Consider the following 113,544-nt stretch of genomic DNA (forward strand, 5'->3'; position numbering starts at 1 on the left):
CCCGGCACGCGCCGCAGGTCACAGTGGGTCAAGCCCTCCGTACGGCATGTTCCGTCGGCACATGCGTACGACGCCGAGGGCGGCCCGGGCTGCGGCGCGCTGCCGGAGGGGGGCGGCGCGCCGACAGACCGTCAGGCATGGAACGCGCGGCGGGGGTACCCGGCCATCGACCCGAAGGAACCGCGAGGTTCAGGGAGTTGACGAGTCGATGCCGGGCTTCGGACAAGGGACGCGCGGGTACCCCCGCTCACGTGGCCGGACGTGGTCACGGACCGGGCCGGATCGCGCGCGACCCGGCATCATCGGCACCATCTGTGCGATCGCCCGATTCCTCGCACCGGGCATCGTCCTCGGCCCGGTCGCCATGGCATGCGGCTGGCTCGCCATGGGCCGGTCCCGGGCCGGCTCCCGCTCCGTACCGGCCCCGGCAGCCCTGGTCCTGGGCGCGGCAGACACTCTGCCGGCCCCCGTCCGTCCGGCCGGAGCGGCATCGCCGGGCCACGGGTCGCTCTGAGCCGGGGGGAGTGGCAGTGGGCCTCCGGCGCGATGCCGGAGGCCCACTCACGTGGGTGACCTCACCGCGGCCGCTCCTCGGCCGGCGCCGGTACGGCGGCGGCCCCCGACAACGCGGCGACCTGCGCCCGCAGCGCGCGCACCTCCTCCGCCAGCGCGGTGATGGCCTCCGTCTGCCGCCGCTCCTCCGCGTCGTCCCTCTCGAACCGGGATATGAACCACGCGGCGATGTTCGCGGTCACCACTCCCAGCAGCGCGATCCCCGAGAGCATCAGCCCCACCGCCAGCAACCGCCCCACCCCGGTCGTCGGCGCGTGGTCGCCGTACCCCACGGTCGTCATCGTCGTGAACGACCACCACACCGCGTCACCCAGCGTCCGGATGTTTCCGCCGGGCGCGTCCCGCTCCACCGACAGCACGGCCAGCGACCCGAACATCAGCAGCCCCACCACCGTGCCGGCCACGTACGTCGTCAGCTGTATCTGCGAGGCCATCCGGGCCCGCCGTCCCACCAGCAGCAGGGTCGACACCAGTCGCAGCAGCCGCAACGGCTGGAGCAGCGGCAGCACCACCGCGCACAGGTCCAGCCAGTTCCGCCGCACGAAGTGCCGCCGGTCCGGCGTCAGCCACAGCCGCACCAGATAGTCGGTGGCGAACGCCCCCCACACCACCCATTCCACGACCAGACAGGCCCTCGTCAGAGTCCGCCCCGCCGAACCGTCCACTATCGGCACCGCGTAGGCGGCGGCGAACATGACGGCCAGTACCAGCAGCGGCCGTTGCGTACGCCGCTCCCACCGCACCTGCGCCGATTGCTCCTTCATGCCCGCATCGTAAGGAACGCGCGAGGGCGGTGAGGCCCGGGCCTCACCGCCCTCGGGGCCGGCCGCAGCGACCGGCGCGGGCCGGCGCCTACGCGTCGCCTCCAGCGGCTCCGGGATCGGCCGCCGTGACATCGAGGAGCTGGTACCGGTCGATCGCCTGCTTCAGCACCGACCGGTCCACCTTCCCCTCCTTCGCCAGTTCGGCCAGCACCGCCACCACGATCGACTGCGCGTCGATGTGGAAGAAGCGCCGGGCCGCCCCACGGGTGTCCGCGAAGCCGAACCCGTCGGCGCCCAGCGACTGGTATGTCCCCGGCACCCACCGGGCGATCTGGTCCGGAACCGACCGCATCCAGTCGGAAACCGCCACGAAGGGTCCCTCCGCGTCGCCCAGCTTTCGCGTGACGTACGGCACCCGCTGCTCCTCCTCCGGATGCAGCAGGTTGTGCTCCTCGCAGGCCACGGCCTCCCGCCGCAGCTCGTTCCAGGAGGTCGCCGACCACACGTCGGCGCGCACGTCCCACTCCTCGGCGAGCAGCCGCTGCGCCTCCACCGCCCACGGCACCGCCACACCCGACGCCATGATCTGCGCAGGGATCGATCCCGCAGTGCCCCTGCTGAAGCGGTGGACGCCCTTGAGGATGCCCTCGACGTCCACGTCGTCCGGCTCGGCCGGGTGCTGGATCGGCTCGTTGTAGACGGTGAGGTAGTAGAAGACGTCCTCGCCGTGCGGGTGCTCCTGCGATCCGCCGTACATCCGGCGCAGACCGTCCTGCACGATGTGCGCGATCTCGAAGCCGAACGCCGGGTCGTACGCCACACAGCCCGGGTTCGTCGAGGCGAGCAACTGCGAGTGCCCGTCCGCGTGCTGCAGACCCTCACCGGTCAGCGTCGTACGCCCCGCGGTGGCGCCCAGGACGAAACCGCGGGCCAGCTGGTCGGCCATCTGCCAGAACTGGTCGCCGGTGCGCTGGAAGCCGAACATCGAGTAGAAGACGTACACCGGGATCAGCGGCTCGCCATGCGTGGCGTACGCCGAGCCCGCCGCGATGAGCGACGCCGTGCAGCCGGCCTCGGAGATGCCGTCGTGCAGCATCTGCCCGGTCGGCGACTCCTTGTAGGCGAGCAGCAGCTCCCGGTCGACTGCCTCGTACTGCTGGCCGAGCGGGTTGTAGATCTTCGCGCTCGGGAAGAAGGAGTCCATGCCGAACGTGCGGTACTCGTCCGGTGCGATCAGCACGAACCGCTTGCCGATCTCCTTGTCCCGCATGAGGTCCTTGAGCAGCCGGACAAAGGCCATGGTCGTCGCGATGGACTGCTGGCCCGTCCCCTTCTTCACGGTCGCGTACGCCTTGTCGTCCGGCAGTGCGAGCGGTTCGGAGCGGACGACGCGGGTGGGCACGTAACCGCCGAGCGACTTGCGGCGGTCGTGCATGTACTGGATCTCCTCCGAGTCCCGGCCCGGGTGGTAGTACGGCGGCGGGCCGGACTCCAGGTCGCGGTCGGAGATCGGCAGGTGCAGGCGGTCCCGGAAGCGCTTGAGGTCGTCGACCGTCAGCTTCTTCATCTGGTGCGTGGCGTTGCGGCCCTCGAAGTTCGGGCCGAGCGTCCAGCCCTTGATCGTCTTGGCCAGGATCACCGTCGGCTGGCCCGTGTGCTCCACGGCCGCCTTGTACGCCGCGAAGATCTTCCGGTGGTCGTGACCGCCGCGGCCCAGCATCAGGATCTGGTGGTCGGTCATGTTCTCGACCATCGCGCGCAACCGGTGGTCGTCGCCGAAGAAGCGGTCGCGGATGTAGGCGCCGGTCTCGGTCGCGTACGTCTGGAACTGGCCGTCCGGCGTGGTGTTCATCTTGTTGACCAGCACGCCGTCCCGGTCCTGCGCGAGCAGCGGGTCCCAGGTGCGGTCCCAGATGAGCTTGATCACGTTCCAGCCGGCGCCCCGGAAGACCGACTCCAGCTCCTGGATCACCTTGCCGTTGCCGCGCACCGGGCCGTCGAGCCGCTGGAGGTTGCAGTTGACCACGAAGGTCAGGTTGTCCAGGCCCTCGCGGGCGGCGATGGTCAGCTGGCCGAGCGACTCCGGCTCGTCCATCTCGCCGTCCCCGAGAAACGCCCACACGTGCGACTTCGAGGTGTCGGCGATCCCGCGCGCGTGCATGTAGCGGTTCATCCGCGCCTGGTAGATCGCGCCGATCGGGCCGAGGCCCATCGAGACGGTCGGGAACTCCCAGAAGCCCGGCATCAGCCGCGGGTGCGGATAGCTGGACAGGCCGTGGGGCGCCTTCGACTTCTCCTGCCGGAAGCCGTCGAGGTGCTGCTCGGAGAGGCGGTCGAGCAGGAACGCGCGGGCGTAGATGCCCGGCGAGGCGTGCCCCTGGAAGAAGACCTGGTCGCCTCCGTCGCCCTCGTCCTTGCCGCGGAAGAAGTGGTTGAAGCCGACGTCGTAGAGGGAGGCCGAGGAGGCGAACGTGGCGATGTGACCACCGACGCCGATGCCGGGGCGCTGGGCCCGCGAGACCATCACGGCCGCGTTCCAGCGGGTGGCGTTGAGGATCTTGCGCTCGATCTCCTCGTTGCCCGGGAAGAACGGCTCGCTCTTGGTGGGGATGGTGTTGACGTAGTCCGTGCTGCGCATCTCGGGCACGGCCACGCGCTTCTCGCGGGCCCGCTCGATCAGGCGCAGCATCAGGTAGCGGGCCCGCTCACGGCCGCGCTCGTCGATGGCGGCGTCGAGGGAGTCGAGCCACTCCTGGGTCTCTTCGGGATCGAAGTCAGGAACCTGACTCGGAAGGCCGCCAATGATGATCGGATTGCGATCGGATCCGGAAGCCACGCTGTTCCTTACCTGTCGGAGGGCCGATTATCGAGGGTTTTCGGTATGCCTGCACCGTTCCCCATCGTGTACCTCGGGGCCGCAAACGTCACCTCTACCGTGAGGTAACGAAGCTCCCCGGCCGGCTCATGACGCAGGGCCGTGCGAATCTCGTACCCAGGGATGATTCCCAAACGTACATACGGGGCAGATAGGTGTGGTGTACGTCACGATCGGGCTTGGTCGCCTGCCTGAAGTTGCGGCGACACGGCCGGGATCGTCACCGTTTCGGCGGTCTGAACCGCCGGGTACTTGCGCGATCCGTCCCGCCCGTGTGGACTACGGCCAATGCTTCGCGCACGCGCGTGGCTGAGACTCCCCCAGGCTCTTGACGGGCAGGGGGCACCCCCCAATCCAAAACATGATCAGGAGGCAACCCGTGAGCGCGACCGCGGACCACGCGGAGGAGCGGACGAACCCTGCCGCCAGGCTGGGGTTCCAGCCCGGGCAGGTGGTCCAGGAGATCGGCTACGACGACGACGTCGACCAGGAGCTCCGCGAGGCCATCGAGGAAGCCGTCGAGGGCGACCTGATGGACGAGGACTTTGACGACGTGGCCGACGCCGTTGTGCTGTGGTTCCGTGACGACGACGGCGACCTTACGGATGCGCTGGTGGATGCCACCACGTACATCGAGGAAGGCGGCGCGATCCTGCTCCTCACGCCGAAGACCGGCCGGTCCGGATACGTGGAGCCGAGCGACATCTCGGAAGCCGCGACCACGGCCGGGCTGACCGCGTCCAAGAGCGTCAGCGTCGGCAAGGACTGGAGCGGCAGCCGTCTGGCGACGCCGAAGGCCGCGAAGTCCAAGCGGTGACCGTTCGTTGAACGTGGGACGGGCTGACGGACGTCAGCCCGTCCGACGGCCGTCCGTGATCGCTGCGTAGGGTGGTGGCCACCCGAACAGCCCCATCGAAGGGACGACGATGGCCATCCAGGTCGGCGACAAGGCCCCCGACTTCGAGCTGAAGGACAACCACGGGCGGGCCGTGAAGCTCTCGGACTTCCGTGGCGAGCGGAACGTCGTGCTGATCTTCTTCCCGTTCGCCTTCACCGGCGTGTGCACCGGCGAGCTGTGCGAGGTGCGGGACAACCTGCCGCGGTTCTCCGACCGCGACACCCAGGTGCTCGCCGTCTCCAACGACTCCATCCCCACCCTGCGCGTCTTCGCTGAGCAGGAAGGCCTGGAGTACCCGCTGCTCAGCGACTTCTGGCCGCACGGCGAGGTCTCACGGGCGTACGGGGTCCTCGACGAGGCCAAGGGCTGCGCGGTGCGCGGCACCTTCGTCGTCGACAAGGACGGCGTGGTCCGCTGGAGCGTCGTCAACGGCCTTCCGGACGCCCGGGACCTCGACGCGTACATCGAGGCTCTCGACACCCTGTGATTCTTCGGTTCCGGGGCCTGCGGCGGCCGGGAACCCGTCACTAGGATCGACTCGTTTGATCCGATACCAACGCACGACGGGGCACCCGCCCCTGGACACCAATGGAGGACTCGTGGGAGTCAGCCTCAGCAAGGGCGGCAACGTTTCGCTGACCAAGGAGGCCCCGGGCCTGACCGCGGTCATCGTCGGTCTGGGGTGGGACGTGCGCACCACTACCGGCACGGACTTCGACCTCGACGCGAGCGCGCTGCTGCTGAACAACTCCGGCAAGGTCAGCAGTGACCAGCAGTTCATCTTCTTCAACAACCTCAAGAGCCCGGACGGCTCGGTCGAGCACACCGGTGACAACCTCACCGGTGAGGGTGAGGGCGACGACGAGCAGATCAAGGTCAACCTGGCCGGCGTCCCCGCCGACATCGAGAAGATCGTCTTCCCGGTGTCCATCTACGACGCCGAGAACCGCCAGCAGTCCTTCGGCCAGGTCCGCAACGCGTTCATCCGCGTCGTCAACCAGGCCGGCGGCGCCGAGATCGCGCGCTACGACCTGTCCGAGGACGCCTCGACCGAGACCGCGATGGTCTTCGGCGAGCTGTACCGGCACGGTGCGGAGTGGAAGTTCCGCGCCATCGGCCAGGGGTACGCCTCGGGGCTGCGCGGCATCGCGCAGGACTTCGGCGTCAACGTCTGAGCCACGTCCCTTTCGCTCCGCCCGTCCGGCGCCGCACGTTTGCGTGCGGCGCCGGACGCGCAGGACAACCACATCAGGCAGCACCCAGGGGAGGACAAGCATCATGGGCGTCACGCTCGCCAAGGGGGGCAACGTCTCCCTGTCCAAGGCCGCGCCGGACCTCACTCAGGTGATGGTCGGGCTCGGCTGGGACGCGCGTTCCACCACCGGAGCCCCGTTCGACCTCGATGCCAGCGCCCTGGTGTGCAGCAGCGGACGGGTGATGGGCGACGAGTGGTTCATCTTCTACAACCAGCTCAAGAGCCCGGACGGCTCGGTGGAGCACACCGGCGACAACCTCACCGGCGAGGGCGACGGCGACGACGAGTCGATCCTGATCGACCTCTCCAAGGTGCCCGCCCGGTGCGACAAGATCGTCTTCCCGGTCTCGATCCACATGGCCGACGAGCGCGGCCAGACCTTCGGCCAGGTCAGCAACGCCTTCATCCGGGTGGTCAACCAGGCCGACGGCCAGGAACTCGCCCGCTACGACCTCAGTGAGGACGCCTCCACGGAGACCGCCATGATCTTCGGCGAGGTGTACCGCTACCAGCAGGAATGGAAGTTCCGGGCCGTAGGCCAGGGGTACGCGTCGGGGCTGAGGGGCATCGCTCTAGACTTTGGAGTCAACGTTTCGTAAAGCCGGGTTACGGCGCGGGGGAGACCCGTACACCCCGTACACAAGGGATTGGGTAGCCAGTGGTTCTGAAAACCTTCGGCTGGTCGTTCGCGGTCACCGCGCTCGGCCTCGTCGCGGCGGTCTTCTACGGGGGGTGGACCGCCTTCGGCATCGTGGCGATCCTCTGTGTCCTGGAGATCTCGCTGTCCTTCGACAACGCGGTGGTCAACGCCGGAATCCTGAAGAAGATGAACGCCTTCTGGCAGCGCATCTTCCTCACCATCGGCATTCTGATCGCCGTCTTCGGCATGCGGCTGGTCTTCCCCGTCGTCATCGTCGCCGTCAGCGCGCAGCTCGGTCCGATCGAGGCCGTCGACCTCGCCCTGACCGACAAGGAGCGCTACCAGGCGCTGGTCACCGACGCCCACCCGGCGATCGCGGCGTTCGGTGGCATGTTCCTGCTGATGATCTTCCTGGACTTCATCTTCGAGGACCGGGAGATCAAGTGGCTGGGCTGGCTGGAGCGCCCGCTGGCCAAGCTCGGCAAGGTCGACATGCTCTCGGTCTGCATCGCCCTGATCATCCTGCTGATCACGTCGATGACCTTCGCGACCCACGCCCACCTGCACGCCGGGCCCGCGAACAAGGCGGAGACCGTTCTGCTCTCCGGTGTCGCCGGCCTCGTCACGTACATGATCGTCGGCGGCCTCTCCGGCTTCTTCGAGGACAAGCTCGAGGAAGAGGAGGAGCGCGAGCACCAGCAGGAGGAAGAGGCGAAGCGTACCGGCAAGCCCGTCATGCTGCTGGCCGGCAAGGCCGCGTTCTTCATGTTCCTCTACCTGGAGGTCCTGGACGCGTCCTTCTCCTTCGACGGCGTGATCGGTGCCTTCGCCATCACCAACGACATCGTGCTGATGGCCCTCGGTCTCGGCGTCGGCGCCATGTACGTCCGGTCCCTGACCGTGTACCTGGTCCGTCAGGGCACGCTGGACGACTACGTCTACCTGGAGCACGGCGCGCACTACGCCATCGGCGCGCTCGCCGTGATCCTGCTGATCACCATCCAGTACGAGATCTCCGAGATCATCACCGGCCTGATCGGTGTCGTTCTCATCGCCTGGTCCTTCTGGTCCTCCGTCCGCCGCAATCGTGCGCTGGCGGCGGCCGAGAAGAACGCGGGCGCGGACAGGACTGAGGTCTCGTCCGGGGTGTGACACCCGTTCGGGTGAGGAACGCTTTTGTGCGGGGCGGCCGTCGAGGACGACATGATGTCCTCGACGGCCGCCCCGTCGGTCTTGTTCGGCACGGTACGGCACGGTGTGTGGGGAGTATGGGGGGCGTAATGGGGTTGTTTGACGGGCTCTGGCGGGGGCGCACGGCCGAGTTCGACTCGGGCAGCGCGGCCAGCAACGCGATCGAGCTGACCAAGCGGCACAGCCAGGTGTCACTCACCAAACAGGGGGCGGCGACCGGGCATCTGCGCATCAATCTGACCTGGCGGATGCGCAGCTCCGACATCGGCGGGCCCCAGCGGGAAAGCCTGCTGCGGCACCCCTTCAAGGCGCTCAAGCCGCCGGAGGTCATGGGTCACAGCCAGAGCATGGTCAACGTCGACCTCGACCTGGGCTGCCTCTACGAGCTGCAGGACGGCACCAAGGGCGTCGTACAGCCGCTCGGCGGCTACCTCGGCGACGTCAACGCACCGCCGTACGTCAAACTCAGCGGCGACGACCGGTTCGGCTCGGCGTCCGGCGAGACGATCTACGTCAATCTCGACCACCGTGAGGCGATCAAGCGCCTACTGGTGTTCGTCTACATCTACGACCAGACCCCGGCCTTCGACCGCACCCACGCCATCGTCACCCTCTACCCCAGCAACGGCCCCCGCATCGAGATCGGCCTCGACGAACGGCACCCCCAGGCCCGCTCCTGCGCCGTGGTGATGATCGAGAACGTGAAGAACGAGATGTGGGTGCGGCGCGAGGTCAAGTTCGTCTACGGCTTCCAGGCGGAACTCGACCGGCTCTACGGCTGGGGGCTGCAGTGGGGGAGGGGACACAAGGCGAAGTCGCAGCGGTGACCGCTAGCGGCCGATGAACTGGGGACCCTGCGGCGGCAGCCGGAAGTCGGGGTCCGGGGCCGCGGGCACCGGGACCGGCGGCGGGTAGCCGTACCCGGACTGTGCGGTGGGCGGTGCCGCCTGCGGATAGCCGTAGGAGGGCTGGCCGGCCGGGTGCGGGTAGCCGTACGCGGGCTCCGTCGCGGCGGGCTGCTGCTGCGGATAGCCGTACCCGGGCTGCGTGACCGGCTGGGGCACCACGGCCGTCGGCTGCTCCGGCGGGAGCGGCCGCGAGGCCTCGGGCCCCGCCTGGGTGGCGGCGGACCTGCCCTCGGCGTCGGCCGCCGTCCCTTCAGCGGCCGCCTCGGACTCGTCCACCGAGATGCCGAAGTCCGTCGCGAGCCCCTTCAGCCCGTTCGAATAGCCCTCCCCGAGCGCCCGGAACTTCCACCCGTCCCCGCGCCGGTACAGCTCCCCGCAGATCAGTGCGGTCTCCTCGCCGGTCTCCGGCTTGACGTCGAAGTAGGCCAGCGGCTCACCCTCGGGCGCCGCCGCGTCGTACAGCAGGATGCGCAGTGACCGTACGCGGTCGAACGTCACGCCATCCGCCGACGCGACCAGCAGAATCTGGCTGACGTCCGGCTCGACACCCGTCAGCTCTGTCTGGATCGTGTCGGTCAGGCCCTCGGCGACACGCTTCTTGCCGAGCCGCCACACCTTCCCGGAGGGGTGCCGGGGCTGGTTGTAGAAGACGAAGTCCTCGTCGGAGCGCACACGGCCGTCGGGGCCGAGGAGCAGCGCAGAGGCATCGACATCGGGGACCCCCTGTCCGGGCGTCCAGCGCAGGACGGCGCGTACCGTCGTGGCTTCGAGCGGGACGTTGGACCCCTTCAACATCGCGTGACTCATGCGGTCATCCTGCCCTCTCGGTCCTGCTCACGACAATGCGGGGTAGGGCAGGCGCCCAGCCGCCCGCCGGCGCGGGCCAGAGACGTTGCCCGCCCCTGCGTTACTTGAAATTCATGCCCTGCGGGAACCCATGACATGGACTCCTACGTACTATTACCGGCCACCTTCAGCCGGTACCCAGGCCAATCAAGCACCACAGGGAAGCCATATGCGTCATTTCGGGCACATTGCCCCTGAGGTGCGGCAGCGCCTCTTCCACCGGCAGCCGTGCGAATTCACCGCCGGCTCCCCGGCCCGGCTGCTCGCCGCGGCCCTGGGTGCCACCCTGTACAGCCCGGCCACCAGGCCGCGGCTCGCCGAGGACATCGCCAAGCAGACCGGCCGCGGTGTGGTCTCGATGGTGCTGTGCCTGGAGGACTCGATCGGCGACGCGGACGTCCTGGCCGGCGAGGAGAACCTCGTGCGCCAGTTCGCCGAACTCGCCGCGTTCGACGAGCGCGCGCCCGGGGCCGACCTCCCGCTGCTGTTCATCCGCGTCCGCGCGCCGGAGCAGATCCCGGACCTGGTCCGCCGCCTCGGCGCCACCGTCCGGCTGCTGTCCGGATTCGTGCTGCCGAAGTTCACCGAGGAACGCGGCATGCCCTTCCTGGAGGCCCTGACGATCGCCGAGGCCGCCGCCGGACAGCGGCTTTTCGCCATGCCGGTCCTGGAGTCACCCGAGCTGCTCTACCGCGAGTCCCGCGTGGAGACCCTGGAGGGCATCTTCCGGGCCGTCGACAAGTACCGCGAGCGCGTCCTCGCGCTGCGCCTCGGCGTGACCGACTTCTGCTCCTCCTACGGCCTGCGCAGAGCCCCCGACATGACCGCGTACGACGTCCAGGTCGTCGCCTCCGTCATCGCCGACGTGGTGAACATGCTGGGGCGGGCCGACGGCACCGGGTTCACCGTGACCGGGCCGGTGTGGGAGTACTTCCGGGTGCAGGAACGTATGTTCAAGCCCCAGCTGCGGCGCAGCCCCTTCCTGGAGGGCCAGGCCGAGGAGCTCCGCGAGGCCCTGATCGAGCACTCCATGGACGGGCTGCTGCGGGAGATTACGCTGGACCAGGCCAACGGTCTGCTCGGCAAGACCTGTATCCACCCCTCGCACGTGCTGCCGGTGCACGCGCTGTCCGTCGTCAGTCACGAGGAGTTCAGCGACGCCCAGGACATCCTGCGGCCGGAACTGCTCGGCGGCGGCGTGCTGAGGTCGGCGTACACGAACAAGATGAACGAGGTGAAGCCACATCGCGCCTGGGCCGAGCGGACCCTGCTGCGCGCCGAGGTCTTCGGCGTCGCCAACGAGGACGTCGGCTTCGTGGAACTGCTCGCCGCGGGGATCCCCGGGTGAGGGCGGGCGCCGGGCGCCATCGGGCGCGTGAGAAGACCTCCGAAGGTCTCAGAAGACCTCCGAAGATCTCCGAAGATCTCAGAAGACCTCCGAAGATCTCACAAGACCTTTGACACGGCTGAGCAACTGACACCGCTGAGCAACGGCTGAACACAAGGAACGCATGGACAAGGCAGTGAACGACGCGGCCGCGGGCCGGGACGACGGGTTCGGCAACGCCGGCGGATCCGGCAGAACCGACGCGTTCGACGGGGCCGGCGCGCTGAACCGGGCCGGCCAGGACGACGGCGTGTGGTCCGGGAGCTGGGTCGCCGAGCGGCTCGGGGTCCGGCTCGAGGGCGACGACACCCTCACCGGCATGCTCGGGCTCGCCCTGCGGCGCAACCCCAAGCGGGCCCACCTCCTCGTGTCGAACGTCCTCGGCAAGCACGTACCGCAGTCCCCGTCCGTCGTGTACGGCTCCGGCTTCACCCTCGGGCGCAGGGTGCACGCGCTGCTCGGCCCCGCCGGGGCGCACCGCGCGGTCGTCGTCGGCTACGCCGAGACGGCCACCGGCCTCGGTCACGCCGTCGCCGACGGTCTCGGCCACGCCCCCTACCTGCACTCCACCCGCCGCCCCGTACCCGGCGTCGCCCGTGCCGGCGGCTTCGAGGAGTCCCACTCGCACGCCACGTCCCACCTCCTGCTGCCCGAGGACCCGCACCTCCTCGCCGGGGACGGCCCGCTGGTCCTGGTCGACGACGAGTTCTCCACCGGCAACACCGTCCTCAACACCGTCCGCGCCCTCCACGAGCGCTACCCCCGCGACCGGTACGTCGTCGTCGCCCTCGTCGACATGCGCTCCAGCACCGACCAGGACCGCCTGACGGACTTCGCCACCGAGATCGGTGCCCGCATCGACCTGGTCACGGCGGCGCGCGGGACGGTGCGGCTCCCGGACGGGGTGCTGGAGAAGGGCCAGGCTCTGGTCGCCGAGCACGAGCCGGCAGCGGCCGTGCTCGCGGCTGCCGGTGCCGCCGGGCACGGACGGATCGGACGGGTCGATCTGCGCTGGCCCACCGACCTGCCCGACGGCGGCCGGCACGGCTTCACCGCCGCCCACCGCACACGTCTGGAGAACGCCCTGCCCGCCATGGGCGCCCGCCTCGCCGGGGCACTGCCCTCCGGCGCCCGTCGCGTCCTGGTCCTCGGCTTCGAGGAACTGATGTACGCCCCCCTGCGCCTCGCGGGCGAGCTGGAGCAACTGGTCCCCGCCGCGCAGATCCGCTTCTCCACGACCACCCGTTCTCCCGTACTCGCGGTCGACGACCCCGGCTACGCCATCCGCACCCGCCTCGTCTTCCCGGCGCACGACAACCCCGCCGACGGCCCCGGCGAGCGCTACGCCTACAACGTCGCCGGCGGCGCCTTCGACGCCGTGGTCGCGGTGGTCGACTCCACCGCCGACACCCCAGCCCTGCACGCCCCCGACGGTCTCCTCGCCCAGCTCGCGCAGCACACCCCGCACGTCCTGCTCGCCGTCGTGCCGTCGTACGTCCCCGTGGCCCCGCCCGCCCCCGAAAGGCCCGCCATGCTGCCCGAGCCCCTTCGCGGCCCCGCCTTCTCCAGCTACGCGCCCGAAGACGTCGGCTGGCTGCTCCAGGACCTGTCGGACGTCACCCTGGAGGCGCCGACCGAGGAGCGCGAGGAGGCCATCCAGAGCGGCGGCGCGCACTACGCCGAGTCACTACCGGTCGAGTACCAGCCCAGCGAGCAGTACCAGGCCCTCTTCCACTCGGCCCTCAAGACATCCGCGACCCGCATCGCCCACGCCGTCGGCGTCGTGACCGAAACCGTTCTCGCCGAACGCTCCCCGCGCCCCGTCCTCGTCTCCCTCGCCCGCGCCGGCACCCCCGTCGGTGTCCTGATGCGACGCTGGGCCCGGCACCGGCACGGCCTCGACGTCGCGCACTACGCCGTGTCGATCGTCCGTGGCCGCGGTATCGACGCCAACGCCCTGCGCTGGCTGGCCGACCGGCACGACCCCCGCGACGTCGTCTTCGTCGACGGCTGGACCGGCAAGGGCGCCATCACCCGCGAACTGGCCGCCGCGCTCAGCGAGTTCGAGGAGGCGGAAGGCGTCACCGGCTTCGACCCCGAGATCGCCGTACTCGCCGACCCCGGCTCCTGCGTCCGCACCTACGGCACCCGCGAGGACTTCCTCATCCCGTCCGCCTGCCTCAACTCCACGGTCTCCGGGCTGATATCCCGCACCGTCCTGCGCGCCGACCTCGTCGGCCCGCACGACTACCACGGCGCGAAGTTCTACCGCGAACTCGCCGGCGCCGACGTCTCCACCCTCTTCCTCGACGCCATCTCCGCCCGCTTCGACGAGGTCACGGACGCGGTCGACGCCGCCGCCAAGGAACTGCTGTCCGCCGACCGCACCCCGACCTGGGAGGGCTGGGCGGCCGTCGAGCGCATCAGCGAGGAGTACGGGATCCACGACGTGAACCTCGTCAAGCCCGGCGTCGGCGAGACGACCCGCGTGCTGCTGCGCCGCGTCCCCTGGAAGATCCTGGCCCGTGCCGGTGCGGGCCCCGACCTCGACCACGTCCGCCTGCTGGCCGAGCAGCGAGGCGTGCCGGTCGAGGAGATCCCCGAACTCCCCTACACCTGCGTGGGGTTGATCCATCCCAAGTACACACGAGGCGCGACGGGCGCCGACGGAAGGGCGGTGGCTGTCTGATGCCGGTGCTGGTGGCGAGCGACCTCGACCGTACGCTCATCTACTCCTCCGCCGCGTTGGCGCTGACCATGCCGGACGCGCGGGCGCCCCGGCTGCTGTGCGTCGAGGTGCACGAGAGCAAGCCGCTGTCCTACATGACCGAGACGGCGGCCGGGCTCCTCACCGACCTCGCCGACGCCGCGGTCTTCGTGCCGGCCACGACCCGCACCCGCAAGCAGTACCTGCGCATCAACCTCCCCGGCCCCACGCCGAAGTACGCGATCTGCGCCAACGGCGGGCACCTGCTGGTCGACGGCGTGTCCGATCCCGTCTGGCACGCGAGCGTCCAGTCGCGGCTCGCCGACGAGTGCGCGTCGCTCGCCGAGGTGCAGGAACACCTGCTGACCGCCGCCGACCCGGTCTGGGTGCGCAAGCACCGCGTCGCCGACGACCTCTTCGCCTACCTCGTCGTCGAGCGTGAGCTGCTGCCCGAGGACTGGGTGAAGGAGCTCGCGGTGTGGGCGGAGAACCGGGGCTGGACGGTCTCCCTCCAGGGCCGCAAGATCTACGCCGTGCCGAAGCCGCTCACCAAGAGCGCCGCCGTGCGTGAGGTCGCCCGCCGCACCGGCGCGAACCTCGTCCTCGCCGCGGGCGACTCCCTCCTCGACGCGGATCTCCTGCTCGCCGCGGACAAGGGCTGGCGCCCCCACCACGGTGAACTGGCAGACAGCGGCTGGACCGCCCCCGGCATCACCTCTCTGCCCGAGCGCGGGGTACTGGCCGGCGAACGCATCCTGCGAGAGTTCCTGCGCGCGGCGGAGGAGCGGGTGTAGGGGAGCGGTCACAGGGGAGCGGCCACAGGGGAGCGGCGTGCCGAGGGTGGTGAGGCTGCTGCCGGCTGTGCGGGTGGCACCGGCCGGGCTGCTGCCACCGGCCGTGCGGCCGCCTTCCGCGGCAGGCGCTATCGACTCGATCGCACCCGCGACCGGGACGCCGGCGTCCGTCGCGCCTGTCCCTCGCCCATGCCCGCACCTGCTGTGCCGCGGGAACCCTGGTCGTCGTGCCGTCCCCGCCTCCTCGCGCCGCCACCGGGACGCAGCAGCCGCACGCCGATGAAGGCCACGACCGCCACCGCGGCCACGACGAGGACGACCTTCGAGTAGCTGGAGACCACGGCGGTCACCTCGGTCCACTTCTCGCCCAGCGCGTAGCCGGCGAGGACGAACACGGTGTTCCAGATCGCGCTGCCCAGCGCGGTGAGGCCGAGGAACAGCGGCATGCGCATGCGCTCGACCCCCGCCGGGACGGAGCTCAGGCTGCGGAAGACGGGGATCATCCGTCCGGAGGAAGCAGACCGGGCAGCCCCGGCGGTCACGGCAGCCGGCGGGGAATACCGGGCGGCCACGTGCACCCGGGACGGCGACCTCGGTGGCCGTCGCGGTCGCGCGCCGCTCGGGCGTCAGCCGCAGCAACCTCCGCCGCAGCACCCGCCGCCACCGCCCCCGCCCCCGCTCGCCCGCGGAGCGGGCGCGGACGCCGAGCCGCCCACCGCGACGGTCGACAGGAGCTTCACCGTGTCGTCGTGGCCCGTGGGGCAGGTGGCCGGGGCGGAGGACTCGGCCATGGGGCGGCTCAGTTCGAAGGTGTCGCCGCAGGTCCGGCAGCGGTACTCGTAGCGAGGCATGCCCTCAGGTTAACGGGCGTCCTTTGGTGGAGGCAGGGAACGGTCGCGCGCCGCGGGGTCACCACGCCCCTGCTCCCCGGGCTCCGGCCCGACCATGTCGGGATGGCGGGCCCGCCAGTACGGATTGTCGCGCGGCAGAGCCGAGCCGACCCTCCCGTACATCCCGAAGAACATCAAAAGCACGCCGACGACGAAGCTGAACAGCACGTTCTGGATCCGGAAGGCCAGGAAGTTGTACTCCGTGTCCAGAAGCCCCAGATTCAGGAAGCCGCTGAGGATGAAGGCGATGCCGACCACCATGTTGAGCGTGGAGGCGAAGTTGCCGCCGATCACCATGCCCACGAAGAGCAGGATGCCCACGCAGATCGACAGGACGCTCAGTGTGCCGTTGGTGTTGAGGCCCGCCACCTGGTCACCGCGGGTGTCGAAGAAGCCGACCTTGTCGATCAGACCGAGGATGCCGAAGGCGACCAGCACCAGACCCATGAGTCCGGCACCGAAGCGGTAGACCTGGTTCAGCCGGTGGTCGACGGGGAGGTGCTTGTCGAACCGGATCCGCTGCCGTGCTTCTCCGTGCGATGCGTGTGTGGCCATGTCGCCTCCCAGAGGGCGATAGCGGAGGCCCTGCGTCCCTTTCCCTTCAATATCTGCCCGCCCTGCCCGGGTGGGCAACACATGGAGGTCAGATCCCGGCGTCGTCCCGGTTGAGCGCCCATGGGGCAGACGGTCACCGGAGCGGGACCGGTCAGTGGGCCGGGCCCCCGCGATCCTCGCGGATCTGCCCGACGACACCGGCCACCGTCCGCCGGACCGCTTCCGTCTCGGTCAGGAAGTGCCAGTAGTCCGGGTGTCGGCCCTCCAGGGTGGCGACCGCGCGCTCCAGCCGCCCGACGGCTTCGTCCAGGGGACGGGCGTGCCGGGGATCAGGGGTGTTGCGGCCGGCCATGGCGAGCCGCTGGGCGTCCCGGATGGCGAAGCGGGTCCGGTCGATCTCCTGCCGGGGATCCTTCTGGACGGCGTTCAGCCGCTTCAGGCGGTCGCCTGCGGCCGAGACGGCGTCGTCGGTGGAGTTCAGCAGGGCCCGGGCCGTGGCCAGCAGAGCGGTCGCGTCGGGCCAGCGCTGGGCCTGGCGTGCCGTCCGGGCCTCGGTGAGCTTCTGCTCGGCCTGGCGGACGTTCTGCGCGGCCTGGGCGGGCACGGGCTGCAGGTCCTGCCAGCAGGCGGCGGTGAACCGGCGCCGCAGCTCGCTGAGCACCGGCTCGACCTGTCCGGCGCGGGTGGTCAGGGCCTCGGCGCGGGTGCGCAGGGAGACCAGGCGGCGGTCGATCTCGGCGGCGCGTTCGGGCAGCCGTTCGGCCTCCGTGCGGATGGCCTCCGCCTCCCGGGCGAGCCGCTCGGCCCGTTCCAGTGTCTGGGGGACGCCGTGCCGGCCCGCGCCCTGGTTCAGCTTGGTCAGCTCCGGGGCGAGGGCGGCGAGACGGGCGGCGAGGTCGTCCGCCTTGAGCCCCGATCCTCGTACGGTGTCGAGGGCGTTCGAGGCGGCGAGCAGGGACTGGCGGGCGCGTTCGACGGCGGGGGCCAGGCGGGCGAGCTGGGTCTCGGCCTTGCCGAGCAGGGGTCCGAGGCCGTCGGAGAAGCGGTCCAGGTCCTGCTTGACCCGGCCGAGCTCGTCCTTGGCCCCGGTGAGCTCGGTGCGGGCGCGGGCGGCGGCCGAGGCCTCCAGATCGTCGCGGTCGAGGTCGTGGGCGTCGACGGCGTTGATGTAGCGGTGGCTGGCCTCGTCGATGCGGCGGCCGAGCGCCTCGAAGTCGGCGGCCGCGCGGCGGGCGGCGGGGGAGTCGTCGACGGCCGCGATCGTCTCGATGGAGATGCGCAGATCGCGCTGGGCGGTGTCGAGTTCGTAGAAAGCGGCCGCGGCGGCGTCCTTCGCGGCCTGTGCCTGCGCGCGCTGGCTCTCGGCCCGCCCGCCGAACCAGCGCCGGGTGCCGCCGCCGGCGAACGCGGCGGGCAGGACGAGGGCGGCGGCCAGCGGCAGGCTCATCAGGGTGAGGACGTCACGGACGCCCGCTGGGGCACGGCGGCGCCCATGCGCTCTCGACGGCGAGTCCGGCTGAGGTGGTGTCGCCGTCACATCCCTCTCCCGTGCTGTCATCCGCCCTGCCCGGTGGTGTCATTCTCCCACTCGTTGAGGACGAACACACGGGGCGGTCAGTTCGCAGTCCGTACTGTGACTTTGCAGTCGCCGGTACGGGCGGACACGAGGTGGCGGCCGGCGTCGTCGCGGGGCACGGACACCTCGATGCGGTGCTTGGCGGCGCAGTCGGCGACGAAGCCGGAGCACCTGACCCGCAGGACCAGCCGGTCACCGTCCATGGCCCAGGTCACCTCGGGATCCCTGCCCATGACGACCGAGCCCTCGAACCAGCGGGTGACCTGGACACGGCCTTCTGGGGCCGCGTCCGAGGCGACGAGTTCCAGGGCCGAGTCGTCGGAGTCCACGGTGAGCGTGGAACCCGGCAACGGGAAGGACCGCCGCTCGGGTTCCTGGTCGTCCCCGGCGGCCGCGCAGCCGGTGACACCCGCCACGACGACCGCGACGGCACCGGCCAGGGCTGCGGTGCGGGCGGACACGGAAACGGTACGGGCCATGAGATCTCCCCCTGCGACGGTCTGCGGAACGCCTCCCGGCCGGGCCGCGGCAGCGGCAGGAAAGGCGACCACCCGACCGTACTGACCCGCCCGTCACCGGGGGATCCGGCCCGCTCCCGAATCCGGGGTGGGGATATCCCCCGGCCCGTCAGGCCCTCCAACGCCGCGGCAGTACGGGATTGCAGGGCACTCCCTCCGGCAAGGTAGGCTGTCGACTCGTCCTGGGCGCGTAGCTCAGCGGTAGAGCGCCGCCCTTACAAGGCGGATGTCGGCGGTTCGAAACCGTCCGCGCCCACCAGGGTTACCAGGGAAATCGCCCCGGCCGATCATCGGCCGGGGCGCGCTTCTTTGATCGTCCAGGAGATGCTCGGGAGATCGGAACGGTGGAAGGTCGATCTGCCGCCTCGACTCCGCCGTCGTGAGCGCGTCCAGGACGTCACCATGAGGGAGCGCCAGCCGGGCGGTGCCCAGTAAGAGGTGAATTGATCATTATGTTCTGTATCTTGCGTTTCTGAGCCCTCCGGGGGCGACTGCTCGATGACCAGGGCCACGGCCAACGCCGGTCGCGTCGCACTCGGCAGGCAGATGCTCGCGTCCGACGTCTCCGACACGGCCGTTCGCGCTCCTTGACGAGGACGGGACGGTGGTCGGGTGGACGCAGGCCGCCGAGCACCTCGTCGGATACTCCGCCCGGGAGGTGGTCGCCGGTCCGCCGTACCCCTCCTGCCCTGCTTCGGGGCGGTGTGCACGATGTCGGCGTACGTCGAGCAGTGCCGCGCCTGGAACGGCTGGTCGGGCGCCTCGGCGGTGCGCCACCGGGGCAGGCTCTCCGGCGACTTCACCTTCACGCTCAAGCGCTGAACCCTGCCCTGGTCGCCGGGCAACTTCGAGGAGTGGGCGGTGCTGCGGCCGTCCTGGTTCATGCAGAACTTCACCGGCCACCACCCGCACGCCCGGACGATCCGCGAGGAGGGCGTGATCAGGACCGCGGCGGGCGACGGGCGGGTCGCCTTCGTGGACGCCGACGACATCGCGGCCGTCGCCGCGCACGCGCTGACCGATGCCGAGGCACCCGGCACCGACCTCGTCCTCACCGGCCCGCGGGCGCTGAGCCACGACGACGTCGCCGCGGTCCTCACCGGGGTCACCGGGCGCCGGGTCACCCACCAGCGGCTGACGTACGTGGAGATGCGCGAACGCCTGGCGGCCGGCATGCCCCAGGAGTTCGCCGCCATGCTCGCCGGGATGGATCGCGCGATCGCCGCGGGCGCGGAGGACCGGACCACCGGTACCGTCCTGCGCCTCACCGGCCGGCCGGCGCGTGACTTCCGGACCCATGTGGAGCGGGCCGTCCGTCGGTAGGCTCGGGGCCATGGTGCAGAGCAAGGCCGAAGACGTCGACGCGTATCTCGCCGAGGTGCCGCAGGAGCGCCGGGAGGTGCTGAGCCGGCTGCGGGCGCTGTGCGTCGGGGAGTTGGCGGGGTTCCGTGAGGTGATGGCGTACGGGATGCCCGCCTATGAGCGGGACGGCGCCGCCGAGATCGCCTTCGCCAGTCAGAAGCAGTACATCTCCTTCTATCTGATGCGCGGCGACGTCCGCGAGGCCTTCGAGGAGCGGCTCGCCGCGCAGGACATGGGCAAGGCGTGCCTGCGCTTCCGTAAGCCCGAGCTGATCGACTTCGAGCTGGTGCGCGATCTGCTGAAGGCGACGGCCGCCGGGCCCGGGCAGGTCCGCTGAGCGCTGCGCCGGGCCCCGGGGGGCGTGGGCGGGGTGTCAGTGGCCCGCTGCCCGCAGCTCCCGTACCAGCTTCGCCGCCACGGGGGTGGCTACGCCCTGCTGCTCGCCCGCGCGCAGCAGCGCGCCGCCGATCGCGTCCAGCTCCAGGGGCCGTCCTGCCTCGGCGTCGCGCTGCATGGAGGACTTGGTGCCCGGCGGGAAGGCGTCGAAGCGGGCGAGTGCCTCGGCCGGGTCGGCGGGGCCGCCGCAGGCGCGGCTGACGGCGGCCGTTTCGGCGACCAGGGCGGTGAGTTCGTCGCGGTGGTGGACCCGGACGTCGCCGAGGGGGCGGGCGTAGCGGGTGGTGAGCAGGGCGAAGGGGGCGAGGAACGACATCTTCGCCCACAGGGCGGCCGCCTCGTCGCCCAGGACGCGGGTGGTGAGGCCGGCGCCGGCGAAGGCGGCGGCCAGTGTGTCGAGGCGGGGGCGGGGGACGGGGTCGCCGGTGAGGTCGATCTCGGCGAAGGGGCTGGTGTGCTCGATCTCGCCGGGGGCCACGCGGGTCGACTCGACGCGGATGACGGCCGGGGCGACCTGGCCGGGGCGGTAGCGGGAGCGGAGGCGGGCGGGGTGCTCGACGCCGTTGAGGAAGGGGACGAGCAGGGCGTCGCCGAGGGCGGGGGCGGGGACGCGGGGCAGCGCGGCGTCGAGGGTGGTGGCCTTGACGGTGATCAGGCAGGCGTCGACCGGTTCACGCAGTTCGGTGCCGGCTTCCACGGGGACGGTGAACTCGCCGTGACGGGAGCTGCGGACGTGGATGCCGGTGGTGCGCAGGGCGTGGGCCGTGGTGTCGCCGGCCAGGCAGATCACCCGATGGCCCGCGCGGGCGAGCAGGCCGGCCAGCAGGCCGCCCACGCCGCCGGGGCCCACTACCGCGACGGTGAGCCTGCGCGGTGTGGTGGGAGTGGTGTCCTTGTCGTACGCCATGTCTCGCTCCTTCTGCCGGTCGGCCCCGTTCGGTGGCCGCCTGGGAGGCGATCATGACAGGCGGGGCGGGCCCGCCGGTAGGGCCGCTCCGGACCGGGACGTACGGGCCGCGAGACGTGCGGACTGCGAGACGTACGGGGGCGGACGGGGTGAGACTGGAGCCATGTGCCGCAGTATCAAGACGCTACGTCCGCCCGTGCTGCCCGAGGAGGCGACCGAGGAGGACATCCGGGCCGCCGCGTTGCAGTACGTGAGGAAGGTGTCCGGTTTCCGGGCGCCCGCCGCCCACAACCGCGAGGTCTTCGAGCGGGCTGTCGACGCGATCACCGAGGCCACGGCCGAACTTCTGTCCGGCCTGGAGATCCGAGGCCAGACCGCCCGCCGGGCGGGTTAGCGGTCCGGGGGCGCGGGGCGGGTGCTGGGCCGGGGTCGGCCGCCGGTCGTGGTCGGGCTCGGTCAGCCGCCGTCCGTCGGGCGTGGGCTCGGGCCGTCCGCCGGCCGAGGGATCGGCACGGCCGTCAGGCGCACCGGCGGCCTTCGCCCCCGCCGGGGGACGGGCCGGCGACGTAGCCCCATGAGGTCCCTTCCCTGGTGGGGGCGGGTGGACGTGCGCGTGACACGGCCCGCCGCTGGGTGCCCGCTTTCGGCCTGACGGTGGCCATGCGTGCCTGTATGTGCCCCATCGTGCACGCACCGTAGCGGCTTGGCCCTTCCAGGGCTCCGGTTCGCCGGCCCGGCCGCGGACGAGCGCCCGGCGGACTCAGGCCCGTCCCATCAGATGCGTGGCCGCCGCTCCCGCCGCGAACAGCGCGAGCAGTGAGACGCCCGTCGCCAGCCATGTCGCGCCCAGCCAGTGGGCGCCGAAGTAGCCGAGGGCGACGCTGTACGTGGCCCAGGTGAGGCCTGCCAGGGCCGACCAGGGGACGAAGTCGCGGGGGCGGCGGTGGGCGGCGCCGGCGGTGAGGGAGACGACGGAGCGTCCTGCGGGGGCGAAGCGGGCGAGGACGACCAGGGCGCCGCCGCCTCGGGCCAGGGCCGTGCCGAGACTTTCCTGCGCGGTGCTGAGGCGGGGCAGGCGGGCCAGCGCGCGGTCCAGGCGGGCGCCTCCGCTCCAGGCGAGGCGGTACGCCACCAGGTCACCCAGTACGGACGCGGTGGTGGCGCAGAGAGTGAGGAGCAGGATGTCGGGGACGTCGGCCGGGACGTGTCCGGTGGCCGCGCCTGAGCCGGCGGCCGCGGCCGTCGCCGCCATGATGACCAGCACCCCGCTCGGCAGTACCGGAACGAACACGTCGAGCAGGACCGACGCGGCCACCATGGCGTAGATCCATGGACTGCCCGTCAGTGACCCCACACTCTCCAGCACCGCGACTCCCCGTCATCCCCCGTGAGCATCACAGAGTACGCCGGGGGTGTGACAAGAGATTCACGGGGGGCTCGTGTGTTCGGTGCCGGACGTTCACGTACAAACCGAAGAACTGCGCCCGGCCAGGTCGGCCGCGCTCACCCCGCTGCCCGGTTCCGCGCCCGCCGCCGCCCCCGGCTCCGCCGCCACCCGCAGCACCGCACGGGCCACCGCGTCCGCGTCCGACAGCGTCACCGAGTCCACGCCGGGCCGCGCGCCCGCCGCCGTCACCCAGTGCACGCCCTCCGTGGGCACCCCGATCGCGAACCGCCGCTCGTGCGGCACTCCTTGACGGTCCATCAGGCGGTACGGCCGCCGGGTCACGTCCAGCCCGCCGGTCTCGTACCCGTCGACCGTGTGCGGCCGGCACTGCCCGGAGCCGAGGAGCCGGGTGAGCAACTCGTCGGCGGTGCGGCGCAGATCGGGTTCCGGGAGCCGTGCCTCCACCAGGGTCGTCACGCGTACCGCCGACCCCGGCACCTCGGGCGAGTGCGCCACCCACGCGCCGTCCGCGCACCGCACCTCCAGCCGCGGGCCCAGTACCTCCACCACGCCGGACGCCGTCAGCGCCGCCAGTTCCTCGATGCGGCGCCGGGGCGGGCCGATGGAGAGGAAGGCGTTGAGCGGCGTGTACCAGCGGTCCAGGTGGTCCCGGCGGGAGGCGCCCGGCAGCCCGGCGTGGTCGACGATCAGCCGGATCTCGTTGCGCAGGTCGCGCAGCACGTCGAGGGCCGCCTTCAGCGGGCCGCGCACATTGCCCAGGGCGGCCTGTGCGGCGTCCTCGCGCAAGTAGGTGAGGAGCCAGTCACGCCAGGCGCCGGGTCCGTCGAACGTCCGGTCCGCGTGCGGCCGGGAGATCCGCCGCCACGACCAGCGTTCGGCTGCCGGGATCCCGAACTCGTCCAGCAGACGGGCCTCCTGGGGATCGCCGTGCGCAACGGCGAGATACCGCTCGGTGAACGCGCGTGACCCGTCCAGCAGCGTGGCGTAGTGGACCGTCTCGACCTCCTTGGCCACCAGCGGCCATATCTCCGTCAGGAAGTCGGGCGCGTCCCCCGAGTCCGCGCGCTTGCGGAAGCCCGCGATCACCTCCGGCGTGAGCACGAGGGGCTCGTGGCGGCCGTACGGGCCCTTGGCGTTGTCGCCGCGCGCCTGGTACGGGACCCCGCGCCGGGAGCCCGCGTACAGGCGGGGCTCGCGGCCGGAGGGGAGGTAGCGCAGGCCGTGCTCGGCACGGACGAAACGGCCGCCCCGTCCGGTGGTCAGCAGCGCCATGTGGTCGAAGAAGTTCAGGCCCAGGCCGCGCAGCAGCACCGGTTCGCCGGGGGAGAGCGGGTCCAGGTCGACGTCCGCCGGATTGGCGGGCGGGACGTACCGCAGGCCGTGGCGGTCGGCGTACGACGTCTGCTGCCGCTGTTCCTCGTCCGGTGCCGTCGGCAGATGGCCCTGCGCGAGGACGACCGCCGCGAGTCCGGTCAGCAGCCGGCCGTCGTCGAGGGCGAGGACCTGATGGCCGTCGGGGCCGTCGTCGAGCCGGACCGCGCGGGCCGTGTGGACCTCGACGCGCACCCCGGGCGGCGCCTGACGCACCGTCCGTGCGAACACCCATTCCAGATAGCGGCCGTACTGCGCCCGGGTCGGGTAGTCGTCCGGCCCGAGTTCGCCGCGCGCCCACTCGAACAGGCTCGGGCCCGGCCGGATCGGCCCCGAGCAGTCCACGCTCTCGTCCGTGAACAGGGTCACCTGCGAGGCGACGGTGTTCATCAGCAGCTCGGCGGACTGGGTGGTGCGCCAGACCCGTCCGGGCCCGGGTGCCGCCGGGTCGATCACGTGCACCGTCAGCGGCGCACCGGGCGGCAGGAGTTCGGTGGCGGAGGCGCACAGGCGCTCCAGCACGCTGGTGCCGCGCGGCCCGGCGCCGACGAGGGCGACGGAGACCGGGGCGGGGGCGGACCTGGTCCCGGGTGGCAGCGACCCTTCCAGAGAAGTCCCGCGTGGAGCCTCCGCCAGGGAGGCCTCCGGTATGGATTCCGCGGTCGGTGCAGACAAAGGGGTGACTCCCGGGCGTGTGGGGCACAGTGCGGCGGACCGTCCCAGTGGAAGCGGACGGTCCGCCTCATCATGCCGTCGCGGACATCAGAAGCCAACGCGGGTCCCACAGGTCCCGGATGTACCTCATGAGGTGGTGAGAACCGACTCCTCCACGGTCATGAGCCGCGCGCCGCCCCGCCCGTCCAGTGCGGTGTGCTCCAGCAGCAGCCGCGCCGAACGCCCGCTCATCGTCAGGGTCATCAACTGGTTGCCGAACCAGGGCCCGCTCGTGCAGCGCCAGTCGATCGGCGGCTGCGGCACCTTGCCGTGGCCCGCGATCCGGCGGCCCAGGAACCGCGCGAAGCGGCTCCAGCCGAACCGGAAGCCCAGCTGTATCACCGGCGGGACGGAGTTGTGCACGGGCGAGCAGGTGAGCTGGAGCACGCGCGCGTCCGGCCCGCCGGCGGGCCACGCCGGCTCCGCCACGTACGCGTGATGCACATCCCCCGACAGCACGCACACGGTCGCCGGTGCCGCGTCTCCCGAGCCCACCTCGGCGATCAGCGCCGCCAGCGCGTCGAAGGACTCCGGGAAGGCCGACCAGTGCTCCAGGTCCGCCGCCCGCCGCATCTTCTCGCCCCACCGCGCCCAGCGCTCGCCCTTCTCGCCCCTGCACAGCGCCGCGTTCCAGCCCTCGGCGTCGTGCACCAGGTGCGGCAACAGCCAGGGCAGGGAGGTGCCGATCAGGAGGTGGTCGAACGATCCCGGCTCGTTCAGCGCCTCGGTGCGCAGCCACTCCTGCTCGCCGGCGTCGAGCATCGAACGGCTGCCCTCCGCCAGGACGCGGGCGGCGCGGCTGTCCACCATCAGCAGCCGGACCCGCCCGAAGTCCCGCCGGTAGCTCCACCGCACGGTGGTCGGGTCCGCGTCGGCCTCGGTGGCGAAGGCGCGCAGCAGGCCGGTGGCGTCGGGGGTGTCCCGCACGGCCGCGTACAGGGGGTCGGCGGCCAGTTCGGCCGGTGTGAGGTTGCCCAGGTGCTGGTGGACCCAGTACGACATCAGGCCGCTGACCACCCGCTCCTGCCACCAGTCGGTGGTGCGCATGTCGGCGAGCCAGGCGGCGGAGGTGTTCCAGTCGTCGATGACGTCGTGGTCGTCGAAGATCATGCAGGTGGGCACGGTGGACAGCAGCCAGCGCACCTCGGAGTCGAGCCAGGACTCGTAGTACAGCTCGGTGTACTCCTCGTAGTCCGCCACCCCGCTGCCCGGCGGCAAGCTCAGGTCGCGGCGGGCGGCCAGCCGGCGCCGGGTCGCCCCGGAGGTCTCGTCGGCGTAGATCTGGTCGCCCAGGAGCAGCAGGACGTCCGGCCGTTCGGCCGTGGGGTCGGCCGCGATACGGGCGGCCAGGGTGTCCAGGGCGTCGGGGCCGACCGGGTCCTTGCCGTCGGCCGGGGGCGCGGCCCAGCGGCAGGAGCCGAAGGCGACCCGGACGGTGCCGTCGGCCCAGCCGGCGCGGATCACCGAGGGCGGGTACGGCGAGTCGGGCAGCGGCCACACGGGCGTGCCGTCGAGCAGCACCTCGTACTCCGTGGTCGTCCCGGCCGTCAGGCCCGTCACCGGCACCAGGGCGTAGTGGTGGCCCGCGACCTGGAAGGTGCGGGCCGCGCCGTGGGCGCCGTCGGCGCAGCGCACCTCGGCGGTGCAGGGGCGGCTCGCCTCGACCCAGACGGTCGCCGTCGAGCCGTCGACGTACCTCAGCAGTGGTCCCAGGCGCAGTGCCGCCACGTGATCTTCCGCCTTCTCTCTGGTCGGCCCGTCCCGAGGGCGCTCCGCGCCCTCTTCACCGGCCTCCTCCGTCGCCCCGTACGGTACGGAACGACGGAGGCCGGCGGGGAGGTTCCGCGCCGGAAAGGTGGCGCGTCGGAGTCAGCCGGAGGCCGGGTGGGTCAGCAGGAGGCCAGGTGGTTGGTGAGCGCGCTCTTCTCGGTGGAGTCGACCGAGAGACCGTAGTAGTACTTCACCTGGACCCAGGCGCGCACGTAGGTGCAGCGGTAGGCGGTGCGGGACGGCATCCAGGTGGCCGGGTCCTGGTCCCCCTTGGCCTGGTTGACGTTGTCGGTGACCGCTATGAGCTGCGGGCGGGTCAGGTCGTTGGCGAAGGACTGGCGCTTGGAGGTGGTCCAGCTGCCTGCGCCGGAGTCCCAGGCCTCGGCGAGCGGGACGAGGTGGTCGATGTCGACGTCGGAGGCGGCGTACCAGGTGGCGCCGTCGTACGGGGAGTACCAGCTGCCGCTGGTGGCGGCGCAGGAGGAGTCGGTGACGACGCCCGAGCCGTCGCGCTTGAGGACGGTCTCACGGGTGTTGCAGGAGCCGGACTGCGTGATCCAGTGCGGGAAGAGGTCACGGTCGTAGCCGGTGCGGTCCTCGGCCCGCACGGTGAGCTGGGCGAGGTAGGAGCGGGCGGTGGCGCCGCTGACCGGGGTGGGGAGGGCGGCGGAGGCGGTGGGGGCGCTGAACAGTGCGACGGAGGCGGCGAAGGCGCTGATCGCCGCGACTGCGCTGAGCCGTCGACGCGCGTAGAACCTGGGCATGCGAACTCCCTTGGAGTGTGGGGGTCTTGGCGTGCGGGCGAGGGAATGCTGTCGATGCCGTATTGCGAACGGGTGTGCGTTCGGTGAGAAGCTAGTGACACGTGCATGACACGACAAGATTCAGGGCGGAACTTTTCCGCTCAAGGGGCGGTGGGGCCGTCGCGTAGCATGGGGGGCGCAGAAGGGGAGTAGCTCTTCGCCGGTCCGTCGACATACTGCTCAGCCCGCGAGGGATCCGAGCCGGCGCCCGGAGGCGGGTCTCGATGACGAGGCCGGCCAGCGAGACCTTCGGCATGCAGGACACGCCCGTGCCCACGGCACGGGTCCACGTGTGCTGCCGTGCCGAGGTCCGATGTGCGCCACGACTCTCGGCCGGTGGCCCCGACCGATTGAGGAACCTTGATCAGCCTGACCGTCACGGCGCTCGTCTTCGGCGTCGTCTTCCTCGCCGAACTTCCCGACAAGACCGCGCTCGCCGGGCTCGTCCTCGGCACCCGCTACCGCGCCTCGTACGTCTTCGCCGGTGTCGCCGCCGCCTTCGCGCTGCACGTCGCCCTCGCCGTCGCGGCGGGCAGCGTGCTGACGCTGCTGCCGCAGCAGTTGGTGCACGCGCTCACCGGTGTGCTCTTCCTGGGGGGCGCGGCGGTGCTGCTGTTCAGGAAGGGCGACGGGGAGGAGGAGATCCGCAGGCCGGAGGACCAGTCCTTCTGGAAGGTCTCCGGTGCGGGCTTCATGCTCATCCTGGTCGCCGAGTTCGGTGACCTGACGCAGATCATGACCGCGAACCTCGCCGCCCGGTACGACGACCCGCTGTCCGTCGGTCTCGGTGCGGTGCTGGCGCTGTGGGCGGTGGCCGGACTCGGCATCGTCGGTGGCAGGGCGCTGATGAGGCGGGTGCCGCTGGGGCTGATCACCAAGGTCGCGGCGCTGCTGATGCTCGGTCTCGGGGTGTGGAGCCTCTGGGAGGCCGTCACCGGCTGAGCTGAACGGCAGGTGAAGGCTTGGCTACGGCGCTGGCGGTTGCGCGACTTGTTTTGTACCGTAGAGAAACAAAGTGGCTCCCGCCCGTTTTCCCTGACCGGCGGGCGGGGCCGCCTTGTTTCCCCGGGCCCGACCTGTTCCCGGGCCGGCGCTTGCCCGCCGCCCCCACCCGCGTACTGGAGCTGCCGATGACGGCCACCACCGTGCTCACCGCCCGCGCCCTCCTGCTCGACATGGACGGCACCCTCGTCAACTCCGACGCCGTCGTGGAGCGCATCTGGCGACGGTGGGCCGAGCGGCACGGCCTGGACGGGGACGAGGTCATGAAGGTCGTCCACGGGCGGCAGGGGTACGCGTCCATGGCCGTGCTGCTGCCGGACCGGCCGATGGAGCAGAACCTGGCGGACAACGCGCGGATGCTCGCGGAGGAGACCGCCGACATGGACGGCGTCGTCGCGATTCCCGGCGCGGCGCAGCTCCTGGCATCCCTGCGCGGGCTGCCGCACGCCCTGGTGACCTCGGCGGACGTGCCGCTGTCCACGGCGCGGATGGCCGCGGCCGGGCTGGCGCTGCCGGACGTGCGGGTGACCGCGGAGTCCGTCGGCGCCAGCAAGCCCGACCCCGAGGGGTTCCTGAAGGGCGCAGCCGAGCTCGGCGCGGCCCCCGCCGACTGCCTGGTCTTCGAGGACTCCGGCGCGGGGATCGCGGCGGGGCGCGCCGCGGGGATGCGGGTGGTCGGCGTCGGACCGCGGGCCTCGGCGCATCGGCCGGACGTGCTGGTGGACGACCTGAGCGGGGTGCGGGTGGAGGGTGTTGCGGGTGGGGGGATCAGGGTTCTGTTCGGGTGAGGGGCGCCGGCCGCGGGGGGCAAGGCGCTGGGGCGCCGGCGTGCTGCTGCGCTGGGGTACCGACCCGCAGCGCCGACCGCGTGGCGAGGGTGCTGGGTCCTGGGCGGGGCCTGGGTTTCGTGTGGCCGAGGGAGGCCGAGGGTGGCCGAGGGTGGCCGAGGGAGATGGGAGCTGCCCGCTGGGCGCGGTGAGTGGGGTGCGTCGCGGGTTCGGACGGTGGGGCGCGTTGTGGATCGCGGCGGTCAGTCGCGTTGGGCTTCGCGGTGGTGGGGCGCGTCGCGGTGGTGTGGGCTGCGGCAGGTTCTGGGTGGCGGGGCGGGGCGGGGCGCCTGGGCGTTTGCGGGCGTGTCAGGGTTCTGACGTCTCCGACTCCAGCTTCTGGCGGGTCTCCTCGCCGTAGACACCCAGCTCGTCGGTCCGTACACCGCGGGCCCACTGGTAGTTGCGCACGGCGTACTCGACCTCGCGCGTGTAGTGGCCGTGCGGGTCGTCGTTGTACAGGTCCAGCTGGCGCAGGCGGAGCTGGAGCTCCGTGACCTCGGGGCCGGAGTCGCCCCGGCGGAGCGTCGGGGGCGGCTCGTCGCTGTCCGCGGGGGCCTGGGAGTTCGTGGCGGGGGCGGTGGGTGCGGACGAACGGGTCGCCGTCGGCGACGGGGGCGGGGCCGATGGTGACGTGCTGAGCGTGGGCGACGGGGTGGGCGTTGCCGACGGTGTGGGGGACGGGGACCGCGGGGTGGGGGCGGCCGACGTGGCCGCGGTCGAGGGCGCCGGGACCGGCGCGCTCGTGCGGGCCTGCGGGACCGCCTCCCGTACCGGCTCCGGAGCCGCGCTGTCCCGCGCCGGGGGGTCGTAGGAGAACAGGCCGCCGGCGAAGCCCGCCGTGGCGGCCACCGTGAGTATCGCGGCGGCCGCGAGGAGCGTCGTGCGGCGACGACCGGGGCGGGGGTGGGAGTCCGGTTCCGCGGTGGCTTCGGGCGTCGGGGGTTCGCCGGGTGCGTGGAGGCCGCCGGGCGCCTCGGGGCCGCCGGGCGGTTCGTGGGGGTCGCCGGGCTCGGGAAGCTCAGCGAACTCGGCGGACTCGGCGGATGCCGGCGGCGGCTCGACCGGCGCGCTCAGGGACACGTAGGGGCGTATGCGCAGGGGATCGAAGTCCTCCGCCGCCGCCTGTTCCGCCGTGCGCGCGTCGCGCAGGGCCTCGGCGGCCCGCTCGCCGCAGGCGCAGGACGGGGTGTTGTCCGCCGCTCTGGGCGTCCCGCACTCCGGGCACCGGTGCTCGTTCGGATTCGCCACGCTCGCGTCCCTCCCCTCGCGGCCTCGTGGTCCCAGAGATTATGCAGATTCCGTGTACGTCCCGAAGGCGGCGCCCCCGTAATCGCTGGGGAACGAGCGCTTTTCCGCGGGCTCGAGAGGCCATAACCGGGCACACCGCCCACGATGGAGGAGGTAATGCAGGCCGGGCGAGGCAGCCGCGGGAGGTGTGCATGGCCGGGGAGACGCACAGCGGCAGGGCCGCTCAGATACCGGGCGCCGTGGACCGCGAGCAAGTGCCGGGGAACGTACTCGTGTCGATCGGCGCGCTGCTGCTCGGCATGCTGCTCGCCTCGCTGGACCAGACGATCGTGGCGACCGCTCTGCCGACGATCGTCAGCGAACTGGGCGGCCTGCAGCATCTGTCCTGGGTGGTCACCGCCTATCTGCTGGCGTCGACCGCCGCGACCCCGCTGTGGGGCAAGCTCGGCGACCAGTACGGGCGCAAACGGCTGTTCCAGATCGCCGTCGTGATCTTTCTCGTCGGCTCCGCGCTGTGCGGCATCGCGCAGAACATGCCGCAGCTGATCGCCTACCGGGGGGTCCAGGGGCTGGGGGGCGGCGGGCTGATCGTGCTGTCGATGGCGATCGTCGGCGATCTGGTCCCGCCGCGCGACCGCGGACGCTACCAGGGGCTGTTCGGCGCGGTGTTCGGGGCGTCGAGCGTGCTCGGGCCGTTGCTGGGCGGGGTGTTCACCGAGCATCTGAGCTGGCGATGGGTCTTCTACGTCAACCTGCCCGTCGGGGTCGTCGCGCTGATCGTGATCGCCACCGTGCTGCATCTGCCGCGCACCGTCACCCGGCACGTCATCGACTACCTCGGCACCTTCCTCATCGCCGCCGTGGCCACCTGCCTGGTCCTGGTGGCCTCCCTCGGGGGCACCACCTGGGGCTGGGGCTCCGCGCAGATCGCCGGGCTGCTCGCGCTGGCGGCCGTGCTCGCCGTGGGGCTCGTCGCGGTGGAACGGCGGGCGGCGGAACCGGTGCTGCCACTGAGGCTGTTCCGCGTCCGAACCTTCACCCTCGCCGCCGCGATCAGCCTGATCATCGGTTTCGCGATGTTCGGCGCGATGACGTATCTGCCGACGTTCCTCCAGGTCGTGCACGGTGTGTCGCCGACCTGGTCGGGTGTGCACCTGCTGCCGATGGTGCTGGGGCTGCTGCTCGCCTCGACCGGTTCCGGGCAGATCGTCAGCCGCACCGGCCGCTGGAAGGTCTTCCCCGTCGCGGGGACCTTTGTGACCACGCTCGGGCTGCTGCTGCTCCACCACCTCGACGAGCACAGCACCGACGCCGTGATCAGCGCGACCTTCTTCGTCTTCGGCTTCGGGCTCGGGCTGGTCATGCAGGTGCTGGTGCTCATCGTGCAGAACGCCGTCCCGTACGAGGATCTGGGCGTCGCCACGTCCGGTGCGACCTTCTTCCGGTCGATCGGGGCCGCGTTCGGGGTCGCCGTCTTCGGATCCCTCTTCGCCGGGCGTCTCGGCGAGCAACTGGCGTCCGCCTTCCGCGGTGTGCCGCTGCCACCCGGTGTGTCCGTGGAGAGTCTGGCGGCCGACGCGCGGGGGATCGCCGCCCTGCCGGGCGAGTTGCGTGCGCGGGCGCTGGGCGCGTACTCGTCCGCCATCACGGATGTGTTCCTGTACGCCGCGCCTGTCGCCTTCGTCGCGTTCGTGCTGGCGTGGTTCCTGAAGGAGGACCGGCTGCGGGTGTCCGTCACCGCGCCCGACGTCTCCGAGACGCTGGCCAGCAATCCGGTCGAGCGGTCGTCGTACGACGAGGTGTGCCGGGCGTTGTCGCTGCTCGGTACGCGGGAGGGGCGGCACGAGGTGTACCGGAAGATCTCCGCGCGTGCGGGGTACGACCTCGTGCCGGCGGCGAGTTGGCTGTTGCTGCGGATCAAGAGGTACGGGCGGGTGGAGCCGGGCGTGCTCGCCGAGCGAAGCTCGGTGCCGCTGGGGGTGATCCTCGAGGGTGCCCGTCAGGTCGAGGAACGGCGGCTCGCCGTGCGCGAGGGACTCGACCTGGTGCTGACCGGACAGGGGCGGGTGGTCGCGGAGCGGCTGGCGTCGGCCCGTGAGGAGTCGCTGGCGGAACTGCTCGGTGACTGGTGGGGGCCGGAGCGGCCCACGGATCTGGTGCAGTTGGTGCGGGAGCTGAACGAGCAACTGTGCGGGTCGGATCGGGAGGAGCCGCACGAGGTGCGGCCGGTGGCTCGGTTCCGGTGAGGTCCGGGGGTGGTTCGGGGATGCCTGCGGCGGCCTGTGTGCGTTGGGTGGGGGTTGCCGTAGCGCCGAGGGGTGGCTGGTGGGTCGGGGCCGCGCCGGGGTGTCCGTCCTCGGAACGGCGCGGAATCGGTCACTTACCGACTCGCCGGTGTTGACGCGCCGACCGCCGCGGGCGGTCACCCCCCGGCACGGCCCCTTCCCGCCGTACGCGGGTGCGGCTTCGCGGCTCAGGCGAGTGGCTTCGTGAACCAGTGGTCGGCGTACGGGGCCGTGTTGTGTGGTGAGGTCTCCTCGTAGCCGAGGCGGGCGTACAGGGCCCGGGCCTCGGTGAGGTCGCTCCTGGTGTCGAGGATCATCCGGGTGGCGCCGACGTCGCGGGCGGCCTGCTCGGCGGCGGTGACCAGGCGTGCCGCTCCACCGCTGCCGCGCAGTCGGGGCAGGAGGAAGACCCGGGTCAGTTCGGCGGTGGCCGGGTCGGTCAGGCGGATGCCCGCCATGCCGGCCGGGGTGCCCTCGTGGCGTGCGAGGAGAAGCAGGGTGAGGTCCGTGCCCGGGCCGGCGGCGATCTCCCGTTCCAGTTCGGCCGGCTCGGTCGTGCGACCGTGGTGCAGCAGGTACCAGCGGTCGCTGACCTCCGTGTAGTACGCCCGCCAGAGCGCGCAGGCGGTCGGGGAGCCGGTGGGTTCAGCGTTGATCGTCCAGGTCATGCCCAGCATCCTCGTGGGTTGCGACGAGCGTGCCGCTCACCGGGCTGCCCCAAGCTGACAGCCCAGTTGACGGCCGGCAAGGAGACAGACGCATGGCGGGCGCACGCGAACTGCCGCCGGACGAGGTCCTGGTCCAGCGGCTGCGTGACCGTGACGAGGAGACGTTCGCCCTCGTGCTGGACACCGGCCGCCGGGACGAGGGCGACGGTCGCGGCGATCACCGTGGCGGCCGCGATCCGGGCGGACCACCTCTTCCTGAGCGCGCTGTTCTGCATGCGTTTTCCTTTGTCCTGATCAGTGCGGGATCGATGCCGGCGCAGGGGGCGGCATCGCGGGTTCGTGCCGACGGCCGTTCAGCACCCCGGGCCGGCGGGGCGCGGCCGGTCGTGTCCGGTGGCGCGCGCGGCCTTCTCCCGGCGCAGCTCGTCGGCCTCGTCACGGACGGCGTCGAGGCGGGCCTCGAGCATGCCGACCCGCTCGCGGTAGCGCTCCAGCTCGGCCCGGACGAACGCGGGATCCGAAGTCTTCGGGGCGGGCTCGTCCGGGTGGGGGTTCTCGTTTGGGTGGGGCTTTGCGGGCAACCCGGTCAGCGGACCGGCCCGGTGAGGGGTCGGTCGGGTCGAGAACCCGGAAGGCATTCATGTCCACTGGCTGGATCATTGCTCTGATCGTGATTGTGGTGGCGGTCGCCCTCGTCGTGGCCGCCCTGACCTTGCGCGGCCGTGGCGCGGGCGGCGGACGGGACCTGAGGCGGCGCTTCGGACCGGAGTACGACCGGGCGGTGGCCCGGCACGACGGGGATGCCAACGCCGCCGAACGTGAGCTCGCCGAGCGCGTGGAGCGGCACGGCGAGCTGCGTGAGCGGCCGCTCGAACCGGCGGAGCGCGAGCGGTTCGAGGCCCGCTGGACGGCGGCCCAGGAGCGCTTCGTCGACTCGCCGCAGGACGCCGTGACCGAGGCGGACCGGCTGCTCGCCGAGCTCGCCGGGGTCCGGGGCTTCCCGGACGGCGGGCAGTACGAGGAGCAGCTCGCCGCCCTCTCCGTGCACCACGCGCACCACGTGCACGGCTACCGGCGCGTCCACCGCATCGCCGGCACGCCCGCGAGCGGCGCGCAGGACGGCCGTACCGGCGCCGTGCAGGACGGGGGCGCCGCCACCGAGGAGATGCGCGAGGCCATGGTCGAGGCCCGCGCCCTGTTCGACGACCTGCTGCGTCCGGCGCGTGACGACCGCCACGGGCGTCCGCCCGCCGAACGGACCAGGACGACGGCCCGCGCAGGCTCCGGACGACTGCATCTGCCGGCGGCCTTCGGGCGCCACGCGAAGGGGAGTTGAGACACATGACCGACGTGACACGGCCCATGGGCGGCGGCGAGCCGCCGGAGCCGGACCGCACCGCGCGGCGCGACGACCTCGTAGGGCGTGACACGGCGCCGGGGACGGGGCGGGAGGTTCCCGCCGGGTCCGGGGCTTCGCTTCGTGCGGGTTCTGTGGCGCCCGGTGGTTCCGGGAACGGTCGGGCAGAAGAGACTGTCGGCGCTCAGGAGTCTCAGGAGGCTCGTGGGCCCGCCCCCACCGCCGGCGGCTCCGCCCCGGTGCCCCCGGGTTCCGCCAGGCCCCCGGCCGACCCCTCCGCGCCCACCTCCCGCATGTCCCCGCTGCTGTCGGGCGAGGAGACCGGCAAGCTGGAGCTGCGCATGCAGCAGGCGGTGTCCTCGTTCGTGGACGGCCCCCGGGCCGCCATCGAGGAGGCGGACCATGTGCTGGAGGAGATCGCGGCCCGGTTCACGGAGGCCGTGACCCAGCGGCGCCGTACCCTGCGCAGGTCCTGGGAGTCGACCGACGAGGCCACCCCGGCGACCTCCGACACCGAACAGCTCCGCCTCGCCCTGCGGGACTACCGCGAACTCGCGGAGCGGCTCCTGCGTCACTGAGCGCAGGCTGCCGAGAACAGAGCTATCCGGCCGCTGCCCGGCCCTCCCGCCAGCGCCGTACGACCTCGTCGACGTCGTACGGCTTCAGACCCAGCGGGGGGCCGGGCGGCGGCTTGAACATGACGTCGCGGATCTTGACGTTGACGTCCTCGACGATCTTCCGCACGAGCCGCTCCGAGGGCGCCCGCATGGCGGCGAGCAGCGCGTCCTCCGCCTCCTTGCGCAGGGCGAGGGTGGGCGGCAGCACCGAGATGCCCTCCCGCGCCAACTTCCGCTTGATCCACCACTGTTCGTCGTAGGTTCCCTCGACGTCCTTCGGCAGGGGCTTGCCCGCGCCAGGCAGGTGGGCGAAGTCGCCGCGCGCCTCGGCGTCCCGGATCTGCTTATGGATCCAGACTGACTGACAAAAATCCGCTACCATGGAGACAGAGGGAGCGGCAGGGGGCCGAACCCCTGGGGGAGAGGTCAGCCGGTGCGACGGGTCCTGTTCGTAGAACGCATCTCAGCAGATCGGGGAGAGCGCTCTGAGTCCATCGAGAGTCAGCACGACAAGTTGAGCCGACGTGCTGAGTCAGAGGGTGTCACTGTCGTTGGTACCTCGGTAGACCTGTCTGTGTCAGGCGGTGTTGACCCGTTTACCCGAAAGAGCCTCGGCCCATGGCTGACAGAAGAGAATCTGTCCAAGTGGGATGAGCTCTGGGTATCAACGGCTGACCGACTGTCCCGAGATCAGCGACACTTCCTCTCGTTTGTCATGTGGGCTCAGGACCACAACAAGCGCATCCTTGTCATGGATGACCCTGAGTTCAACAAGCAAATGCTTGACGAGGATGGACTTGGTCTGTTCATCCTCCACACCAAAGCACTTGGGCCGGCCGCGGAGCTGAAGCGCATCAAGGCTCGTACGAGGGACAGCCACGAACGGCGCAGGTTCACCGCTCGATGGACAGGGGGGATCCCTCCGTTCGGCTACGTCCCTGTCAAGAGGTTCGTTGACGGGAAGACTGCCACGTACCTTGAGCAAGACCCTGACATGGTCAGGCTGTTGCACTACATGCGAGAGCAGATCCTTGCTGGACAGAGTTTTTTCGCCGTGGCCAAAGCCCTGAACGAGAAGGGTGAGCACACGGCACGGGACAGGGCCCGTATCCGACGAGGCAAGCCAGTTCACCGCCGTGGCGCAGCGGAGGGCGTGCCTGAGCTGTGGAGTGAGACAACAATCAAGTCTCTGCTCAGGGACCCTGCCCTACTCGGACACAAGAAGCACAGGGGGGAAGTTCTCTACGATAGCCAGGGGAAGCCAGTTCAGTTGGCAGAGCCTGTCTTCTCTGAAGACGAGTGGAAGTCACTTCAGGCCGCGGTGGAGGCACGGACCAAGACAACGGTTCGGCGAGTTAACGGCACTTCACCTCTGTATGGCGTGGTCTGGTGTGGGGAATGTGGCAGCAAAGCCACACACAAGTCATCCATGCACAATCCCTCAGGAGTTGAGTACAGGTACTACGTCTGTGGGGCCTGGCCCAAGGAAAGTCGTTGCCGCGGTATCTCGGTTCGGGCTGAAGAGGCTGAGGAGTTCGTAGAGATTGTCTTCCTACAGAGGTACGGGCTTGACCCGGTAACTGAGCGGGTCTGGATTCCTGGCACGGACAACACGCGAGAGCTTGAGGAAGTGCGCAAGCGTATCGCTCGGATCCGTGACAACTATGAGTCCGGTGCGTATGACGACAACCCAGAGGAGTACAAAGAGCGTCTGAGTGCTCTCAGGGCCCGTCGGGACGAACTAGCCTCAGAGCCTGTGACAGAGGGACGTTACGAAGAACGAGGCACAGGCGAAACGTTTGAAGACCTGTGGTGCCGGCTGGACTTGGAAGGGCAGAGGCAGCAACTCATCAAGTCGGGCTACAAGATCTTGCTTGGCCGGAAGACGTTCCGCGTTACGCCCGAGCCTGAGACCCCTGAGGAGAGGAAAGCCAGGCTGGTCAAGCTGGGTTACATGTCCGGGGAATAACCAGCAACACACCGTTGTTGAACAGGCAGAGGGGCGCCCGTCGCCAAACAGAACGCCCCTCTGTCTCCTGTGAAGGAGAGGCCAGGATACATGGCACTGCACGTAGACGAGAACGGCGAGAACCTTGACGACTGGCAGAAGGGACAGATTGAGACGTTGACTGAACTGGTCAACGCACTCGGCTCCTACTGGGCGGCAGGGGCTCTGACGCTGTCAGCAGCAATCAAGGTCTATGCACAGGTTGCTTGCATGTCAGAGGATGAGTCCGCGGAGTTCCTGACAAGTCTTTGGGTGGACAACGCCCTAGATGAGATGTCGTTCCTGGACGACACCAACTGAACACGAGACGCCAGAAGGGCCATGTCATACGGCATGGCCCTTTTTTCATGTCTAGAAAGGGCAGAGCAGTGACAAAGGCTGAAAGAGTACTGACCATTGAGAGCATTGGATCAATGGTTTGGCACGGAGCCATGGACATAAATGCCGCAACGTGGTTTGTCGCTGGTCTATTCAAGGTGGATTGGTTCGTAGCCAGGGACATGGTTCATGACGCCATGGTTGATGCCATGACGGAAAACGTTGAGGTGGCACTAGAGCGCACAGGAGCAAGGAATGCAGACTGACATTACCGCGGAAGAATGCAAGGAACTTGGCATCAATCCCGAAGACCCGTTTGGTCTCCCGCCTGCATGGGAGTTGGGGGCGATGCTGGCACAACTCAGGGAAGGGAAACAGCAGGAAGGCACTCAGCCGGCCGAAGATGGGCCCAACGCCCCTTCTGCCGAGGAACTGGCAGAGATCCTGGCAGAGGTCTACGGATCCGAGGCAGAGCAGACAGGGGAAGTGTCAGAGGCCATCGGTAGGAATGGTCTTGTCCTCATCAATGACCCTGACTGGATTGACATGACAGCCAGGAACATGGACTACATGCGGCACGTCTACCGGTCAGACCTCAATCATCGTGACAAGACTGTCCTCGGAGTTGTGGCCATGCACTGTGGTGTCAATAGCCGTGGCTGCACCGCATCCAATGAGACTCTGGCCGCGGAAGCCAACATAGACAAAGACAACTTCCGTAAGCGGCTCAGTTGGCTCACCAAGGAGGGTTGGGTGCGGGAAAACGGCATGATGCCTTCGGTCCGACAGAACATGAACGGGGCCAAGGTTCGTCACATTGGCGTCAAGAGGTCTTGGGCAGAGGGAGGGTCGTAAGAACCCTCCCCTAGAACACTTGGCTAGGTCGACCCTCTACAGGGAGGGTCTTAGCAACCCATCCTAGGGAGGGTCAGGACAACCCCCCAAACATAAACCCATCTCTCTTAAGAGAGATGGGGAACATATACCTAGGTAGTAAGAGGTTCCTTGGCTCAAGGGCCAAGGAGATCTCAGACAGCCAAGGCAGTGACCGAACGGAGAGAGGGAACCAGTCGAACTAGCCAGGCCTTTAGGGGCCTGGCAGTGAGACACGAGACTTAGTGTGGAGGGACCTCATGGCCCGACTGGAGATTGTCCCGCCGGCTCAGAGCCTCTGTGCGGCTCTCTAACGGCCTCTGAGAGCCTCCCTGGTGTCCTTTTACCCAGCGACAGGCTGTACGGCGCTCAGAGGGCCGTACAGAGCATCAGAAGCCTTCTGTGGCCTCTGTGTTGGGTCCTGGTGTCCCTGGACCGAGGCTGCTCGGTCCACTTCTCTGTGACCTGCCTCTCACTTCCCCCTGAGTACGTCTCAGTACCCCCCCGAGTGACACCGACATCCATAGTGAAGGGAAGGAAGTAGGGATTCAAAAGAGGGAAGTCTCTGCCCACCTTCTCTGTCGGCTCTCGAAGTTTGTGACTCGCCTCTCCTAGGTTCTGGGCAGTCGGACGCCTGACTGTGATTCTGCCTAGGTTGATTTGCCCAACCCCTGTGTCTTGCCGTGTGCATGGGGGTTGGGCATTTCTTCTTTTGGCCTACGTCCACCCCTAACCACCCTCCCATGCACGGCAGTAGGGATGTGAATCGCAATGAAGGATGTGAGCCTGTGGGACCGAAAGTCCTGGAAGGCAGTCAAAGAATCTAAGGGGATCACCCATAGGCAGATAAGCGAAGAACTAGGGCTGTACATCGGATCAGTTGAGAAGTGGTTCTCAGGTGAGAAGCGCCCGGCACTGATCCACCAAGTTGCCTTGGCGAGGATCCTCGGAATCCCGCTGTCTCAGGCACTGGAAAACATTATTGACCCTGATGTCCGGGAACTTCTCCGCATTACGCTCTAGTGATTGGAACACGGCATATGAACAACGCAGCACCCTTGTACGCACGACTTACCGCGGTGGTCTCTAGACCACTGGTTCTCATCTCTGCACTCATCATCTCTATGCCGGCTGAGATTCAGCTAGCCCGAGCATCTGGCTTCTCGAACAACTTTGAATATCTGATGCCACTCGTTCTCAGTCTGTATTCCGACATCCGCGGTCATTGCCGCCACACGCCTCCGTGGCGCAAAGGGTCGGAAGTCTGCCATTGCTGGTTCTGGCGTGGCATTGGGTATGGCCCTCAGCGCTCAGGTGGTTGGTCACCTAATCTCCAGTGGCTACATGACTTCTGGTCCCTGGCTCGTAGCTGCCGTGTCCTCTGTACCAGCCCTAGCCGCCGCTCACATGCTGCATTTGGCAGCTCTGCCTAAGGGCGATTCCGAGGGCCCTAGTAGGTCCACTGTCGGTGTCACTTCCGCTGAAACAGCACAGGATGGCTGCGAGAGTGACGAAAACGACACAGACACCCCATCCTCTGATGACTGTCTGGCGACCGTTCCTAAGGGACGCCCCAAGCCTTCTCTGGCAGCGATTAGGGACGCTGCGCAAAACCTTGACGCTGTAGGGGAGAAGGTCACTGCCAAGGCTCTTGCCAAGGTATTCAAGGTCTCGGAGCGCACTGGCGCTAGGTACCTCTCTGCCCTCACTGCCTAGGAGGAATGACATGGGATACGCCCCGACAACCACGGATAACGCCACAACGAGTCGAGAGACACACGCAGAGCTGAATGACTTGACCCCTCACGAATTTTACGAGGCTGTCAGAGCAGGCCTTTTCAAGGCAGGTGAGGTCAAGTAGTGGACTACCTGTCATTTGCTGGATACCTGACGCTCCTTGTGTGTGGAGTGTTTATGGGAGTGCTGAATTTGAAGGAACGACGCGACTGCACAACCTATCGGGAGAATCTATGACGAACACTGTGTTTGTGACGCCTATGCCGGCAGGCTTTACCCTTTCGGCATCCACTAAGAAGCTTATTGCTGTCAGGGATAAGGCCCTTAAGGCTCTACAGGATTACCAGCTTGAGAATGCCAACTATGCTCCTGTGCTGGGTCCTCATGGTGCTCGTATTCCTGCTATCAGCAACGCAGAAGTGGAACTGAGGAAGCTGGACAAAGAGGCTGTGAGGAACGGTAAGCCTCTGACCAGCCGTGATGAATTTTTGACTCCCTACCGGTCCAAGGCAGAGGAGTACAAGCGAACTGTTGCGGCTATGCAAGCCGCTTACACAGAGGCTTTCCGGGCGGCGGAAGACGCCATCATTGCTGAGATGCCGTCCCTGGCCAGTAAGGCTCTGGAGGAGTGTTCTCAGGCACACAAGGATTGGTCTGATGCTGTAGAGGCTGCCAGAAACGCAGAGGCTCGTATGTCTGCTGCGGTCAACCGGCTGCTATGGGCAGCTACAGACTCCCGCATGAATCGTTCGGCCGGCGAGGGTTGGGCAGACTACGCAGATACCGAGGCTCTTGAGTTCACCGCAAACGGCAGGCTTACCCGTAGGGCCGCACAGGCTATTGGTCTGGAGACGTACCAAGATGGCTCTGTGGTGGCGTACGCCGAATTGGTTGATTGGGGCGGCGCTGCGCCCCAGCATCCTCGGACCGAGGAAGTAGCCACGGCTATTGGAAACAGTCCCATAGACGACGTACGGGCCGAGACTGTCTACAACATTGCCGGCCTTTCTTCCGAGGATTACGAACGACACTTTGGCTAAGCACTTGCATTGACTAACTTCCGGGGATTCTGGCGCCTTTGGCTGTCAGGGTCCCCGGTCTTTTTCGTGATCCGCCAGAATCTCGAAGCCCGTACGGGTTGAGAGGTTGGCACTATCGGCGGGGTCAGCCGGCTCTCTGACAGTCACACCGAACGTGGCAAGAGCCCGAGTCAGTACCTCATCTGATAGGGGCGGGGCTTTCTCACTCCACTTCCTAACCCAATCCTCTTTTTCCAAGACTTACCACCCTCATTTCTTGGGAAGCCAAGGAGTGATCCCAGGCTTTATGATCATGAAAGTTTGGAAACTCGTACAGGATCGAAGGAAGGCACCCCCGGTGGGGTCTCTTAACGCATTTACACCCATTACCCCGGGGGTGTCAGTGGCGTGATAATCCGCGGGAATCCTGACCCGGCCACCTGAGATGAGTGGCCTATGACTGTTCTGCCACGAACGAGCCACGGTCGGACCAAGTGATGATCAGGCCCTCTGCCCTGAGGGCAGCGAACGCCCTTTGGACTGTGGAGGCAGCCACGTCGAACTCACTCGCCACGGTGAGGACAGCCGGCATGCGTGACCCCGAGGTGTACGTGCCATCGGTGATCCGGGTCCTGAGGATGCTCACAAGCTGCGGGTATACAGGCTGCGTCCGGTCGATCATGGGTCAAGCGTGCGACCGTTCGGGAGTGCACGCATCCGAGGATTCGACCTATCGAGTATTCGAGGATGCGGGTAGGCTGAACTTCCTCCGGTAGCCACTGGAGACACAGAACGACCCCGGTTCAGAGGGACTAGCTCTGATACCGGGGCCTGAGCCAGGAAGGTTGGTTCCTGACCTATGAGCATCATCCCAGAGGGGCAGCACGGAGCGAGCAAGAGCCTTCGCAGGATGCCGGCGGACGGTGCGGGGAAGACGGGGTTCTGTCAGCCGGGGGGTGTCCTGTCGTCCATGGCGGATGGCATGGAGGAAGCCATCCTGGAGGCGACCAAGGAGGACTTGAGGAAGGTCAAGGAGCTGTTGGCTCAGAGCGGCACGACCAAGCATGAACTGACCATGGCTCTGGGGTTCCTGTATCAGTCCGCCAAGGCTGCCGTTGATGTGGCGGAGCTTCGAGGAGAGCGGCTGGAAGCTCTCGACTGACTGACACCACGTCAGACTGGCCCCTGGTTACGCCGATGACCAGGGGCCCTCTCATGCCCAGATGCACAGACAGTCATCTGCGCTGGTCAGACAGGTTCTTTGTGGGAATGTCTGGATCTGCTTGTCGGTCCAGGAATCGAAGCTGACGCCCGGTGGCTTTCGCTCGGTCATGAGGCCATTGTGCCGGACGCCGCCGCGCCGGGCGATTTATCATTCGGCGGCGGCAGGCCAACCGGGCTGCCGGATCTGGACGTTGCATAGGGAGCGCACGTGCTCGAACTGACCATGGCCTCCGTCTCCGGGGCGGACGCGGGTGTCACGGCCGGCATGATCATGGCTGACGCGCCCAGCGAGCCGGGAACGGTGCTGCGGGTGGGCCGGGACAGCACCGTGTGCCGGCTCGCGACGCCCGAGGACTGGCTGTTCGTCTCACGGGTGCACCTGGAGTTCCTGTGCGGGCCGGACGGCGACTGGCAGGTGACCTGGTTGCGCGGCTCGCAGCCGGACCCGTCCTCCGAGGTCCGGCTGGTGTCCGGCGCGTACGCGCAGCCCCTCGGGTACGGCGGCACGATGCCGTTGCCCAGGGGCGGCAACGGCGAGATCGTCATCCAGGACCGCACCGGTCCGCGCAGCGTGAACGTGGGCTTCTACCACGAGGTCTGACGCGGCCCGGCCGGCGTCAGCCGAGGACGCGCGCCAGGGCGAAGCCGTCGTAGCCCTTGCTGCCCACCGTCTGGATCGCGGTGCCGGTGAGCCTCGGGTGGGAGCCGATGAGCTCGATGGCGGCGCGGGTGCCCTGGACGTCGGGGGTGGAGGCGTCCGCCTCGGCGACGCGGCCGCCCCGGACGACGTTGTCGACCACGATGAGGCTGCCCTCGCGCGTGAGCCGCAGCGCCCACTCGACGTAGTGGGCGTTGTTCGCCTTGTCGGCGTCGATGAAGACCAGGTCGAAGGGCGGGGGGTTCTCGTCGGCGAGCTGCGGCAGGCATTCCAGTGCGGCGCCGACGCGTACGTCGACGACCTTGTCGAGGCCGGCGCGGGCGATGTTGCGCGACGCCACCTCGGCGTGCTTCGGGCTGTACTCCAGTGAGATCAGCCGGCCGTCGGCCGGGAGGGCGCGGGCCAGCCAGATCGTGCTGTAGCCGCCGAGCGTGCCGATCTCCAGGATGGCGCGGGCACCCTGCACTTCGGCGAGCAGCTGGAGGAACTTGCCCTGGCTCGCCGTGACGCCGATGGGGGGCAGACCGGCCGCGTCACTGTCCCGCAGGGCCGCCTGGAGGGCCTCGTCGTCACGGGCGAGGTGGGTGGTGAAGTACGCGTCGACGTTGTCCCAGATCTGCGACTCGCTCATGCGCTCTGCCTCTCTTAAGACGGTCCTCATTAGCGCACCTAACTAGATGCCCTAACGAAGGTAGTCCTACGGCGGTTCCACGGCGCGGAGGGCACGCCGTTCCCGGCCAGGAGGCGGGGTGTGGACGAGAGCGATCCGGTGCCGTCGCGAACGCCACGCCCACCCCTTGCCGGACAGGGCCGCCGCAGGCATCCCGCGGCGGCCGTCCGGACGACCGGTCACGGTCGGCGCAGTTCCGCAGGTTCCGCCGAGGGCGCGGACCCCGGCAACGGCCGGCCCGCCGACTCCGTCATGAGCCGGACCGTCACGCCGCCGGTCACGGCCGCGGCCATCGTGGACAGGGGCTGTGCCGTGGGGTTGCCGGACGGGAGGAAGACCTTGCCGAACGTGACGGTGAGGGCCTGCACCATATGCCCTGTCCAGGTGTGTCGGCGGACGCCCGGACGCGGCCTCCGGACCCGCCTTGTGATCCATCTCGCGCCCGGCCGAAGCAACCCGACCCCCCGCCCACTATCGTCTTCCGGACAAAAGGAGGGCGGACGTCAGGTGAATGAGGGGTTGCCTGCGTCTCCCTCCGGGGGCGGTGCGACCCCACAGGGTGCGCGGAACGATGGGGCGGAGGCCGCGAGGCGTGGCGAATGCGGAACACGGCGGAAGACCGGTGGGGGCTTTCGAGGCGACGGCGGGTGCCCGGCTGCGCGCCGCGCGCCTGGCCCTGTGGCTGGTCGCCGCGATCCTCGGCATACGGCAGATCGCCGTCGTCCTCGGCTCGCCCAGGGGCGAGCGGCTGACCGACCTGGAGACCTGGGCCGGGCCGGGCGGCGTGCTCCACGTCGAGGGCTCGCTGTACGACTCCACCCGCTTCACCGGCACGCCCTTCGGCGGCCTGGTGCTCAAGCCCCTGACGCGGGCCGCGGAACAGGCGCTCGGCTGGGGCTGGACGTTCGGCACGCTGCTGCTGGTGGTCGTGCTCGGCCTGGTCGCGGCCCGTGCGCTGCCGCGCCCGGTCAGCCGCCGTACGGCGCTGGTCGCCGCGCCCGTCGCGATCTGCCTGCTGATGCTGTCGCTGCCGGTGCGCAACGCGTTCTGGCTGGGCCAGACCAGCGTCATCCCGGTCCTGCTGGTGCTGCTCGGCTGCTTCGCCGTGCGCGGCGGGCGGGCGGGCGGCGCGCTGATCGGCGTCGCCGCCGCGTTGCAGCCGACGGTGCTGCTCTTCGCCCCGCTGCTGTGGTTCACCGGCCGTCGTGACGCGGCGGCCTCCGTGGGCGCGACCTTCGCCGGCGCCACCGCGCTGACGTGGCTGGCGATGCCGCGCGACTCGTACACCTACTGGGTGCACCACATGGCCGGCGTCGGACTCGGCGGCCGGGCCGACGACCTCGCCAACCAGTCCCTGCACGGCGCGTTGCTCCGGCTCGGCCTGTCCGGCCCGCTGGAGATAGCCCTCTTCCTGGCCCTGGGCGCGGTGATCGCCGCACTGGGCCTGCGCCGGGCCGTCCGGTACGCCCGTGACGGGCAGTTGCTGCTGGCCGTCGCCCTCACCGGCTGCGCCGCGATCGTCGTCGCGCCGACGGCGTGGCAGCACCAGCTGCTGTGGGTGCTGCTCGCGGTGGTCGGCAGGGTTGGCCGGCGGGCCTGTGACCGCCCGGTGTGGCCGGTCGCGGTGGTGCTGGTCATGACGCTTCCGGCGAGGATGCTCCTGCCGAACGTGGCGGCGCTGCATCCGCTGCGTGACAACGTCGTCCTCCTCGCCGCGATCGCCGCGGCCACGGCCGTGCCGTTCCTGTCGCGGACCTCCCCCTACTACCGGGCGCCCCTCCCCACCGAGTACGCCGCACCGGTCCCGGCCCGCTGGAAGCACATACCGCTGCTGCCCTTCCTGCGCCGGGTGGTGAACCGGCCGAACCTCCTGCTGGAGCTGCTGCTCATCCGGGTCACCTACGCCGCGTACTCGCAGGTCCGGCTGGCGGCGACCGGCGGCACGATATCCGGCGGCCGGGAGCGGGCCGAGGCGCACGGCGAGCAGATCCTCTCCCTGGAGCGGATCCTCCACATCGACATCGAGCACACGCTCAACCACGCGATAGTGAAGGTCGACTGGGCCCGCCAGTTCTTCGACTTCTACTACACGTCGTTCCACTTCGTGATCCCGCTGACCGTCCTCGGCGTCCTGTACTGGCGCCGCCCGGTCGACTACCGCTGGGCCCGCTCGACGCTGGGCCTGACGACCCTGCTGGCCCTGATCGGCTTCTGGCTCTACCCGCTCGCGCCGCCGCGTCTGATGCCGGGCTTCGGCATCATCGACACCGTCCACGGCGTCCAGGACTTCTCCCAGCCGGACTACGGCACCCTGACCTCCCTCACCAACCAGTACGCGGCGATGCCCTCCCTGCACTTCGGGTGGTCCCTGTGGTGCGGCGTGGTGATCGCGATCGTCGCGCCCAAGGTGTGGATGAAGGCGCTGGGCCTGCTGCATCCGGCCTTCACGGTGACCGCGATCGTCGTGACCGGCAACCACTGGGTGCTGGACGCGGCCGGCGGCGCGCTGGTGGTGGGCGCGGGCTTCGGACTGGCGTACGTCTTCCAGGGCCCGCGGGCGCGCGCCCTGCACCCGGCCGCCACGCCCGGCACGGACCGGCAGCCCGACCCGCAGAAGACGCCCAGCGTGTAGTGCGGCCGGGGCGCGATGTTTCAGGGGCGCGGCCGGCGTGCGGGCAGGGGGCCGTCAGCTCTGCGTCCGTCGCGTGCGTTCCGCTCGTCCTCCCGCCGGGGTGAAGGGCGACGGCGTCCTATCGGCGCAGTTGGCTGACGAGGCGGCGGACCTCGCTGGACGGCGCGACGCCGAGTTCCCTCATCCGTGAGACGTAGTGATGGTAGAGCGCCGGCACCGTGTCCTCGCGGCCGCTCGCGCATTCGAGCTGGATCGCGAGCTGCCAGGCCTGCTCGCGGTAGGGATCGTCGCGGAGCACGCGGTCGACCAGGTCCTTCGCCTCACGAAGCCGGTCCAGCCGGTGGGCCAGCCTGGCCGCGTCGACCCTGGCGGACAGCAGGACCTCGCTCACAGCCATGCGGCGCTCCGCGGCCCAGTTCCCCGACACCGTCGCCAGGAAGGGGCCTCGCTCGGCGCTGGCGAGGGCATGCAGGAGCGTCCGGAGCCGGATCTCGCCGTCCTGCCTGCCGGCCTGTGCGACAGTGTCGACGGCCCGCTGGGCCGAGCCCGCCGCCAGTTCCGGACCGACCAGACGGAAGACGTCCCCGTCCTGCGAGGGCCCGAGGTCCGCGGGGAGCGCCTGGCGAAGCCGGAAGAGGGCCTGGCGCAGGTAGCTCCGGCTGGCGGTATCGTCGCGGCCGCCGAAGAGCGCGCCGAGGAGTTCGTCGCGGGTGGCCCTGCGGTCGGGGGTGCCGAGCAGATAGCTGAGCAGTTCCACACTCTTCGTCAGGCGGGCCTGGACCGCCTTCCCGTCGACCGTGAGCGTCGGCTCCCCGAACTCCTCCAGCAGGAGTCGGGGCGCCCTCGCGTTCACGCGCACCGGGTGCCGGCCGGACAGCACGGTGAGGATCTCGTGACACTGCGACATGCGGCTGGACTTGGTGTCCGCCGCCCTGGGCGCGACCGAGGGCGCGTCCGCCAGCGCTGTCAGCAGCAAGTGCTGGGTGCCGTGGGCCGAGGCCGAGCCGATGGCCAGCTCCGCCGTGGCGTCGGACTCGTCCTCCCGGCCGAGCCGCCACTGCGCCTCGGCGAGGTAGACCGCGGCCGTCGGGAGATCGAGGCGGCGGTCTCCTCGCTGCATGCTCAGCAGGCACGCGGACAGATGCTCCCGCGCCTCGGTGTCCCTGCGTTGCAGCAGCAGCGAAAGACCCGTCCAGAGCTGCCATGTCTCGCGCGTCAGGGCGTAGTCCGCGGCGCCGTTGGCGGCCGCCGCCGCCAGTACGCCGTCGGCCCGCCGCCAGTCGCCTTCGAGACGCAGCCACATCTTGGCCTCGGTGAGCAGGCTCATGTTCTGGTACACCTTCGAGCCTGTTGACGCGACGAGGTCCCGCCCCCTCCTGAGCAAGGACCAGGCTTCCTCTCCGCGTCCCACGTCGAGCATGAGGTCGACGGCGTCGACGGCGTGCAGCCAGACCGGCTGTGACGAGGCACGACGAGGCTCGTAGAGGGCCATCGCGGCGTCCAGGCGCCCGGTGGCACGTGACGCGGCGACGACCCAGGGACCGCCGAGGACGGTGCGCCACGGGTCGAAGGAGACCGGGTCGTCGAGTCCGTCGAGGCGACCGCGGACGAAGGCCAGACGCATCAGCAGGCCGTCGAGGGGGCCGGAGGGCATCGTCGAGTACTCCGGGAAGGGCGGCGGTTCCTCGCCGGTCGCGCCCGCGATCAACGAGTCGGCGATGCGCCGGTTGCGGCCGGGTGGCAGCTGGTCGCCGAGGGACCGGGCCTCGGCGACCCGTCCGGAGTGCCAAAGGCTCCAGCACGCCAGGACGCGGGCCTCCTCCGAGCCTGGAGTCCCCGGCTTTGGAAGCCAGTCGTAGCCGTGCCGGTCGATGAACTCGACTCCGCGTCCCCACTGCTCCAGCGCGAGGGCCACGTGCAGGACGACGGATCCGATCTCGGGCGTCGGGGTACGGGCCGACGCGCCCAGCGTTTCGAGCCACCGTGCCGCCTGCGCGAAGTCCATGCGCGCGACCAGGCCCGGGAGGGCGGCGGCGGCCAGCCGCCCGGCCGTCTCCAGGTCGCCGAGCCGGAGCAGCTCGTCCACCGCTTCCTCGCGTGCGCCGCCCTTGATCAGGACGTCCGCGTGTCTGCGACGCACCTCGCCGATCGTCCTGGCGTCCTCCCGTTCGAGGGCCACCCGCAGGAAGTCGCGGAACAGGGGGTGGGGCCTCATGCGCGAGCCGTCGGCGGACCACGTCACCGGCAGATGCCGGCGCCGCAGGCCCGCCATGAGGTGCGCCGCGTTCTCCTGGCCCAGTTCCCGGGCCGCGTCGACCGATATCTCGTCCAGCGGGCTCGTATGGAGCAGGAAGGTCCGTTCCGCCGGGGAAAGGGAGCCGAATATGTTGACGGCGAGGTAGGAGTGCAGTGCGTCGGGGTCCATCTGGCCGGACCGGGTGTCGCGCCGGCCCTTGAACAGGACGCCGGTCACCCATCCCCCCGTCGCGGCCACCGCCTGCCCGGGATCGACGTCGGGGCCGCCGGCCGTTCGCAGCGCGTCGCCCGCCTCCTGGACGTCGAAGGCGAGGTCGGCCTCGACCAGCTCGCCGACCCGGTCGCGCTCGCTGGTCGGGCCGATGTCGAGCGGGACGTCGGCGCGTGAGATCAGGATGAGGTTCGCGTCGGACGGCAGGTAGCGGGCGAAGGCGGACAGCACCGCGGCGCAGCTCTCGTCGGAGGCGACGCGCTCCACGTTGTCGCAGACCACGACGAGCCGGCCGCCCTGCAGGCTTTCGGCGAGCAGTCCGGCCGCCTCACCGATCTGGAGGCCGCCGCTCAGGGCGTCCGAGGCGACACCCGCCGCCCCGGAGACCTTCTCCTCGACGGCCGCCTCGACATAGACGAGCAGACGTCCGGCCGCCTGCTCCGTCCCGTCCAGGGACACCCAGGCGACGGGCCTGCCGAGGTCGCGAAGAGCCAGCACGACCGCGGTCGTCTTGCCGGCGCCCGCGGTCGCGCAGACCTTCACCACCGTGTGGCGGTCGAGGAGTTCGTGGATGCGCCGGCTGAGCCTGCGGCGGTGGACCGTCTCCTTCGCCGGCTCGGGTACGGCGAGTTTGCGTCTGATGATCGTGCGGTGGTGACGGCCGGGCGTCCCGGGGCCGGTCGACCGGCCGGTACCGGATTCAGCCATCGGAGCAACTTCCGAGACGTCCGGGGGAGCAGGCTCCTCTCCTGGCACTCCAGGCCATGTGGTCCGACATCGCCCAACCTCCGCGCTTCCTGGCTCCTGCTGGAGTCTAAGCCGGTTGTCCGAAAAGAGCGCCTGACAAGTCGGGGCGATCGTCCCTAGCTCATGACTAGCTCATGACACCGAACTCGCCCGCGAAGTAGACCAGCGGACGGCTCGCGGATTTGTGCGTGAAGTGCCGTGCGTCGCCGACGAAGATGGTGTGGTCGCCGCCGGGCAGGGCCTGGGAGACCTGGCAGACCACGGTGGCGATGGCGTCCTTGAGGACCGGAACGCCGTGGCTGTCGTCGACGGCCACGCCGGCGAACCGGTCGGGCACCGGCGCGGCGAAGGTGCGGGCCAGGTCCTCGCCGTCCTCGCCGAGGATGTTGACGGCGAAGCGTCCGTGCTCGGCGATCGCGGTGCGGGTGAACAGGTGGTTGCCGACGCACACGATCAACTGCAGCGGGTCCAGGGACAAGGCGGAGACCGCGCTGGCCGTCATGCCGATGGGCGTGCTTCCGGTGCGGGTCGTGATGACGCTGACACCGCTGGCGAGACGGCCCATGGTGGCCCGGAACGCGACGGTCGTGTCGAGGGTCTCAGTCATGGAAAACCTCCGAAAGGGCGGGTGTGGTCCCGTCCACGCCGGCGAAGGACCGGACGGGTCGGGGTGTCTGCTGTCAGATGCGCCGCGGGGGGCCGGGTGGCGGCCCCGCGGGTTCGCGCGCGAAGGTGTGACGGAGCGGGGTGCACGGGTCGCCGACGTGGTGCCGTACGGCGCCGTGCGGGCCCGGGGGTGAGTGCGGCGCCGTGGCTCACGCCCGGGAGCGGCGTCCGGTTCCCGGCCCTCGCTCTCGCCCAGGCCCGTCGCCGGCGGGTGACGCGCTCCGCCGGTGCGTCCGGCCCGCGGGATCCTGTGGGCCGGGCACACCGGAGGCGGTCACGCGTCCTGGGTCTTGATGTAGTCGGGCTGGTCCCTGTCGTCCAGCGAGAAGCCCTGGTTGGCCGCGGCGGCACCGGTGGGGACGGCCCCGGTGGCGACCGGAGCCGCCGAGCCGAACAGCTCCTTCCGCTCGGTGACGGCGCGTGCGGTCATCTCCTCGGAGGTGCCGAGACCGACGGCCTGGCGGGCCAGATCGGTGATGGAGCCGCCGGGGTCGGTCGAGATGCGCTGCATCGTCAGAAGCTTGATGAGGAACAGCGGCGTGCCCTGGAACCTCTCGAACGACCTGAAGCGTCCGGCCCAGTCGCTGAGGAACCGGTCCTGGACGAACTTGAACAGCCGCGCTACGCGGATACAGCCAGCCGATGGGGCGCCGCTTGCCGTCCTCGTCGACGAAGGTGAGGGAATCCTGGTTCCCGGGCTCGTGGTGCAGGTCGTAGAAGCGGGCGGCCTGTTCGGCGTAGCCACGGGTCAGGGGGTGCTTCGTCACATCCTCGATGCGCTCGCCGTCGATGATGACGTTACGCCCGTCACGCAGAGTTTCCAGGTACTCGGAACCGGTCCTCATGGTCACGTCTGCCTCCAGTTCTCCAGGGACGGGGCTCATCGTGGTGGTCACGGCGTTAACACTCCGCGAACAGGGTGTTTATGGTCCTGCGGACGGGCGCCGCCGTGCCGGCTCACGGCGGGGTGCCCGCGGGGGCTCGCTCACCGTGCGCCGGGCCGGCTCTCCGGCGGACCGCACTCGAACCACACGGTCTTGCCCCCCAGGGGCGCCTGATCCACACCCCACTTGTCGACCAGCGCGTCCAGCAGAACGAGCCCCCGCCCGCCCTCCGCGTCCGCCGACAACTCTCGGCGCATGCGCGGATGTTGGGGAGAGGAGTCGGTCACCTCCACCCGCACCCCCGTCCTCAGCCGCAGCACCAGCAGCACACAGCGCCGGTCCCGGACATGCCGTACGACGTTGGCGACCAGCTCCGTCACGCCGAGTTCCACCGCGTCGGTCAGCTCCGCCATCTCCCACTCCGACAGGAGCGAGCGGACGATACGGCGGACATGCCGCGCCGAGTGCTCACCCACGGCGAGGCTCATGCGGTACTGGACGGGACGAGGGGCCAGGTAGGCCGGCGGAATGTATTCGTTCACGCTACGAGGCTGGCCAGCGTTGACTACTGTGGGCAACGGATCGGATACAACCCGTCCCGCTGTGGGCGGAGTTGCGTGAGAGGGGACCGAGCGTGACCCACATCAACGTCCTCGACCCGGGTGCGTCGCCGCTGGACTACTACGGCTACGAACTGCGGCGCCATCGCGAGGCGGCCGGACTGACACAGCGGCAGCTCGGCGAGATCATCAACTACACCGGCTCGCTGGTGGGGCAGATCGAGACCGCGCGCAAGCTGCCGACGCCCGCGTTCAGCGAGCGGGTGGACGCGGCGCTGGGGACGGGCGGTCTGCTCTCCCGGCTGACCGAGCTGGTGCTGCGAAGCCAACTTCCGGCCTGGTTTCAGCAGACGGCGGAACTTCAATCGCGGGCCACGGAGATCTGCTGCTTCGAGATGAACCTCGTGCACGGTTTGGTGCAGGCCGACGGGTATGCGCGTGCGGTGCTCGGCGTGCTGGACCAGACCGACCTCGACGACCGCACAGCCGTCCGACTGGCTCGACAGCACATCTTCGAACAGGCCGAGCCGCCGATCTTCTGGCTCATCCTCAGTGAGGCAGCGCTGTATCAGGAGATCGGCGGCCGGGAGCCCATGCGGCAACAACTCGCCCACCTGTTGTCCTTCGAGGGCAACTCACGGATCAACATGCAGGTGCTGCCGTTCACGGCAGGAGCTCACGCGGGACTGCAAGGCTCGTTCGACATCTATCGCTTTCCAGGCGATCCGGCGATCGTCTACACCGAGGGCTACGGCAGCGGGCATCCGACCGCCAATCCGGACACCGTCAGGGACTGCTCGCTCCGTTACGATCATCTCCAGGCCGCCGCTCTCTCCCTCAGGGACTCGGCGGAGTTGATCCGGCGCGTGATGGAGGAACGCTATGGCGAGCAACGCGATCAAGACGGTGGCCGAGTGGCGTAAGTCCAGCTACAGCGGGGACCAAGGCGGCGAGTGTGTCGAGTGCGCACCTCTCGGTCTGACGTGGCGCAAGTCGACGTACAGCGGTGACCAGGGCGGCAATTGCGTCGAGATCTCCGAATCCTCGTGCGCCACCGTCGCCATCCGCGACTCGAAGATCCCGGCCGGCCCCATACTCACCGTCGCCCCCGCCGCCTTCAACACGTTCATCTCGTGGTCGGCCGCTACAACCGCTGAATGATCGTGCCGGTGGCGAGCGCACCGCCCGCGCACATCGTCACCAGCGCGAACTCCTTGTCCGTGCGCTCCAGTTCGTGCAGCGCCGTCGTGATGAGCCGGGCGCCCGTCGCCCCGACCGGGTGCCCGAGCGCGATCGCGCCGCCGTTGACGTTGACCTTCTCCAGGTCCTGCTCGAAGACCTGCGCCCAGCTCAGCACCACCGACGCGAACGCCTCGTTGATCTCGACCACGTCGATGTCCCTCAGTGACATCCCCGCCTTGCCGAGCACGGCGCGGGTGGCGTCGATCGGGCCGTCCAGGTGGAAGTGCGGGTCGGCGCCGACCAGGGCCTGAGCCACGATCCGGGCCCTCGGCCTCAGCTTCAGCGCACGCGCCATGCGCTTCGAGGCCCACATGATGGCCGCCGCCCCGTCCGAGATCTGCGAGGAGTTGCCGGCCGTGTGCACGGCCGTCGGCATGATCGGTTTCAGCCCCGCCAGCGCGTCGGCCGACACGCACCCCGGGCAGTGGGACCTCTACAAACGTGAGCGGCCCTCGACGGCCGCCGAGGAGATCGTGCGCTGGGCGACGCCGGTGGTGTCCTTCCAGCGGACGGCGACGCAGGACACCGAGCTGGGCGGCAAGCTGATTCGCAAAGGTGACCGGGTCGGCATCTTCTACTCCTCGGCCAACCACGATCCCGAGGTGTTCGACAGGCCGGACGTCTTCGACATCACCCGGGACCCCAACCCCCACCTCGGCTTCGGCGGCGGTGGCCCGCACTACTGCCTCGGCAAGTCCCTGGCCGTCCTGGAGATCGACCTCATCTTCAACGCCCTCGCCGACGCCATGCCGAACCTGCGGCTGGCGGGGGATCCCCGGCGTCTGCGCTCGGCGTGGATCAACGGTGTGAAGGAGCTGCGGGTCAGCGCGGGCTGAGCACACAGACGGCGGCGGCCCCGGGGATCGGGGGCCGCCGCCTGCTTCGGGGCTGGGTTCTCGGCACCAGCCGATGCTGTGGGTGCCGGTCGCCGGCGCGGTGGGGCCGGCTCAGTACCAGCCGTTGGCCTGCCAGAAGTTCCAGGCGCCGACCGGGCTGCCGTAGCGGGACTTCATGTAGTCCAGGCCCCACTCGATCTGGGTCTGGGCGTTGGTCTTCCAGTCGGAGCCGGCGGTGGCCATCTTGTTGCCGGGCAGGGCCTGGACCAGGCCGTAGGCGCCGGAGGACGCGTTGGTGGCGTCGACGTCCCAGCCGCTCTCGTGCTCGACGATCTTGCTGAAGGCCTTGTACTGGGTGGCGTCCGGGATCATCTTCTTCGCGATCGCCTGGGCCTGGGTGGGGGTGGCGGCCGGCGCGGCGTGGGCCGGGGCGGCGGAGAGCGCCATGCCGGCGGTGGCGGCGGCGACGGCGACACCGGTGAGGGCCTTCTTCGGGGCGGCGATGCGGCGGAGAACGGAGGCGGACACAGGCGAACCTTTTCGTCGGGGACGGGGTGTCGCGGCAGGCCGGAACCACACGGTGCGTGGTGGGGGATGCCTGGGTGCCGTGACCCTGTGGGCCGGTCGGCGCCCTGCGACGTCATCCAGAGAAACAGCCGAGCGGAGTGTCCGCAATGACCCCTTTTACTAGTTGCGGCCGCATCCGAGTCGAAAGTCCCTCGTGTGACGTGGCTCTCATCGTGCAGGTCAGAGGCCATAATGCGGCGTGCATGACAGGCTTTCGGATCTACGAACGGGGATCGTTGGTGACGTAGGTCATGTGGGGTGGTTCACCGCCCGGGTGACCGTCCGTGCGTGCGCCCGCATCATCCGGTGACGCCGAGGGCGGGTCGAATGTGACCGGCGTCTCGAAGGCGGCCCGGCGGGTGGCCCGGCGCAGCGCCTTCAGGACGGCCGGGCCGAGGGTGACGGTGAGGACGACCGTGACGACCGCCCGGCCCAGGTCCCAGCCGAGGGACGTGGCCAGGCAGTACGCCAGGAAGCGGGCCAGGTTGGCGGCGACCGGCGCGTCCGGGTCGAAGGCGATGTTCGAGGCGAGCGCGCCCATGAAGGGCCAGCCCGCGAGATTCATGATCGTGCCGTAGGCGAAGGCCGCGAGAAAGCCGTAGCAGGCCAGCAGGAGAAGCTCGGCGCGGCCGCGGAGGCGGTCCGGCGCCGGGAGCAGACCCGCCGCCATCGTGAACCAGCCCATCGCCAGCATCTGGAACGGCATCCACGGGCCCACCCCGCCCGTGAGCAGCGCCGACGCGAACATCGTGATCGCGCCGAGCACGAAGCCGAAGCCCGGCCCGAGGACCCGCCCGCTCAGCACCATCAGGAAGAACATCGGCTCGATGCCGGCCGTGCCCGCGCCGATCGGCCGCAGCGCCGCGCCCGTGGCCGCGAGCACACCGAGCATCGCCACGGCCTTCGGGCCCAGCCCCGACTCCGAGATCGTCGCCGCGACCACTCCCATCAGGAGGACCAGCAGACCCGCGAAGAGCCACGGCGCGTCCTGGGCGTGGGCCGCGACCTGGGAGGTGGGCGGGGCGAGGAAGGGCCAGAAGAAGGCGGCGGCACCCACCGCGCTGGTGAGGGCGAGCGCGACGAGCGACCGGGGGCCGAGGCGGACGGGACCGGTCACGACAGGGCCTCCCGGACCTGGGGCACCGTGAGCCAACGCTGCGGGGCAAGGATCTTGGTGACCTGCGGGGCGAACGACGGGGAGGAGACGACCACGTCCGCCGTCGGTCCGTCGGCGATCACCTCGCCCTCCGCCAGCAGGATCACGCGGTGGGCCAGCTCGGCGGCCAGTTCCACGTCGTGGGTGGCGAGGACGATCGCGTGGCCGTCGCTCGCCAGCTCGCGCAGAAGCGTGACCAGGCGCGACTTCGCCGCGTAGTCCAGGCCCCGGGTCGGTTCGTCGAGGAGCAGGAGCGGGGGGCGGGCGGTGAGGACGACCGCCAGCGCGAGGGAGAGGCGCTGGCCCTCGGAGAGGTCGCGGGGGTGCGTGTCGTCGGGGATCCCGGGGAGCAGCTCGGACACCAGCGCCCGGCACGTCCCGGCGGCGGCGCCCGCGTCGGCGTCGGCGGCCGCGCACTCGGCGGCGACCGTGTCGGCGTAGAGCAGATCGCGCGGCTCCTGCGGTACGAGGCCGACCCGGCGCACCAGCTCGGGGGGCGTCGTGCGGTGCGGGGTCACGTCGCCGACACGGACGCTCCCGGACGACGGCCGGACCAGGCCGACCAGTGCGGAGAGCAGCGTGGACTTCCCGGCGCCGTTGCGGCCCATGAGGGCGATCGTCTCGCCCGGGGTGATGGTGAGGTTGATGCCGGTGAGGGCTTGGATGCCGGCGCGGGTCACGCAGAGCGCTGCCGCTTCGGCCGTGTGCGGGGGAACCGGGGTCGTGGGGGTGCGGCGGAACCAGCGGCGATGGGGGGTGCGTGAGGGCTCGGGGGGCGCGGATTCCTCGCGGGTGCGGGTGGTGTCCGGCTGGTCGCGCCCACGCGGCGGCAGCCGCAAGTCGATTGCAGCCCCGCGCCCCTGCTCGGCGATGTCGTCCCGTTCCTTGAGCCGTTCCCGGAGTTCCGCCGCCCGGCGGCGTGCGGCGCGGACCGTCAGGGGCAGCGGGTCCCAGCCCGCCAGGCGGCCCAGGTCCACCACCGGTGGGTACACCGGGGACACGGCCATCATCGCGGCCGGGGTGCCGAGGCGCGGGGCCGCGCCGGGGGCCGGCAGGAGGGCGACCCGGTCGGCGTACTGGACGACCCGCTCCAGACGGTGTTCGGCCATCAGGACCGTCGTACCGAGGTCGTGGACCAGGCGCTGGAGGACGGCGAGGACCTCCTCGGCGGCGGCCGGGTCGAGCGCCGAGGTCGGCTCGTCGAGGACGAGGACACTCGGGTGCGGGGTGAGCACCGAGCCGATCGCGACGCGCTGCTGCTGGCCACCGGAGAGGGCGGCGATCGGGCGGTGGCGCAGATCGGCGAGGCCGAGCAGGTCGAGCGTCTCCTCGACACGGCGGCGCATCACGTCCGGGGCGAGACCCAGCGACTCCATGCCGTAGGCGAGTTCGTCCTCGACGGTGTCCGTGACGAAGTGGGAGAGGGGATCCTGGCCGACGGTGCCCACGACGTCGGCCAGTTCGCGCGGCTTGTGGGTGCGGGTGTCGCGGCCGGCCACCGTGACCCGGCCGCGCAGGGTGCCACCGGTGAAGTGCGGGACCAGGCCGCTGACCGCGCCGAGCAGGGTGGACTTGCCGACGCCGGACGGGCCGACGAGGAGGACGAGTTCGCCTTCCGGGACCTCGAAGTCCACGCCGCGCACGGTGGGTTCGGCCGCGCCGAAGTAGGTCACGGAAACGTCCTCGAAGCGGATCATGACGGTTCCTCGGGTGGTGCGGTCAGGAACGCCGGGAGCAGGCCGAGGAGTACGGCTGCCGCGGGCCAGAGGGGGAGCGTGGGGGCGACCAGCGGAATCACGCCCGGGTGCAGCGCCGCGGGGTCGACGGAAGCGGCGAGGGCGAGCAGGGCGGCCACCGCGGCGCCGGAGACGGCGACCAGGCAGGAACGGGCGTTCCAGGTGCCGGGGCGGTAGCGGGTGCGGGGGGTGCGACGGCCGCCCAGCCGCAGGCCGGCGAGCGCGGCGGCCAGGCCGGTGAGCAGGACGGGCAGACCGTAGGTGCCGCCCGCGGCGGTGAGCAGGCCGTACGTTCCGGCGCAGACGCCGAGCAGGCCGGTGAGCGTGAGGGCGGCGGTCGTACGGCGGACCGCGGGCGGGACCTGCGCGGTACGGCCGTAGCCGCGGGCGTCCATGGCGGCGGCGAGGGCGACGGAGCGTTCCAGGGCGCCTTCGAGGACGGGGAGGCCCACCTGGAGCAGGCCCCGTACGCCCCGGTCCGGGCGGCCGCGCAGCCGGCGGGCGGCGCGCAGGCGCTGGACGTCGGCGATGAGGTGCGGGGCGAAGGTGAGGGCGACGACGACGGCCACGCCCGTCTCGTAGAGGGCGCCGGGGAGGGACTTGAGCAGGCGGGTGGGACTGGCGAGGGCGTTGGCGGCGCCGACGCAGATCAGGAGCGTGGCCAGTCTCAGGCCGTCGTAGAGGGCGAACACGAGGGTCTCGGCGGTGACCCTGCCGCCCAGGCGGATGCCCTGCGCCCAGTCCGGCAGCGGGACTTCGGGGAGCGTGAGAAGGGTGTGCGTGCCCGGCAGGGGCGAGCCGAGGGCGACGGCGAACAGGAGCCGGACGACGAGGACGGCGAGGGCCAGCTTGACGAAGGCGCCGTAGGAGCGGGCCCACGGGGTGTGAGGGCGGCGGGTGGTGACGACGTAGGCCGTGACCGCGACGAGGAGGGCGAGCAGGAGCGGGTTGGTGGTGCGGGTCGCCGCGGTGCCGAGGGCCAGGGACCAGAGCCACCAGGCGCCCGGGTGGACGGGTGCGCCCCGCCGGTGCGGGGGAGCCGGGGCACCTTCCGGCACCGGGTGGGACCGGCCGCGCCCACCCCGGCCGGCGGCGCCCCGGTGGCGGTCCGTGTCAGTCATGCCTGCGCCGGCGGGCCTGCCAGCCGGCCGCCGCGCCCAGTACCGCCACCGCGGCCAGCCCGGCGACCACGCCCAGCGACGGGCCGCTGCCGCTCTCCTCCCCGGACTCCCGCGCCGGCTTCCGCTCCGCGGAGACCTGCTCGCCGCAGCCCTTGTGCGGGTAGCCCGAGATGGCGCACAGCAGGGCGTTCGTGTCGTAGCGCAGGGGCTTGGCCACCGCCGCCAGGGCCTCGGCCGTCGTCGCGTCGGGGGCGACCTGGGCGCAGGCCGTGCGGGCGGGCGGCGGGGTTTCGCCGGAGGGGGCGTCCGGCGCCGTACCGAAGTCGATGACCAGGGCCACCCGCTTCCTGCCGTCCCGCGCCGGGGTGTCGGCGCAGATCGTCGCGAAGTCGGCCGTGCCGCGCGGCTGGGACGCGTCCTGGGAGTCCTCGCTGACGGAGAAGCGGAAGCCCTGGACGTCGCCGTCGGCGGGGCGCGCGGTGGCGGGGCCCTCGGTGGCGTACGTCCACGCGTCGCCGCCGCGCTCCCAGAACGACCAGTAGCGATAGCCCGCGGCCTGCGCCTGGCCGGTGTTCAGCAGCGGGAACAGCGCGGCCAGGAGCAGGGCGGCGATACGGCGGAACCTCACGGCTGCTGCCTCTTGTTGCGGCCGCTGAGCAGGAAGCCGATGCCGATGCCGACGACGAGGAAGACACCGACGTACCACCACACGCCGAAGGCGGTGCCCTCGTCCTTCGCCTCGTCCTTGGCCTCGTTCTGCGTCTCGGCCCGGTCCTTGGGCAGGGCCTGCGGCGCCGGGCCCGTCGCGTTGAGCCGGCTGACGAGGTCCGTGCCGCCGAACTCGCGCGGGTCGGCGCCGGCGGCGTGGGCGGCGAGGATCAGCTGGGCGTAGGCGGCGGGGCCGCTCTGTTCGGCCCAGGCCGTCGCGTTCTGCTCCAGCCAGGTCAGGGGCTTCTTCGCCTGCTCGGCACCGCCCTGCGCGGCCAGCGCGACCACCGCGTCGGCGGTGTTGCCGTAGTCGGGCTGGTCCTCGGCGCCGGCGAGGGCGGAGGTGAGGTGGCCGTCCTTGGCGAGGGTCTTGGCGAGGTGGGCGGCGCCGTTGGCGGCGGCCTGCTCGGGAGTGCCGGCGTCGGCGCACTCCGGCTCGGCCTTCTTGCCCGCCGCGGCCGCCAGGCCCTGGCCCAGCGAGCCCAGGACGGCCGCCGCGGTCGCGTCCGCGTTCGCCGCCAACTCGCCCTTCTTGCCGGGCTGGTAGGCGAAGGCGCCGCCGTCCTTCGCGTCGCAGGGTATGGCCAGCTTCAGCAGGGCGTCGTAGGGGGACTTGCCGTCCTTGACGACGGCGTCCGGCCTCTCGCCCGCCGCCGCGAGGGCGCCGACGACGACGGCGGTGGAGTTGGCGTCGCTGGGGCCGCCGGGGGTGTAGCCCCAGCCGCCGTCCTCGTTCTGCACGGACTTCAGCCAGTCGACCGCCTTGCCGGTGGCGGCGTCGTGGTCGCCGAGCGCGGCGAGGGCCTGGACGGCGGCGGCCGTGCTGTTGGTGTCGACCATGGTCTTGGCGTCGCAGTCCTTGCCGGGCTCGGCCCGGAAGGCGGCGAAGCCGCCGTCGTCGCACTGCTGCCGGGCCAGCCAGTCCGTGGCCTTCAAGGCGGGCTTGACGCCCACGGTGTCCTGGGCGAGCAGGGCGAGCGACTGCCGCCAGACGCCGTCGTAGGTCGGGTCGGACGTGCCGTACAGCCCCGAGGGCAGCGACGGGGAGGGGCTCGCGGCGTGGGCGGCCGGGGCCGAGGCGGCACCGATCACTGCGGTGACGGCCAGGGCCGTGGCGCTGCGGCGGACGACGTTCATGATCGGCGGGTGCCTCTCCCTGCGGGGAGCCGCGCAGCACGGGCACCCCCGGGCGGCTCGGCTCCGTATACCTCGACGGTGCCGTGCACCCGCCGGTTGCCGGTGCACTTGAGCCGGTCACGTTTCCGTGCGGGGTTGGTCCGGCTCACAGCTTCGGCTGCTCACGGTGGGGGTACCGCCCAGGCCTTTGAGGCACTGGGGGAGGGTCAGCGCCGGATTCGCACCGGCTTTCCCCCGTACGGGTGTGATGACGACCGGGCCACTCTACCCGGCCTGAGCAGCACCTCTCGTGGGGCGCCGGTCACACCCCGGCCGGGTCCACGTGGGGGTCGCGGGCACCGGCGTGGCCCGCCGCACGGCAGCGGGCGGGAGTGCCGGACCGGTGGCGGAACCAGACGGCGTGGATCTCGCGGCCGTCGCGCAGGGTGTGCCGGGGCGGCCCCTCGGCGGGGACGAAGCCCGCGCGCGTCAGGGCGCCCCGGCAGGCCGCGTTCGTCGCCTCGGTGCCGGCGTGGACGGTGTCCATGCCGACGTGGGCGTGGCCGAGCAGGGCGCCCGCGGCGAACAGCTCCGCGCCGAGGCCACGGCCGCGTGCGTGGGGCGCGAGCCAGCCGCCCGTCTGGCCTGTGACATGGTCCAGTTGGAGCGCCCCGGCGTAGCGGCCGTCGTCCCGGCGCACCGCCACCAGGACCTCGCCGCCCTCGGGATCGAGCTCTAAAGCGGCGAGCAACTCGGCGGGAACGCGCCGGTGGTTGCCGCCGGGACGCATCCGCACCAGGGTCCTGCGCAACCGGGCGTCGGCCACGATCTCCTCGTCCCGCATCCCGAGCCACCGCCGCGCCGCGTCGTCCGACCCGGCGGCGACCGCCGCCAGCAGGTCCAGCTGGGTCTGCGGGGTGTAGAGCACCAGACGTCCGGTGCGCACCGTGTGCCGGCCGGGCGCACACGGCCCCGGCGCGGGGAGCGGCGGCACGGCCCCGTAGCGCCGCAGTCGCGCCCACAGCATGCGAACTCCCGTGAAGAGACGTGAAGAGACGTGAAGAGAAGTGAAGAGAGGGGCCCCTGACGGGGCCCGTGAACAGGCCCCGAGAAGAGGCCGGTGAAGAGATGGAGACGAGGGATGGTGCGGGACGGGGCGGCGCCGGTGACCGCCGCCGCCCAGGGGTCGTGGCCGAATCTACCGCCAGGCCCCGGCGGAGTCGCGCCCCGGTGCCACGCGGGCGTCACACCGCCACGTACGTCACCGGGTCGCTGCCCGGTACGGCCTCCGCCCGCCCCAGTTTGACCAGGCGGCGCAGATGGGCCTCCGCCTCCGAGACGGCGATGTTGCGTGAGCCGTAGGAAATTTCGGCCCAGGGGCGGTTCCAGTCCATGCGCTCGGCGAGCTGCCAGGGGGTGAGCGGCTGTGTCAGAAGCACCAGCAGGCCCGTGAGGCGGGCCTCGTGGTGGGTGAGCAACTCGGCCACCCGGGCGGCGGCGTCGGTGAACGCGTACTGGTGCGCCGGGAGGACTTCGGCGGGCGCGAGGCGGGCGACGCGCTCCAGCGAGGCCAGGTAGTCGCCGAGGGGGTCGGTGACGGCCGTGTCGTCCGGGTCCTCGTACAGGCCGATGTGCGGGGTGATCCCGGGCAGCACGTGGTCGCCGGAGAACAGGCGTCCGTGACCCGGCAGCCGGGCGGGGTGCTCCTCCTCCAGGTGCAGGCAGACATGCCCCGGCGTGTGGCCCGGCGTCCAGATCGCCCGCAGCCGGCGCCCGGGGAGGTCGAGCAGCTCGCCGGGGACGATCTCGCGGTCGGGCAGGGCCGGGGAGAGGCCGGGGAGGCGGCCCCGGGCGGTGCGCAGGGGAGCGACGTGGGCCTCGGGAGCGCCGGCCGCGGTGAGCTTGTCCGCCATGTACGAGAACCAGCGCTCGGGACGGGCCCCGCTCGTGCGCCGCACCACCGCCGCGTCCGCCGCGTGCATGGCGATCCAGGCCCCCGAAGCCTCCCGGACCCGGCCCGAGAGGCCGTGGTGGTCGGGGTGGTGATGGGTGACGACCACGCCGTGCACCTCGGCGGCCGAGGTGCCGCACGCCGTGAGCCCGGCGGCGAGGGTGTCCCAGGAGGCCGGGTCGTCAGGGGGATTTCGGGTAAAAAATTCCGGTTCGGGGGTTCCCATTGCGCGCGGAGGACTTAATCTGATTACAGGCCTACGAGGCGAGTGAGGGAGTTCGACCGGAGTAGCCGACTCCTGCGAGAGGCTTCGGCTTCCGCTGGTGCCGACGTCGACGGTCGGGCTGAGAGGCCGGAAGGACGTACGACCGAGAGGCTGTGCGACCGGAAGGCGACCCCCAGCCACCTGATCCGGGCAATACCGGCGAAGGGAACCCGTCTCGTAGGTCCTTCTCATGCCCTTCCGCGGGTCCTCCTCATGCCCTTCCACGGGTCTTTCCCGTGCCCCTTCGCAGGTCCCGCTCAGCCCCTTCCGTGGCCGGCGGGCCTCTTTGCGCCGGACGGGTCCGGCTACGCGTCCTCGGGGGTCGTCAGGTCGATCAGGCGGCAGACCGTCTCGATGTCGATCTTGACCTGGGCGATGGAGGCGCGGCCCGAGAGCCAGGTGATCAGCGCCGAGTGCCAGGTGTGCTCGATGACGCGGACGGCGGAGAGCTGGGCGGGGGTGGGGTCGTCCAGGCCCATGGCGTCCAGGATGATCGCCGTGGTCTGCCGGGAGACCTGGTCCACCTCGGGGCTCACGCTGCGGTCCGCGAAGGTGAGGGCGCGGACCATGGCGTCGGCCAGATGCGGCTCGCGCTGGAGCGCGCGGAAGGCGCGCATCAGGGTCTCCGCGACCCGCTCCGCCGCCGTCTCGCCCGTCGGGGGCTTCTTGCGCAGCGTGCCGTGCATGTGCTCCAGCTGGTCCTGCATGGTGGCGACGAGCAGATGGATCTTGGACGGGAAGTAGCGGTAGAGGGTGCCGAGGGCGACCTGTGAGGACTCCGCGACCTCGCGCATCTGCACCGCGTCGAAACCTCCCCGGCTGGCCAACTGGGCGCAGGCCCGCAGGATGCGGCGTCGGCGCGCCTCCTGCCGCTCGGTGAGGGGCGGCGCGGCGGGGGCGGCGGACCGCGCTCTACTGGCTTCCACCTTGGCTTCCGCAGGCATGAGGTCCCGTTTCGTGACAGTCCGTGAAGGCGTGCGATCAGACAGCATGGCAGGCGCGGACCGCCGCCGCGTGCCCCGGCGAGCCGTGGCGTGAATCACCTGATCCACTGCTCACAGCGGCGCTACCTGCCGGTAGATTCAGAGCCTCTTGGACGATCAAGTCTGTAACTTGTTCTAGATTACCGTCCCGGCGTAATCTCGCGGGACAGTGCAGGGAGAAGGGGGCCCAGAGTGACCGCTGAGGCCAGTCAGGCGGGCTCTTCGGAGGCCCTCGCCGCCGACGGCTTGCGACCGCTCCGCATCGCGCTCCTGACATACAAGGGAAACCCGTTCTGCGGCGGCCAGGGCGTCTACGTCCGGCACCTCTCCCGCGAACTCGCCCGCCTCGGCCACCACGTCGAGGTCATCGGCGCCCAGCCCTACCCCGTCCTCGACGAGGGCTACGACGGCCTGGGCCTCACCGAGCTGCCCAGCCTCGACCTCTACCGCCAGCCCGACCCCTTCCGCACACCGAAGCGCGACGAGTACCGGGACTGGATCGACGCCCTCGAAGTCGCGACCATGTGGACCGGCGGCTTCCCCGAGCCGCTGACCTTCTCCCTGCGGGCACGCCGTCATCTGCGGGCGCGCCGCGGCGACTTCGACGTCGTGCACGACAACCAGACGCTCGGATACGGGCTGCTGGGCGACGTCGGCGCGCCCCTGGTGACGACGATCCACCACCCCATCACCGTCGACCGGCAGTTGGAGCTGGACGCGGCGGAGGGCTTCAAGCGGCGGCTGTCCGTGAAGCGGTGGTACGGCTTCACACGCATGCAGAAGAGGGTGGCGCGGCGCCTGCCGTCCGTCCTCACCGTCTCCGGCACCTCACGCCAGGAGATCACCGGCCATCTCGGCGTCAACGCGGACCGCATCCACGTCGTGCACATCGGCGCCGACACCGACCTGTTCGCGCCGGATCCGTCGGTGCCGCAGGTGCCGGGGAGAGTCGTTACGACGTCCAGCGCGGACGTGCCGCTGAAGGGGCTGGTCTTCCTCGTCGAGGCGCTGGCCAAGGCGCGCACCGAGCATCCCGGGGCCCACCTCGTCGTCGTCGGGAAGCGGCCCGCCGAGGGACCTGTCGCGCAGGCCGTGAAGCGCTACGGGCTCGAAGGCGCCGTCGAGTTCGTCAAGGGGATCTCGGACGCCGAACTCGTCGACCTGGTGCGCTCGGCGCAGGTCGCGTGCGTGCCGTCGCTGTACGAGGGCTTCTCGCTGCCGGCGGCCGAGGCGATGGCCACGGGCACGCCGCTCCTCGCCACGACCGGCGGGGCGATTCCCGAGGTGGCCGGCCAGGACGGGGAGACCTGCCTCGCCGTGCCGCCGGGCGACGCGGACGCGCTGGCCGCCGGGCTGAGCCGGCTCCTCGGCGACGCGGAGCTGCGCGCGCGGCTCGGCGCGGCCGGACGCGAGCGGGTCCTGAGCCACTTCACGTGGGCGCGCGCCGCGGAGGGCACGGTGGCCCGGTACCGGGAGGCGATCGCCCGCGCCGAAGGTCCCCGGCGGCCCGGCACCGACGCGGCGACCGGCCCCTCCGCGGGCCCGGGGCGGCGCGCTGCCCCGATGGCGGGCGCCAGTTCGCGGGCGGGCGCGGCCGGCGCTGTCGCGAGCGGCGCCGAGAGCCCCATGGGCCAGGTCGCCGGCGGAGTCTCCCTGAGCCCCGCTGCCCCGCCCCCCGGGGCCACCCCCACCCGTACCACCGGCGTCTACCGCGAAAGCAGGAGCACGTGCTGACCGTCGACTTCTCCCGGTTCCCGCTCGCCCCGGGCGACCGCGTCCTGGACCTCGGCTGCGGTGCGGGGCGGCACGCGTTCGAGTGCTACCGGCGCGGCGCGCGGGTCGTCGCGCTGGACCAGAACGGCGAGGAGATCCGCGAGGTCGCCAAGTGGTTCGCGGCGATGAAGGAGGCGGGGGAGGCGCCCGAGGGCGCCACCGCGACCGCCATGGAGGGCGACGCCCTCGCCCTGCCCTTCCCCGACGAGTCCTTCGACGTCGTCATCATCTCCGAGGTGATGGAGCACATCCCGGACGACAAGGGCGTACTCGCCGAGATGGTGCGGGTCCTCAAGCCCGGCGGCCGGATCGCGGTCACCGTGCCGCGCTACGGCCCCGAGAAGGTCTGCTGGGCCCTCTCCGACGCCTACCACGAGGTCGAGGGCGGCCACATCCGCATCTACAGGGCGGACGAACTCCTCGCGAGGATCCGCGAGGCCGGCCTCAAGCCGTACGGCACGCACCACGCCCACGCCCTGCACTCCCCGTACTGGTGGCTGAAGTGCGCGTTCGGCGTCGACAACGACAAGGCGCTGCCGGTCCGGGCGTACCACAAGCTGCTGGTCTGGGACATCATGAAGAAGCCGCTGGCCACCCGGGTCGCCGAGCAGGCGCTGAACCCGCTCATCGGCAAGAGCTTCGTGGCCTACGCGACCAAGCCGCACCTGCCCCCGGTGGGCGCCGCGTGACGACACCCCGGACGGAACACCTGGTCCTGCCCGGGGTCCTCACCGCCGACGAGGCCGCCGCGACCGTGCGCGGCATCCTCGCCGTGCAGCGGGAGGACGGGGCGATCCCGTGGTTCCGCGGACACCACCTGGACCCCTGGGACCATGTCGAGGCCGCGATGGCGCTCGACGCGGCGGGCGAGCACGACGCCGCCGAGCGGGCGTACCTGTGGCTCGCGGCCCATCAGTGCCAGGACGGCTCCTGGTACGCGGCCTACGCCGACGGCGCGTACGACGACGTCACCGACCCCGGGCGCGAGACCAACTTCGTCGCCTACACGGCCGTGGGCGTCTGGCACCACTACCTCTCCACCGGCGACGACACCTTCCTCGACCGGATGTGGCCCGTGGTCCACGCGGCCGTCGAATGGGTGCTCGCGCTCCAGCAGCCCGGCGGGCAGATCGGCTGGAAGCGGCAGGACGACGGGACGCCCGTCACGGACGCGCTGCTCACCGGATGCTCGTCCATCCACCACGCGCTGCGCTGCGCGCTCGCCATCGCCGAGCAGCGGGAGGAGCCGCAGCCGGACTGGGAGCTGGCGCTCGGCATGCTGCGCCATGCGATACGCCGGCACCCCGAGCGGTTCCTGGACAAGGACCGCTACTCGATGGACTGGTACTACCCCGTACTCGGCGGCGCGCTGAGCGGCGCGGAGGCCAAGGCCCGGGTGGAGGAGAGCTGGGAGCGGTTCGTCGTGCCCGGCCTCGGGGTGCGGTGCGTGGTGCCCAATCCGTGGGTGACCGGCGGCGAATCGGCCGAACTCGCCCTGACACTGTGGGTGATGGGCGAGTCCGACCGTGCGCTGGAGATCCTGCAGTCCATCCAGCATCTGCGTGAGCCGGGAACCGGGCTGTACTGGACGGGTTACGTGTACGAGGACGATGCGATCTGGCCACGTGAGCTGACCACGTGGACGGCGGGCTCACTCCTGCTCGCCGTCGCGGCGCTGGGTGGGCACGAGGCCACCTGCGCGGTGTTCGGCGGGGAGCTGCTGCCGACGGGGCTGGATCCGGACTGCTGCGGCTGAAGGGGTTCGGACGCGCCCGAGGGCTCGGCCGCGTCCGGTGGGAGCGCGGGTCGTGCGGGGCTGAACGCCCAGTTCCCCGCGCCCCTGCGGGAGAGTCAGTGCTGGCGGCGCATGCGGCCCGCGATCGCGTGGCCCACGAACAGGTACACGACCGCCGCCAGACCATAGCCCGCGACGACGCGTGCCCATGCCGCGTCGAAGGTGAAGAGGTCGTGGGACCAGCCGGCCAGCCAGCGCGCGGCGTCGTGCACGAACTGCACGAAGTCGTTGCCGGGGTTGGCGTCCAGCAGGTACATGAGGATCCACAGGCCCAGGATGAGGGCCATGATGTCGGCGACGATCGCTATGACCGTGCCTGCCTGGTTGGCACCATTGCGATATCTGGGAGACATGCCCTACGGATTGCCGCTCGTCCCTGGCTGAAACCCACAAGTCCTGCGCCCGCGGCCGGCGCTCATTTCTCCCGTGTTCGGGTGGAGTTGACCACTCCGGGGATGATGTTCCACGGGGTCACCGATGATCCCGGCCCCTTGTGCGGCAGGAGGGCCGTTGTCCGCGACCGTGGAACCGAGACTGACCATCCGCAGAACCACACACCGCCGCGTCCCGGGAACGGCCGCCCGTACCAGCCCTCCACCACCTGCGGCCCCGACAGGCCCAGCCCCAGCATCATCCGGCCGCCGGAGAGGTGGTCGAGCGTGAGGGCGTGCATGGCGGTGGTCGTCGGCGGTCGGGCGGCCATCTGGGCAACCGCCGTCCCCAGCTTGATGGTTGAGGTGTGGGCGGCGATCCAGGTCAGCGGCGTGAAGGCGTCCGAGCCCCATGACTCGGCCGTCCACACCGAGTCGTACCCGAGCCGCTCGGCCTCCCGGGCCAGCGTGAGGTGGTCGGGGGAGGGGCCGCGGCCCCAGTAGCCGAGCGCGAGACCGAGCCGCATGCCGCCGCCTCCTGACGAAGGGTCAGCTCAAGGGGGGACGACTCTACGACAACGGCCCCCCGCCCGGAAGGGCGAGGGGCCGTACGTACGGCGGGTCAGCCGCGCTGGATGCCGCTGGTGTCCTGGAGCACACCGCGGCGGCCGTCCTGCGTCTGCGCGACCAGCGCCTGACCGCGCTGCTCGACGGCCAGGTACCAGGTACCCGGGGCGAGTTCGGCGATCGGGGACGGCGAGCCGTCCTCCGCGAACAGCGGGCGCGGCACCGGCACCGCGAACCAGAACGGGGAGAAGTCCCCGGCGGGCGGCTGCTGCTGCGGCTGGCCGTAGGGCTGACCGGGCTGCCCCGGCTGCGGCTGACCGTACCCGGCGGGCTGCTGCCCGCCCGGGTAGCCGTAACCACCCTGCGGCGGACCGCCGTAGGGCTGGGGGGCGGCCGGGCGGGGGGCGGGCAGGAGGGCACCCTTGAGGGCGGGGACCAGCGGGGTGGCGACGGCCGCGGCGGCCATCACCAGGGTGGCGACCAGGGCCAGGATCAGGCCGGTGCCGGCGTCGGGGCCGGAGTCGTCGCCGCCGAAGTTGTTGGCGCCACCGCCCGGGTCGAAGACGTTGCCGAGGGCGCTCCACGCGGCGAACACCGTGAAGGCCACGCCGAACTGGCCGAGCTCCAGGCCCGCGACCTTCGGGGTCTGCGGCAGCCCCCGGGCGACGACGACGAGCGCGGCGCCGATGATCCCCGCCAGCACGACACCGAGCACGACCGGCCCGCTGGACCAGAGGCTCGGGATCTCAATGCTGTCGGGGGCGCCGTCGATCGAGTACAGGTCGAGGAACGACGCGATGAACAGCAACACCGCTGCTCCGATCACCACGCCGTCGCCTCGAGTGAGGGAGCGGATATTCACTTCAGGTCCTTCGCAGGTCGTCTCGTCGTCGGTAGAGGCGTCGCTGTCACCGAGTTGCCCTCAGGCCCAGGGTGCGAAGCGCGGGGGTGGCCCCTCATCGTAGGGACGACACTATCGTCCGTACGAACGACCTGTCCGCCGGGATGATCGCGCCGGTCACTACCCGCGCAGGAAACTCACAATTCCCTCTGAGATCCCTTGCGCCGCCTTCTGCCGCCAGGCTCCGCTGATCAGCAGTGCCGCGTCCTTGCTATCGCGCATGTTGCCGCACTCGATGAACACCTTCGGAACCGTTGACAGATTGAGACCGCCCAGGTCCTGACGCGTGACGAGACCGGTGCCGCCCCCGACGTAGTTGGAGGGCGCGCTGCCCGTGACGCGTACGAAACTCCCCGCGATGCGCTCGCCGAGTTCGCGTGAGGGCGCGACGATCGGCCGGGTGTCGGCGGCGCCCGCGTGCACGGAGGCCGGGAGGATGACGTGGAACCCGCGGTTGCCGAGCCCGGACCCGTCCGCGTGGATGGACACGACCGCGTCGGCCTTCGCCTCGTTGCCGATCCGCGCCCGCTCGTCGATGCACGGGCCGTACGTCCGGTCGCCGTTCTGCGTCAGCTTCACCGTGGCGCCCTGATCCTGAAGGACCGTGCGCAGGCGGCGGGCGACGTCGAGCGTGAACTCGGCCTCGGTGTACCCCGCGTTGGTCGCCGTGCCGGTCGTGTCGCACTCCTTCTTGCCCGTCCCGATGTCCACCTTGCTGTTGATCTCGGCCGTGTGCTCGAAGTTGCGCGGGTTGTGACCGGGGTCGATGACGACGACCTTGCCCTTGAGCGTGTCCGCGCCCGAGGGCGCGGGGGCGGGCTTGTCACCGTCGGACGAGGGGCTCGTGCGCGACGGCGCGGCGGACGAGGGGGTCGCGGGCGACGGGGACGGCCGGCTCGTGGCGGGCGCCTTGGCCTCCGCGCGCCCCCCTCCCGAACCGCCGGTGCCACCCACCGCTTCGTACACCGCCCACCCGAGCAGGGCGCCGGGCACGAGGGCCGCGACGGCGACGGTCATCGCCCGGCGGCGGGAGCGGCGGGGCGTGGGCGAATCGAACTCCGGACCTGTGTACGACACGCTTGCCACCCTAGCGGCCGGGACGCCGCCGCCCTCGTTTGTGTACGTCCCTCCGGGTGGCGGCCGGCTCGGATCCCGGCGCCGGTGCGCGGCGGCACCCCCGGCGAGTCCGTCGCCGGGACGTCCCTGACGGCGCCCGACGGCGAGGGCGCGCGGGTGGATCCGGTACGGGGCCTGCCCCGGGACCCGAGCGGCCGGGTTGGGGAGGACGTCGTGGACGACGAGCAGGCCGCCCGTCCGCGACATGCGGCGCGCAGCCCTCTGCCGCACCTCCGGGCCGACGGGTGACCGGGGGTGGGGGTGGGGAGAGGGCTCAGGCGGTGACCGTCTCGCCGGGGAGAGGGAGGTCCAGGTCGATCGGGCCGGCGTCGCCGGAGTGGGTCGCGGCGCAGGCCAGCGGGCCGTGTCCGGCGGCCTGGGCGGCGAGGACGTACGACCCCCCGGCCGGGACCGTCAGCGCGTAGCCGCCGTCCTCGCCGGACAGGGTCGCGCCCGCGTGCCGGCCGCGGCGGTCGATCAGGGTGACCTTGGCGCGGGCGACCGGTGTGCCGTCGGCGGCCAGGACCCGGCCGCGGAAGCCCCCCGGCGCCGCGACCGCGTGTTCCAGGTTCGCCTCCCCCTCGCCGCTCGCCCGCAGCCGCGGCAGGTCCGAGGGGCGGCGGCGGGGCAGGCAGAGGGCGAGGACCAGGCCGACGGCGACGGCGGCGGTGGCGACCAGGAAGGAGACCTGGAAGCCGTGCCTGGTGGGGACGGCGACGCCCCCGACGATGTCCGCGGTGTCGGCCAGCACCATGCCGATGACGGCGCTGGAGACGGACGTGCCGATGGAGCGCATCAGGGTGTTGAGGCCGTTGGCCGCGCCGGTCTCCGAGGCCGGGACCGCGCCGATGATCAGTGCGGGAAGTGAGGAGTAGGCGAGGCCGATGCCCGCGCCGATCACCACCGAGATGACGACGGTCTGCCAGGCGGCGTTCATCAGGCCGAGGCCGCCGGCGTAACCGAGGGCGATGACCAGCAGGCCGATGATCAGGGTGGTGCGCGGGCCGTAGCGGGCGGAGAGCCGCGCGTAGACCGGCGCGGTGAACATCATCGTCAGGCCCAGCGGGGCCACGCACAGACCCGCGACGACCATCGACTGGCCGAGACCGTGGCCGGTGGCGGACGGGAGCTGCAAGAGCTGGGGCAGGACGAGGGAGACGACGAAGAAGGAGACGCCGACCATGATCGACGCGAGGTTGGTGAGCAGGACCTCGCGGCGGGCCGTGGTGCGCAGATCCACCAGCGGCGAGGATATGCGCAGCTCCAGCACGCCCCACAGCAGCAGGACGACGGCGGCGGCCCCGAACAGGCCGAGCGTGGTGGGCGAGGACCAGCCCCAGTCGCTGCCCTTGGTGATCGGCAGCAGGAACAGCACCAGCCCCAGGGACAGCCCCAGCGCGCCCAGCACGTCGAAGCGGCCCTTGGCGCGGACCGGGGACTCGGGTACGGCGAGGAAGGTCAGGGCGATGGCGGCGACGCCGAGTCCCGCGGCGCCGTAAAAGAGGACGTGCCAGTCGGCGTGCTGGGCGACCAGGGCCGCGGCCGGCAGGGCGAGGCCGCCGCCGACGCCGATGGAGGAGCTCATCAGCGCCATCGCCGAGCCGAGCCGCTCGCGCGGCAGCATGTCGCGCATCAGCCCGATGCCCAGCGGGATCGCGCCCATCGCGAAGCCCTGGAGCGTACGGCCGATGATCATCGGGACCAGGGTGCTGGTGAACGCGCTGACCAGGGCGCCGAACACCATCACCGTCAGGCTGAGCACCAGCAGGCGCCGCTTGCCGTACAGATCGCCGAGGCGGCCCATGATCGGGGTGGCCACGGCGCCGGAGAGGAGGGTGGAGGTCAGGACCCAGGTGGCGTTGCTCGGGGAGGTGTCCAGCAGTTGCGGCAGGTCCTTGATGACCGGGACGAGCAGGGTCTGCATCACCGCGACAACGATGCCCGCGAAGGCGAGCACGGGGACGACGGCTCCGCCCGCTCTCGCGGTGGGCCGGCCGGTCGTCGTGAGCGTCATGGGGCGGGGCCTCCGGGCCGGAAGAAGATCGTGGATACGTTCAAGGTGAACCCCGTGCGCTCGGGCAACTATTCCGGTGCTTCGAGTCGCTAAGGAAATCTTGACCGTCTCATGGGGAACTGATCTTTCGTCAGTGCGCCCGGAGGCCCCTCTCTGCGATCACGCGAAGGGCCCGCCCGCGCCGAAGGCGAGCTCGGCGAAACGCTCGCCCATGCGGCGGTGGGTGGCGGCGTCGGGGTGCAGGTCGTCGGGGAGCGGGAGCTCGGCGTGGTCGGCCTCGCCGTAGAGTTCACGGCCGTCGAGGTGGTGGAGGTGGGGGTCGTCGGCCGAGCGCTGCCGTACGATCCGGGACAGTTCGGTACGGATGACGTTCAGGGTGAGTTTCCCCGCCGCCGTCTCCGCCGGGTCGCCCGCCGCCCGGAACCGGAGCCGGCCGTCACCGAGGGCGCCGAAGTCGAAGGCGCAGGGCCCCGGCGTGTCCTCGTGCATGGGGCACAGGATGGGCGAGACCACCAGCAGGGGCGTGGTCGGATGCCCCTCGCGGATCGTGTCGAGGAAGCCGTGGACGGCGGGCGTGAAGGCGCGCAGCCGCATCACGTCGAGGTTGACCAGATTGATCCCGATCTTGACGCTGATCAGGTCCGCGGGGGTGTCCCGCAGGGCGCGCGCGGTGAACGGGTCCAGCACGGCGTTGCCGCTCAGGCCCAGATTGACGAGTTCGGCACCGCCCAGGGAGGCGGCGAGGGCGGGCCAGGTGGTGGTGGGGCTCGCCGCGTCGGAGCCGTGACTGATCGAGCTGCCGTGGTGCAGCCAGACCCGGCGGCCGGAGTCGGGGGCGGGTTCGACGGGCGCGTCCGTGCGCAGGGCGACCAGTTCGGTGATCTCGTTGTGCGGCAGCCAGATCTCGACGGTCTTGTCGCCCTCGGGCAGACCGCCGAAGCGGACGGTGCCGGGCTCCCCGGAGCGCAGCGCGGTGGCTCCGGTGGCCATGTCCGTCGTGACGAGGTTGCCGCCGGGCGCGGTGGCCTGGCCGGCCGGCCGGCCGTCGACCAGCAGGTCGTACACACCGTCCGGGCTCGGCGGGGCGCCGGTGTAGGCCCGTTTGGTCGGGAGCGTGTCCAGCTCGATCACGGTGGCGCGGGTGCGCAGGGCCAGGCGTACGCCGGAGGGCTGGGACTCGGCCATCTCCAGCTGCGCGTCGGTGTTCTGGGCGCGGGCGGCGGCGGGCAGCCGGTGCGGGAGCAGGCCGTGCGGGGTGCGCTCGACGTCGAGGGCGCCGCGGAGGTGGGCGGGCGTGAGGGGGGTGGTGATCCAGGAGTCCATGGCCTCTGCCTGTGTCGTCTCGGGGGCTTGCGGGGCGGGGTCACGGGGGGTCAGGCCGTGGGCCAGTTGCGCAGGAGGGCGTCGAGGGCGTCCATGATCCGGTTCCAGGACTCCTGGGAGCCGGGGGCGCTGCGGCTGAAGCCGCCCGCCAGCTCCAGGCTGACGTAACCGTGGAAGACGCTGCCCAGCATGCGGACCGCGTGGGTCTGGTCGGGTTCCGTGAGGTCGTAGCCGCGCAGGATGGCGCGGGTCATGGCGGCGTGCCGGACGCCCGCGCCGGTGGCGGCCGTCTCGGGGTCGAGTCTGAGCTGGGCGGCGGCGTAGCGGCCGGGGTGCTCGCGGGCGTAGTCGCGGTAGACGCCGGCGAAGGCGGTCAGGGCGTCCTTGCCGGCGCGTCCGGCCAGCGCGTCGGCGGCGCGGTCGGCCATCTCCTCCAGGGCCAGCAGGGCGATCCTCGTCCGCAGGTCCTGGGAGTTGCGCACGTGCGAGTAGAGGCTCGCGACCTTGACGTCGAAGCGGCGGGCGAGCGCGGAGACGGTCACCTGGTCGAAGCCGACCTCGTCGGCCAGCTCGGCGCCGCCCCGGGTGAGGCGTTCGGTGGTCAGTCCCGCGCGAGCCATCAGCTTTCTTCCCTTCACCGAATGCGATTGTGCACTTGCCTAAACCTATTAGGCAAGTGTCGACTGCCGGCGGCAGATGCTGACGACGTGCGGGGAGCCTTCGCGGATCCCGTGCCTACGCCGCAGGACCGAGGAACTGTGGGGCGAATTCCCGATGCACCGGGCGTGCGGGGGTTGAGACCATGGCCCCCATGCTCCGAGCCGCAGCGGACCCCCGCATATCCCGTCGTACCGGCGTCCCCACCTGGACGGTGGTCGCGCTCGCCTGTTCCGGGCAGTTCCTCGTCGTGCTCGACGTGTCCGTGGTGAACGTCGCGCTGCCCTCGATGCGGGCCGAACTCGGGCTGAGCGGCTCCGGGCTGCAGTGGGTGGTGAACGCCTACGCGATCGCCTTCGCCGGCTTCATGCTGCTCGGTGGACGGGCCGGTGATCTGTACGGGCGCAAGCGGATGTTCCTCGTCGGGCTCGCGCTGTTCACGCTGGCCTCGCTGGGCGGCGGGCTGGCGCAGCAGGGGTGGCAGCTGCTGGCCGCGCGGGCGCTGCAGGGGCTGGGCGCGGCGGTGCTGGCGCCCTCGACGCTGACCATCCTCACGGCCGCGGTGCCGGAGGGGGCGGCCCGCGCACGGGCGATCGCCACCTGGACGGCGGTCGGCGCGGGCGGTGGGGCCGCGGGCGGGCTGGTCGGCGGGCTGCTGGTCGACGGGTTGTCCTGGCGCTGGGTGCTGCTGATCAATGTGCCGGTCGGGGCGGTCGTCCTGCTCGGCGCGCTGCGTGCGCTGCCGGAAAGCCGGGCCGGGGAGCGGCGGCGGCTGGACCTGCCGGGCGCACTGCTCGTGACGGCCGGGCTGGGCGTACTGGCGTTCGGCATCTCCCAGACCGAGGCCGAGGGGTGGACGGCGGCGGCGACGCTGGTGCCGCTGGCCGCGGGGCTGGCGCTGATCGGGGTGTTCCTGCTGGTCGAGGCCCGTACGGCGGCTCCGCTGATGCCGCTGGGGCTGTTCCGGCTGCGGTCCGTGGCCTCGGCGAACGTCGCCATGCTGCTGAGCGGGTCGGCGATGTTCTGCATGTGGTTCTTCATGACCCTCTACGCCCAGAACGTGCTCGGCTACACGCCGCTGGAGGCCGGACTCGCCCTGGTGCCCAGCTCCCTGGCGGTGGTGGCCGGCTCCAAGCTCGCGCCGCGGCTGATGCGGTTCGCGGGCGCACGGAACGTGGCCGTCCTCGGGACCGCCGTCGCCGCGGTGGGCTTCGGCCGGCAGTCGACGATCACCGCGGAGGGTGCGTATCTGACGGCGATCATGATCCCGGGGATCCTGATGATGCTGGGCGCCGGCCTGGCGGCCACGCCCCTGGCCGCGCTGGCCACGTCGGGGGCGGCGCCCGAGGACGCCGGTCTGGTCTCCGGCCTGGTCAACACCTCACGCACGATGGGCGGTTCGCTCGGCCTGGCCGTGATGTCCACCCTGGCAGCGGCCCGCACCGAGGACAGCTCACCCCTGGAAGCGGCCACCGCGGGCCCCACCGCGCTGGTCGAGGGCTACGCACTCGCCTTCCGCGCGAGCGCGGGGGTGCTGGTGGCGGGGGCCGTGCTGATGGCCGTCTGGCTGCCGCGGAAGGCCACGGTCCGCACCGGGTGAACCCCCCGGGTCGGGGCGAGCGGGAACTTCCGGCGTGACCGGCAACGGGTGTGAGGTCGTGAGGGTGCCGGGGCGCGGGTGGCAGGCCGTGAGGGGAAGGGGACGGGGGTGCGAGGCGCCGTGAGGGGACGGGTCAGGCGGGGCGAGGCCGTGCGAGTGACGGCGCGGCGTGCGCGGGTCGCCGGGGGGAGGTCAGGTCTCCGGTGGCCGGGGTTCTGCCGGGGGTGTCGTGAGCGCGAGGGTCGGGTCGATCACCGTCTCGCCGGTGAGGGCGCGGCGGATCGCGGTGGTGAGATCCTCCAGGGGGCCGTCCTTGACCAGGAGGCCGGCGGCTCCCGATGCCAGGGCGCGGGGGAGCAGGCCGGGGCGGGCGTAGGTGGTGAGGAGCAGTACCCGGCAGTCCGGCACCTGCTGGCGCAGGGCGGCCGCCGCGTCCGGGCCGTCGGTGCCGGGGAGTTCCGCGTCGAGGAGGGCGATGTCGGGGCGGTGGACCAGGGCCGCGTCGACCAGGGCGTCCCCGGTGTGGACCTGGGCGACCACGTGGAGGTCCGTCACCAGGCCGAGGAGCGCGGCGAGCCCTCCGCCGCTGATCGTCCCGTCCCCGGCGAGCAGCACCCTGACGGACCTGGCGGGCCGGTGGTCACGGGGCATCTCGTTCACGGGCTCAGCGTAGGCGCGGGGCGCGGCCGCCGCCCGTGCGGGAAGCTGAACAATGCTCACCTGACGTACCGTCAGGAGCCTTCCCAACTCCGACCGGCTCGGCTATACAGAGGTTCGCCGTACTGGAACGCGTTCTAGACCGGGCGGGTTTCACGGCCTCGTGACGACCTCGGTGCGGCCGACGGTGCGGACGGTCGCACCGAGGTTCCCAGCCCCGCGAGCACTCAGGAGCCCCATGCCCATCGACGCAGCCAAGGCGCTGGCCGCCGAACCCCGGACCGGCGAGATCGCCTGGACCGCCAGGGACGTCCTGCTCTACCACCTCGGCATCGGCGCCGGCCTCCCCGCCACGGACCCCGACGAACTGCGCTACACCCTGGAATCCCGCCTGCACGTGCTGCCGAGCTTCGCCACCGTCGCCGGCTCCGGCGCACCCGGGGTGATCAGCGGGCTGTCCATGCCCGGCGTGGAGGTCGACCTGGCCCGCGTCCTGCACGGCGGCCAGTCGCTCCAGGTGCACCGGCCGATCCCGGCGGCGGGCAGCGCGACCGCCACCTCGCGCATCGCCGGCGTGTACGACAAGGGCAAGGCGGCCGTCCTCGTCCTGCGCACCGAGGCCGCCGACGCCGACGGCCCGCTGTGGACCAACGACGCGCAGATCTTCCTGCGGGGGGAGGGCGGCTTCGGGGGAGACCGCGGCCCGTCCACGCGCCTCGACCCACCCGCCGGGCCGCCCGAGCGCACGGTGGAGCGGGCCGTCCGGGAGGACCAGGCCCTGCTCTACCGCCTCTCCGGTGACTGGAACCCGCTGCACGCCGACCCCGAGTTCGCCAAGGTCGCCGGGTTCGAGCGGCCCGTCCTGCACGGGCTGTGCACCTACGGCATGACGCTCAAGGCGGTCGTGGACACGCTGCTCGGCGGCGACGTGACCCGGGTGCGCTCGTACACCACACGGTTCGCGGGCGTGGTCTACCCGGGCGAGACCCTGCGCATCCGCATGTGGCGGCAGGAAGCGGGCGTCCGGGTCGCCGTGAGCTCGGTGGAACGGGACGACGCGCCGGCCCTGGCCGGCACCGTCGTCCAGCACACATGAAGGACTCTTGAGGGGAGCCGCACCATGCGCGCAGCCGTACTGCACGAGATCGGCCAGGAGAAGCTCGAGATACTCGACGACGTCGAGGCGGTGGGCTTCGGCCGGGGCAAGGTGAGGATCCGGGTGCGTGCCACGGGGCTGTGCCACTCGGATCTCTCCGCGATGAGCGGAGTGCTGCCGCAGCCGGCACCGTTCGTGCCGGGACACGAGGGCGCGGGCGAGATCGCCGAGGTCGGCGAGGGGGTCACCGGTCTGAAGCCCGGCGACCGGGTCGTCGTCTGCTGGCTGCCCGCCTGCGGCACCTGCCCGGCGTGCGGGCGCGGCCAGACCCAGCTGTGCCTGGCCGGCTTCATGAACGCGGGCACCCCCAACTACCGGCGCCCCGGCGGAGACCTGTTCAACTTCGCCGGTACCGGCACCTTCACGGAGGAGGTCGTCGTCGACGCCCGCTGCGCCGTGCCCATCCCGGACGACGTGCCCTACGACATCGCCGCCCTCATCGGCTGCGGGGTCACCACAGGTCTCGGCGCCGCCCTCAACACGGCCGACGTGCAGGCCGGCGCCTCGGTCGCCGTCATCGGCTGCGGCGGCGTCGGCATCTGCGCGATCCAGGGCGCGCGGCTGAAGGGCGCCGCCGAGATCGTCGCCGTCGATCCCGTCGCCGGGCGCCGGGAGGCCGCGCTGCGGTTCGGGGCCACCCGGGCCGTGCCGCCGGAGGAACTGGCCGACGTCAAGCAGCGGCTCACCGCCGGCGAGGGCTTCGACTACGTCTTCGAGGTCGTCGGGAAGTCGGCCACCGCCCGCACGGCGTACGAGACCACCCGGCGCGGCGGCACCCTGGTCGTCGTCGGCGCGGGCGCCATGGACGACTTCCTCCAGCTCAACATGTTCGAGCTGTTCTTCGACGAGAAGCGGATCCTGCCGTCGATGTACGGCGGCGGCGACGTGCTGCGCTCCTACGAGCGGACGATCGCGCTGTGGCGCGCGGGCCGGATCGACCTCGCGGGTCTGATCACCCACCGGGTACCGCTCGCCGGGATCAACGAGGCCCTCGACCAGATGCGCACCGGCACCTCCCTGCGTACCTGCGTCGAGATCTGAGCATCCGCCGTCCGAGAACTGGTGCGTGCACCGAAGGGGCTCGTATGTCACTGCCACTCGCGGGGCTGTCCGCGATCGTCACCGGCGCCGGGCGCGGACTCGGCCGGGCCGAGGCGCTGGAACTGGCCCGGCTGGGCGCGGCCGTCGTCGTCAACGACTACGGGCAGCCCGGCCGGGACGGCACGGGACAGGCCTCGGCCGGCCCCGCCGAGGAGACCGCCGCCGAGATCCGCGCGGCGGGCGGCACGGCCGTCGCCCACACCGGGGACGTGTCGGACCACCGACAGGCGCAGGAACTGGTCGAGTCGGCCGTCCAGGAGTTCGGCAAGCTCGACATCCTGGTCAACAACGCGGGCATCCTGCGCGACCGCATGGTCTTCTCCATGACGGAGGAGGAGTGGGACTCGGTGATACGGGTCCACCTCAAGGGCCATTTCAACACCACCCGGTTCGCCGCCGCGTACTGGCGGGAGCGGGCGAAGACGGCGGGCGGCACCGTGTACGGGCGGATCGTGAACACCTCCTCGGAGGCCTTCCTCGCGGGCTCCGCCGGGCAGCCCAACTACGCGGCGGCCAAGGGCGGCGTCGTCGGGCTGACCACGTCCACCGCGCACGCCCTGGCGAAGTACGGCGTCACGGCGAACGCCATCTGCCCGCGCGCCCGGACCCGGATGACCGAGGACGTGTTCACCGGCGTACCCGCGACCGGACCCGACCCGCTCGCGCCCGAGCACGTCGCCCCGCTCGTCGGCTATCTGGCGGCACCGGCCGCCGGGCGGATCAGCGGGCAGCTCCTCGTCGTGCACGGCGGCATGGTGGCCGTGGTCGAACGGCCCCGGGTGGGAGCGAAGTTCGACAGCAAGCAGGACAGGTTCACGTACGACGAACTGGACACGCTGCACAACGCGCACTTCGCCGGGCGGGAGCGGGGGGAGACGTTCGCGGCGACGGAGGTGCTCGGGCTCCGGCGCGAACAGGCCCCGGCACGCGGCGAGGCCCCGCTCACCGGAAGGTGAACGGGGCCCTGTTTCCAGCCGATTGACATACCGTCAGGCCGCCGACTCGGTCTGCTGCTCCACCGGCTTGCGGTGCCGGCCGCGAGGAGCCGACTCGGTGTCGTGCGTCGCGACCGGACCCCGGTGCCGGCCGTGGCCGGCGGAGTCCTGGACGTCGGGCAGCGGCTGGGACGTGCTGGCGTCGCTCATCGGAAGAAGTCACCCCGTCAACATGATCTTTTTTTACTCAAGCCGGGCGAGTCTAACCAGGACACCTCGGGCCGAATCCAGGCGCCCACGCCAACCGCCACTACTTCGTTATCCGATTGCCCTACGGCCCGCCAGCGGCGCCTGCTGCAACGGCACCGGACGCGGCGCGGCAGGCTCCGGAGGCCCCGGTTCCGACGGCTCCGCGGCTGTCCGAGCCGTCGAAGCCGCGCCGTCCGGAACCGGATCCTCCGGGCTCGTGTCCCCCGAGCCCCCCGCCCGCCCACCCCCGTGGCCCGCGTCCTGCGCGCGCGGCGCCTCCCGGGGCACCGCCCACTGTGCCACCCCGCACGCGGCCCCCTCGGTGGCGTACGGCAGCCGCAGCACACCGTCCCTGGTCCACAGGCCGGCGCCCGCCAGCCACCCCTGCGGCGCCGGCAGATGCCGTACCTGACGCTCGGCCGGCCGCCACACGCCCACCCAGCTGCCCTCCGGACCGTCGATGCGCAGCGCCACACCGCAGCTCTCCGGCGTCAGCACCTGTCCCGGCTGGATCGCGAACGGCGTCACCGCACACTCGGCCGCCGCCCGCAGGCAGTCCGGGAACCGCACCGGCAGCGTGCTGCCCAGCACCCCCCACCCCAGCCGCCCGCCGTCGCCGGGGCAGGGCGCGTCGGAGCGGACGAGCAGCAGTCCGCTGTCGGGGTCCGCGAGCAGCAGCCGGTCGTCGCTGCCCGCGGCGATCTGGAGCAGTGGCGACACCTCGCCACCGCGCCCGAGGTCCACCACGACCGTCTTGGTACGGCCGCCGGACTCCCGGTCCAGGGCGAGCAACCGCCCCGTCCGGTCCAGCCAGACCCCGCCCGAGCACCGCCCGGAGAGCTGGGCGACGTGCTCCGGCCCGAACGCGCCGCCCGCGACCAGCCACACGGTGCTGGAGTCCGGGCCGGCCGCGAGGGCGTACGCCACGTCGCCGCCCGGCGCGGGCGGCAGCAGCCGCAGCCGGGTGCCGGGGCTCGGGCACTCGACCGCGCCGAGGGGGAGTTCGCCGGTGCCGGGGCCGGTCGGGTAGAGCAGCGAGAAGGCATGCCGCCCGGCGGTGAGGCGGCGGATGAGCACCCGGCCGTCGCCCATCGGCTGCACCTCGGTGCCGGGCTCCTCCGGCTGGTTGCCGGGCAGCGGCACGGCGTAGGGCTCGGGGCCGTCCAGCGTCCAGCGCTCCGGGAACCAGGAGTCGCCGCTGCGGGCGAGGCGTGCGGCGTACGCGCCGTCCACCGTGATCACGCAGCCGGGCTGCGGGGAGGACGCCTCCTCGTTCCCGGCCGTGGCCTCGACAACACATGCAGTCATCGCTCGGTCACCTCCAGCGACGAAGCTAGTTTTCGTACGCACAGGCGGGGTGCCGGCCGACGGCGGCTTCACACATAAGGGTGGCGGTCCGGCGGTTCCGCGGAGGAAACAGGGGCCGGTGTGCTGAGCATGGCGGGGCCGGCGGCACAGGTTCAACGGCGCAGAACAGCCAGGTAGCCTGTGTCCCGTGCCCCGTCTGTCTGAAGTCATCGCCGCGCTGGAGAACCTGTGGCCCGCCGAGCGGGCCGAGTCCTGGGACGCGGTCGGCACCGTCGTGGGCGACCCGGCCCAGCACGTCACCCGGGTGCTCTTCGCCGTCGACCCGGTGCAGGAGATCGTGGACGAGGCGGTGAAGCTGGGCGCCGACCTGCTGGTCACCCACCATCCGCTCTACCTGCGCGGTACGACGACGGTCGCGGCGGACCACTTCAAGGGCCGCGTCGTGCACACCCTCATCAAGAACGACATCGCGCTGCACGTCGCCCACACCAACGCCGACACCGCCGACCCCGGGGTCAGCGACGCGCTGGCCGGCGCGCTGGACCTGCGGGTCGTACGGCCCCTCGTCCCCGACCCGGACGACCCCGAGCGGCGCCGCGGCCTCGGCCGGATCTGCGAACTGGACCACCCGCTGACCGTCCGCGAGTTCGCCGCCCTCGCCGCCGAACGGCTGCCCGCCACCGCGCAGGGCATCCGGGTCGCCGGCGACCCCGGAGCCACGGTCCGCACGGTCGCCGTGAGCGGCGGCTCCGGCGACAGCCTCTTCGACGCCGTCCGGGCGGCCGGCGTCGACGCCTTCCTCACCGCGGACCTGCGCCACCACCCGGCGTCCGAGGCCCGCGCCCACAGTCCCCTCGCGCTGCTCGACGCGGCGCACTGGGCCACCGAGTGGCCCTGGTGCGAGCTGGGCGCCGCCCAGCTCGACGAGATCTCCGACCGCCACGGCTGGGACCTGCGCGTCCACGTCTCGAAGACGGTCACCGACCCCTGGACCGCCCACGCGGCGTCCAACCCGACGACGACTCCTGGAGCCCCCAACTGAACGCCGCGCCCGCCGACCAGATCCGCCTCCTCGACGTCCAGGACCTCGACGTCCGTCTTCAGCAGCTCGCGCACCGCCGGAAGTCGCTGTCCGAGCACGCCGAGATCGAGTCGCTGACCAAGGACCTCACCCAGCTGCGCGACCTGCTGGTGGCCGCGCAGACCGAGGAGAGCGACTGCGCCCGCGAGCAGACCAAGGCCGAGCAGGACGTCGACCAGGTGCGCCGGCGGGCCGCCCGTGACCATCAGCGCCTCGACTCGGGAGCGGTGACGTCCCCGAAGGACCTGGAGAACCTCCAGCGCGAGATCGCCTCCCTCGCCAAGCGGCAGGGCGACCTGGAGGACGTCGTGCTGGAGGTCATGGAGCGCCGGGAGTCCGCGCAGGAGCGGGTCGCCGAGCTGACCGGGCGGGTCGGCTCCGTCCAGGCGAAGATCGACGACGCGAGCGCGCGCCGGGACGCCGCGTTCGAGGAGATCGACGGCGAGACGGCGTCGGTGACGAAGGAGCGCGAGGTCGTCTCGGGCTCGGTCCCGGCGGACCTGCTGGGGCTCTACGACAAGCTGCGCGCGCAGCAGGGCGGCATCGGCGCGGCCAAGCTCTACCAGCGGACCTGCCAGGGCTGCCGCCAGGAGCTGGCCATCACCGAGCTGAGCGAGATCCGTCAGGCGGCGCCGGACACGGTGGTGCGGTGCGAGAACTGCCGCCGCATCCTGGTGCGCACGTCCGAGTCGGGGCTGTAGGGGACGCTGCGGTGCGGGAGTTCATCGTCGAGGCCGACGGCGGATCGCGGGGCAACCCGGGGCCCGCGGGCTACGGCGCCGTGGTGATCGACGCGGCGACCGGCGAGACGCTGGCGGAGACGGCGCAGTACCTGGGCGTCGCCACGAACAACGTCGCCGAGTACCGGGGACTTGTGGCAGGCCTGCGCGCGGCCCACGCCCTCGACCCCGGCGCGTCGGTGCGTGTCCGGATGGACTCCAAGCTGGTCGTGGAACAGATGTCCGGCCGCTGGAAGATCAAGCACCCCGACATGAAGCCCCTGGCCATGGAGGCCGGGCGGGTCTTCAGGGCGGGGCAGGTGACGTACGAGTGGATCCCGCGCGAGGAGAACAAGCGGGCGGACCGCCTGGCCAACGAGGCGATGGACGCGGGGGCGCGGGGCGAGACCTGGACACCCACCCCGGCGGCCGCGGCACCGGCGGTTCCCGAGCCCGAGGGGCCGCCCGGGGACGCGACGGCGGGTGCGGCGAAGGCACGTGCGGCGCTGACGGGGCGGTCCGGTACGGCGAAGACGCGGGTGACGCCGGCGGGGCGGTCCGGTACGGCGGCTCCTGAGCCCGTTGCCTCCGGCGTCGCGGGCTCCGGCTCCACCCGCTCCGGCGTCGCGGGCTCCGGCTCCACCGGCTCCACCGGCTCCGGCGTCGCGGGCTCCGGCTCCACCGGCTCCACCGGCTCCGGCGTCGCGGGCTCCGGCTCCGCGGGATCCGGTGCCGGGGGCGCCGATGCCGAGGGTTCCGGGGGTGCCGAGGGCTCCGGGGGCGGCGCCGACGTGAACGCCGCGCGGAACGTCGCCACGCCGCGGGTCGGCTGGGGTGCTCCCGACATGGGCGCGCCCGCCACCTTCGTGCTGCTGCGCCACGGCGAGACGCCCCTCACGCCGGAGAAGCGGTTCTCGGGCAGCGGCGGCAGCGACCCCTCCCTCTCCGGCATCGGCCGCGAGCAGGCCGAGCGGGTCGCCCTGGCGCTCGCGAGACGCGGCTCGATCCAGGCGGTCGTCGCCTCTCCGCTCGCACGGACCCGCGAGACCGCCGGCATCGTCGCCGCACGGCTCGGCCTGGTCGTCGGCGTCGACGACGGCCTGCGCGAGACCGACTTCGGCGCGTGGGAGGGCCTGACCTTCGCCGAGGTGCACCAGCGTCACCCCGACGACCTCAGCGCCTGGCTGGCCTCCCCGGACGCCGAACCGACCGGCGGCGGCGAGAGCTTCGCGGCGACCGCCACCCGGATCGCCGCCACCCGCGACAAGCTGATCGCGGCGTACACCGGCCGCACGGTCCTGCTCGTCACGCACGTCACCCCGGTCAAGACCCTCGTACGGCTCGCCCTGGGCGCCCCGCCGGAGTCCCTGTTCCGTATGGAACTGTCGGCGGCGTCCCTGTCGGTCGTCGCGTACTACGCCGACGGCAACGCCAGCGTGCGCCTGTTCAACGACACCTCTCACCTGCGCTGAGCGAGGCGGCCTCCCGGGCCAGCTCCTCGATCCGCGTCCAGTCCCGCGCCGCCACCGCGTCCTGCGGGACCATCCAACTCCCGCCGACGCAGCCGACGTTGGGCAGCGCCAGATACTCCGGCGCCGACGCGAGCCCGATTCCGCCCGTCGGGCAGAACCGCGCCTGCGGCAACGGCCCGGCGAGCGACTTCAGATACGCCGTACCCCCCGCGGCGGCCGCCGGGAAGAACTTCATCTCCCGCACCCCGCGCTCCAGCAGCGCCACCACCTCGGACGTCGTCGACACCCCCGGCAGACACGGCACCCCGGACCGCCGCATCGCCCCCAGCAGTACGTCCGTCCAGCCCGGGCTCACCACGAAGCGCGCCCCGGCCGCGACCGCGTCCTCGACCTGCCCCGGCGTGATCACCGTCCCGGCCCCGACCACCGCGTCCGGCACCGCCCCGCCGATCGCCCGGATCGCGTCGAGCGCGGCCGGCGTCCGCAGGGTCACCTCGATCGCCGGCAGCCCCCCGGCGACCAGCGCCCGCGCGAGCGGTACGGCGTCGGCGGCGTCCGGGAGGACGACCACGGGGACGACGGGGGCGAGATCAAGCACGGAGCTGAGCGCGGGGTCGAGCGCCGAGTCGAGCGCGGGGTCGAGCGCGGGGTCGAGCGCGGGGTCGGTCATGCGCCATATCGTGCCCGGGTGATGCAGTACACGCAAAGGCTGTTGCGCATACTGCAACAGCCTTTGTGCCGGGGCTCAGTGGACCTCGTCCACCAGCACATCCAGCGACCAGGGCCGCCCCGCCCCCGCGGGCGCCTCGGCCTCCACCACGTACCCCAGCTCCCGCAGCACCCCCACCAGCTCCGCGGGCCCCTTCGGTGCCGCCCCGGCCGTCAGCAGGCTGCGCACGACGCGCCCCTTCGTCGCCTTGTTGAAGTGGCTGACCACCTTCCGCGTGGGCGCGTGCAGCACCCGTACCGTCGCCGTCCGCCCCGCGATCCCGCCCTTCGGCTTCCACGCCGCCGCGTACGCCGACGACCGCAGGTCCAGCACCAGCCCGCTCCCGGCCGCCTCGGGCAACGCGGAGGCCATCGCCGTACGCCAGTGCGCGCCCAGCGCTCCCAGCCCCGGCAGCTTCACCCCCATCGAGCAGCGGTACGAGGGGATCCGGTCCGTCACCCGGACCGCGCCCCACAACCCCGAGAACACCAGCAGGGAACGCGCGGCGCGCCGCTTGGCGGCCGTGTCCAGCGACGCCAGGTCCAGGGCGTCGTACAGCACGCCCGTGTAGACCTCACCGGCCGGCCGGGCCCCGGCGGTGTGCAGGGCGGTGTTCTTGGCGACCTCGCCGCGCAGTCCCTCGCTGAGCCCCAGCACCTCGCGCGCCTTGTCCTCGTCGCCGGAGCACAGCTCGACCAGTTCGCCTAGGACGGCTTGCCGGGCGCCGCTCAGCTCCGGCAGCGCGAGCGACTCCAGCTTGAGCGGTGCGCCCCGGCCGGAGGACGCCTTCCCCTCCGAGGGCGGCAGCAGGACCAGCACGGATTCTCCTTCTCTAGACCTCCGCGCCAGGGTACGGCCTGCTGTCCGCGCCGCTGAGCGCCCGGGTGACGGCCCCGACGAGGCCGTCGGCCCCGTCGGTGTACACCCGCACCAGCCTCACCTCCCGCCGCCGGCCGAGGAAGGTCGTGTACGCGACGGGCTCGGCGAGCTCCAGCGTGACCGTCGTCTGCCCGCCGACCTCGACGTCGAGCACGCCGTCGGCCTTCTCGTGGGTCAGCCGCAGCTCCCGCCGGACGGCCGCGATCCGCTCCAGCGGTATCCGCAGGTCGAGGTGGGCGGCCTTACGGACGCGCAGGGCTCCCGGCTCCAGCACGTGCGGCCGTACGACGGACGCGGCGTGCAGACCGATCACGAAGAGCACGGTGTACACGTCCAGCACCAGCACCACGTAGTGCACGGCCGGCCACCGGGACAGCAGCACCGACATCACGACGGTCTCGACCACGCACACGAACGCGAACCCCATCAGCAGCGCGCTCTGCCCGCTCGCGTACCCGAACGCCCGCCCGCCCCGCGTGCCCTGGGTCCGCCGGGCCACCCACAACCCGAGGCACACGTAGAGCAGCACCTCATGCCGCACGAGCCGGTACGCCGTTCTCGCCGTGGTCCTCATCGCGGCCCCCCGGAGGCGAGCCGCAGCGCCTGGCGGATGGCCTCCGCCTGGGCCGGGGCGAGGTCGGCGTACATGGCGCGCAGAAAGCCGTGGTCGTGCTCGACGGGTTGCGCGGCGACCAGCTCGGGCGGCATCAGCCCCGCGAGCGCGCGCGCCGCCTCGGCGACCCGCGGGTCGTCGGTCGCGGCCTCGGCGAGCGCGTCGAGCAGGGCGTACGCCTCGTGGGCCCGCGCGACGGCACCGGGCCCGGTCAGAGCGCCACCGACGGCGGCCAGCAACCGCTCACGCTCCTCAGGACCGGCCGCGGTCTCCAGCAACGCGAAGATCTCCCGGTCCTTGGCGGCCATCGGTGAGCCGGAGGCGGGCGCCAGCCCCGCGAACAGCTCCGCCAGCTCGGGTGAGACCGGCCCCTCGGCGGGCAGCTCGGCCACGTCGAGCAGAGCTTTCAACCGTTCCCGGCGCTCCCGGAGCGCCGCCTCCTGCCGCGCGAGATCCGCGTCCAGCTCTTCCAGCACCTCACTCAGATCCCGACCCGCGTCCTCGGCGAGCACGTCCCGCACCTCGGCGAGCCCCAGCCCCAGCTCCGTCAGCCGCCGGATCCGCGCCAGCACGACGGCGTGCCGCAGGGTGTAGTCCCGATACCCGTTCGCCAGCCGCTCCGGCTCGGGCAGCAGGCCCAGATGGTGGTAGTGCCGCACGGTCCGCGTGGTGACGCCGACGGCGGCGGCGAGTTCTCCGATCCGCATGGGTTCAGTAGAGACGTTGACGTTGCGGCAGGGTCAAGCGGACGGTGCGCTGACCGCGTACGTGATCGTGTGCCACGATCGAGGGAACGGATTCCGATCTCTCGGACGGGTGATCAGCCGATGTCCCAGTCTGGCGAGCGACCGAAGGAGGGGCGTGACATGACTGCCATGGCCCACGAGCCGCTCACGCAGGAAGAGGTCCTGCTGGAGGGCTTTCTCGCCCTGGACACCCCGGAGGGTTTCCGGGCCGAGCTGATCGAGGGGGAGATCGTTGTGACGCCGCCGCCGGACGGGGATCACGAGGACTGCATCGGGCTGATCGTGGAGCAGGTGCTCCTGCACTCCAAGGTCGGAATGCAATTCGCGGGGACCAAGGGCCTGGTCCTGAGTGGAGACGGCGCCTCCAGGGACCGTGTCATGCCTGACGCCACATTCGCGCCCCGAGAACTTCGCCTGTTTCGCGGCGCCGATCCATGGATGCCCAGCGAGGGCGTTGCCATGGTCCTTGAAGTCACGTCCACCAAGCCCAAGGCTGACCGTGAGGCCAAGCGGCGCTCCTACGCCCTCGGCGGCGTTCCCCTCTACCTCCTGGTCGACCGCGACGACTCCGCGATCACCCTGTTCAGCACACCGCAGAGGGGCGACTACCGGGAACACCTCACCCGCCCCCTCGGCAAACCCCTCACCCTGCCGGCACCCTTCGCCTTCGACCTGGAGACCGCGGACTTCCTCTGACCGCTCGCCCGGTACCATGGGCGACACGGCAGACGAGCCGGGCGGGCGGCCGCGTGGAGGTCCTTGTGGATCTCCCCGAGGAACGTCCGGGCTCCACAGGGCAGGGTGGTGGCTAACGGCCACCCGGGGTGACCCGCGGGACAGTGCCACAGAGAACAGACCGCCGGGGACCTCGGTCCTCGGTAAGGGTGAAACGGTGGTGTAAGAGACCACCAGTGCCCAGGGTGACCTGGGCAGCTAGGTAAACCCCACCCGGAGCAAGGTCAAGAGGGGCGCTGTAAAAGGCGCTCTGCGCGGACGTACGAGGGCTGCCCGCCCGAGTCCGCGGGTAGACCGCACGAGGCCGGCGGCAACGCCGGCCCTAGATGGATGGCCGTCGCCGGGGGCTCCGCGAGGAACCCCCGGAACAGAACCCGGCGTACAGCCCGACTCGTCTGCCGCCAAGGGTTCCTGACCGGCGATGCGCTGGTCAAAGGCCTTCTTTGCCGGATCAAGGGCTCGCTCACTCCTCGTTCCGTACCGGTTCGAACCGGACCGCTCGGCTGCGTAAGTAGCCGCGAGAGTAGCCATGAATCGTGGGCCGGAGATCGGCCGCGGAGGGTCTGACCAGGTGCCGATGGCCTCTGTCCTGGGGCATCGGGACGGTCCCGGCGCGATGCTTGAGCATGCGGTGCAGCCGCTTCTGGCTCGTACCTCTCGGAGAGCCCTGCTCGAAAACGGCTCTGGAAGCGGGCCGACGGGCAGGGCCGGAGTTCATGGCTTCGGCGCTTCACTGTCCATGAACGACTGTCCAGGAGAGCGAGCGATCAGCGTTGAGCATGTTTGTCGCCTACTGACCTACCGGCGTGGTCGACCCCGTCTCTCCGCCAAGGTCAAGATGCTCGGCATTCCGTGAACCTTTCCGCTCGGAACGCCGACTCTCTGTGTGACGGACGGTGCGGCGCAGGGAGGCGTGGTGGGCGGCGACGGGTTGTTGGTGGTGCGCTGCCAGCTTGGGGAGCGGGAGGCGTTCCGCGAACTGGTGGCCCTGTGGCACCCCCGGCTGTGGCGCTATGTCCGGAGCATGGTCAGTTCTCCGCACCTCGCGGACGATCTTGCTCAGGAGGCGTGGGTCGCTGTGGTGCGCGGTCTGCCGCGGCTGCGGCAGCCGGAGCGGTTCGCCCCCTGGCTGTTCACCATCGTCCGGCGCACGGTCACCGACCATCTGCGACAGACGTGCAAGGCTCCGGAGACGGCCATGGAGGAAGCCGCGACCGTGGTCGCCGACGACGAGCTCGGCAGCGTGCTCACCATGATGCAGATCGAGGCAGGTCTTACCGCTCTGCCGCCCTCGGAGCGCGAGGTGCTGATCCTTTTCCACCTGGAGGACCTGCCACTGGCGTCCTGCGCGGAGGTGCTCGGCGTACCGGCCGGCACGGTCAAGAGCAGGCTGTATCGCGCTCGGCGCATGCTGCGCAACTACCTTGCCGAGAAGGGATACGAGGCATGAGCGAGCAGAACCGCGCAGCGCAGCGGGCTGTGCCCGAGCGACTGGAGCGCGCGCTGGCCACGGAGGTGTCGCTGCGGTCCCGGCTGCGCCACGTGGCAGTGGGCCTGGCCGGGGGATGCGGCGCGGCCGTGATCGCGGTGCTGTGGGCCACTGAGCCGTATGCTCTGCCGACGCGTACCCAGGCCACCTTCGCCGGACTGATCGGCATCGGCCTGGCCTGGGCCGTTCTCGCCGGCTGGGTGCTGAGCAGGCGTCGGCCGCTGTTCGCCCGGGACCGGGTGCTGTCCGCCCGGATCGCACTGGCGGCGACTGTGGTGACCGCCCTGACGGGGGTGGCGCTGGCTGCAGTCCGCGGCAGTACCGCCGACCTGGTGGCCACCGCCGCGGGCGGTGTCGTCTTCACCGCCGCCGCGATGCTCACCCTGGTACGGGCGTGGCGCCGCCGACGCGAACTAGTGCGGCTGCGGGACGCCTTGCGACAAGACGCCCCTTGAACAGCCGAAGTCACTCAAGCCGTGATCACCTGCGCAGCCTCCGATGACCACGACTTCAGACAGGACCAGCTGGGTCGTGCCGTCGTGCAATCCGCTTTGTGACGAGGGCTCTTGTCCTGCGGGGCGGCGTGTCCGCGTGGTAGAAACCTGATGCTGTTCCCTCGCCCTGACTTCTTCTGCCGGCCAGTTTGCTCTCGACGTTAGGATTCCTCGGCTGTGCCACCGACTTTGTATCGCGTCACCAATTACACGCTCGGGCACCTGATCGAGAACATCGAAGGCGGCCGTATCGGACTCCCCGATATCCAACGCCCGTTCGTATGGTCCGCGGCGAAGACCCGCGATCTACTCGACTCGATGTACCGGGGCTACCCGATCGGCACCCTGATGTTCTGGGAGACCGGCGCTGAGGTGGGGACGCGGCAGATCGGAACGCACGCCGGCGATCGTGCGCCCCAGCTGTTGGTCGTCGACGGGCAGCAGCGGCTCACCGCCTTGTTCGCCGTCCTCACCGGGCGCAAGATCGTCACCAAGTCCTTCGACGAGATCAACGTTCGCATCGCGTTCCGCCCGGAGGACCAGACTTTCGAGGTCACGGACGCGGCGATCGAGCGGGACGCCCACTTCCTTCCGGACATCACCGCGCTCTGGGCCGAGAGCCGTTACAAGCCCACCCTCCGGCAGTTCTTTCAACGGCTCGAACAGGCCGGCGGACAGCCTTTGCCGCATGCTGCCAAGGATGAGCTCGAAGAACGCCTTGACAGGGTCCGGGACCTGCGCGATTTCCACTTCCAGGTCGTGGAGCTGGGCGCTTCGGCCAACGAGGAGCAGGTCGCCGACATCTTCGTGCGCATCAACTCCGAAGGCGTGAAGCTCAACCAGTCCGACTTCATCCTCACTCTGATGTCCGTGCATTGGGAGAAGGGACGCCGCCAGCTCGAGGACTTCAGCCGGAGCGCGGTGATCGCGGGACTTCCCGGTGCGAGTCCTCGGAACGCCTTTCTGGACCCCAGCCCGGACCAACTGCTGCGCGTAGCGGTCGCCGTCGCCTTCCGGCGCGCCCGGCTGCAGCACGTCTACAGCGTCCTGCGAGGGAAGGACCTCGAAACCGGCAAGGTCACCGCCGACCGACGGCAGGAGCAGTTCGACCGGCTCGCCCGGGCGCACACCAAGGTCCTGGACCTGACCAGCTGGCACGAGTTCTTCCAGTGCGTCACGGCGGCGGGCTTCCGCAGCCGCAAGATGATCACCTCCGACAACGCCCTGCTGTACAGCTACACGATCTGGCTGATCGGACACCACGACTTCGGGCTGACGGCCGATGAACTCCGCCCCGTGATCGGACGGTGGTTCTTCATGGCGCACACCACCGGCCGGTACTCCAACTCGCCGGAGTCGCAGATGGAGTTCGATCTGGGACGCATCGGCAGTCTGCCGCCGGGTGACGGCCGAGCCTTCACCGCGGAGCTGGACCGGATCATCGCAGCGAACTTCACCGGCGACTACTGGGACATCTCCCTGCCGAACCGGTTGGACACCTCCTCGTCGCGTTCACCGGTGCTGTTCGCGGTCCGGGTCGGCAACGCCACCAAGCAGCTCCACGGCGATGACCTCCTGCGCTACCAGGAGGAACACTGGGGATGAGCGTCCTCATGGCCAGCTCTCCGAACGGATGCTGCCTGTCAGTGGGGCGCGGTAAGGTCAACGAGGGATTTTGGCCCGAAAGGGTGTGAGGAGACAGCGGAGGTCGGACGGTGACGGCAGGAGGCTCGCGGCCGGTGCCCAAGCCGGGACCGCCGCGTCCGGCGCAGCAGTGGTTCCAGGATCGCCCCTCCCCGTACCCCTGGGAGCAGGACGCTCTCGACCATGTTCGTCGCCTGATGCCGGCCGCCGAGCCGTATCGCGCGTGGGCCACTTTCTCCTTCACCGCGCAGTCGGGCCGTATCAACGAGTGCGACCTGCTGATCGCGGTACCCGCCGGCCTTTACCTGGTCGAGATCAAGAGCCATCCAGGGCGCCTGGAGAACAACGGATCCACCTGGAACTTCCGCGGCTCCGACCGCACCCGGACGATCAACAACCCGCTCCACTTCAACGACGCCAAGTCGAAGGACCTCAAGAGCAGGCTCCTGTGGGCGGCCCGCAAGTTGGGCATCCCCGAGCGCTCCGTGCCACGTGTGGAACCGGCGATCTTCCTCTCGGCTCCGGACCTCGAGAGCCATCTCGACGACGTCCAGAAGGTCAAGGTCTACGGTCGTGACGACCGCTCCACCGGCCTGAAGCGCATCTGGCAGGACTTCCTCGGCCTGCCGCCCGACCGCCCCGAGCGCCGCATCACGCCCGACTTCTCCCGGAATACGCTGCCGCGCCTGCTGAAGGCCATCGGTGTCCAGCAGTCCACGGCCCATCTCAGGTTCGGCGACGCCTGGAAGCTGCAGCCGCACCCCCTGGACCGCGGGCAGTCCTGGGAGGACCGCCTGGCCACGCGCGACGACGGCCTCGTCCAGGAGGAGGGCCGCGTCCGCATCTACCTGGTCGGCCATATGGCCACCGAGGCCGCGAAGAAGTCGACCGATCGCGCGGCCCGCCGCGAGTACCAGGTCCTGCAGGGCATCACGCACCGCGGCATCGTCGAGGCCGTCGAGATCCGCGAGCACCAGGGCGGACCCGCGATCCTCTTCCGTCACCGGCACACGGACCTGCGCCTCGACCAGTACCTGGCCACCTACGGGGGCAAGCTCACCCCCGAGATCCGCCTCGACCTCGTACGGCAGCTCGCCGAAGCCGTCCGCTACGCGCACAACCGCGCCCTCTACCACCGGGCCCTGGCGGCCAGTTCCGTCTACGTCTCCTTCCGGTCCGACGGAACGCGCCCCGAACTGCGCATCACCGACTGGCAGACCGCGGCCCGCGATTTCGACAGCAACGCCACCTTCTTCCGCTCCATCGGCGGCTCGGCACTCGACGCCGCTCTGATCGAGGACGCGGCCCGCCTCTATCTCGCCCCCGAGACCGACCAGCCGTACGCCGATCCGGCAGACCTGGACATGTTCGGGCTCGGCGCGGTCGCGTACCTGATCCTCACCGGTCAGCCTCCCGCCACTCAGCGCAGCGCGCTGAGCGAGCGGCTGCGCACCGACTCCGGGCTGCATCTGTACGCCGTCGCCGACGGTTTCCCGGACGCCCTCGACGACCTGGTCTTCAAGGCCACTCGCTCCGACGTGACCGAACGCCTCGGCTCCGCCGAGGAGTTCCTCGACCTGCTGGACAAGGCGGAGCGCGCCAGCGTGCTGCCCGAGGCGCCCACGGCCGTCGGCGTCGACCCGCTGGAGGCACTGCCCGGCCAGTCGCTCGACGCGGAATGGTCCGTACGCCGCGTCCTCGGCACCGGCGCCACGGCCCGCGCCCTTCTCGTGGAGCGCGTGGTCGAGGACGAGGACGGCCACGTACAGATCGACGAGCGCGTCTTCAAGGTCGCTCTGGACGAGCAGAAGGCCGAACGGCTGCGTGCCGAGGCGGGCGTCCTCAAGGAAGTCGGGGGCGGCGCGGTCGTACAACTGCGGGGGGAAGGGCTGCGCGAGATCGGCGGACGCACCGTCCTGCAGCTCGAGTACGCCGGTGAGCAGTCCCTGGGCGCCCGGCTGCGCGGCAAGGGCAAGCTGACCTACCACGAGCTGGAGCGCTTCGGCGACGATCTGTTCAGGGCGCTCGACCAGCTGGCCGCCAACGGAGTCCTGCACCGCGACCTGAAGCCCGACAACTTCGGCATCCACCACAGCAAGGACCGCATCTGGCGCCTGAAGCTGTTCGACTTCTCCCTCGCCGACGCCTCCGAGCGCGACATCAAGGCGGGCACGCGCGGCTACCTCGACCCCTTCCTCGGCTCCCTGCGGCGGCCGTACTACGACGACCACGCCGAGAGGTACGCGGCGGCCGTCACCCTGCACGAGATGGCCGGCGGCGAGCGCCCCATGTGGGGCGACGGACAGCTGGACCCGCTCACCAACGAGTCCGCCGAACTGTACGTCGCCTCCGAGCTGTTCGAGCCGGCCCTCAGGGACGGCCTCACGTCCTTCTTCCGGCGGGCGCTGCACCGCGACACCGAGCACCGCTTCGACACGCTGCGGCAGATGCACGACGAGTGGCGCGAGGTGTTCCGGGCGGCCGACGCGACCAGGCCGGCCACCACCCCGGCCACGGTCGGCGCCCAGGCCGAGGACGCGGAGGAGGCCCGTGACGCCGCCGCCGAGGCCGCGGACGCCGAGACCCTGCTGGACGCCGCAGGCCTGTCGCCCCGGGCCGTGTCCGTCGCGCACGGGTTGGGCGCCACCAAGGTGGGAGAGCTTCTCAACGTCCAGCCGTACGCGATCTCGAAGGCGCGGGGCGCGGGTGCGCTCGTACGCAAGGAACTCAACCGGCGCCGCAAGCAGTGGGCGATCGCCCTGCGGCAGCCCACCGGGGCCGACGTCCGACCCGCGGTACCGGCCGCGCGCACGGACGGTGCCCCCGAGCCGGACGGTTCGCTGCTCCTGTCGATAGACGACATGGCCGCCAGGCTCACCCCCGAACCCGGTCGCAAGGGTTCCCACCGTGCGCCGGTGGTCCGGCTCACGCTCGGTCTGCCGCCCGAGGAGGGCGGGCTGTCGCCGTTGGGCCCCTGGCCGGTCCAGGCCCGCATCGCCGACCACCTCAAGATCAAGCAGCCGCCGGTCTCCCGTCACCACCGCATCGAGATCAAGCTGTGGGCCGAGGCGGACTGGCTGCGGCGGGTGCGCGAAGAGCTGGTCGAGATCGTCACGGCGGCCGGGCGGGTCATGACCGCGCAGGAGGCGGCCGCCGAGCTGCGCGTCCGGCACGGCGCGGGCGACGACACCCCCGAGCGTACGCTTGCGAGGGCGCTGGCCGTGGTACGGGCCGCCACCGAGGCCGAGCTGTGGGACGGCGAGGGCGTGGAACAGCACGAGCCGCGCCTGGCCGTGCACCGACGAGGCGACACCGTACTGATCGCTGCGGAGTCGTTGCCCGGGACCGACGACCCGAGCCCACGTGAACTGGCCGACTACGCGGCCGAGTTGGGGTCGGTGGCGGAGCGACTGGCGCGTCAGGAGCCATTGCCGGGACGAGCCGCGGTGGTCCGGGACCTGCGCGCGGTGCCCGCCCCGGAGGGCTTCGCCCCGCTCGCGGACACCCGGCTGGTCGACCTCGCAGCCGCCGTCGCCGTGGGGACCGAGGTCACTCCGCGCCTGGAGCTGTACCCCCGTGACCTCAGCCTGGACCGCGCCCTGCGCATCTCGCAGGCAGGGGCGGGAGTACGACGGGACCGTGGCATCACCGTCGCCGAGCTGCTGGCGCGGCTGCGCGCGCGCTTCCCCGTGCTCGACGCGCTCTCCACAGAGCGCGAGCCGACGTACGTGGAGCTGGAGGACCCGCTCAGGGAGGCCCGCTTCGAGCTCCAGTACGACACCAAGCTGGAGCGGTTCTTCCCGCCGGCCCTGGAGGCGGCCGGCCAGTGGACGTCCACCGGGACGGGCACCAGTTACGTGTCGCCCGGCCATGGCATCCCGGTGGTCGCGGAGGTGGACGGGGATCCGCACGCCGCCACCCGTGCCAGGCTCGCGTCCCGCGTTCAGCGCGGCGGGTTCCTCGCGCTGACCGTGAAGGGCAGCCGGCTGCCGGGTGCCGCCGAGGCGGTGGCCGCGGCGTTCCCCGTCGAACCCGTCGACCTGGGGCGGGAGTTCCTCGCCGAGTTCCGCGCGCTGGCGGCGGAGAAGGGGCAGGACTGGGAGAAGGTCCTGCGCGCCGACGCGGGCTCCGCGCCGGGGCAGATCAAGCGGGGTCTGGCTTCGTTCGTCCGCGCGGTCTGGGTACGTCTGGAGGCGGCCCTGCTGGAGCGGGCCGCGGCGCCTCGCACGGTCCTCTTCCTGTATGAGGCGGGGCTGCTCGCCCGGTACTGGGACGAAGGCGGCCACGATCTCCTGGTCCGGCTGCAGACGGCGGCCCGCAGACCGGCCGACGACCCGCACGGGCTGTGGCTGCTGTGCCCCGTGGACACGCGGACGCAGGTCCCGCACCTGGACGGGCGGACGGTCGAGGTGATCGGCGGCGACGGGGAACGGGCGTACCTCGACGGTGACTTCCTGACGGCAGTGACTGCGGCGGCCTGAGCGCTCCGCTGGAAGTGCCGCGTGGAAGCGCCGCGATGTGCCGTCGGTCGTCTGTAGCGCCGTCGTGGCCGGTCGCGCGGTTCCCCGCGCCCACCGGGGCGCTGGGGGCGCCCTCCGCCGCCTTCGAGGCCGCACACCGGGATCTGCCCGTGGTCAGTGCGCGCGCCGGGAGACGCCCCCCTTGCGGCCGATGCCGAAGGCCAGGCGGTAGACGTCGGGGATGTCGACCGCGTAGTCGCGCAGGTCGGTGGCGCCCGCCGCGCGCCGTGTCATCACGCCGAGCCTCTCCAGCTCGTCGATCAGCTCACGGTGGTTGTCGACATCCTCCGGGCCGCTGCCCTGCGAGCCGTTCGCCAGGACCTCGCGCAGCTTCGAGGAGAGGGAGGCGTCCCGCCAGTAGGCGAGGACCACGGACGGCTGCATCGGCACCTGGCCGCCCCGCAGTTGCTCGACGGCGACCGCCGCCCAGCGGATGTCCTCCGTGATCTCGTCCACGCGGATCTGGGAGGCGGTACTCACGGACGCGCGGATGGCGTCGTAGTGGAGGGCGTATTCGTGTGCGGGGTATCGGTCCCGGCTGATGGTCGCCGCTGTGGAGACGGCCTGGAGGAGCGTGCGTGGACTCACCTGGCCCTTGCCGTCCTGCAGGTGGTTGGGAAGCCAGGTGTACGTGTGGCCGCGGCGGTGGCTCGGACCCATGTACGGGCCGGCCATCGTGATGAACAGATCGTGCTGGCGCTTCGGGGTGGCGATGACGTCGACGGGGGCGATGCACCGGCCTTCGCCCTCACTCTGCCAACTACCGGTCGACGCACGGAACTTCTCCGCCTCGGGGCTCGGGTGGTTGCCGAGCTGGTGGTAGAGGAGGCCGTACAGGTTCTCCGTGGTCCAGGTCAGGTCGGTGGCGTTGGCGCCGAGTTTGGAGGCGTCGGGGAAGTGTTTGGGCGCGCTCTCGTACATGTCCGGGCGGACGAAGATCTTCGCCCGGACCGCGCTGGTGCTCATGCGGAGATCCAGCGCCACCTCGAAGAGGCCGGACACCAGCTGGTCGACGACCGGCCTCTCGTTGTGGAGGTGCTCCAGGGCGTCGAAGATCAGCAGGCGGGTGCGGCCGCTCTTGCGGGCCTCCTGGTCGACCGTCCACAGGGCTCGTTCGTAGGACTCCATGTGCTCGGCGACCCAGCGGACCCGCCTGTCCCAGCCTTCGATGCGCAGGATCTCCGGGGCCCCGAGTCCGGTCAGGACCACGGCTGACCAGAGGTGCTGGGGCTTGACGCCGTCCTTCAGGAGTTTGCTGATGACGTTCTTGCTGGGGTGGTGCAGGTTGGGCTCGCCGCCTTTCGCGTGGCCGGTGGCGACCGTCATCCGTTGCAGCCGGGGCATCATGTACGAGGCCGCGGCGATCTCGCGCATGCTGTCGTCGCTGAGCACCTTGGTCCACACGGTCTTGCCCGAACCGCGTGCGCCGCGCACCACCGTCACGTCGGGGTCCAGCGCACGCCGGTGGCTCGACGGCGTGAACAGCCGCGTGACGTCGGGGCTCACGGTGTCGGCGTCGAAGGCGCTGCCGGGGGCGGTGGCGAGCAGCGTCCGGTACTCGTCGGTGGACAGCGGGTCCCGGTCCGTCATGACAGCTCCTCGGTGGGGAAGACGAGTTGGTAGACCTCGTCGAGGAACCTCTTGTACGCGGCCTCCACGAAGGGCAGTTCGGGCCAGTCGCGGTCCTGGAGCGGGTCGAGGCCGATCAGGTCGTGGCTGAAGAGGATCGGGATGGGGGAGTGCGGGGCTTGGTTGTCCGCAGGGGCCGGGTTGTACGCGGTCAGGTCCCCGCCCGCCGCGTCGTCGTAGAGCGTCTCGGCGAACATCTTCTGGGCGTTGTCGCGGAGCTTGTCCAGGCGCTCTATGTCCCCGGCGGACCGGAACATGGCGGCCACGATACGGAGGCGCTCGCGCAGCTCGACGGCCCGGTCCGGGCGCTGCTTCCACTGGGAGAACAGCATGCCGTAGCCGTACCAGGTGGACGGGTTGTCGACGGCGAAGAGCAGGGACAGCCCGCTGAGCTGGGTGAGGGTGACGGCGGCGATGTCGTGGATGCCGGCGCGGCTGTCGAGCAGGACGACGTCCGGTTGCCGCGAGATCCCGGCCACCTGGGCTTCGCAGGCGGCGATGGCCTCCTCCAGCCGCACGCAGAACGGCTTGGGCGCGCCGCCCGGTTCGGCGGCCGGAAGGTCGCTGTATATGCGGTTCAGCTTCGCGAGGTAGTCGTAGTCGTCGCGGGGGCGGCCCCCGGCGGGGGCCAGCCAGATCTCGCCGTTGCCCTTGCCCTGGGTAGGCGTGAAGAACGAGCTCTGGGTGACGAGGTCCAGCTCGTCCGCGTTGCCGACGCCGGCTTCGACCAGGTGGTCGACGATGCCGTGCTCGGGCAGTTCGTCGAGGCCGTGCAGAAGCGTGGAGACTCCCGGGGACTCCAGGTCGAGGTCGACGACGAGGACGCAGTGGCCCTTGTCGGCGAGGTGCCGAGCCAGGACGGCGGTGGCGGTGGAGCGCCCGACGCCGCCCTTGAAGCCGTACAGGGCGACGCGCCGCTCTCGCACCTCGGGCTGCGGTGAAGCGCCCGGTGCGGCTTCCCGGGCCCAGTCGGCGCCCACGACGGTCCGTTCGAGTACGGCGACCCTGCCTCGGTGGCCTGGCTCGCCCTCGTCCTGCACGATGAGTTCGCGGGAGGCGAAGAACATCTCCGGTGCGAACATCGTGGACGCGGCCTGGACGGGTTGGGGGCCCGCGAAGGCCTGAGTGTCGCGTCGGAACGCCTCCGCCAGCGATTCCAGCTCCTCGGCGGGCAGTGGCTCGGACTCGTCGTCGATCAGGAGCGACGCACGCCCGAACAGGTCGCGTACGAGGACGGTGTCCCGGCCGGTTTCGGCGGCCCTGTGGGCGTGGCCCAGGGCGGCGTGCCACGCGGCGTCGAATCGGGTGGGCTTCATGGGGCGGGCGCCTGCTTTTCCACTTCGGCTCTGGCTTTGGCTTGGCTTCGGCTGCGTTGGTGCTTTGCGCTTTGTGCTACTTCGCCTGTTGGTATGCGGCGATCACGGTACGGGCCGCGGCGAGGTGACGTTTCACGCGCTGATCCGATATCTGGCTGCTGTCACGGTAGCGGTGGGCCACGTCCCACTCGTCGGTGGATTCCCGGAAGGGGTTCTGCTGGGGGATCTGCGCGAGGACGGTGGCACCGCGGTGGCCGCTGGCGAGGAGGAGGAGTTGGTCCCAGACGTGGGGGAGGTGACCGTGTTCGGAGGCTCGCCTCGCCTTCTCGATCTGGGTCTTGCTCGGCGCCGCCGGGTTGTTCCTGATCGCCGGGCTGTACGGGATCCCGAGCGGGGTGTCCTGTTTGGAACCGAAGAAGTCGAGGAGCATCGCCTTGATGACGCACTCCGCCGCGATTCCGGCCAGGTGGTCGGCGGAGCCGAAGAGCGGGGGTGACTTGGCGAGTTGCGTTGCCGCGTCGTAGTGGCAGCGGCCCACCTCCAAGAAGGAGTGTTGGTGGGCGGGTGCGGGTGTCGGCGTAGGTGCTGCGGGTGCCGGGGCTGCGGGTGTGGTCGAGGCCGCCGGGACCGGAGGAGGTGTCTGAGCCGTCACGGTGATCACCTTAGCGGCGTGATCATGGCAGATGAGAGTACTTTGCCATGACTCCTGCGGGATCTGTTTCGGTCGACAGTGCTGGCAGGATTGGGACGCGAAACCGTATGGCGATGTGCGGTGGGTGACGTGGTGCTGCGAGAGGGATGCGAAGAGTGACGGTCACGGGCCAGGATGCGCGGGCGGGGCTGGACCAGGCGGCGCTGCTGAAGGATCTGCGGCGGCAGGTCGTGATCCTTGAGGACGATCTGCGCGCGCGCAGTGAGTCTGTGGAGGAGTACCGCGTCCGGTTGGAGTCCGAGTACCGGCGGGCCCGGGAGGCGCAGCGTACGGCGGCGACGTATGGGGCGTGGCGGGACGAGCGGGTGACTCAGGCTGCGGTGGCTTGGGTGCTGGCCTGTGTCTTCGTACGGTTCTGTGAGGATCACGGGCTGATCGAGGCGCCGTTCATCGCCGGGCCCGGGGAGCGGTTGGTCGAGGCGGAGGAGCGGCACGAGGCGCACTTCCGTGAGCATCCCGACCACAACGACCGAGACTGGCTGCTTGCTGCCTTCGAGCACCTTGCGGGGGCCCATGAGACCGTGGCCGGTCTCTTCGACCGCGCGCACAATCCGCTGTGGGAGCTGATGCCGAGCTATGAGGCCGCGTCGGAGTTGCTGCGGTTCTGGCGGCGGTGGGACGCGGACGGGCGGATCGTTTACGACTTCTCGTATCTGGAGTGGGATACGCGGTTCCTCGGTGACCTGTACCAGGACCTGAGTGACCATGCCCGGAAGACGTACGCGCTGCTGCAGACGCCGGAGTTCGTAGAGGAGTTCATCCTCGATCTGACGCTGGATCCGGCCATCGAGGAGTTCGGGCTGGATCCCGTGGTGGAGGGGCCGGGAGGTGCCGAGCGGCGGGGGCTGCGGACGATCGACCCCGCGTGCGGGTCCGGGCACTTCCTGCTGGGGATCTTCGAGCGGCTCGTGGAGAAGTGGCGGGAAGCGGAGCCGGGCGCCGATGAGTGGTCTGTGGTGCGAAGGGCTCTGGAGTCCGTCCACGGGTGCGACAAGAATCCGTTTGCGGTGAGTATCGCTCGGTTCCGGTTGCTGGTTGCGGCTATGCGGGCCGCGGGGGCTGAGCGGTTGGCGATTGCGCCGGTGTTTCCCATCAATGTGGCGGTGGGGGACTCGTTGCTGCATGGCCGGGATGCGGCGGGTATTCAGACAGATTTGGGGACGTTGTTTGAGGAGACGGAGCGAGGTGGCCCTGGGGCTGGGGGTGCCTTTGTTTACTCTACGGAGGATGTGGGGGAGTTCGCCGGGGAGGTGGATTTGCTGGGGCGGGGGTCCTATCACGTCGCGGTGGGGAATCCGCCTTACATTACGGTCAAGGATGATCAGGAGAAGAAGAACTACAGGGCGGCTTATGACGCTTGTGCAGGTCAATACGCTCTCTCGGTGCCATTTGCGCAACGCTTGTTCGAGCTGGCATTGAAAGGGGCGGGTGGTGCGCAGGGTGGTGGTGGTTTCGTCGGCCAGATCACCGCGAACTCATTCATGAAGCGAGAGTTCGGTAAGAGGCTCATTGAGCGATACTTCCATGAACGAGTCGAGCTGTCGTATGTTATCGATACGTCTGGTGCATATATTCCAGGCCACGGGACTCCCACGGTGATTCTCGTTGGGCGAAATCGCGTGCCGAGTGATCACCGAACAATTCGGGCAGTGCTGGGAGTGCGGGGAGAACCGTCGCAGCCAGAGGTTGCGGCCGAAGCGTCTGTATGGAAAGCAATCGTTCAGCAAACCGACAGACCAGGAAGTGATTCGGAGTGGGTCACTGTAGAGGATGTCAGTCGAGGACGGTTGGCTGGATTTCCCTGGTCCTTGAGCGGTGGTGGGGCTGGTCAACTTGTCGAGCATCTCACTCGTGGGCCTCGTGCTCTCCTTGGTTCTCGGACTGAAAGTATCGGATTCTGCGCGGTCACGCGTGAGGACGACGCATACATGATCGGTCGCGGGGCGGGGCGTCGCCTCGGAATTCCGCCAGTGAGCATCCGCCCCTTGCTTGGGGGATCGGAGGTTCGGGACTGGGGGTTCGGAGACGGGATCGGGTCGATCTTTCCGTATCGAGACTCCTCGCGGTCAGCTGAAATTGATTCGGCAGTCGAGAAGGTGTTGTGGCCGAATCGTCTATTGCTGAAGTTGCGGCGGGCACTGTCAGGGACTCAGGAAGAGCAGGGCCTGACATGGTATGAGTACTCCAGCTTTGCGCCGAAGCGCTATTGGGCAGACCGCTTGATCAGCTTTCCTTTTGTCTCCACGCACAATCATTTCGTGTTGCGGCGAGACGCTCGAGGATTCATTCGAACTGCACCAGTGATCAAGCTGCCGGAAGGTGCAGGGGAGGATGAGCACCTGGAGTTGTTGGGGGTGCTCAACTCGTCCACAGCTTGTTTCTGGTTGAAACAGGTAAGCCAAGATAAGGGAAATAGAGGTGGGGAGCGATCCACGGGGCGGTATGCGTGGGAAAGCTTTTACGAGTTCACTGGAACGAAGCTTCAGGAATTTCCGCTGCCGGAACGCTTGCCGTTGATGCTCGGGCACGTCCTCGACTCTCTTGCTCAGGAGTTGGAGCAGTGCGAGCCGTTCAGTGTGCTTGAGTCGGGCGTACCGACGCGTGCTCGCCTCAATGAGGCCTACGCTCAGTACGCTCGAACCCGGCGCCGCATGATCGCCCTCCAAGAAGAGCTCGACTGGCACGTCTACGGGCTCTACGGGCTGCTGAGCGACGGAGAGGTTGCCCGTACAACGGTCCGATCGCCTGCGGCTGACGAGATTCCTGAAGTGGAATTGGGTGAGCGAGCGTTTGAAATCGTCATCGCTCCTCGATCGGCCTCCGATGAGGCCGTCGAGCAATGGTTTGAGCGGCATGGTTCCGCTCCCGTAGCCGAAGTGCCGAGGCGTTTGCCGGACTGGTATCGAGACATCGTGCAGGCCCGCATCGACATCATCGAGCGGCGGAAGGACATCGCGCTCATCGAGCGTCCCGAGTGCAAGCGGCGATGGTCAGTCGAGCCCTGGGAGAAGAAAGAGAAGGCCGCTCTGCGTACTTGGTTGCTCGACCGGTGCGAAGACCCCGCGCTTTGGTTCAGCTTGCGTGAGGGTGTGAATCAGCCGCGTCCACTCACCGTCAACCAACTCGCAGACGCCCTGAGTTCCGACGCTGACTTCAACTCCGTCGCCGCGCTGTACGCCTCCGACCACCTCAACAAGCCCGACCTCCCGCTCGGGCAGGTGCTCGCCGATGTCGTCGCCGATGAGCACGTGCCGTACCTCGCTGCCATGCGCTACAAGGACCCCGGCCTGCGTAAGCGTGCGCAGTGGGAAGAAGTCTGGGAGCAGCAGCGGGAGGAGGACCGGACTGGGCAACGGCTTGATATCCCCGTACCGCCGAAGTACTCGTCCGCCGACTTCCTCAGGCACTCCTACTGGTCCAACCGCGGCAAACTCGACGTGCCCAAAGAGCGATTCATCTCCTATTTGGAGGCCGGGCCCGAGGCCGATCCGACCGTGCTGCTCGGGTGGGCCGGGTGGGATCACAAGGATCAGGCCCAGGCGCTCATCAACCTGATTGAGGACCGCACTGACCAGAGCGGCTGGGATACCGAGCGGCTCACCCCGTTGCTTGCCGGGCTGCACGAGGTCATGCCCTGGGTGCGGCAGTGGCACGGTGAGTACGACGCCGAGTGGGAGTCCGTGCCGGCGGAGGACTGTGATGCCTTCCTGGACGAGCAGATGGGCAAGCATCGGCTCAGCGCAGCGGATCTCAAGGCCTGGCGGCCTGTGAAGCGGGCGCGAGGACGTAAGGCTGCCGCCTCGAAGAAGGCGAGCGCCCCGGAGCAGCCCGCCCTCGACGTCGAGTAGGCGGAACGTGGCGGTGGGGCTGCGGAGTTCAGAACTCCGTCAGCCCCACGGGCATTGGGCGGGCGTCAGACTCGGGCGTCTGCCGCGTATGCGACGAAGGTCGACCACGTGGTGCGGGAGAGGGCGAGCTGGCCGCCCTCCTCGTCCTTGGAGTCCCGGACGCGGACGGCTTCAGGGCAGTCAGCGACTTGGACGCAGTTGTCGCCCTCGCTACCGCTGTAGCTGCTCTTGAACCACGCCGGTTCCGTAGTGCTCATAGCGCTCCTCGCATGTGTTCCAGCAGGCTCACCGTGGCCCTGCAATCGAGGGCCTGCGCACGCAGCTTGCCATAGCGCTGGAGCAGGACGCTCACGTCCTTCGATGCCGTGATCAGGGTGCTGGAACGCTGACCCTCGGTGTAGCCGATCCACTGGTTGTCAGGAGTCTCTGCCAGGTACATCTGGCCGTCAACGCCCGCGTGATCCTCCTGCTGCAGTGGCATGAGCTGGATCTCCACGTTGCGCAGCTTCCCGACCTCCAGGAGGTGGTCGATGAGGGCCTTTGTGACGCTCGCTCCACCCACCCGCCGTTCCAGCAGCGCCTGTTCGATGACGAAGCTGAAGGCCGTGTTCGGCTTCTGCGTCAGGAGTTGCTGTCGCTCAAGTCGCGCCGCAGTCTCGCGTTCCACCTGCTCCTCGGTCACCGGCGGCAACCTTCGATCAAAGATCGCCCGGATGTAAGCCTCCGGCTGCAACAACCCAGGAATCGCCCGGCACTCATACGCATAAAGCGAGATCGCCTCCTCCTCGATCCCCGCCCACTGCACGAACCACGAAGCCAGCCCCTGCCGCCGCGTCAGATGCCGTGCCGCCGCCTTGAGCACCCTCGGCGCCTGTAGAACCACCCCGGCCCGCTCGATGAACCTCACCGACGGGAACCGCTTCCCCTGCTCCAGCTTGGCCACCGCATGCACCGAGTACCGCACCTGCGGCGCGAACTCCTCCTGCGTCAGGCCCGCTTCCTCCCGCAACGCTTTCAGGACCGCGCCGAAGCTCTTGAGGCCGTCCGACACTTCCGGTTCACTGCTCGCGACGCCGTCCAACACGCCCGGCCCACCTCCCACGTACCCCACCGGGACATCAACCCGCCCATGGTTACGGGGCGTCACCCACCCTGTCCACTCAGTGAACCCACCCAGCCGCGGCTGTACCAGCGCCGTGCCTGTTGAACGACCCTCCCTCGCACAACGCTGGACCGCATGACCGCACCTCAGGCCCAACCGGCCGTCACCGTACGTGTGTTCTTCCAGCGGCTGAGCGCGACCCGGCGCGGCGCCCGCCTCGCCCGTCACCTCGCCACGCAGCAACTCGACGCCTGGGGCATCCCGTTCGGCTCGGACCTCTCCGACACCGCCGCCCTCGTCGTCGCCGAGCTGGCCTCCAACGCCGTACTCCACGCCCGCGTACCCGGCCGCGACTTCGCCCTCCGCCTTGAACACCGTACGGACACGCTCCGCATCGAGGTCGCCGACGCCCGAGGCGACCGCCCCCTCACCGCACAGCCGCCCGCGACCGCCACCACGCATGCGACCACCGATCAAGTCGACGGCCGGGGCCTTGTCATCGTCGGCGCCCTCGCCTCCCGTTGGGGCGTCGCCGACCGTCAGGGGCCTGGCAAGGTCATCTGGGCCGAGATCGATTACTGAATCCGCCTCGGCCTGCGCCGCCGTGTGAGTGGGGCGGCCGCCGGAGTCCTGGATCAGGCAACCGAAGAGGCTCCGCCCGACGATGCTTCGTCCGGTCGGGGACCGTCGTGCGCGGTGAAGGCGAAGGCTGAGCTGTCGCCGTCCAGATTGATGGTCAGTGACGCGTCCAGCGCCTTGGCCAGGCGGGTGAGCAGCGGGAGGGTCGGTACGGAGTCGCCGCCCTCGATATTGGAGATCTGGGGCTGGGTCATTTCCGCGCGCCGTGCCAGTTCGCTCTGTGACAGGCCGAGTTCCGTACGCCGGTCGTAGACGGCCTGGCCGAGAGCGAAGGCATACCCTGCCGCCACGTAGGCGGGGGAATCCTCGACGTCTTCGCCCAGCAGCTTCCGGGTCCGACGCGTCTTCCATTGGGAGTGATTCACGAGATTTCCTCCTTCGACCGGTCGTAGCCGTGTTCTGCCGGGCTGTGGCCTGCCTCGCACACTTTCTGCGCCTGCTGAGCGCGCTCGACCTCGGCGTCCTCACGCTGCCTGGTCTTGCGGAAGACCGTCAGCAGGACGATCCGCCGCTGTGGAGCGAGTCAGTAGGTGACGCGGACCGCGTTCCCGTCCGTCGTGAAACGCAGTTCGCGGAGCTTGCCGCCGAGGTGACGCGAATACGGCTCACCGAGAGTCGTCGGCTGATCGGCAAGCATGTCGGCGGCACGCTCGGCCTTGTCGTACTGCTGGTCCGAGAGGAGTTCCAGCCATTGCCGAACCTCCGGTTCGATCTCGATCTGCCACGGGTCACCCACACCCCGACTATACAGATATCTATATGGGCCGCCAGCTCCCTGTATGCGCCCGTTTCGTCACGCACTGCAACTGCCGTCCGCCTGGTCGTCGCCGAACGTGACCTGAGCGTCACGGAACCTGCGTCTGGCCTGGGCGCAAGGCATGGCAAGACTGGCAAGATTGGATGTCGCGCGTGAGATCGGGGAGATCGGCGCGCCCCGACTGCTGCCGAGTGAGGGAACGAGAGCCGGATGCCCACCAGCGAACTCTTCCTGCGGGATGTCATCGACATCAAGGAAGACGTCCATGCCGGCGATTTCAAGGTCGAGCTGTCCGGCGGGTTCACCGAAACCGATGCCCGCGTCGCGGAGTACGTGGTCACCGAGCAGTTGCAGGGGGCCTTCCGGAGCGCGCTCGGGCTGGTCGGGGCGGCGGTCAGGTCGGGGAACTCGCACGCCGCCTACCTGCACGGTTCCTTCGGTGCCGGTAAGAGCCACTTCCTGACCGTGCTGCACGCCGTGCTGAACAACAGCGCGGCGGCCCGCTGCAAGCCCCGGCTGCAGGAGGTCATCGCCGAGCACGACGACTGGCTGCGCGACAGCAACTTCCTCATGGTGCCCTACCACCTCGTGGGCTCCACCGACCTGGACTCGGCCATCCTCGGCGGCTACGTGCACGCCGTGCGTTCCCTCGACGGGAACAAGCCGACCCCCGCCGTCTACCGGGCCGACTCCGCGCTCGCTGACGCGCGCAGGCAGCGGGAGTTCCTCGCCGACGACGCCAAGTTCGTGCAGTGGCTCGGCGACGGGGCCGCCGCGGTGGCCCCGGGCGGCGGTGCCGTGGGCGCGGACGGCGATGACGACGACCTCGACATGCTGGACGCGGACGACGCCGCCCCGGCCGCCGGCAGCTGGACCTCCGCCGACCTGGACCGTGCCTTCGACGCGCCCGCCGGGGACCCGTACCGCGAGGCGCTCGTGTCCGCCCTGCTCTCCGGGCCCATGGCGGCGTACGCGCAGGGAGCCCGCGGCGACAAGGACGCCTTCGTGCCGCTGGAGAACGGGCTGTCGGTCATCTCCCGGCACGCCAGGTCCCTCGGCTACGACGGCATCGTGCTCTTCCTCGACGAACTGATCCTGTGGCTCCAGGCGCACATGGGCGAGCAGGACTTCGTGCGCGACCAGGTGCAGCGGCTGGTCAAGCTGATCGAGTCCGGGGACACCGACCGGCCGGTGCCGATCGTCTCCTTTATCTCGCGTCAGCGCGACCTGTCGCAGCTCATCGGCTCCGACGTGGCGGGCGCCGAGGTGCAGAACCTGGAACAGCAGATCGAGTACCTGGCCGGACGTATCGACGTCGTCAATCTGGAGGACAGCAACCTCGTCGAGATCATCAAGCGCCGTGTGCTGGAACCGAAGCCGGGGATGGAATCGGCCCGCGACGAGGCCTTCACGCTCGTAGAGTCGTCCAAGGACGAGGTCCGGCAGGTGCTGCTGGACGCCCACGGGCGGACCGAGGCCAGCTGGGACGACTTCCGCACCCTGTACCCGCTCTCGCCCGCGCTGCTCAATGTGCTCGTGGACCTCTCCGGAGCGCTCCAGCGCGAACGCACCGGCCTCAAGCTCGTCCAGGAACTGCTGCGCCGCCGGCGCGACGACCTGAGGATGGGGGAGCTGATCCCGCTCGGCGATCTGTGGGACGTCATAGCGTCGGGCACCGGCGAGGCGTTCACCGCCAAGCTGCGCCGCGAGTCCGAGATCGCGCACCGCTTCCACGCGCGCGTACGGGCGCATCTGCTGGAGAAGTACGGGTCCGTCGACGATCCGCGCTACCGGCGGGACGACCGGCTCGTCAAAACGCTGCTGCTCGCCGCGCTCGCCCCCAACGTCCCGGCTCTGGCACGGCTGACCGGTGGGCGGCTCGCCGCCCTCAACCACGGCACGATCAGGGCCCGCGTGGGGTCGGCCGGATCGATCGCGGTGAAGGCGCTGCGAGACCTCCAGGCCCAGGGTTTCGGCGAGCTGAGGAGCGAGGGCGACGCCGACCCGGTGTTCCATCTGCACCTGTCCGACCTGGACGTCGAGCCGCTGCTCGAAGAGGTCCAGGGGGTCGCGGACAAGGGCGGACACCGGCGGCAGTGGGTCAAGGACCAGCTGTGGGCGGCCTTCGGCATCAAGGACACGCAGGCGTTCGTGTGCGAGCGCGAGATCGTCTGGCGGGGCACCAAGCGGACCGCCGAGTTCGTCTTCGGCAACGTACGGGATCCCCATCTGCCCGACGAGCAGTTCGAACCGCAGACAAACGGCAACATCCGTTTCGTACTGGACTATCCCTTCGACGAGCCGCAGCGTTCGCCCATCGAGGACGTCCACCGGATCGAGGCCCTGAAGCGGTCGGGACGCACCGGGAACACCATCGTCTGGCTGCCCGACTTCTTCTCCGAGCAGCGGGCCCGGCAGCTCGGCCGACTCCTGAAGATCAACTATCTGCTGGAGCGCGACCGCCTCGACGACGTCACCGCCACCCGCCCGACCGAGGAACGGATCCAGATCCGCCACCAGCTCAAGGCACAGAGCGACAACCTCACCACGCAACTCTCCGCCGTACTGGAGCAGTTGTACGGGATCAGCAAGGCGGAGGCCGCGAACGTCGGAGCCGAGGTCCCGGCGGACCAGCACGTGTGGTCGCTGCGGCCCGGCTTCACGCGGCAGAAGCCCGAACCCGGGATCGGCTTCGAGAAGAACCTCTACGCCCTCGCGGACGAGATGTTCGCCGTGCTCTACCCGAAGCACCCGGACTTCGACCCCGCCCTCACCCGCAAGCCGGTCACGCTGCGCGAGCTGAAGACGGCGCTCGAATGGATCGGCCGGGCCATGGAGAGCGGCGAGCGACGCATCGTCGTCGACAGCCACCAGCTGGCCATGGTGAAGAAGATCGTGCATCCGCTGGGACTGGGCGAGGTGTACGACGGTCCGCTGAACGTCAGCCGTGAGTGGCGGCTGCGGATCAACCAGAAGGCCGCCGACGCGCACGCCGGGACGGACCTGTCCGTCGAGGACATCCGCAGGTGGATCGGCCAGCTCGGGTTCACCGGCCTGGAGAAGAACGTCAGCAACCTGATCATCGCCACCTACGCACTGCTCGACGACCGGACGTGGGTCTACCAGACCTCACCGCTGCGGCAGGCGCCGGAGCTGGACAAGATCGGTCCCGGCTACGGACTGCGCGCCGTCGAGAAGCCGACCGACGAGGAGTTCGCGACCGCGCGTGAACGGGCCGGAAGGATCTTCGGGGTTCACGTACCGCCCGCGCTCATCGCACTGAACGTCGCCAAACTTGCCACCGGCGTGAAGGAAGTGGCCGAGAGGCATCGCGATGCCGTGAGCGGGGTCCGGTCCGTGCTGCAGAAGCGGGCCGGGGAACTGGGGCTGCAGGGCCCCCAGGGGGCGGACGCCCCGCGGATGAGGTCCATGAAGGCCGCGGCGGACCTCGTGGCCCGGCTCGGGCGCACCGACGACGCGGCCGTGGTGGTGCGCGAGCTCGCGGCGGTGGCGTACGACGTGACCGACCAGGAGATCGGGGCAGCCCTCAAGCAGGCCCCCGAGGTGCTGGCCGCGCTCGACGACACCAACTGGAAGCTGCTGGGCAGCGTGCGCGGCTTCACCGGCCGGGACGACGGCGTGGGCGACCGGGCCGCACGGTTGATCCAGGTCATCGAGGAGACCGCGAACGACCACGAGCAGGCCCGCTCGCTCGTCCCCGTACTCGAACAGCTCCAGGACCGGGCGCTGGCCCTCGTCAACGAAGTCGCCCGCCTCGCGCAGGTCGCCCAGCCCGTGCCACCTCCGCCGCAGCAACCACAGCCGACCGCCGACGACATCAGCTTCACGGAACACGGGAAGCCGGTGATCCCTTCGGCGCCCGTCGTGCCGGAGGACACGCCGCAGCAGGCCGACGGTGGCGGGCGGCCGGTCGACGTACCCGCTCACGCCGTACGCCCGGGGGCTCCGCATGTCGTCGAGCCCACTCGGCTCGAAGCGTCCCTCGCCGCCACGGTCGCCGACGTGGAGGAGGAGATCAGGTCGTACCTCGCCACCCACCCGGGCACCCGCATCCAGGTCACCTGGCGGCCCGTGCCCCCCGGCGACCAGGAGAAGGAGGCCGGACGCTGATGGGCGCCGCCCTGCCCCAGGTGGGCCGTCGCACCATCGAGGCCCTGCTCGCCACGCACGCCTCCGCGCTCGGAGACCGGCGTCTGGTCCTGGTGCACGGGCGCTACACGGCCGGCGCGCCCGAGGAGTTCACCGTGCGGACGGGGGAGGAGACGCGGCGCGTCCGCGTCAGCCACCAGGCGTCCGTCCTGGGCATCCTCGAGGAGTGGACGAAGCACCGGGACAAGGCCGCCGGTGCGGACCTCCTCGTCGTCACCACCGGCGTCGACGACGGTCAGATCGGCTGGGACCTGCGCGGTCAGGCGGTGCGGCGGCAGACGCTCACGGTGGAGAACGCCGAGATCGTCATGCAGCGCTTCGGAGCGGCCGGACTCGACCCGCGCATGTACGACGAAGGATGGCTGCTGGAGGCGCTGCTCGACGCCGAGCCGTCCCGGGGGTGGAGGCGCGCGGGCTCCGTCCTGACGCGGGACGCTGCGCTGCGCGCGCTGGTCGTGGCCCGGCTCGGGCTGGGCGACGGCGACGACGGGGCGGCCCCGGCGGCGGGGACAGTCGTCGATCTGGACGCCTTGCTCACCTGGTCCCGTACACCTGCGGGGCCCCTGCGGTTCGCCGAGCTGGACCAGACCGAACGGGACGAGCTGAAGAAGTGGCTCGGTGAGACCACGGGGCCGGCCGCACCGGTCCTGATGTCCCTGGCCGAGACCGGGCGCGGACCGGACGCGATGCCGCTCGGTCTGCTGGGAGCCGTGCTGCGCGACCAGGCCGCGAGCCCGGACGTGGTGCTCGCCGTGGGCGGGCTGTTCGGCCAGGTGATGCCGCGCCGGACCGAACTGCAGTCCTTCACCGAGGCCGTCGAGGGCGCCCTCATCCGCTGGATCGGGGAGGCCCGGCACAACACCGACGCACGGGAGCGGGTCTCCGCGGTCCTCAAGCGCGCCGACAAGCTCGCCGAGGACGCCGGACTCACCACGGCCCTCGAATCCAACCGCTTCCTGCCGTCCAGCTTCACGGCCCAGCTGCGGCACGTGACGGCAGCGGCCCGTACCTCCCCGGAAGCGGGGGAAGCGGCCCTGTCCGAGCTGAACGCGCACATGCTGGCCCGGCTGAACACGGACCGCGTCGGCGTGGCCGAGATGGCCGTTCGCATCGCCCGCTGGCTGGCCCTTCCGCGGCCCTCGGTGGCGTCGGTGGCGGCCGGAGTACGGGACCAGGCAGGGGACTGGGGCTGGGCGGACCGGGCGCTCGCCGTTCTGTGGGCCGGCGACCCCGAGGGTGACGCCGCCGCGGGCGAGGACCTCCGTGCCCTGTACGAGGCGGCCCGGGAGCGGCGCGAGCGGCTGGACGAGGAGTTCGCCCGGCGGCTCGCATCCTGGGTACCGAACGCCACCGCGCTCCACCCCGGCGGCTGCCTGGTCGTCGAGAACGTACTGGCCGAAGCCGTCAGGCCGCTGGCCGGCGATACGGCTCCGCTCGTCCTGGTGCTGGACGGCATGAGCTGTGCCGTCGCCGCCCAACTGGGCGAGGAGGTCGAGCGCGAGGGCTGGACCGAGGCCGTGCCCGGCAGGGCGGGCCCGGAAGAAGAGCCGCGGCGGATGGCCGCGGTCTCCATGCTGCCCTCGGTCACCGAGGTCAGTCGTGCCTCCCTGCTCACCGGAACGGCGGTCAAGGGCGGTCAGGCGAAGGAGAGTTCGGGCTTCGCCGCCTTCTGGAAGCAGCGGCGACTCGACGCGCTGCTCTTCCACAAGGCCGGGATAGAGGGAGGGGCGGGAAGGTTCCTCTCCGAGGAGATGATGGCCGCGCTCGCCTCCGATGCGGTCGTCGGCGTCGTACTGAACACCATCGACGACGCCCTCGACAAGGGACAGCAGGGGCGGCGTACCCAGTGGAGTCTGGGTGACGTCACCTACCTGCGGGAGCTGCTGTCGGCGGCCAAGGGGTACGGGCGCCCGGTCGTGCTCGTCGCCGATCACGGCCATGTGCTGGAGAGGGGCGCGAGCGAAGGACCTGTGGGTGACGAGGGCGCGGGGCCCGGCTCGGCCCGATGGCGTACGGGCGCGGCGAAGGACGGCGAGGTCCAGCTGTCGGGGCCGCGTGTCCTTGAGGGCGGCGGCACCATCGTCGCGCCCTGGCGGGAGGACATCCGCTACACCGGCCGCCGGGCCGGGTACCACGGCGGAGCCGCGCTCGCTGAGGTCACGGTGCCGCTGCTCGCCCTGGTGCCCGACCGCGACCTGGTGCCGAAGGGGTGGGAGGCCCTGCCCCGGGAGCAGGCCGTGCCCCGGTGGTGGGCCCCCTACAAGGGCGGGCGGCCCGAGGCCGTGGCAGCGCAGGAGCCACCACGCAAACCGAAGCGGGGCAAGCCGAAGGAGCGGCACGCGGGCGAAGGGCTCTTCGCCGCTGCCGACGTCGCAGTGCCGGCCGCGGACGGAGCCGCCCCTGCCACCCTGGGCGAGCGGGTGGTCGCCAGCGAGGTGTACGAGGCGCAGAAGGAGTACGTCCGCAAGGCTCCCGAGAGCAAGGTCGTGGCGGCCGTCATCGACGCGCTGGCCGGGGCGGGCGGCACCATGTCACCGGCCGCGCTCGCCGGCGCCATCTCGGCGACCGGGCGGGTGCGGCGCAACATCGACGGGTTCATCGCCACCGTGCAGCGGCTGCTCAACATCGAGGGCTACCCGGTCCTCGGATTCATCGACGCCGGGCACACGGTGAAACTCGATGTGACCCTGCTGCGCGACCAGTTCTTCCCGAAGGAGCCGACGTGACGCCGATGACGCCGTCGCCCGACGTGAGCGCGGTCCGGCGGCGGGAGGTCGTCGACGCACTGCGCCGGGGCACCGTGCCGCACTCCGGGCTCGACCTCTTCGCGGTCGGCCTCGACCGGTTCACCGGCGCCCTCGACGAGGACGTGGCCACGGTGGCGCGGGGCGGCGCCGCCTTCCACGCCATCCGCGGCGAGTACGGCTCCGGCAAGACCTTCTTCGCACGCTGGCTCGCCGAGCGGGCCAAGCGCGCCGGGCTCGCCACGGCCGAGGTGCAGATCTCCGAGACGGAGACACCTCTGCACCGGCTGGAGACGGTGTACCGCCGGCTCACCGAGCGGCTGTCCACGGCGACCCACCAGCCCAGTGCGCTGCGCGCGATCGTCGACTCCTGGTTCTACACCTTGGAGGAGGAGGTCCTCGACAACGGGGACGTGGACGAGGACGACGAGGTGGCGCTGGCAGCGGCCGTCGACGTACTGATGGAGCGTCGGCTTGCCGATGTGGCCCGCACCACGCCGGCGTTCGCCGCGGCGCTGCGCGGGTACCGGCGCGCGGTCGCCGCCGATGACGCGGCGACCGCCGAAGCCCTCATCGCCTGGCTCGGCGGTCAGAAGTCCGTCGCGGCGTCCGCCCGTAGGGCCGCCGGAGTACGGGGAGACCTCGACCACTTCGCGGCGCTCGGCTTCCTGCAGGGACTGCTCACGGTGCTGCGGGACTGCGGCCATCCCGGCCTGCTGGTCGTCCTCGACGAGATCGAGACTC

Annotated in this window: 98 protein-coding genes, 1 tRNA gene, 1 other RNA gene and 9 pseudogenes (1 of these 109 cut by a window edge); 52 read left to right on the forward strand and 57 right to left on the reverse strand. The window is 70.7% G+C overall.

What is annotated here, in order from left to right; genetic code table 11:
- Positions 1-208 precede the first annotated feature (208 nt).
- Positions 209-514, forward strand: a complete 306-nt coding sequence (locus ACGF8A_RS04520; protein ID WP_393104144.1) for a small hydrophobic protein — start codon at positions 209-211, stop codon at positions 512-514.
- Positions 515-575: 61 nt separating this feature from the next.
- Here ACGF8A_RS04520 and ACGF8A_RS04525 read toward each other — a convergent pair whose 3' ends face one another.
- Together ACGF8A_RS04525 and aceE are read right to left on the reverse strand one after the other, a co-directional pair.
- Positions 576-1,337, reverse strand: coding sequence for a potassium channel family protein (locus ACGF8A_RS04525; protein WP_393104146.1), 762 nt, complete (start codon positions 1,335-1,337; stop codon positions 576-578).
- An 88-nt stretch (positions 1,338-1,425) separates the two neighbouring features.
- On the reverse strand, positions 1,426-4,173 hold the full coding sequence (gene aceE / locus ACGF8A_RS04530; RefSeq protein ID WP_393104148.1) for a pyruvate dehydrogenase (acetyl-transferring), homodimeric type: 2,748 nt from the start codon (positions 4,171-4,173) through the stop codon (positions 1,426-1,428).
- Between the two features lie 418 nt (positions 4,174-4,591).
- On the opposite strand from aceE, the gene ACGF8A_RS04535 reads away from it, so the two are divergent.
- From ACGF8A_RS04535 to ACGF8A_RS04560, 6 genes are all read left to right on the forward strand, one after another.
- On the forward strand, positions 4,592-5,029 hold the full coding sequence (locus ACGF8A_RS04535) for a DUF3052 domain-containing protein (protein ID WP_393104150.1): 438 nt from the start codon (positions 4,592-4,594) through the stop codon (positions 5,027-5,029).
- A 109-nt stretch (positions 5,030-5,138) separates the two neighbouring features.
- The gene (locus tag ACGF8A_RS04540) at positions 5,139-5,597 is read left to right on the forward strand and encodes a peroxiredoxin (protein WP_393104152.1); all 459 of its coding nucleotides are present in this window, start codon (positions 5,139-5,141) and stop codon (positions 5,595-5,597) included.
- A 112-nt stretch (positions 5,598-5,709) separates the two neighbouring features.
- Complete coding sequence (locus ACGF8A_RS04545) at positions 5,710-6,285, forward strand: calcium homeostasis/redox stress adaptation protein (protein ID WP_393104154.1); 576 nt, start codon at positions 5,710-5,712, stop codon at positions 6,283-6,285.
- Positions 6,286-6,388: 103 nt separating this feature from the next.
- Complete coding sequence (locus ACGF8A_RS04550; RefSeq protein ID WP_393104156.1) at positions 6,389-6,964, forward strand: TerD family protein; 576 nt, start codon at positions 6,389-6,391, stop codon at positions 6,962-6,964.
- Positions 6,965-7,023: 59 nt separating this feature from the next.
- A complete protein-coding gene (locus tag ACGF8A_RS04555; protein WP_393104159.1) occupies positions 7,024-8,157 on the forward strand; it encodes a DUF475 domain-containing protein in 1,134 nt (377 codons plus the stop codon).
- 128 nt (positions 8,158-8,285) lie between these two features.
- Entirely contained in the window at positions 8,286-9,023 is a 738-nt protein-coding gene (locus tag ACGF8A_RS04560; RefSeq protein ID WP_393104161.1) for a Tellurium resistance, read from the forward strand.
- Between the two features lie 3 nt (positions 9,024-9,026).
- On the opposite strand, the gene ACGF8A_RS04565 is transcribed toward ACGF8A_RS04560, so the two are convergent.
- Entirely contained in the window at positions 9,027-9,911 is an 885-nt protein-coding gene (locus tag ACGF8A_RS04565) for a TerD family protein (RefSeq protein ID WP_393104162.1), read from the reverse strand.
- 208 nt (positions 9,912-10,119) lie between these two features.
- Here ACGF8A_RS04565 and ACGF8A_RS04570 point away from each other — a divergent pair, with 208 nt between their 5' ends.
- The 3 genes from ACGF8A_RS04570 to ACGF8A_RS04580 all read left to right on the forward strand — a co-directional run bounded on the left by ACGF8A_RS04570 (position 10,120) and on the right by ACGF8A_RS04580 (position 14,838).
- Positions 10,120-11,298: an HpcH/HpaI aldolase/citrate lyase family protein gene (locus ACGF8A_RS04570; RefSeq protein ID WP_393104164.1), complete on the forward strand. Its 1,179-nt coding sequence runs from the start codon at positions 10,120-10,122 to the stop codon at positions 11,296-11,298.
- 163 nt (positions 11,299-11,461) lie between these two features.
- Positions 11,462-14,026 (forward strand): phosphoribosyltransferase, encoded by a 2,565-nt coding sequence (locus ACGF8A_RS04575; protein WP_393104166.1) that lies wholly within the window; start codon positions 11,462-11,464, stop codon positions 14,024-14,026.
- Positions 14,026-14,838 carry an HAD family hydrolase gene (locus ACGF8A_RS04580; RefSeq protein WP_393104168.1) on the forward strand — a complete coding sequence of 271 codons (813 nt, stop codon included), beginning with the start codon at positions 14,026-14,028 and terminating at the stop codon, positions 14,836-14,838. The genes ACGF8A_RS04575 and ACGF8A_RS04580 overlap by 1 nt, the downstream gene beginning before the upstream one ends.
- Positions 14,839-14,966: 128 nt before the next feature.
- On the opposite strand, the pseudogene ACGF8A_RS04585 reads toward ACGF8A_RS04580, so the two are convergent.
- The 5 genes and pseudogenes from ACGF8A_RS04585 to ACGF8A_RS04605 form a co-directional block, all read right to left on the reverse strand.
- Positions 14,967-15,347, reverse strand: a pseudogene (locus ACGF8A_RS04585) (DedA family protein); the annotation flags it as partial.
- Between the two features lie 117 nt (positions 15,348-15,464).
- Positions 15,465-15,689 (reverse strand): zinc ribbon domain-containing protein, encoded by a 225-nt coding sequence (locus ACGF8A_RS04590; RefSeq protein ID WP_393104170.1) that lies wholly within the window; start codon positions 15,687-15,689, stop codon positions 15,465-15,467.
- Between the two features lie 9 nt (positions 15,690-15,698).
- Positions 15,699-16,283 carry a DUF4383 domain-containing protein gene (locus ACGF8A_RS04595; RefSeq protein ID WP_393104172.1) on the reverse strand — a complete coding sequence of 195 codons (585 nt, stop codon included), beginning with the start codon at positions 16,281-16,283 and terminating at the stop codon, positions 15,699-15,701.
- A gap of 151 nt (positions 16,284-16,434) precedes the next feature.
- Positions 16,435-17,820 carry a hypothetical protein gene (locus tag ACGF8A_RS04600; protein ID WP_393104174.1) on the reverse strand — a complete coding sequence of 462 codons (1,386 nt, stop codon included), beginning with the start codon at positions 17,818-17,820 and terminating at the stop codon, positions 16,435-16,437.
- A 98-nt stretch (positions 17,821-17,918) separates the two neighbouring features.
- A pseudogene (locus ACGF8A_RS04605) lies at positions 17,919-18,338 on the reverse strand (hypothetical protein); the annotation flags it as partial.
- Positions 18,339-18,561: 223 nt separating this feature from the next.
- Between ACGF8A_RS04605 and ACGF8A_RS04610 the strand changes: the two are divergent.
- The 3 genes and pseudogenes from ACGF8A_RS04610 to ACGF8A_RS04620 all read left to right on the forward strand — a co-directional run bounded on the left by ACGF8A_RS04610 (position 18,562) and on the right by ACGF8A_RS04620 (position 20,076).
- Positions 18,562-18,636: transfer RNA gene (locus ACGF8A_RS04610), tRNA-Val, on the forward strand.
- Positions 18,637-19,214: 578 nt separating this feature from the next.
- Positions 19,215-19,700: pseudogene (locus ACGF8A_RS04615) on the forward strand (NmrA family NAD(P)-binding protein); the annotation flags it as partial.
- 10 nt (positions 19,701-19,710) lie between these two features.
- Positions 19,711-20,076 carry an iron chaperone gene (locus ACGF8A_RS04620; RefSeq protein WP_393104176.1) on the forward strand — a complete coding sequence of 122 codons (366 nt, stop codon included), beginning with the start codon at positions 19,711-19,713 and terminating at the stop codon, positions 20,074-20,076.
- Between the two features lie 36 nt (positions 20,077-20,112).
- Here ACGF8A_RS04620 and ACGF8A_RS04625 read toward each other — a convergent pair whose 3' ends face one another.
- The gene (locus ACGF8A_RS04625; protein WP_393104178.1) at positions 20,113-21,042 is read right to left on the reverse strand and encodes a ketopantoate reductase family protein; all 930 of its coding nucleotides are present in this window, start codon (positions 21,040-21,042) and stop codon (positions 20,113-20,115) included.
- Between the two features lie 163 nt (positions 21,043-21,205).
- Between ACGF8A_RS04625 and ACGF8A_RS04630 the strand changes: the two genes are divergently transcribed.
- On the forward strand, positions 21,206-21,436 hold the full coding sequence (locus ACGF8A_RS04630; RefSeq protein WP_393104180.1) for a DUF2277 domain-containing protein: 231 nt from the start codon (positions 21,206-21,208) through the stop codon (positions 21,434-21,436).
- A 366-nt stretch (positions 21,437-21,802) separates the two neighbouring features.
- Here ACGF8A_RS04630 and ACGF8A_RS04635 read toward each other — a convergent pair whose 3' ends face one another.
- From ACGF8A_RS04635 to ACGF8A_RS04650, 4 genes are all read right to left on the reverse strand, one after another.
- Positions 21,803-22,408 (reverse strand): DedA family protein, encoded by a 606-nt coding sequence (locus ACGF8A_RS04635; RefSeq protein WP_393104182.1) that lies wholly within the window; start codon positions 22,406-22,408, stop codon positions 21,803-21,805.
- 93 nt (positions 22,409-22,501) lie between these two features.
- Positions 22,502-24,418 (reverse strand): FAD/NAD(P)-binding protein, encoded by a 1,917-nt coding sequence (locus ACGF8A_RS04640; protein WP_393104508.1) that lies wholly within the window; start codon positions 24,416-24,418, stop codon positions 22,502-22,504.
- 204 nt (positions 24,419-24,622) lie between these two features.
- Positions 24,623-26,263 (reverse strand): alkaline phosphatase D family protein, encoded by a 1,641-nt coding sequence (locus ACGF8A_RS04645; RefSeq protein WP_393104184.1) that lies wholly within the window; start codon positions 26,261-26,263, stop codon positions 24,623-24,625.
- A gap of 161 nt (positions 26,264-26,424) precedes the next feature.
- Positions 26,425-27,069: an HNH endonuclease family protein gene (locus ACGF8A_RS04650; protein WP_393104186.1), complete on the reverse strand. Its 645-nt coding sequence runs from the start codon at positions 27,067-27,069 to the stop codon at positions 26,425-26,427.
- Positions 27,070-27,468: 399 nt separating this feature from the next.
- Here ACGF8A_RS04650 and ACGF8A_RS04655 point away from each other — a divergent pair, with 399 nt between their 5' ends.
- The gene (locus ACGF8A_RS04655; RefSeq protein WP_393104188.1) at positions 27,469-28,050 is read left to right on the forward strand and encodes a TMEM165/GDT1 family protein; all 582 of its coding nucleotides are present in this window, start codon (positions 27,469-27,471) and stop codon (positions 28,048-28,050) included.
- 188 nt (positions 28,051-28,238) lie between these two features.
- Positions 28,239-28,898 carry an HAD-IA family hydrolase gene (locus ACGF8A_RS04660; RefSeq protein WP_393104189.1) on the forward strand — a complete coding sequence of 220 codons (660 nt, stop codon included), beginning with the start codon at positions 28,239-28,241 and terminating at the stop codon, positions 28,896-28,898.
- 348 nt (positions 28,899-29,246) lie between these two features.
- On the opposite strand, the gene ACGF8A_RS04665 is transcribed toward ACGF8A_RS04660, so the two are convergent.
- Positions 29,247-30,188 carry a peptidoglycan-binding protein gene (locus tag ACGF8A_RS04665; RefSeq protein WP_393104190.1) on the reverse strand — a complete coding sequence of 314 codons (942 nt, stop codon included), beginning with the start codon at positions 30,186-30,188 and terminating at the stop codon, positions 29,247-29,249.
- 191 nt (positions 30,189-30,379) lie between these two features.
- Here ACGF8A_RS04665 and ACGF8A_RS04670 point away from each other — a divergent pair, with 191 nt between their 5' ends.
- Positions 30,380-32,434, forward strand: coding sequence for an MDR family MFS transporter (locus ACGF8A_RS04670; RefSeq protein ID WP_393104192.1), 2,055 nt, complete (start codon positions 30,380-30,382; stop codon positions 32,432-32,434).
- 227 nt (positions 32,435-32,661) lie between these two features.
- Here the strand turns inward: ACGF8A_RS04670 and ACGF8A_RS04675 are convergent, their stop codons facing one another.
- From ACGF8A_RS04675 to ACGF8A_RS04685, 3 genes are all read right to left on the reverse strand, one after another.
- A complete protein-coding gene (locus ACGF8A_RS04675) occupies positions 32,662-33,141 on the reverse strand; it encodes a GNAT family N-acetyltransferase (RefSeq protein ID WP_393104194.1) in 480 nt (159 codons plus the stop codon).
- Positions 33,138-33,416, reverse strand: coding sequence for a hypothetical protein (locus ACGF8A_RS04680; RefSeq protein WP_393104196.1), 279 nt, complete (start codon positions 33,414-33,416; stop codon positions 33,138-33,140). The genes ACGF8A_RS04675 and ACGF8A_RS04680 overlap by 4 nt, the downstream gene beginning before the upstream one ends.
- A 78-nt stretch (positions 33,417-33,494) precedes the next feature.
- Entirely contained in the window at positions 33,495-33,722 is a 228-nt protein-coding gene (locus ACGF8A_RS04685) for a hypothetical protein (RefSeq protein WP_393104198.1), read from the reverse strand.
- A gap of 59 nt (positions 33,723-33,781) precedes the next feature.
- Between ACGF8A_RS04685 and ACGF8A_RS04690 the strand changes: the two genes are divergently transcribed.
- Together ACGF8A_RS04690 and ACGF8A_RS04695 are read left to right on the forward strand one after the other, a co-directional pair.
- Complete coding sequence (locus ACGF8A_RS04690) at positions 33,782-34,477, forward strand: hypothetical protein (RefSeq protein WP_393104200.1); 696 nt, start codon at positions 33,782-33,784, stop codon at positions 34,475-34,477.
- 314 nt (positions 34,478-34,791) lie between these two features.
- Positions 34,792-35,076, forward strand: coding sequence for a hypothetical protein (locus ACGF8A_RS04695; protein ID WP_393104202.1), 285 nt, complete (start codon positions 34,792-34,794; stop codon positions 35,074-35,076).
- A 22-nt stretch (positions 35,077-35,098) separates the two neighbouring features.
- Here the strand turns inward: ACGF8A_RS04695 and ACGF8A_RS04700 are convergent, their stop codons facing one another.
- A complete protein-coding gene (locus ACGF8A_RS04700) occupies positions 35,099-35,497 on the reverse strand; it encodes a DUF1992 domain-containing protein (protein WP_393104204.1) in 399 nt (132 codons plus the stop codon).
- 51 nt (positions 35,498-35,548) lie between these two features.
- Here ACGF8A_RS04700 and ACGF8A_RS04705 point away from each other — a divergent pair, with 51 nt between their 5' ends.
- From ACGF8A_RS04705 to ACGF8A_RS04730, 6 genes are all read left to right on the forward strand, one after another.
- Positions 35,549-37,084, forward strand: coding sequence for a recombinase family protein (locus tag ACGF8A_RS04705; protein WP_393104206.1), 1,536 nt, complete (start codon positions 35,549-35,551; stop codon positions 37,082-37,084).
- Between the two features lie 90 nt (positions 37,085-37,174).
- A complete protein-coding gene (locus ACGF8A_RS04710) occupies positions 37,175-37,423 on the forward strand; it encodes a hypothetical protein (RefSeq protein ID WP_393104208.1) in 249 nt (82 codons plus the stop codon).
- Between the two features lie 68 nt (positions 37,424-37,491).
- Positions 37,492-37,707: a hypothetical protein gene (locus ACGF8A_RS04715; protein WP_393104210.1), complete on the forward strand. Its 216-nt coding sequence runs from the start codon at positions 37,492-37,494 to the stop codon at positions 37,705-37,707.
- Positions 37,697-38,296, forward strand: a complete 600-nt coding sequence (locus ACGF8A_RS04720; RefSeq protein WP_393104212.1) for a hypothetical protein — start codon at positions 37,697-37,699, stop codon at positions 38,294-38,296. The genes ACGF8A_RS04715 and ACGF8A_RS04720 overlap by 11 nt, the downstream gene beginning before the upstream one ends.
- A 789-nt stretch (positions 38,297-39,085) precedes the next feature.
- The gene (locus ACGF8A_RS04725; RefSeq protein WP_393104214.1) at positions 39,086-39,337 is read left to right on the forward strand and encodes a helix-turn-helix domain-containing protein; all 252 of its coding nucleotides are present in this window, start codon (positions 39,086-39,088) and stop codon (positions 39,335-39,337) included.
- A gap of 947 nt (positions 39,338-40,284) precedes the next feature.
- A complete protein-coding gene (locus ACGF8A_RS04730) occupies positions 40,285-41,091 on the forward strand; it encodes a hypothetical protein (RefSeq protein ID WP_393104216.1) in 807 nt (268 codons plus the stop codon).
- A gap of 433 nt (positions 41,092-41,524) precedes the next feature.
- Here the strand turns inward: ACGF8A_RS04730 and ACGF8A_RS04735 are convergent, their stop codons facing one another.
- Positions 41,525-41,752: a GntR family transcriptional regulator gene (locus ACGF8A_RS04735; protein WP_393104218.1), complete on the reverse strand. Its 228-nt coding sequence runs from the start codon at positions 41,750-41,752 to the stop codon at positions 41,525-41,527.
- Positions 41,753-42,040: 288 nt separating this feature from the next.
- On the opposite strand from ACGF8A_RS04735, the gene ACGF8A_RS04740 reads away from it, so the two are divergent.
- Together ACGF8A_RS04740 and ACGF8A_RS04745 are read left to right on the forward strand one after the other, a co-directional pair.
- Positions 42,041-42,232, forward strand: a complete 192-nt coding sequence (locus tag ACGF8A_RS04740; protein WP_393104220.1) for a hypothetical protein — start codon at positions 42,041-42,043, stop codon at positions 42,230-42,232.
- 270 nt (positions 42,233-42,502) lie between these two features.
- Positions 42,503-42,895, forward strand: a complete 393-nt coding sequence (locus tag ACGF8A_RS04745; RefSeq protein WP_393104222.1) for a hypothetical protein — start codon at positions 42,503-42,505, stop codon at positions 42,893-42,895.
- Positions 42,896-42,911: 16 nt separating this feature from the next.
- Here the strand turns inward: ACGF8A_RS04745 and ACGF8A_RS04750 are convergent, their stop codons facing one another.
- Together ACGF8A_RS04750 and ACGF8A_RS04755 are read right to left on the reverse strand one after the other, a co-directional pair.
- On the reverse strand, positions 42,912-43,583 hold the full coding sequence (locus tag ACGF8A_RS04750; protein ID WP_393104224.1) for an O-methyltransferase: 672 nt from the start codon (positions 43,581-43,583) through the stop codon (positions 42,912-42,914).
- Positions 43,584-43,801: 218 nt separating this feature from the next.
- Positions 43,802-43,993 (reverse strand): hypothetical protein, encoded by a 192-nt coding sequence (locus tag ACGF8A_RS04755; RefSeq protein WP_393104518.1) that lies wholly within the window; start codon positions 43,991-43,993, stop codon positions 43,802-43,804.
- A 221-nt stretch (positions 43,994-44,214) separates the two neighbouring features.
- On the opposite strand from ACGF8A_RS04755, the gene ACGF8A_RS04760 reads away from it, so the two are divergent.
- On the forward strand, positions 44,215-46,254 hold the full coding sequence (locus ACGF8A_RS04760; protein WP_393104226.1) for a bifunctional glycosyltransferase 87/phosphatase PAP2 family protein: 2,040 nt from the start codon (positions 44,215-44,217) through the stop codon (positions 46,252-46,254).
- Positions 46,255-46,372: 118 nt separating this feature from the next.
- Here ACGF8A_RS04760 and ACGF8A_RS04765 read toward each other — a convergent pair whose 3' ends face one another.
- From ACGF8A_RS04765 to ACGF8A_RS04785, 5 genes and pseudogenes are all read right to left on the reverse strand, one after another.
- Positions 46,373-49,429, reverse strand: a complete 3,057-nt coding sequence (locus ACGF8A_RS04765) for a BTAD domain-containing putative transcriptional regulator (RefSeq protein WP_393104228.1) — start codon at positions 49,427-49,429, stop codon at positions 46,373-46,375.
- A 166-nt stretch (positions 49,430-49,595) separates the two neighbouring features.
- Positions 49,596-50,075: a flavin reductase family protein gene (locus tag ACGF8A_RS04770; protein ID WP_393104230.1), complete on the reverse strand. Its 480-nt coding sequence runs from the start codon at positions 50,073-50,075 to the stop codon at positions 49,596-49,598.
- 333 nt (positions 50,076-50,408) lie between these two features.
- Positions 50,409-50,645: a hypothetical protein gene (locus tag ACGF8A_RS04775; RefSeq protein ID WP_393104520.1), complete on the reverse strand. Its 237-nt coding sequence runs from the start codon at positions 50,643-50,645 to the stop codon at positions 50,409-50,411.
- A gap of 118 nt (positions 50,646-50,763) precedes the next feature.
- Positions 50,764-51,018, reverse strand: a pseudogene (locus ACGF8A_RS04780) (4-hydroxyphenylacetate 3-hydroxylase N-terminal domain-containing protein); the annotation flags it as partial.
- A gap of 101 nt (positions 51,019-51,119) precedes the next feature.
- Positions 51,120-51,560: an ATP-binding protein gene (locus ACGF8A_RS04785; protein ID WP_393104232.1), complete on the reverse strand. Its 441-nt coding sequence runs from the start codon at positions 51,558-51,560 to the stop codon at positions 51,120-51,122.
- A 92-nt stretch (positions 51,561-51,652) separates the two neighbouring features.
- On the opposite strand from ACGF8A_RS04785, the gene ACGF8A_RS04790 reads away from it, so the two are divergent.
- Positions 51,653-52,501: a helix-turn-helix domain-containing protein gene (locus ACGF8A_RS04790; protein WP_393104234.1), complete on the forward strand. Its 849-nt coding sequence runs from the start codon at positions 51,653-51,655 to the stop codon at positions 52,499-52,501.
- A complete protein-coding gene (locus tag ACGF8A_RS04795; protein ID WP_393104236.1) occupies positions 52,461-52,739 on the forward strand; it encodes a DUF397 domain-containing protein in 279 nt (92 codons plus the stop codon). The genes ACGF8A_RS04790 and ACGF8A_RS04795 overlap by 41 nt, the downstream gene beginning before the upstream one ends.
- Here ACGF8A_RS04795 and ACGF8A_RS04800 read toward each other — a convergent pair.
- Positions 52,723-53,229 (reverse strand): annotated as a pseudogene (locus tag ACGF8A_RS04800) (steroid 3-ketoacyl-CoA thiolase); the annotation flags it as partial. The gene ACGF8A_RS04795 and the pseudogene ACGF8A_RS04800 sit on opposite strands and share 17 nt — an antisense overlap.
- Position 53,230: 1 nt before the next feature.
- Between ACGF8A_RS04800 and ACGF8A_RS04805 the strand changes: the two are divergent.
- Positions 53,231-53,656, forward strand: a pseudogene (locus ACGF8A_RS04805) (cytochrome P450); the annotation flags it as partial.
- Positions 53,657-53,767: 111 nt separating this feature from the next.
- Here the strand turns inward: ACGF8A_RS04805 and ACGF8A_RS04810 are convergent.
- The 9 genes from ACGF8A_RS04810 to ACGF8A_RS04850 all read right to left on the reverse strand — a co-directional run bounded on the left by ACGF8A_RS04810 (position 53,768) and on the right by ACGF8A_RS04850 (position 63,220).
- A complete protein-coding gene (locus ACGF8A_RS04810; protein ID WP_393104238.1) occupies positions 53,768-54,184 on the reverse strand; it encodes a transglycosylase SLT domain-containing protein in 417 nt (138 codons plus the stop codon).
- 259 nt (positions 54,185-54,443) lie between these two features.
- A complete protein-coding gene (locus ACGF8A_RS04815) occupies positions 54,444-55,340 on the reverse strand; it encodes an ECF transporter S component (RefSeq protein ID WP_393104240.1) in 897 nt (298 codons plus the stop codon).
- Positions 55,337-57,076, reverse strand: a complete 1,740-nt coding sequence (locus ACGF8A_RS04820; protein ID WP_393104242.1) for an ABC transporter ATP-binding protein — start codon at positions 57,074-57,076, stop codon at positions 55,337-55,339. Before ACGF8A_RS04820 ends, ACGF8A_RS04815 begins: the two co-directional genes overlap by 4 nt.
- The gene (locus tag ACGF8A_RS04825) at positions 57,073-58,236 is read right to left on the reverse strand and encodes a CbiQ family ECF transporter T component (protein WP_393104244.1); all 1,164 of its coding nucleotides are present in this window, start codon (positions 58,234-58,236) and stop codon (positions 57,073-57,075) included. The genes ACGF8A_RS04820 and ACGF8A_RS04825 overlap by 4 nt, the downstream gene beginning before the upstream one ends.
- On the reverse strand, positions 58,229-58,864 hold the full coding sequence (locus tag ACGF8A_RS04830) for an SCO2322 family protein (protein WP_393104246.1): 636 nt from the start codon (positions 58,862-58,864) through the stop codon (positions 58,229-58,231). The genes ACGF8A_RS04825 and ACGF8A_RS04830 overlap by 8 nt, the downstream gene beginning before the upstream one ends.
- Positions 58,861-60,081, reverse strand: a complete 1,221-nt coding sequence (locus ACGF8A_RS04835) for a prenyltransferase/squalene oxidase repeat-containing protein (protein ID WP_393104248.1) — start codon at positions 60,079-60,081, stop codon at positions 58,861-58,863. Before ACGF8A_RS04835 ends, ACGF8A_RS04830 begins: the two co-directional genes overlap by 4 nt.
- 301 nt (positions 60,082-60,382) lie before the next feature.
- Positions 60,383-61,087, reverse strand: coding sequence for a GNAT family N-acetyltransferase (locus tag ACGF8A_RS04840; protein WP_393104250.1), 705 nt, complete (start codon positions 61,085-61,087; stop codon positions 60,383-60,385).
- A 217-nt stretch (positions 61,088-61,304) separates the two neighbouring features.
- On the reverse strand, positions 61,305-62,237 hold the full coding sequence (locus tag ACGF8A_RS04845; RefSeq protein WP_393104252.1) for an MBL fold metallo-hydrolase: 933 nt from the start codon (positions 62,235-62,237) through the stop codon (positions 61,305-61,307).
- A gap of 344 nt (positions 62,238-62,581) precedes the next feature.
- A complete protein-coding gene (locus ACGF8A_RS04850) occupies positions 62,582-63,220 on the reverse strand; it encodes a TetR family transcriptional regulator (RefSeq protein WP_393104254.1) in 639 nt (212 codons plus the stop codon).
- Between the two features lie 231 nt (positions 63,221-63,451).
- On the opposite strand from ACGF8A_RS04850, the gene ACGF8A_RS04855 reads away from it, so the two are divergent.
- The 3 genes from ACGF8A_RS04855 to ACGF8A_RS04865 are packed head-to-tail and all read left to right on the forward strand — an operon-like array spanning position 63,452 to position 66,788.
- Positions 63,452-64,993, forward strand: coding sequence for a glycosyltransferase family 4 protein (locus ACGF8A_RS04855; protein ID WP_393104256.1), 1,542 nt, complete (start codon positions 63,452-63,454; stop codon positions 64,991-64,993).
- A complete protein-coding gene (locus ACGF8A_RS04860) occupies positions 64,987-65,721 on the forward strand; it encodes a methyltransferase domain-containing protein (RefSeq protein ID WP_393104258.1) in 735 nt (244 codons plus the stop codon). The genes ACGF8A_RS04855 and ACGF8A_RS04860 overlap by 7 nt, the downstream gene beginning before the upstream one ends.
- Positions 65,718-66,788 (forward strand): prenyltransferase, encoded by a 1,071-nt coding sequence (locus ACGF8A_RS04865; protein ID WP_393104260.1) that lies wholly within the window; start codon positions 65,718-65,720, stop codon positions 66,786-66,788. Before ACGF8A_RS04860 ends, ACGF8A_RS04865 begins: the two co-directional genes overlap by 4 nt.
- A 95-nt stretch (positions 66,789-66,883) precedes the next feature.
- Here the strand turns inward: ACGF8A_RS04865 and ACGF8A_RS04870 are convergent, their stop codons facing one another.
- The 7 genes and pseudogenes from ACGF8A_RS04870 to ACGF8A_RS04900 all read right to left on the reverse strand — a co-directional run bounded on the left by ACGF8A_RS04870 (position 66,884) and on the right by ACGF8A_RS04900 (position 73,739).
- On the reverse strand, positions 66,884-67,180 hold the full coding sequence (locus ACGF8A_RS04870) for a hypothetical protein (protein ID WP_393104262.1): 297 nt from the start codon (positions 67,178-67,180) through the stop codon (positions 66,884-66,886).
- A 215-nt stretch (positions 67,181-67,395) separates the two neighbouring features.
- Positions 67,396-67,725, reverse strand: a pseudogene (locus ACGF8A_RS04875) (LLM class flavin-dependent oxidoreductase); the annotation flags it as partial.
- Positions 67,726-67,820: 95 nt separating this feature from the next.
- Positions 67,821-68,627 (reverse strand): hypothetical protein, encoded by an 807-nt coding sequence (locus ACGF8A_RS04880; RefSeq protein WP_393104264.1) that lies wholly within the window; start codon positions 68,625-68,627, stop codon positions 67,821-67,823.
- Between the two features lie 159 nt (positions 68,628-68,786).
- A complete protein-coding gene (locus ACGF8A_RS04885) occupies positions 68,787-69,743 on the reverse strand; it encodes an N-acetylmuramoyl-L-alanine amidase (RefSeq protein ID WP_393104266.1) in 957 nt (318 codons plus the stop codon).
- Between the two features lie 313 nt (positions 69,744-70,056).
- Entirely contained in the window at positions 70,057-71,796 is a 1,740-nt protein-coding gene (locus tag ACGF8A_RS04890; RefSeq protein WP_393104268.1) for an MFS transporter, read from the reverse strand.
- Between the two features lie 159 nt (positions 71,797-71,955).
- On the reverse strand, positions 71,956-73,119 hold the full coding sequence (locus ACGF8A_RS04895) for a GDSL-type esterase/lipase family protein (RefSeq protein WP_393104270.1): 1,164 nt from the start codon (positions 73,117-73,119) through the stop codon (positions 71,956-71,958).
- A gap of 50 nt (positions 73,120-73,169) precedes the next feature.
- On the reverse strand, positions 73,170-73,739 hold the full coding sequence (locus ACGF8A_RS04900; RefSeq protein ID WP_393104510.1) for a TetR/AcrR family transcriptional regulator: 570 nt from the start codon (positions 73,737-73,739) through the stop codon (positions 73,170-73,172).
- Between the two features lie 182 nt (positions 73,740-73,921).
- Here ACGF8A_RS04900 and ACGF8A_RS04905 point away from each other — a divergent pair, with 182 nt between their 5' ends.
- Positions 73,922-75,376 (forward strand): MFS transporter, encoded by a 1,455-nt coding sequence (locus ACGF8A_RS04905; RefSeq protein WP_393104272.1) that lies wholly within the window; start codon positions 73,922-73,924, stop codon positions 75,374-75,376.
- A 204-nt stretch (positions 75,377-75,580) separates the two neighbouring features.
- Here ACGF8A_RS04905 and ACGF8A_RS04910 read toward each other — a convergent pair.
- Positions 75,581-76,027: pseudogene (locus ACGF8A_RS04910) on the reverse strand (response regulator); the annotation flags it as partial.
- A 244-nt stretch (positions 76,028-76,271) separates the two neighbouring features.
- Here ACGF8A_RS04910 and ACGF8A_RS04915 point away from each other — a divergent pair.
- The 3 genes from ACGF8A_RS04915 to ACGF8A_RS04925 are packed head-to-tail and all read left to right on the forward strand — an operon-like array spanning position 76,272 to position 79,246.
- The gene (locus ACGF8A_RS04915; RefSeq protein ID WP_393104274.1) at positions 76,272-77,129 is read left to right on the forward strand and encodes a MaoC/PaaZ C-terminal domain-containing protein; all 858 of its coding nucleotides are present in this window, start codon (positions 76,272-76,274) and stop codon (positions 77,127-77,129) included.
- Between the two features lie 24 nt (positions 77,130-77,153).
- Positions 77,154-78,230, forward strand: a complete 1,077-nt coding sequence (locus ACGF8A_RS04920; protein WP_393104276.1) for a Zn-dependent alcohol dehydrogenase — start codon at positions 77,154-77,156, stop codon at positions 78,228-78,230.
- Positions 78,231-78,274: 44 nt separating this feature from the next.
- The gene (locus ACGF8A_RS04925; protein ID WP_393104278.1) at positions 78,275-79,246 is read left to right on the forward strand and encodes a 3-oxoacyl-ACP reductase; all 972 of its coding nucleotides are present in this window, start codon (positions 78,275-78,277) and stop codon (positions 79,244-79,246) included.
- Between the two features lie 33 nt (positions 79,247-79,279).
- On the opposite strand, the gene ACGF8A_RS04930 is transcribed toward ACGF8A_RS04925, so the two are convergent.
- Entirely contained in the window at positions 79,280-79,435 is a 156-nt protein-coding gene (locus ACGF8A_RS04930) for a hypothetical protein (protein WP_393104280.1), read from the reverse strand.
- 108 nt (positions 79,436-79,543) lie between these two features.
- Positions 79,544-80,782, reverse strand: a complete 1,239-nt coding sequence (locus tag ACGF8A_RS04935) for a hypothetical protein (protein WP_393104282.1) — start codon at positions 80,780-80,782, stop codon at positions 79,544-79,546.
- Positions 80,783-80,969: 187 nt separating this feature from the next.
- On the opposite strand from ACGF8A_RS04935, the gene ACGF8A_RS04940 reads away from it, so the two are divergent.
- From ACGF8A_RS04940 to ACGF8A_RS04950, 3 genes are read left to right on the forward strand one after another with little or no spacing between them, the layout of a single operon-like run.
- Entirely contained in the window at positions 80,970-81,824 is an 855-nt protein-coding gene (locus tag ACGF8A_RS04940) for a Nif3-like dinuclear metal center hexameric protein (protein ID WP_393104284.1), read from the forward strand.
- Positions 81,821-82,564: a zinc ribbon domain-containing protein gene (locus ACGF8A_RS04945; RefSeq protein ID WP_393104512.1), complete on the forward strand. Its 744-nt coding sequence runs from the start codon at positions 81,821-81,823 to the stop codon at positions 82,562-82,564. Before ACGF8A_RS04940 ends, ACGF8A_RS04945 begins: the two co-directional genes overlap by 4 nt.
- Before the next feature lie 11 nt (positions 82,565-82,575).
- Complete coding sequence (locus ACGF8A_RS04950; protein WP_393104286.1) at positions 82,576-84,054, forward strand: bifunctional RNase H/acid phosphatase; 1,479 nt, start codon at positions 82,576-82,578, stop codon at positions 84,052-84,054.
- Here the strand turns inward: ACGF8A_RS04950 and eda are convergent.
- The 4 genes from eda to ACGF8A_RS04970 all read right to left on the reverse strand — a co-directional run bounded on the left by eda (position 84,029) and on the right by ACGF8A_RS04970 (position 86,962).
- Complete coding sequence (eda, locus tag ACGF8A_RS04955) at positions 84,029-84,724, reverse strand: bifunctional 4-hydroxy-2-oxoglutarate aldolase/2-dehydro-3-deoxy-phosphogluconate aldolase (protein ID WP_393104288.1); 696 nt, start codon at positions 84,722-84,724, stop codon at positions 84,029-84,031. The two genes, ACGF8A_RS04950 and eda, sit on opposite strands and share 26 nt — an antisense overlap.
- 75 nt (positions 84,725-84,799) lie before the next feature.
- On the reverse strand, positions 84,800-85,582 hold the full coding sequence (yaaA, locus tag ACGF8A_RS04960) for a peroxide stress protein YaaA (protein WP_393104290.1): 783 nt from the start codon (positions 85,580-85,582) through the stop codon (positions 84,800-84,802).
- Between the two features lie 13 nt (positions 85,583-85,595).
- Entirely contained in the window at positions 85,596-86,216 is a 621-nt protein-coding gene (locus tag ACGF8A_RS04965) for a hypothetical protein (protein ID WP_393104292.1), read from the reverse strand.
- Positions 86,213-86,962 (reverse strand): MerR family transcriptional regulator, encoded by a 750-nt coding sequence (locus ACGF8A_RS04970; protein ID WP_393104294.1) that lies wholly within the window; start codon positions 86,960-86,962, stop codon positions 86,213-86,215. The genes ACGF8A_RS04965 and ACGF8A_RS04970 overlap by 4 nt, the downstream gene beginning before the upstream one ends.
- A 159-nt stretch (positions 86,963-87,121) precedes the next feature.
- Here ACGF8A_RS04970 and ACGF8A_RS04975 point away from each other — a divergent pair, with 159 nt between their 5' ends.
- From ACGF8A_RS04975 to pglW, 6 genes are all read left to right on the forward strand, one after another.
- Positions 87,122-87,697 (forward strand): Uma2 family endonuclease, encoded by a 576-nt coding sequence (locus tag ACGF8A_RS04975; protein WP_393104296.1) that lies wholly within the window; start codon positions 87,122-87,124, stop codon positions 87,695-87,697.
- A 33-nt stretch (positions 87,698-87,730) separates the two neighbouring features.
- Positions 87,731-88,134, forward strand: an RNA gene (gene rnpB, locus ACGF8A_RS04980) — RNase P RNA component class A.
- A gap of 488 nt (positions 88,135-88,622) precedes the next feature.
- A complete protein-coding gene (locus ACGF8A_RS04985; RefSeq protein WP_393104298.1) occupies positions 88,623-89,186 on the forward strand; it encodes an RNA polymerase sigma factor in 564 nt (187 codons plus the stop codon).
- Entirely contained in the window at positions 89,183-89,680 is a 498-nt protein-coding gene (locus ACGF8A_RS04990) for a transmembrane transport protein (RefSeq protein WP_393104300.1), read from the forward strand. Before ACGF8A_RS04985 ends, ACGF8A_RS04990 begins: the two co-directional genes overlap by 4 nt.
- Positions 89,681-89,896: 216 nt before the next feature.
- Positions 89,897-91,324: a DUF262 domain-containing protein gene (locus ACGF8A_RS04995; protein ID WP_393104302.1), complete on the forward strand. Its 1,428-nt coding sequence runs from the start codon at positions 89,897-89,899 to the stop codon at positions 91,322-91,324.
- Positions 91,325-91,458: 134 nt separating this feature from the next.
- Complete coding sequence (pglW, locus tag ACGF8A_RS05000) at positions 91,459-95,844, forward strand: BREX system serine/threonine kinase PglW (protein ID WP_393104304.1); 4,386 nt, start codon at positions 91,459-91,461, stop codon at positions 95,842-95,844.
- Between the two features lie 153 nt (positions 95,845-95,997).
- Here the strand turns inward: pglW and ACGF8A_RS05005 are convergent, their stop codons facing one another.
- The 3 genes from ACGF8A_RS05005 to ACGF8A_RS05015 form a co-directional block, all read right to left on the reverse strand.
- Positions 95,998-97,473, reverse strand: a complete 1,476-nt coding sequence (locus tag ACGF8A_RS05005) for a hypothetical protein (protein ID WP_393104306.1) — start codon at positions 97,471-97,473, stop codon at positions 95,998-96,000.
- The gene (locus ACGF8A_RS05010) at positions 97,470-98,828 is read right to left on the reverse strand and encodes a KGGVGR-motif variant AAA ATPase (RefSeq protein WP_393104308.1); all 1,359 of its coding nucleotides are present in this window, start codon (positions 98,826-98,828) and stop codon (positions 97,470-97,472) included. The genes ACGF8A_RS05005 and ACGF8A_RS05010 overlap by 4 nt, the downstream gene beginning before the upstream one ends.
- 76 nt (positions 98,829-98,904) lie before the next feature.
- The gene (locus ACGF8A_RS05015) at positions 98,905-99,366 is read right to left on the reverse strand and encodes a hypothetical protein (RefSeq protein WP_393104514.1); all 462 of its coding nucleotides are present in this window, start codon (positions 99,364-99,366) and stop codon (positions 98,905-98,907) included.
- A gap of 260 nt (positions 99,367-99,626) precedes the next feature.
- Here ACGF8A_RS05015 and pglX point away from each other — a divergent pair, with 260 nt between their 5' ends.
- Positions 99,627-103,388 carry a BREX-2 system adenine-specific DNA-methyltransferase PglX gene (gene pglX, locus ACGF8A_RS05020; RefSeq protein WP_393104310.1) on the forward strand — a complete coding sequence of 1,254 codons (3,762 nt, stop codon included), beginning with the start codon at positions 99,627-99,629 and terminating at the stop codon, positions 103,386-103,388.
- A 65-nt stretch (positions 103,389-103,453) separates the two neighbouring features.
- Here the strand turns inward: pglX and ACGF8A_RS05025 are convergent, their stop codons facing one another.
- Together ACGF8A_RS05025 and ACGF8A_RS05030 are read right to left on the reverse strand one after the other, a co-directional pair.
- Positions 103,454-103,645, reverse strand: a complete 192-nt coding sequence (locus tag ACGF8A_RS05025) for a DUF397 domain-containing protein (protein ID WP_393104312.1) — start codon at positions 103,643-103,645, stop codon at positions 103,454-103,456.
- Positions 103,642-104,472 (reverse strand): helix-turn-helix domain-containing protein, encoded by an 831-nt coding sequence (locus tag ACGF8A_RS05030; RefSeq protein WP_393104314.1) that lies wholly within the window; start codon positions 104,470-104,472, stop codon positions 103,642-103,644. Before ACGF8A_RS05030 ends, ACGF8A_RS05025 begins: the two co-directional genes overlap by 4 nt.
- A gap of 153 nt (positions 104,473-104,625) precedes the next feature.
- Between ACGF8A_RS05030 and ACGF8A_RS05035 the strand changes: the two genes are divergently transcribed.
- Positions 104,626-105,072: an ATP-binding protein gene (locus ACGF8A_RS05035; RefSeq protein WP_393104316.1), complete on the forward strand. Its 447-nt coding sequence runs from the start codon at positions 104,626-104,628 to the stop codon at positions 105,070-105,072.
- Positions 105,073-105,125: 53 nt separating this feature from the next.
- Here the strand turns inward: ACGF8A_RS05035 and ACGF8A_RS05040 are convergent, their stop codons facing one another.
- Together ACGF8A_RS05040 and ACGF8A_RS05045 are read right to left on the reverse strand one after the other, a co-directional pair.
- Complete coding sequence (locus ACGF8A_RS05040) at positions 105,126-105,494, reverse strand: helix-turn-helix domain-containing protein (protein WP_393104318.1); 369 nt, start codon at positions 105,492-105,494, stop codon at positions 105,126-105,128.
- Positions 105,491-105,865: pseudogene (locus tag ACGF8A_RS05045) on the reverse strand (type II toxin-antitoxin system RelE/ParE family toxin). Before ACGF8A_RS05045 ends, ACGF8A_RS05040 begins: the two are co-directional and overlap by 4 nt.
- Before the next feature lie 231 nt (positions 105,866-106,096).
- Here ACGF8A_RS05045 and ACGF8A_RS05050 point away from each other — a divergent pair.
- The 3 genes in view from ACGF8A_RS05050 to brxD are tightly spaced (at most 5 nt apart) and all read left to right on the forward strand, a layout consistent with a single transcriptional unit that may run on beyond the window.
- Complete coding sequence (locus ACGF8A_RS05050; RefSeq protein WP_393104319.1) at positions 106,097-110,017, forward strand: PglY protein; 3,921 nt, start codon at positions 106,097-106,099, stop codon at positions 110,015-110,017.
- Entirely contained in the window at positions 110,017-112,782 is a 2,766-nt protein-coding gene (gene pglZ / locus ACGF8A_RS05055) for a BREX-2 system phosphatase PglZ (RefSeq protein WP_393104320.1), read from the forward strand. The genes ACGF8A_RS05050 and pglZ overlap by 1 nt, the downstream gene beginning before the upstream one ends.
- 5 nt (positions 112,783-112,787) lie before the next feature.
- Positions 112,788-113,544, forward strand: the 5' portion of a protein-coding gene (gene brxD / locus ACGF8A_RS05060; protein ID WP_393104516.1) for a BREX system ATP-binding protein BrxD. It continues 575 nt past the right edge of the window; 757 of the gene's 1,332 nt are visible here — the first part of the coding sequence; it begins with the start codon at positions 112,788-112,790; the stop codon falls past the right edge of the window.

It is taken from the genome of Streptomyces sp. NPDC047706 (assembly GCF_043204795.1).
Classification (GTDB): domain Bacteria; phylum Actinomycetota; class Actinomycetes; order Streptomycetales; family Streptomycetaceae; genus Streptomyces.

Coding starts and splice junctions, on each gene's coding strand:
- ACGF8A_RS04520 (WP_393104144.1), top strand. CDS start 209: ATGCCGGGCTTCGGACAAGGGACGCGCGGGTACCCCCGCTCACGTGGC.
- ACGF8A_RS04525 (WP_393104146.1), bottom strand. CDS start 1,337: ATGAAGGAGCAATCGGCGCAGGTGCGGTGGGAGCGGCGTACGCAACGG.
- ACGF8A_RS04540 (WP_393104152.1), top strand. CDS start 5,139: ATGGCCATCCAGGTCGGCGACAAGGCCCCCGACTTCGAGCTGAAGGAC.
- ACGF8A_RS04550 (WP_393104156.1), top strand. CDS start 6,389: ATGGGCGTCACGCTCGCCAAGGGGGGCAACGTCTCCCTGTCCAAGGCC.
- ACGF8A_RS04560 (WP_393104161.1), top strand. CDS start 8,286: ATGGGGTTGTTTGACGGGCTCTGGCGGGGGCGCACGGCCGAGTTCGAC.
- ACGF8A_RS04565 (WP_393104162.1), bottom strand. CDS start 9,911: ATGAGTCACGCGATGTTGAAGGGGTCCAACGTCCCGCTCGAAGCCACG.
- ACGF8A_RS04570 (WP_393104164.1), top strand. CDS start 10,120: ATGCGTCATTTCGGGCACATTGCCCCTGAGGTGCGGCAGCGCCTCTTC.
- ACGF8A_RS04575 (WP_393104166.1), top strand. CDS start 11,462: ATGGACAAGGCAGTGAACGACGCGGCCGCGGGCCGGGACGACGGGTTC.
- ACGF8A_RS04580 (WP_393104168.1), top strand. CDS start 14,026: ATGCCGGTGCTGGTGGCGAGCGACCTCGACCGTACGCTCATCTACTCC.
- ACGF8A_RS04590 (WP_393104170.1), bottom strand. CDS start 15,689: ATGCCTCGCTACGAGTACCGCTGCCGGACCTGCGGCGACACCTTCGAA.
- ACGF8A_RS04595 (WP_393104172.1), bottom strand. CDS start 16,283: ATGGCCACACACGCATCGCACGGAGAAGCACGGCAGCGGATCCGGTTC.
- ACGF8A_RS04620 (WP_393104176.1), top strand. CDS start 19,711: ATGGTGCAGAGCAAGGCCGAAGACGTCGACGCGTATCTCGCCGAGGTG.
- ACGF8A_RS04625 (WP_393104178.1), bottom strand. CDS start 21,042: ATGGCGTACGACAAGGACACCACTCCCACCACACCGCGCAGGCTCACC.
- ACGF8A_RS04630 (WP_393104180.1), top strand. CDS start 21,206: ATGTGCCGCAGTATCAAGACGCTACGTCCGCCCGTGCTGCCCGAGGAG.
- ACGF8A_RS04650 (WP_393104186.1), bottom strand. CDS start 27,069: ATGCCCAGGTTCTACGCGCGTCGACGGCTCAGCGCAGTCGCGGCGATC.
- ACGF8A_RS04660 (WP_393104189.1), top strand. CDS start 28,239: ATGACGGCCACCACCGTGCTCACCGCCCGCGCCCTCCTGCTCGACATG.
- ACGF8A_RS04670 (WP_393104192.1), top strand. CDS start 30,380: ATGGCCGGGGAGACGCACAGCGGCAGGGCCGCTCAGATACCGGGCGCC.
- ACGF8A_RS04675 (WP_393104194.1), bottom strand. CDS start 33,141: ATGACCTGGACGATCAACGCTGAACCCACCGGCTCCCCGACCGCCTGC.
- ACGF8A_RS04680 (WP_393104196.1), bottom strand. CDS start 33,416: ATGCAGAACAGCGCGCTCAGGAAGAGGTGGTCCGCCCGGATCGCGGCC.
- ACGF8A_RS04690 (WP_393104200.1), top strand. CDS start 33,782: ATGTCCACTGGCTGGATCATTGCTCTGATCGTGATTGTGGTGGCGGTC.
- ACGF8A_RS04695 (WP_393104202.1), top strand. CDS start 34,792: ATGTCCCCGCTGCTGTCGGGCGAGGAGACCGGCAAGCTGGAGCTGCGC.
- ACGF8A_RS04700 (WP_393104204.1), bottom strand. CDS start 35,497: ATGGTAGCGGATTTTTGTCAGTCAGTCTGGATCCATAAGCAGATCCGG.
- ACGF8A_RS04710 (WP_393104208.1), top strand. CDS start 37,175: ATGGCACTGCACGTAGACGAGAACGGCGAGAACCTTGACGACTGGCAG.
- ACGF8A_RS04720 (WP_393104212.1), top strand. CDS start 37,697: ATGCAGACTGACATTACCGCGGAAGAATGCAAGGAACTTGGCATCAAT.
- ACGF8A_RS04725 (WP_393104214.1), top strand. CDS start 39,086: ATGAAGGATGTGAGCCTGTGGGACCGAAAGTCCTGGAAGGCAGTCAAA.
- ACGF8A_RS04730 (WP_393104216.1), top strand. CDS start 40,285: ATGACGAACACTGTGTTTGTGACGCCTATGCCGGCAGGCTTTACCCTT.
- ACGF8A_RS04735 (WP_393104218.1), bottom strand. CDS start 41,752: ATGATCGACCGGACGCAGCCTGTATACCCGCAGCTTGTGAGCATCCTC.
- ACGF8A_RS04740 (WP_393104220.1), top strand. CDS start 42,041: ATGGCGGATGGCATGGAGGAAGCCATCCTGGAGGCGACCAAGGAGGAC.
- ACGF8A_RS04750 (WP_393104224.1), bottom strand. CDS start 43,583: ATGAGCGAGTCGCAGATCTGGGACAACGTCGACGCGTACTTCACCACC.
- ACGF8A_RS04755 (WP_393104518.1), bottom strand. CDS start 43,993: ATGGTGCAGGCCCTCACCGTCACGTTCGGCAAGGTCTTCCTCCCGTCC.
- ACGF8A_RS04765 (WP_393104228.1), bottom strand. CDS start 49,429: ATGGCTGAATCCGGTACCGGCCGGTCGACCGGCCCCGGGACGCCCGGC.
- ACGF8A_RS04770 (WP_393104230.1), bottom strand. CDS start 50,075: ATGACTGAGACCCTCGACACGACCGTCGCGTTCCGGGCCACCATGGGC.
- ACGF8A_RS04775 (WP_393104520.1), bottom strand. CDS start 50,645: ATGCAGCGCATCTCGACCGACCCCGGCGGCTCCATCACCGATCTGGCC.
- ACGF8A_RS04795 (WP_393104236.1), top strand. CDS start 52,461: ATGGCGAGCAACGCGATCAAGACGGTGGCCGAGTGGCGTAAGTCCAGC.
- ACGF8A_RS04820 (WP_393104242.1), bottom strand. CDS start 57,076: ATGATCCGCTTCGAGGACGTTTCCGTGACCTACTTCGGCGCGGCCGAA.
- ACGF8A_RS04825 (WP_393104244.1), bottom strand. CDS start 58,236: ATGACTGACACGGACCGCCACCGGGGCGCCGCCGGCCGGGGTGGGCGC.
- ACGF8A_RS04835 (WP_393104248.1), bottom strand. CDS start 60,081: ATGAACGTCGTCCGCCGCAGCGCCACGGCCCTGGCCGTCACCGCAGTG.
- ACGF8A_RS04840 (WP_393104250.1), bottom strand. CDS start 61,087: ATGCTGTGGGCGCGACTGCGGCGCTACGGGGCCGTGCCGCCGCTCCCC.
- ACGF8A_RS04845 (WP_393104252.1), bottom strand. CDS start 62,237: ATGGGAACCCCCGAACCGGAATTTTTTACCCGAAATCCCCCTGACGAC.
- ACGF8A_RS04850 (WP_393104254.1), bottom strand. CDS start 63,220: ATGCCTGCGGAAGCCAAGGTGGAAGCCAGTAGAGCGCGGTCCGCCGCC.
- ACGF8A_RS04870 (WP_393104262.1), bottom strand. CDS start 67,180: ATGTCTCCCAGATATCGCAATGGTGCCAACCAGGCAGGCACGGTCATA.
- ACGF8A_RS04890 (WP_393104268.1), bottom strand. CDS start 71,796: ATGACGCTCACGACGACCGGCCGGCCCACCGCGAGAGCGGGCGGAGCC.
- ACGF8A_RS04895 (WP_393104270.1), bottom strand. CDS start 73,119: ATGGACTCCTGGATCACCACCCCCCTCACGCCCGCCCACCTCCGCGGC.
- ACGF8A_RS04900 (WP_393104510.1), bottom strand. CDS start 73,739: ATGGCTCGCGCGGGACTGACCACCGAACGCCTCACCCGGGGCGGCGCC.
- ACGF8A_RS04905 (WP_393104272.1), top strand. CDS start 73,922: ATGGCCCCCATGCTCCGAGCCGCAGCGGACCCCCGCATATCCCGTCGT.
- ACGF8A_RS04915 (WP_393104274.1), top strand. CDS start 76,272: ATGCCCATCGACGCAGCCAAGGCGCTGGCCGCCGAACCCCGGACCGGC.
- ACGF8A_RS04920 (WP_393104276.1), top strand. CDS start 77,154: ATGCGCGCAGCCGTACTGCACGAGATCGGCCAGGAGAAGCTCGAGATA.
- ACGF8A_RS04925 (WP_393104278.1), top strand. CDS start 78,275: ATGTCACTGCCACTCGCGGGGCTGTCCGCGATCGTCACCGGCGCCGGG.
- ACGF8A_RS04930 (WP_393104280.1), bottom strand. CDS start 79,435: ATGAGCGACGCCAGCACGTCCCAGCCGCTGCCCGACGTCCAGGACTCC.
- ACGF8A_RS04935 (WP_393104282.1), bottom strand. CDS start 80,782: ATGACTGCATGTGTTGTCGAGGCCACGGCCGGGAACGAGGAGGCGTCC.
- eda (WP_393104288.1), bottom strand. CDS start 84,724: ATGACCGACCCCGCGCTCGACCCCGCGCTCGACCCCGCGCTCGACTCG.
- ACGF8A_RS04965 (WP_393104292.1), bottom strand. CDS start 86,216: ATGAGGACCACGGCGAGAACGGCGTACCGGCTCGTGCGGCATGAGGTG.
- ACGF8A_RS04970 (WP_393104294.1), bottom strand. CDS start 86,962: ATGCGGATCGGAGAACTCGCCGCCGCCGTCGGCGTCACCACGCGGACC.
- ACGF8A_RS04975 (WP_393104296.1), top strand. CDS start 87,122: ATGACTGCCATGGCCCACGAGCCGCTCACGCAGGAAGAGGTCCTGCTG.
- ACGF8A_RS04990 (WP_393104300.1), top strand. CDS start 89,183: ATGAGCGAGCAGAACCGCGCAGCGCAGCGGGCTGTGCCCGAGCGACTG.
- ACGF8A_RS05005 (WP_393104306.1), bottom strand. CDS start 97,473: ATGACGGACCGGGACCCGCTGTCCACCGACGAGTACCGGACGCTGCTC.
- ACGF8A_RS05010 (WP_393104308.1), bottom strand. CDS start 98,828: ATGAAGCCCACCCGATTCGACGCCGCGTGGCACGCCGCCCTGGGCCAC.
- pglX (WP_393104310.1), top strand. CDS start 99,627: ATGCGAAGAGTGACGGTCACGGGCCAGGATGCGCGGGCGGGGCTGGAC.
- ACGF8A_RS05025 (WP_393104312.1), bottom strand. CDS start 103,645: ATGAGCACTACGGAACCGGCGTGGTTCAAGAGCAGCTACAGCGGTAGC.
- ACGF8A_RS05035 (WP_393104316.1), top strand. CDS start 104,626: ATGACCGCACCTCAGGCCCAACCGGCCGTCACCGTACGTGTGTTCTTC.
- ACGF8A_RS05050 (WP_393104319.1), top strand. CDS start 106,097: ATGCCCACCAGCGAACTCTTCCTGCGGGATGTCATCGACATCAAGGAA.
- pglZ (WP_393104320.1), top strand. CDS start 110,017: ATGGGCGCCGCCCTGCCCCAGGTGGGCCGTCGCACCATCGAGGCCCTG.